Source organism: Enterobacter cloacae complex sp. GYL001 (genome assembly GCF_049237125.1).
Lineage (GTDB): Bacteria > Pseudomonadota > Gammaproteobacteria > Enterobacterales > Enterobacteriaceae > Enterobacter > Enterobacter hormaechei_C.
The window spans coordinates 629,899-741,394 of the sequence record NZ_JBMKGW010000001.1 but is presented as its reverse complement, the minus strand read 5'-3'; the positions used below and the strand labels follow the sequence as shown (position 1 = coordinate 741,394).

The window sequence follows — 111,496 nt, the reverse complement described above, 5'->3', positions numbered from 1 at the left end:
GGCACATCTTCAATGGTGACCTGCTTGCCATGCTCTTGCGTCGGAGCATAGATCATGCGAATTTTTTTCGAGCCCATGGTGCGACGTACCACTGCCGGACGGTTAGCCGCCAGCGTAGGCTTGTGCACGTAGAATTCGTCAGGGTTTACCGCCCCCTGCACCACCATTTCGCCCAGACCCCACGCGGAGGTGATAAACACCACCTGGTCGAAGCCGGATTCAGTGTCGATAGAGAACATCACGCCGGAAGAGCCTACGTCGGAACGCACCATGCGCTGTACGCCTGCGGAGAGCGCGACGCCGCGGTGGTCATAGCCCTGATGGACGCGATAGGAGATGGCGCGGTCGTTGAAGAGGGAGGCGAAGACGTGCTTCACCGCCACCAGCACCGCGTCATAGCCCTGAACGTTCAGGAACGTTTCCTGCTGACCGGCGAAAGAGGCGTCCGGCATATCTTCCGCGGTGGCGGAAGAGCGCACGGCAAAGGAGGCCTGCGCGTCGTCAGCGGAGAGCTGGTTGTACGCGTCGTGAATGGCTTTTTCCAGTTCCGGCTGGAAAGGTGTGTCGATAATCCACTGGCGGATTTGCGCGCCGGCTTTGGCAAGCTCGGTGACATCATCAATATCCGTTTTATCCAGCAGGTCGTAAATGCGCTGGTTTACACCGCTCTGGTCTAAAAACAGGTTAAACGCATCGGCGGTTGTGGCAAACCCGTTAGGTACGGAGACACCCATACCGGACAGATTTGTAATCATTTCACCCAGGGAGGCATTTTTGCCCCCAACTCTGTCTACATCATTCATGCCGAGTTGGTTATACCAAAGCACCAGCGGTGACGAGCCATTGTTGGACATCGAAACAATCCTTTTGTGATATTTGATCGGAGTAAGAAACACCTGACTACGTATTTATACTGGCATATTTATTTCCGCTAAAAAAACGGTGAATCGTGTAAGCAATTTAAATTTTCAACTTTTCGGACAGTTTCCCGGCACTCGCTAACCCGATGATTCCTATAGATTCCGGCAAAAACCATAGAAATAAAGCCGCTATTCGAAAAATGAAATCCACTTTTCAGGAAAATCAAAAACACCATTTCATTTTAAATTCAGATAAGTTCTTTGCTGTGAAATTAACTTTTTTAATTTATGCTTTCAGGCAATTACGTACGCTATTCAGGGTGGATAAAATGGATAATGCTGTCGATCGCCACGTTTTTTATATTTCTGATGGGACGGCGATTACCGCCGAGGTGCTGGGACACGCGGTGATGTCGCAGTTTCCGGTATCGATAAATAGCATCACGTTGCCGTTCGTGGAAAATGAGAGCCGGGCCAAAGCGGTCAAGGACCAGATCGACGCCATTTACCAGCAGACCGGCGTTCGTCCGCTGGTGTTCTATTCCATTGTGATCCCTGAGATCCGCAACATCATTTTGCAAAGCGAGGGCTTCTGTCAGGACATCGTGCAGGCGCTGGTTGCTCCCTTGCAAAGCGAGCTGAAGCTCGACCCGACGCCGATCGCCCACCGTACCCACGGGTTGAACCCCGGCAACCTGACCAAATACGATGCACGTATTGCCGCCATTGACTACACCCTGGCGCACGACGACGGGATCTCCCTGCGCAATCTCGACCAGGCGCAGGTGATTTTGCTCGGCGTGTCGCGCTGCGGTAAAACCCCCACCAGCCTTTACCTGGCCATGCAGTTTGGCATTCGCGCCGCCAACTACCCCTTTATTGCCGATGATATGGATAACCTGGTGCTGCCCGCCGCGCTCAAGCCGCTCCAGCATAAGCTGTTTGGGCTGACCATCAACCCGGAACGACTGGCAGCGATCCGCGAAGAACGTCGCGAGAACAGCCGCTACGCCTCGATGCGCCAGTGCCGAATGGAAGTCTCCGAAGTCGAAGCGCTGTACCGGAAAAATCAAATTCCCTGGCTGAACAGTACCAACTATTCAGTAGAAGAAATTGCCACCAAAATCCTCGATATCATGGGGCTGAATCGCCGCATGTACTAATATGCTAGTACATTAATCCAGTTTCAGTTATTATCACGCCATCTTCGGGGCGACGTGCCCCGAACTTGAAATCAGCAGGGATTGGTTTAAGGTGATGCCCATCACTTCCCGGTAGTCTGCCGATGAAGCAAAAAATTTCTGAGACATTCCATGAATAAAACCGACGAACTGCGCACCGCGCGCATTGATAGCCTGGTCACACCGGCTGAACTGGCCCGGCTGCATCCCGTTTCCGCCGAGGTGGCGGACCATGTGACGGCCTCCCGTCGCCGCATCGAAAAAATTCTCAATGGTGAAGACAAACGTCTTCTGGTGGTGATTGGCCCCTGCTCCATCCACGACCTCGACGCGGCAATGGATTATGCACAACGCCTTCAGACGCTGCGCGGCACGTATCAGGATCGCCTGGAGATCGTGATGCGTACCTACTTTGAAAAGCCGCGTACCGTCGTGGGCTGGAAAGGATTGATTTCCGATCCCGATCTGAACGGTAGCTACCGGGTGAATCACGGTATTACGCTGGCGCGCAAGCTGCTGTTACAGGTTAACGAGCTGGGCGTGCCAACTGCCACCGAATTTCTGGATATGGTGACCGGACAGTTTATTGCCGACCTCATTAGCTGGGGCGCGATTGGCGCACGTACCACCGAAAGCCAGATCCACCGTGAAATGGCGTCGGCGCTTTCCTGCCCGGTGGGCTTCAAAAACGGAACGGACGGCAATACCCGAATTGCCGTAGATGCCATCCGCGCGTCACGCGCCAGCCATATGTTCCTCTCCCCGGATAAAAACGGCCAGATGACCATCTACCAGACCAGCGGCAACCCGTTCGGACATATCATTATGCGTGGCGGTAAAAAACCGAATTACCATGCAGAAGATATTGCCGCCGCCTGCGAAACGCTGGCGGAATTTGACCTGCCGGAGCATCTGGTGGTGGATTTCAGCCACGGCAACTGTCAGAAACAGCACCGCCGCCAGCTGGACGTCTGCGAGGAAGTTTGCCAGCAGATCCGCAGCGGCTCGACCGCGGTGACCGGCATTATGGCGGAAAGCTTCATCAAGGAAGGTACACAGAAAATTGTTGCCGGACAGCAGATGGTGTACGGCCAGTCGATCACCGACCCGTGCCTGAGCTGGGAAGACAGCGAGCTGCTGCTGGAGATGCTGGCTTCAGCCGTGGACACACGCTTTTAAAATCCTGCCGGGTGACGCTGCGCTTACCCGGCCTACGGTACGTGCCCTTCTCCCTCTCCCCGTGGGAGAGGGTCGGGGTGAGGGCATCAGACCGCACCTCTCCCCCAAATTTGATCCCGTCACACAATTTTCACAAAAACGCTTGCCGTGAATTTGCAGTTTATTGATAATGATTATCATTGTTACATTGATTGTTATTTATAAACATTATGTCACCTACCGATAACAGCGCGGCAACGCCAACAAAAACACACACAGCACCGTCCCCTGCTCCCACCGATCGCCGAATCGACAGCAAAAGCCTGTTGGGTGAGGAGGGACGGGTCATTATCGAGCATGACGGCCAGCACTACCTGCTGCGCCAGACCAATGCCGGAAAACTGATCCTGACTAAATAAACCAGACAACACATTCGCCAGCCACCCAGGTGATCCCCAGGCAGCCAGCGCTTTTCAATTCTTATGGAGAGTTGCTATGCCACACCTGCAATCCGCGTCTTTACGCCCGTCTCTTCTGGCGCTGGCGATTGTCAGCACCCTGCCGGGCGTTACGTTTGCCGCCGCAGACGAAATCACCGTCACCGCCACCGGCAATGCCCGCAGCGCCTTTGAAGCCCCCATGATGGTGAGCGTGATTGACGCCACCGCGCCGGAAAACCAGACCGCCAGCTCCGCCGCCGACCTGCTGCGCAAGGTGCCCGGTCTGATGCTGGACGGCACCGGGCGCACCAACGGTCAGGACGTTAACCTCCGGGGCTATGACCGCCGTGGCGTGCTGATACTGGTGGATGGCGTGCGCCAGGGCACTGATACCGGACACCTGAACAGCACGTTCCTCGATCCGGCGCTGATCAAACGTATTGAAGTAGTACGTGGTCCTTCCGCCTTGCTGTACGGCAGCGGCGCGCTGGGCGGCGTAATTTCGTATGACACCGTCGACGCCAGCGATCTGCTGGATGCAGGTAAAAACAGCGGCTATCGCGTATTTGCTACCGGTGCAACGGGCGATCATAGCATCGGGATGGGTGCCAGCGCCTATGGCCGCACCGATACCCTGGACGGTCTGGTCTCCTGGTCCAGCCGCGATCGCGGCGACATTCGCCAGAGTGACGGCGCGAGGGCGCCAAACGACGAATCCATCAACAATATGCTGGCGAAAGGCAGCTGGAAAATCGATCCGGCGCAGACGCTGAGTGGCTCCCTGCGCTACTACAACAACGACGCGCAGGAGCCGAAAAATCCGCAGACCACGGATGCCAGCAGCAGTAACCCGATGACCGATCGTTCCACCATTCAGCGCGATGCCCAGCTTGGCTACCGCATTGCGCCAGCCGGAAACGACTGGCTGAACGCCGATGCGAAAATTTACTGGTCCGAAGCGCGGATCAACGCCCAGAACATCGACGCCAGCGGCGAGTTCCGTAAGCAGACTACCAAAGGCGGCAAAGTGGAAAACCGCACCCGCCTGTTCAGCGACTCCTTCGCCTCGCACCTGCTGACCTACGGGGGGGAATACTATCGTCAGGAGCAACACTCTGGCGGCGCGACCACCGGCTTCCCGGACGCGAAAATCGACTTCAGCTCCGGCTGGTTGCAGGATGAGATCACCCTGCGCGACCTGCCGGTAACGCTTCTCGGCGGGACGCGTTACGACAACTACCGCGGCAGCAGCGACGGTTACGACGACGTGGATGCGGATAAGTGGTCATCACGCGCCGGGTTAACCGTGAGTCCAGCCGACTGGCTGATGCTGTTCGGCTCTTACGCCCAGGCCTTCCGTGCGCCAACGATGGGCGAGATGTATAACGACTCGAAGCACTTCTCTATCGGCAGCTTCTACACCAACTACTGGGTGCCGAACCCGAACCTGCGTCCGGAAACTAACGAAACCCAGGAGTTCGGTTTTGGGCTACGTTTTGACGATCTGCTGCTCGCCAACGACGCGCTGGAGTTCAAAGCCAGCTACTTCGACACCAAAGCGAAAGATTACATCTCCACTACCGTCGATTTTGCGGCGGCCACCACCATGTCCTATAACGTACCAAATGCCAAAATCTGGGGCTGGGACATGATGGCGACCTACGCGACCAGTTTGTTCAACCTGGACGTGGCCTACAACCGCACGCGCGGGAAAGATACCGACACGGGCGAATACATCTCCAGCATCAACCCGGACACCGTCACCAGCAAGCTGGATATCCCCGTGGCGCAAAGCGGCTTCTCCGTGGGCTGGATCGGCACCTTCGTCGAACGTTCAACGCACATCAGCAGCAGCTACAGCGAGCAGCCTGGCTACGCAGTGAATGATTTCTACGTCAGCTATAAAGGTCAGCAGCAGTTCAAAGGCATCACCACCACCCTCGTGCTGGGGAACGCCTTCGACAAAGCCTACTGGTCACCACAAGGCATCCCGCAGGATGGCCGCAACGGCAAGATCTTCGTCAGTTATCAATGGTAATTCCCTTCGGGGCAACGATTCAGAAGGATAAGATTATGGGTCACTACACACGCTGGCTTGAGCTTAAAGAAGAACATCCGGGTAAGTACGCCCGTGATATCGCCGGATTAATGCACATCAGCGAAGCAGAGCTGGCATTTGCGCGCGTTGGACACGACGCCTGGCGGCTGCGCGGTGAAATCCGTGAGATTCTGGCAGCGCTGGAGTCGGTGGGGGAAACCAAATGCATCTGCCGTAACGAATACGCCGTTCACGAACAGGTCGGGGCGTTTACTAACCAGCACCTCGGCGGCCACGCCGGGCTGGTGCTGAATCCGCGCGCGCTGGATCTGCGTTTGTTCCTCAACCAGTGGGCGAGCGCGTTTCACATAAGTGAAACGACCTCCCGCGGCGAACGTCAGAGCATTCAGTTCTTCGATCATCAGGGCGACGCTTTACTGAAGGTCTACACCACGGATCACACCGACGTTGCCGCCTGGGGCGACGTGCTGACCCGTTTTATCATTGCCGATAACCCCACTCTGGCACTGAAGGCTGTCGATGCCCCTGCGCATTCCGACGGTGCTGATGCAGGCTCGGTGGAGAAAGAGTGGCGCTCCATGACCGATGTGCATCAGTTCTTTAGCTTACTGAAGCGCCATAACCTGAGCCGCCAGCAGGCGTTTCGTCTGGTGAGTGACGATCTGGCCTGTAAGGTGGATAACAGCGCGCTGGCACAGCTGCTGGAGACGGCGCGACAGGACGGAAACGAAATCATGATCTTCGTCGGCAACCGCGGCTGCGTGCAGATCTTCACCGGTGTGGTGGAAAAACTGACGCCCATGAAGGGCTGGCTGAACATCTTCAACCCAACCTTTACCCTGCATCTGCTGGAGGAGACTATCGCCGAGACGTGGGTAACGCGCAAGCCTACGGCGGACGGACACGTTACCAGCCTGGAGCTGTTTGCTGCGGACGGAACTCAGATCGCCCAGCTCTACGGGCAGCGTACCGAAGGCGAGCCTGAGCAGAACCAGTGGCGCCGCCAGATTGACGCCCTGACGCCAGAAGGGCTGGCCGCATGAAAAACTGGTTCGCCCTGCTCTGCGCCCTGCCGCTGGTCGCCGTCGCCGCGCCGGAGAGAATTGTCGCCCTCGGCGGCGACGTGACGGAGATCGTCTACGCCCTCGGCGCGGAGTCTTCTCTGGTTGCGCGCGACAGTACCAGCCAGTGGCCGCAGGCGACAAACGCGCTGCCTGACGTGGGGTATCTTCGCCAGCTGAATGCGGAGGGGATTTTATCCGTACGCCCGACGCTGGTGCTGTCAAGCGACCAGGCGCAGCCCTCTCTGGCGCTGAAACAGGTTGAACAGAGCCACGTCCGGGTGGTTACCGTTCCCGGCACGCCTGACCTGCGCACGATTGACGAAAAAGTACGGGTGATAGCTCAGGCGACGCATCATGAGGCGCAAGGGGAAACCCTGCGCAACTCGCTGCGTCAGGCGCTGGCGGCACTGCCCTCAACACCGCTCAACAAGCGGGTGCTGTTTATCCTCAGCCACGGCGGAATGACCGCAATGGCGGCCGGGCAACAGACCGGCGCGGATGCGGCAATACGCGCCGCCGGGTTGCAGAACGCCATGCAGGGCTTTACCCGCTATCAGCCGCTTTCCCAGGAGGGGGTGATGGCCAGCCAGCCGGATCTGGTGGTGATTTCGCAGGACGGTCTTAACGCGCTGGGCGGCGAAGAAAATCTGTGGAAACTGCCCGGCCTGGCGCAAACGCCAGCGGGACGAAGCAAGCAGATGCTGGCTATTGATGATATGGCCCTGCTGGGCTTCAGCGTCCGCACGCCGAAAGCCATACAACAGCTGCGTGCCAGAGCGGAGCAACTGCCCTGATGTCCCGGCGCATCACGTTATCGTTATGGCTTCTGGCGGGGTTGCTTACCGTCATGACGTTCATGGCCACCGGTTTTGGGGCGTTACGCCTGCCGGTGAACGTGCTGTGGAGCGGCAGCGATGAGACGCTACGCCAGATCTGGCTTACCATCCGTCTGCCCCGCGTACTGCTGGCGCTGGTGATTGGCGGATCGCTGGCGCTCGCCGGCTGCGTCATGCAGGGGCTGTTCCGCAATCCACTGGCCGACCCGGGCCTGCTCGGGATCAGCAGCGGTGCGGCGCTGGCCGTCGCCCTGTGGGTGGTGCTCCCGCTCTCGCTGCCCGCGCTGGTGATGCTTTACGCCCCTATGCTGGCGGCATTTCTTGGGGCGCTGGCAGCCACTGGCGTGATCTTCCTGCTCAGCAAGCAGCGTGACCCCTCTCTGTCACGTCTGTTGCTGGTGGGTATCGCCATCAATGCCCTGTGCGGTGCGGCAGTGGGTGTGCTTTCGTGGGTCAGCAATGACGCCCAGCTGCGTCAGCTTTCACTCTGGGGAATGGGAAGTCTTGGTCAGGCACAGTGGTCAACGCTGCTCGCCGTGACCTCGCTGATGGTGCCTGCCGTTCTGGCGATCTGGCGTTGTGCCAGCGCATTAAATTTACTGCAACTGGGTGAGGAGGAAGCGCATTACCTTGGCGTGGACGTTGCCCTTGTACAGCGAATATTACTGTTATGCAGCGCCCTGCTGGTCGCGGCGGCTGTCGCCGTCAGCGGCGTGATTGGCTTTGTCGGACTCGTGGTGCCGCACCTGATGCGCATGTGGCTGGGCGCCGATCACCGGGCAACCCTCCCCGGCACGGTACTCGCGGGCGCATTACTGCTGCTGGTGGCGGATACGGTCGCGCGCACCCTGGTCGCTCCGGCAGAAATGCCGGTCGGCCTGCTCACCAGTATCCTTGGTGCTCCCTGGTTCTTATGGCTCATTTTTCGTCGTGGAGAACAGCATGGCTGAACGTTATACGGCTGAAAATCTTACTTTTACCCGATCTGGCCGCACGCTGACAGATAACGTTTCGCTGTCACTGTCGCAGGGAGAGCTGGTTACATTGATCGGCCCCAACGGCGCGGGGAAATCCACGCTGCTGCGGCTGCTGACCGGCTACCTGAAACCCGACAGCGGCGGCTGTTCGCTGGCGGGAAAAGCGCTGGATGAATGGCATCCGCAGACGCTGTCCCGCTATCGGGCGGTGATGCGCCAGCAGTCTCAGCCTGGATTTGACTGGCAGGTGGAGGAGATTGTTGGCATGGGGCGTGCGCCCTGGACGCGTCACCCGGAACCGTCGATTGTGCGTGAGGTGTTGCAGCTGACCGGTTGCCTGCCGCTGGCCGGCAGGCGTTATCATGCCCTCTCCGGCGGCGAGCAGCAGCGCGTCCAGCTCGCCCGCGCGCTGGCGCAGCTGTGGCGTGACGGAACGCCGCGCGGCTGGCTATTTCTCGACGAACCCACTTCCGCGCTGGATCTCTACCACCAGCAGCATCTGCTGCGCCTGTTGAAATCGCTGACCCGTCAGGGCCATCTTCACGCCTGCGTGGTGCTGCACGATCTCAATCTTGCCGCATTATGGTCGGACCGGATCCTGCTGTTACACAACGGCAGGATTGTTTCTCAGGGCATACCGGAGACGGTTTTGCAGGCCGACGCGCTGGCACACTGGTACGGTGCGCAGGTGCACGTCGGCAGACATCCGGCGCACGCCGCACCGCAGGTTTTTCTCGCCCCTTAGCTTGAGCAGCTCACTTCCAGCCGCTTGCCCCAGTCCGGCGGGCGGCTGACATAGTCATCCTCCCGGTCGGCAAACGGCGTGCGCAGGGCGATATGCAGCCGATGCAGCTCGGTATAATCCCCCTGCTCTGCCTGCTCAATGGCCCGCTGCGCCAGCCAGTTGCGCAACACCATCGCCGGGTTAACCGCCTTCATCCGCGCCTGGCGGGTATCGTCATCAATCTGTTCCTGCTGTAAACGCGTCCGGTAAACGGCAAACCAGTCATCAAACGCCTGACGATCGATGAACTCGTCGCGCAGCGGTGACGCGGCGCTCTGCTGCGCGGTCTGGCTCAGCATACGGAAGGTTCGGGTATAGTCGCTGTCTTCACGCACCATGATGGCAAACAGCCCATTCAACAGCGCGTTATCGCCTTTTTCCTGCGTCATCAGCCCCAGCTTGTTGCGCATTAACACACCATATTCTCGCAGCAGGATCTCCTGATAGCTGTCCAGCGCATCGTTCAGGGCATCGACGTCGATAAACGGCGACAGGCTTTGCGCAAGCCGCTGAAGGTTCCACAGCCCCACCGCAGGCTGGTTGTCGAAACGGTAACGCCCCTGATAGTCCGAATGGTTACAGATGTAACCCGGCTGATAGTCATCAAGGAAGCCGTACGGACCGTAGTCAAACGTCAGCCCTAACAGGGACATGTTGTCGGTATTCATCACCCCGTGGGCAAAGCCGACGGCCTGCCAGCGGGCAATCATTGCGGCAGTGCGCGCGACAATATCCCGGAACCAGAGAACATAGCGGTCCGGCTCGTTTTGCAGGTGCGGCCAGTGACGGCGAAGGGCGTAATCGGCAAGCTGGCGGACCTTATCCGGCTCGCGGCGATAGTAGAAGTGTTCAAAATGACCGAAACGCAGATGGCTTTCCGCAACGCGGACCAGCATCGCTCCCTGCTCCATCGTTTCACGGGCCACCGGCGTGTCGCTGGTGACAATGGACAGCGCGCGTGAGGTAGGGATCCCCAGGGCATGCATCGCCTCGGAAGCCAGAGCTTCACGGATGGTTGAACGCAGCACCGCGCGGCCATCCCCCATGCGTGAGTACGGGGTTAGCCCTGCCCCTTTCAGGTGCCAGTCGAGCGTTTCGCCATTCGGCAGAAGCTGTTCACCCAGCAGGATGCCGCGGCCATCGCCGAGCTGTCCCGCCCAGACGCCAAACTGATGTCCGCTATAGACCTGAGCCAGCGGCTTCATGCCCGGAAGCAGCGTTTCGCCGCCCCAGACGCCGGCGCCTTTTTCTGGCTGAAAAAGCGTCGAAGGGATGCCAAGCGAATCCGCTAATGCATCGTTATGCCAGATAAGACGCGCGTTCTGTAGAGGCGTTGGCTTAAGCGCGGTGTAAAAGCCGGGTAATTCATCGTGCCAGTGAGCAGTAAAAGACAGGGTCATAAGTCCTCCTGCTTTAAGTGTAGAGGGTTTCCCTGGACGTAAACACGGGCGAAGAAAGGGGTTATTGCTGAACGAGAGTCGTTACCCGCTCTGCCGGGACGGCAGGCCACAGGCTTCCCTGCATTGCACCAAAATTGAAGGGCAGCACGCGTTGTAAGATGCCGTGATCGTCAATTCCCGAGACCATGACCGACTGACAATGCGGCGCGATCTGCCAAAGAATAGCGCGCATAAAAGGCTCAAACGAGAGTGCCGACACGCGCTGCTGGATAAAGTTTTTATCCAGAATCACCCGTTTGAACAGACCATCATAAACCGGTTTAAGGGACGCAGCCCCTGCACCGAAGTTAGCCAGCACTAAGGGGAAATGGATCGCCATTCTTGCCAGACAGGGATCGTCTTTCCCGTTATTTAAACCTGGATAGTTCTCATTAACGGTAAACTCAAGAAACGGATATCGCTCAAGGATTGAAACAGCGTTCTCATTAGTTAATAAAAACTCAACAATTGCAGGTGTAATATTGATCCATGCAATTAACTGATGCTGAATAAAAAATAGCTTACAGGTATCGAGTAATTGCAGTTTCTCCTGAAACAGCGCTAATTCATCTTCCTGAGAAAGATGTGGGATAACCAGTTCAGTCGGGATCCGTACGTCCGCACCCACGCCAGTAAAGTTAACCAAAATCTCTAAACCTTTAAGCAAACCTGCACTATCACGCGCCGGAAGGAGTAAAAGTTCAGACTGGTAAGCATTATCTAGCGTAATAATCATCGCGCTTGTCCTGCATTAAAGATGAGAGAGAACATCCTGGAGCAATTGCAGGCACAATTCCACTGTCTTGATTTTAATAAGATTAATTTCATTCTTTCCGTATTAATTTTCAGATTTTTCCCTGAATCTAAATTAATTTTATCCTGGTTATTGAATAATAGCCAGTTTTAGATAAAACAGGCACATGCGGACATAAATAATTGGGCAAAAATTTAACTTTAATCAACCCGCAAGAAAAGCCTGACGTCTATTTTCACCGCCAGGCCCTCCGCACTGCATTTTTATGCAGCGGTTAAATACGTCTGGCCTGCCAGAAGTTTTTACGCCAGTAAACATTATCCAGAGAGGAGCGCATCACGCCACGGCTGGTCGAGGCATGAATGAACTGATTATCGGTATCATAGATGCCGACATGAAGGCCGCTTTCACCGGAGCCCGTTTTAAAAAAGACCAGATCGCCGGGCAGGAGCTCGTCTTTATCAATTTCAGTGCCGATTTTCGCCTGCATACGCGTTTCACGCGGAAGCTGGAGGTCAAATTTATCGCGGAAGGTCATCAGCACAAATCCCGAGCAATCCACCCCGCCCCGGCTCATGCCGCCGTAGCGATAAGGTGTGCCGCGCCAGTTGCTGAGCTGATCGTTCAGGCTGGCAATGACCGTAATGGAATCGGAAAGCCGTGGGTTGGGCGGAGGTGCACGATGGCTGCTGCATCCTGCAAGAAAGAGCGCCGCAACAAGGAGAAACCAGAATCGCATTTCAGACGAATCCTCTGCTTTTTTTGTTCTTTCGGTAATTTAGCGTGCATCTATGCAGCTGTGCAAGAAAGGTTATTCCTGCGCCGTGGAAATGAGCATCTTGTGGCCTTCAATATCCAGCCTCCGGAACGACATGTGGTAAGCGCTCGCAAGATTGGCGGCCGTCAGCACGCTGTCGCGCGTTCCGCTGGCAATCAGCTTGCCACGCGCCAGCAACCACACCCGATGCGCGTGGCGCAACGTATGGTTTAAATCATGGCTGCTCATCACAATGGCAATCCCCTTGCGACACAGCGCGCTGAGCAGGGTATCCAGCGCTGCCTGTTGGGCAACGTCCAGCCCACTCATCGGCTCGTCCAGCAGCAGCAACCGCCCGTGAGGATTTCCCGCCGGATGGATCTGAAGGATGACGGCGGCCAGACGCACGCGCTGCCACTCGCCGCCGGAAAGCTGATTTGCCTGCCGGGTAAGCTTGTCGTCTAACCCGAGTGCCGCAGCAACCTCGTTGAGCAATCCCACCTGATTTTTATCAGGCAGATGCAGCGTCAGGTAGTGCCAGACGGGCATCGCAAAGGGCGGAACCTGCTGCTGAACCAGATAGCTTCGACGGGAGGCAAGTGTAGCGGGTAGCCAGTCGACGAGCGATTGCCCGAGGAAGGTAATCTCCCCTTTCCCGCTGGTCAGCCCCGCCATACGCGCCAGCAGCGTGCTTTTTCCGGCGCCGTTTGGCCCAACCAGGTGAAGGATTTCACCTGCGTTGACTGCGGCAGTCACAGGCTCAAGACGTCCCTTCCCGGCAACGTCCGTGAGCTGCATCAGCAGCGTCATTATTTCGCCAGCGCCAGCTTGATTGATTCCATCACGATAGGATCTTCAGGCGTCATGTCAGGCGAAAAACGCTGCACGACCTCACCGTCACGGCCAATCAGGAATTTTTCGAAGTTCCACAGAATATCGTCCGGATAGAGCGGCGCGCGGCCTTTACTTGCCATACGCTCATAGAAACCACTCTCTTCAGGCGCAACGGCGGTCGGCGCCGCGGCCACCAGTTTGGCATACAGCGGATGACGATTTTCACCGTTCACGTCAACTTTGCTGAACATCGGGAACGTCACGCCATAGGTTGTGCTGCAAAAGGTCTTAATCTCCTCTTCGCTACCCGGCTCCTGGCCCAGGAACTGGTTGCACGGGAAGCCGAGTACGGTAAAGCCGTCTTTTTCCCAGGCTTTATGAATGTTTTCCAGCTGTTCATACTGCGGCGTAAGGCCACATTTCGACGCCACGTTCACGATGAGCAGCACCTTGCCCTTGTAGCCTTCCAGCGTGGTTTTCTCGCCGTCAATGGTCGTCACTTCGGTATTCAGAATATCAGACTGCATAGCATTCCCTCAGGTTGACTTACAGGTTGTGTTTTAACGTCCAGCTTTTAATAGTAGCCAGATAAAGACCGGCGCGCCCAGCGTTGCGGTCACCACGCCTATGGGCAACTCAGCGGCCGTCAGGGCGAGCCGGGCGATGATATCGGCAATCAGCAGCGTTGCCGCCCCGGCAACCGCCGAGGCCGGGAGCAGGGTTCGGTGGTCCGTAATGCCGCACAGGCGCAGCATATGCGGGATCACCAGCCCAATAAAGCCAATCGCCCCCGCCAGCGCCACGCTTACGCCTACCATCCAGCCAATGGCGATAACCAGCACGTTGCGCCAGAATCCAATCGGCATCCCGAGCTGGCGAGCAGACGTTTCGCCCAGCGCGAGAATATTAAGAGGCTGCGCCTGGAACGCCGTCCACAGGATGACCGGGATCAGGAGCACCATCAGCCACCCCTGACGCCAGTCAACCCCCCCAAATCCCCCCATCATCCAGTACATTAACTGGCGCAGATCGAAGGAGGTGGAGAAGTAGACGGCCCAGGTCATCAGCGCACTACAGATGATCCCCAACGCTACCCCGGCAAGCAGCAGCCGACTGGTGGATAAGTGGCGGCGGGCAAAGCGCAGAAGGATAAGGGTTATCAACAGCGCGCCAAGGATGGCGCTGAGGCTAATCCCCCAGCCGGAGAGCTCGCCTCCCCCCAGCATCACGGCGGCGATAAGCCCGACGCCTGCGCCATTCGAGACCCCGAGAAGCCCGGGTTCCGCCAGAGGGTTTTCAAATAATGCCTGCATGATCGTGCCGCACAGCGCCAGCGCAGCGCCAACTAAAAGGACAGCCAACGTCCGCGGCAGGCGGATCTGCCAGACAAAGAGCTGTCCTTCAGGCGTAAACCAGCTTTCCGGCCCCAGCCACCGATCGCCCGCACACAGGCTGACGGTGGTGGCGACAATCAACAGCACCCCGAGCAGACACAGGCGGCGAAGATCGGAGCGGTGCTGGCGGCGGGCAAGATCAAGCATAGACGATAGGTTATCCGGTTGAGATATCATTGATTTTACGGCGGGTTTAGCAAATAGCGCAAAGAAAAAAGGCCGCGTGAGCGGCCTTTTTAGTTAGTTCATATTACTCTGCTTTGGGCGTTGCGTTTTCGACACGGCTTTTTAACTTCTGTCCGGGTCTGAAGGTCACCACGCGGCGGGCTGTAATGGGAATATCTTCCCCCGTCTTCGGGTTACGGCCCGGACGTTGGTTTTTGTCTCGCAAATCAAAATTGCCAAAACCGGAGAGTTTAACCTGCTCACCATTTTCCAGAGCACGACGGATCTCTTCGAAAAACAGCTCTACCAGCTCTTTGGCATCCCGTTTGCTAAGCCCAAGCTTATCAAACAGATATTCTGACATTTCAGCTTTTGTAAGCGCCATAGGTTCAATCCCTCAATGATGCCTGGAATCGCTCTTTTAATGCCTCTACACATTTGGCGACGGTAGCGGCAATCTCCTCTTCTTCGAGTGTACGGCTGGTATCCTGAAGGATAAGGCTAATAGCGAGGCTCTTGAAACCTTCTGCTACGCCCTTGCCGCGGTACACGTCAAATAAGTTTACGCCAACTACCTGATTTACGCCAACTTTCTTACATTCGGCCAAAATATCTGCTGCGGGCACATTTTCAGCGACCACAACCGCGATATCACGGCGGTTTGCCGGGAAGCGGGAGACGTCCTGCGCCTGAGGAATGACGCGGTCTGCAACCGGGTTCCACTCCAGTTCGAATACGATGGTACGGCCATTCAGATCCAGCTTACGTTCCAGTTCCGGGTGAACAACCCCAATGAAACCAACACGTTTGCCGTCTAAATAGATCGCCGCACTCTGACCCGGATGCAGGGCTGGAATCGCTTCTGCGCGGAATTCAATTTCGGATAATTTACCGGTCAGATCGAGAATCGCTTCCAGATCGCCCTTCATATCGTAGAAATCAACCGTCCCTTTTGCCAGGTCCCAGTGCTCTTCAAAGCGGTTACCGCTGATGGCGCCGGCCAGCATGAGATCCTGACGGATGCCTAAATTCGCCTGAGTATCCGGTACAAAGCGCAAACCGCTTTCGAAAATACGCACGCGGTTTTGCTGACGGTTCTGGTTATAAACGATAGTACCCAGCAGTCCCGTCCACAGGGACAGACGCATCGCTGACATCTCGCTGGAAATCGGGCTTGGCAGGATCAGCGCTTCCTGACCCGGGTGGATCAGCTGTTGCAGCTTAGGATCAACGAAGCTGTAGGTGATCACTTCCTGGTAGCCTTTGTCGTTCAGCATGGTTTTCACACGCTTCAGAGACAGATCGGCCTCGCGATGGCTGCCCATCACCAGACCCGCCTGCACCGGCTCGTCAGGGATGTTGTTGTAGCCGTAAACGCGGGCCACTTCTTCCACCAGATCTTCCTCGATCTCCATGTCAAAACGCCAGGACGGCGCAACGGCTTTCCACTCGTCCTGACCCTCAGTAACTTCGCAGCCCAGACGCGTCAGAATGTCGGTCACCTGCGCATCGGCAACGTGGTGACCAATCAGACGATCCAGTTTGCTGCGGCGCAGGGTAATGGTCGCACGCTTCGGCAGCGTCGCTTCGTTGGTCACATCGATAACCGGACCCGCTTCGCCGCCGCAGATGTCGATCAGCAGGCGAGTCGCACGCTCCATCGCTTTGTATTGCAGCGCAGGATCCACGCCACGCTCGTAGCGGTGAGAAGCATCAGTGTGCAGACCGTGACGGCGTGCGCGGCCGGTGATGGAGAGCGGGCTGAAGAACGCGCATTCCAGCAGGACGTTTTGCGTCTCGTCGTTGACGCCAGAGTGCTCGCCGCCGAAGATCCCGCCCATCGCCAGCGCTTTGTTGTGATCGGCAATCACCAGGGTGTCAGCGTTCAGTTTCGCTTCGCTGCCGTCCAGCAGAACCAGGGTTTCTCCCTCTTTCGCCATGCGCACGACGATCCCACCTTCGATACGATCTTTATCAAAGGCGTGCATTGGCTGGCCCAGCTCCAGCAGAACATAGTTGGTGACGTCGACGACTGCATCGATAGAACGGATACCGCAGCGACGCAGTTTCTCTTTCATCCACAGCGGGGTTGGCGCTTTAACGTTAATACCTTTCACCACACGACCGAGGTAGCGTGGGCAGGCCTCAGGCGCGTCTACCTGTATCGGCAGCACGTCACTGATGGTTGCCTCAACCGGAGCGATCTCCGGCACGTTCAGTTCAGTCTGGTTCAGCACGGCCACGTCGCGGGCCACACCGATGATGCCTAAACAGTCAGCACGGTTTGGCGTTACGCTGATTTCGATGGTGTTGTCATCAAGCTTCAGGTATTCGCGGATATCAGTACCAACTGGCGCATCCTGCGGCAATTCAATAATGCCAGAGTGATCGTCGGAAATACCCAGTTCGGAGAAGGAGCACAGCATGCCTTCAGACGGCTCACCGCGCAGCTTAGCCGCTTTGATTTTGAAATCGCCCGGCAGCACCGCACCGACGGTCGCCACGGCCACTTTCAGGCCCTGACGGCAGTTTGGCGCACCGCAGACGATATCCAGCAGACGGTCACCGCCCACATTGACTTTTGTTACGCGCAGTTTGTCAGCGTTAGGGTGCTGACCGCACTCAACCACTTCACCCACGACCACGCCGGTGAAGGCGCCAGAAACCGGCTCTACACCGTCAACTTCCAGACCCGCCATGGTGATCTGGTTGGAAAGCGCGTCGCTGTCCAGCGTGGTGTTCACCCATTCGCGTAACCACAGTTCACTGAATTTCATTGTTCTGTCCTGCCCTTATTTAAACTGTTTGAGGAAACGCAGATCGTTTTCGAAGAACGCACGTAAGTCGGTTACGCCGTAGCGCAGCATGGTCAGACGCTCCATACCCATACCGAACGCAAAGCCGGAATACACTTCCGGATCGATACCCACGTTGCGCAGCACGTTTGGATGCACCATGCCGCAGCCCAGCACTTCCAGCCATTTGCCGTTTTTACCCATCACGTCAACTTCCGCAGACGGTTCGGTGAACGGGAAGTAGGACGGGCGGAAGCGAACCTGCAAATCTTCCTCAAAGAAGTTGTTCAGGAAATCGTGCAGCGTGCCTTTCAGGTTGGTAAAGCTGATGTTTTTATCAACAATCAGACCTTCCATCTGGTGGAACATTGGGGTGTGGGTCTGATCGTAGTCGTTACGGTATACGCGACCCGGCGCGATGATGCGGATTGGCGGCTCCTGCTCCTTCATGGTACGGATCTGAACGCCGGAAGTCTGAGTACGCAGCAGACGGGTAGCGTCAAACCAGAAAGTGTCGTGGTCAGCACGTGCCGGATGATGGCCAGGAATGTTCAGGGCATCGAAGTTGTGGTAGTCATCTTCAATTTCCGGGCCAGTCGCCACGGTAAAGCCGAGCTCACCGAAGAAACTTTCAATACGATCGATAGTACGAGTCACCGGATGCAGACCGCCGTTTTCAATACGACGACCCGGCAGAGAAACGTCAATCGTTTCTGCCGCCAGACGCGCATTCAGTACTGCGCTTTCCAGCTCGGCTTTACGCGCGTTCAGCGCCTGCTGTACCTGCTCTTTGGCTTCGTTAATCACTGCACCGGCTGCCGGGCGCTCCTCTGCTGGCAGTTCACGCAGGGTAGTCATCTGAAGGGTCAAATGCCCTTTCTTGCCCAGATATTCGACGCGGACATTGTCTAACGCGGCAACATCTGAGGCCTGGTTAATGGCAGCCGTTGCACTGGCAACCAGCTCTGCGAGATGTGACATGGTTTTCCTCATTATGTCGGTGCAGACACCGAATTGTTGGACGTATTCTCTTAACTTCAGGCACAAAAAAAGCCTCCATCGGGAGGCTTATCTGGCGCTGTTTTTCGTTTCATCTTTCACGCGCTAGCCTCCTGAAGTCAGGTGCTAAAGTAAAAGAAGAAGCGGAAAATAGCAGCATTCATGCTTGCGTTACCTTGTAGGGTAAAAACCGTTAGACCTTATTGAAAAGCCTGCACGGATAAATGTCAATCTTCTGATGGTGTTAAATGAAAAGAGGAGGCAAAGCCCCCTCTCTCAACTGGCTTATGCCAGTGCTGCTTTCGCTTTTTCGACCAGAGCGGTGAACGCTACTTTGTCGAATACTGCGATGTCAGCCAGGATCTTACGGTCGATTTCAACAGAGGCTTTTTTCAGGCCGTTGATGAATTTGCTGTAAGAAATACCGTTCTGACGTGCTGCTGCGTTGATACGCGCAATCCACAGTTGACGGAACTGACGCTTACGCTGACGACGGTCACGGTAAGCGTACTGACCTGCTTTGATAACAGCCTGGAAGGCAACGCGGTATACGCGTGAACGCGCACCGTAGTAGCCTTTAGCTTGTTTCAAAATTTTCTTGTGACGTGCACGTGCAATTACACCACGTTTTACGCGAGCCATGTGTGCTCTCCTGTATCTATTCTAAGTTAAAAAAGTTAAACGTTAACGACTTATGCGTACGGCAGGCACGCGATGACCAGGCCCAGATCGCCTTTAGAAACCATGGCTTTTGGACGCAGGTGACGTTTACGCTTGGTAGCTTTCTTAGTCAGAATGTGACGCAGGTTAGCGTGCTTGTGCTTAAAACCACCTTTACCGGTTTTTTTGAAGCGCTTAGCAGCACCGCGTACGGTCTTAATTTTTGGCATTTTAATAACTTCCACTTCGCATTGTTAAATAAACGAAACATAGGCGAACAAAACCTATGGGGCCCGAAGGCTCCACAGATTTTGCTGCTTGAAGGCCTTACTGTTTCTTCTTAGGAGCGAGCACCATGATCATCTGGCGGCCTTCGATCTTCGTAGGGAAGGATTCGACTACTGCCAGTTCACTCAGATCGTCACGGACGCGGTTAAGCACTTCCATACCAATCTGTTGGTGGGCCATCTCACGACCGCGGAAACGCAGCGTGATCTTGGCCTTATCGCCATCTTCCAGAAAGCGAATCAGGCTGCGGAGTTTTACCTGATAATCGCCATCGTCGGTACCAGGACGGAATTTAATTTCCTTAACCTGGATAACTTTTTGCTTCTTCTTCTGTTCCTTAGAAGACTTACTCTTTTCATAAAGGAACTTGCCGTAGTCCATGATACGACAAACTGGCGGTTCGGCGTTAGGGCTGATTTCAACTAAATCTACTCCAGCTTCTTCAGCCTTTTCGATCGCTTCTCTCAGACTCACAATCCCCAGCTGCTCGCCTTCCAGACCTGTTAAGCGAACTTCCTGGGCGCGAATCTCGCCATTGATACGATTCGGACGTGCCGTTTGAACTCGTTTTCCGCCTTTAATACCTTATTCCTCCAGTTGTTGAAGACTGCGGCTGCGAATCTCTTGTTGCAGCTTCTCAATCACTTCACTTACGTCCAGGCTCCCCAGGTCTTTACCACGGCGGGTGCGAACGGCAACTTTGCCTGCTTCCACCTCTTTATCACCACAGACCAACATATACGGGACACGACGTAAAGTGTGCTCGCGGATTTTAAAGCCAATCTTCTCATTTCTCAAGTCTGCTTTTACGCGAATGCCCGCATTTTGTAGTTTCTGCGTCAATTCTTTAACGTAATCCGCCTGAGAATCGGTAATGTTCATCACCACTACCTGCACTGGCGCAAGCCAGGTTGGGAAGAAGCCCGCGAACTCTTCGGTCAGGATGCCGATGAAGCGCTCCAGTGAACCGAGAATCGCACGGTGAATCATAACCGGCACCTGACGCTCGTTGTCTTCGCCAACATAAGAGGCGCTTAAACGCTGCGGCAGGGAGAAGTCCAGCTGTACCGTTCCGCACTGCCATGCGCGATCGAGGCAGTCATACAGGGTAAATTCAATTTTCGGACCGTAGAATGCGCCCTCGCCCAGCTGGTATTCGAACGGAATACCGTTCTCTTCCAGCGCTACGGCAAGATCCGCCTCTGCGCGATCCCATGTCTCATCGCTGCCGATACGTTTTTCCGGACGCGTTGAGAGTTTGACCACGATCTTCTCGAAGCCAAAGGTGCTGTACATATCGTAGACCATACGAATACAGGCGTTAACTTCTTCACGAACCTGATCTTCAGTACAGAAGATATGCGCATCATCCTGAGTAAAGCCACGAACACGCATCAGACCGTGCAGCGCACCTGATGGCTCGTTACGGTGGCAGCTACCGAACTCCGCCATACGCAGCGGCAGATCGCGGTAGGATTTCAGACCCTGGTTGAAGATCTGAACGTGGCCCGGGCAGTTCATTGGCTTGATGCAGTATTCACGGTTCTCAGACGAAGTGGTGAACATCGCATCTTTGTAGTTGTCCCAGTGGCCGGTTTTTTCCCACAGCACACGGTCCATCATGAACGGGCCTTTCACTTCCTGGTACTGGTACTCTTTCAGCTTGGAGCGCACGAACGTTTCCAGTTCACGGAAGATAGTCCAGCCGTCGTTATGCCAGAACACCATCCCCGGCGCTTCTTCCTGCATATGATACAGGTCAAGCTGCTTACCGATTTTACGGTGGTCACGCTTAGCCGCCTCTTCCAGGCGTTGCAGGTACGCGTTCAGGGCCTTCTTATCGGCCCACGCGGTACCATAAATACGCTGCAACATTTTGTTGTTGCTGTCGCCACGCCAGTAAGCGCCTGCGATTTTCATCAGTTTGAAGTGATGACAGAAGCGCATATTCGGCACGTGCGGTCCACGGCACATGTCGACGTATTCCTGGTGATGGTACAAGCCAGGCTTGTCATCATGAGCGATGTTTTCATCAAGAATCGAGACTTTGTAGCTCTCGCCGCGCTTCACGAAGGTTTCACGCGCTTCGTGCCAGCTGACTTTCTTCTTAATGACGTCATAGTTGGTTTCGGCGAGCTCGTGCATTCGTTTCTCGAGCGCGTCGATATCTTCCTGAGTCAGGGTGTGGTCAAGGTCAACGTCGTAGTAGAAACCGTTGTCGATAACCGGGCCGATTGCCATTTTGGTGTTTGGCCACAGCTGCTTGATAGCATGGCCTAACAGGTGCGCACAGGAGTGACGAATGATCTCCAGACCTTCTTCGTCTTTCGCGGTGATGATCGCAAGCGTTGCATCGCTTTCAATCAGATCGGACGCGTCTACCAGCTCGCCGTTTACGCGACCTGCGATGGTTGCTTTTGCGAGTCCAGGACCGATATCCAGGGCAACATCCATTGGGCTAACAGCATGGTCGAAATGGCGTTGGCTGCCATCAGGAAGAGTAATTACAGGCATTTTATATCCTTATTTGCAGTGATGCCCCACACATAAGAGCATATACAAAGAAAATAATCGTGATTAAACAGTAGATTACGAAACCATCTGACCAACAATCGTCAAATTGGTTCGTCATCATGCACCTGCCGATTCAGATAAATGCGAATTTACGGCAAGCAGGGTAATGGTAACACTATTGAAAGGGCGAATGCACCTTCTGCGACCGTTTGAACCGTTCATCCTTTTGTCTGCGTTCATGAACTTTTGCTGACGGAGGCTCGCAATCCGAAAGTGCTAAGCTATTCTTGACTTGGTCCTTAAACATCGAAGGGGTATCACATGAATGTATCCAGCAGAACCGTTGTGATATTGAATCTACTTTCCGCTGCTTGCCTGGTATTGATTCTGGCTGACAGATTCCATTGGTTTTAAGCCGAACCGGTGTTCCGGCATAACCTGTTGTCCAGGGTTGAGCGCTTTCTGGCGCAGATTTTGGTAGACTAAGGGTATCAACTGACAAGGATTAGGTTATGCCAACAAAAAGATTTGCCGTGAAGCACTGGAAAATGGTCGTGGTGTTAATTGCTATTTGCGGCGCGATGTTGCTGCTGCGCTGGGCCGCAATGATCTGGGGCTAATATTTTGTCAGCGAAAACGTGCCGTGAATTTACTGAATAAATCTTAACTATCTTTACGATAATTTATGGTCCATAACCGGTACGTCATAATCCGGTTTTCGACAGGCTGTGACAGCGTATATATTCCGTCACACGTGGCAGTTGAAATATCAGGACCACTCACCCGCCACCAGCTTGTGTACATCAAATGCATCATTCATTGACTGGCCGGTAGACTGAGAGCCAGGGGCAATGTTGGAGCCTGCTTCTACATCCGAGGCTTTAGCGATCCCGATTGGGCTGTTAACGTCACTGGCAGGTTGCGTCATATTATCAGCAGCAAATACGCCAAATGAAAGTGCGGAAAGCACCATCGCTGCTGTAGCGGTTTTGATTTTTTTCATAATTTTATTCTCATACTTATTTAATGCGATACGCCTGAGGCGAGTTTTTCGCCTGTGCCGTAAGTGTAGATCTGGATCACATTTTTGCCTAGTCAAATTATTTATCAATTCGTGTCAAATAAACTGAATAAACCCTGGTCGGCTAATTATGGAGAAATTATGAAGATGAAACCAGACCCATTATTTTAAAACGCCGTTTAATATAAATAAGCACAGTTTCAGAAAATAAAAAACGGGCCGAGAATAATCCCGGCCCGACGATATTACATTTTATAACCTAAAGAAATCGTGGTTCGGCGATCGGTATGTTCCGGCGCAGAATCAGGTGGGGATGAGTTCCAGGTTACGTTGTACGCCACCTTGAGTCCAAAGTGTTCGTTGATGGCCACATTCAACGCACTTTCTGAGTTCAGCGTTGTATCTTCAGCACCAAACACCGACACACCCTGGGTGAATTTTGCGTTGTCCGTCATCTGCCATGCATAGGTGCCCGATGCATAACCCAGCGGCTGGGTTTCATCTTCGCCGTTGGTGTACTCGTCGTAACGGACACCCGGACCGAATTCAAAACGCAGGCTGTGCACCGGCCCATTGAGGAACTGACGACCATAACCCGCAGTTACGACATCACGCTGGCGATAGCCGTTGTAGCGGTCAGTCAGCCAACTCGCCTGCCCGAACAGGTAGTCATAATCGGTCATGTTGTATCGGCTACGTCCGCCTACCGCGTATTTCTCCGATGAGCGTTGATCGTTAGCAGAGGTGTTGCTGGCATTTCCCCACAGCGACCAGGCCGTGGTGTTGCCGTACCAGGTCAGGGTGCTGTCTGCGGTCAGGGAGGAGCTTTTCGTATTACCGGATTGCGCCAGATACCCGGCATTCACGTTACCTTCAAAGGGTTTTTTGGCAGTGGAGGGATCGTCCATGACAGTAAAAACGGTATCATCGGCGATTGCATTCAGTGACGCAAATACGCCACCCGCCAGCATCAGTGCTGCGGGTACTGTCTTCAAAAGCTTCATTTTATTTAAGGAGTCCGTACAACATAAAAAGAGACCGTCACGGTCTCGGAAACTTTCTTGCGGATCAATGACAAGGCGACCATAGAAAGGTAACAAATTATAAAAAGCCGCAAATAACATAGCAATATTTTCTTCTTTCATTTTTTGAATAAGAACGATCCCAAAACGTGTTTTATTTTATATGCCCGGCGCAGGTTATTTGTCAGCATTCATATTTAAAATCATACTGTTATTTACGTTGCCTTCCTGCCAAACGGTGCCAGGCTTAAAAGAACCCATGATAAAAGGAGGTCATGATGGCTTCGATTTATACGCTGACACTCTCCCCTTCCCTCGACTCCGCGACCATGACGCCGCAAATCTACCCGGAAGGTAAGCTGCGCTGTAGCGCGCCGGTGTTTGAGCCGGGCGGCGGCGGCATCAACGTGGCGCGCGCTATTACCCATCTCGGCGGAAAAGCCACCGCCATCTTCCCCGCTGGCGGCGCCACGGGAGAACATCTGGTTGCGTTGCTGGCAGATGAACAGGTGGCCGTAGACACCGTCGATGCTAAAGACTGGACCCGGCAGAACCTGCATGTCCATGTTGAATCCAGCGGCGAGCAATATCGTTTTGTGATGCCGGGGGCGAAATTAAGCGATGATGAGTTTCGTCAACTGGAAGAGAAAGTGCTGACCATTGAAAGCGGCTCATTACTGGTGATCAGCGGTAGCCTGCCGCCGGGCGTCAAAACAGAAAAACTGACGGCGCTGGTTCAGGCGGCGCTCCAGCGCGGCATCCGCTGCATTGTCGATAGCTCGGGCGAAGCCCTGAAGGCGGCGTTAGAACCCGGACAACTTGAACTCGTTAAACCTAACCAGAAAGAGCTCAGTGCCCTGGTTAATCGAGAACTCAGCCAGCCTGATGACGTTCGTACTGCCGCAGAAGAGCTGGTACGTACGGGCAAAGCGCATCGCGTTGTGGTCTCTCTCGGTCCTCAGGATGCGCTGGCCGTCGACAAGACGGGCTTTGTACAGGTTGTGCCACCGCCGATGAAAAGCCAGAGCACCGTGGGTGCCGGTGACAGTATGGTTGGCGCGATGGTGCTGAAGCTAGCGCAGGGCGCTTCGCTTCTGGAGATGGCACGCTATGGCGTCGCGGCAGGGAGTGCAGCCACCATAAACCAGGGAACGCGTCTGTGTTCGCTTGCGGATACCCAGAAAATTGTCGATTACCTGGCGAGAAGCTGAACCTGCTTCCCCTTCCCATGGAGGGGGAAGTCGCTAAACAGGGCATATCGACTATGCTAAGAAAACTTTCAGGATAACAACGAGGTGAATTATGAGCAGTGGTGATATCACCCGCTACGTCGTAACCGTGAATATTCATGAGGCGTCGCTGACCGAACTGAATGAACTCAACAACGCGTTCACGCGCGCCAATTTTCTGCTCACGCTGACGGACGATGAGGGCAATATTCACGATCTCGGCTCACTGGCATTTGGCCTGATAAGCCCGCTGAGTCAGGAAGAGGTGAAGGCGCTGGCCAGTAGCCTGGTGGAAAGCGTAACTGACAAAGCCACGGAAATTGATGTGGATAGCTGGGAAAACTGGCATAAAAAAGAACAATAAGTGCCCTGTACAAAATTAAACCGCTCAGTTGTGCGTTAGTTCCTGTTTTTTTATAGCCGTTTTGCGCTAACTTTATGATCTGGCAGACAACATGGGAGAGACATCATGTGGCAGGCTATCAGTCATCTTTTAAGTGAGCAGCTGGGTGAAGGTGAAATTGAACTGCGTAACGAGCTGCCAGGCGGAGAGATCCATGCCGCATGGCATTTACGTTACGCCGGGCGCGATCTTTTCGTTAAATGTGATGAGCGTGAATTGCTCCCCATTTTTACTGCCGAAGCCGATCAGCTTGAGCTGTTATCGCGCAGTAAAACAGTCGCCGTTCCGCAGGTATTAGCCGTCGGCAGCGATCGTGACTATAGCTTTCTGGTGATGAACTATCTTCCCGCGCGCCCTCTGGATGCGCACAACGCCTTTATTCTCGGGCAACAGATCGCCCGTTTGCACCAGTGGAGCGATCAACCTCAGTTCGGGCTCGATTTTGATAACGACCTCTCCACTACCCCACAGCCAAACGCATGGCAGCGCCGCTGGTCGACCTTTTTCGCCGAGCAGCGCATCGGCTGGCAGCTGGAGCTGGCCGCTGAAAAGGGATTAGCGTTCGGCAACATCGACGCGATTGTTGAACACATTCAGCAGCGTCTGGCTTCGCATCAGCCTCCGGCTTCCCTTCTGCACGGAGATTTATGGTCAAACAACTGTGCACTTGGGCCTGATGGTCCCTATATATTTGACCCGGCCTGCTATTGGGGCGACAGAGAATGTGACCTCGCAATGCTGCCGTTGCACCCTGAACAGCCGCCGCAAATTTATGATGGCTATCAGTCTGTCTCGCCGTTACCTGCGGGTTTCCTTGATCGTCAGCCGGTTTATCAGCTGTACACCTTGATAAACCGGGCTATTTTGTTTGGCGGGAGTCATCTGGTGAATGCCCAGCGGGCGCTGGACCGCATTCTGGCGGCATAGCGGGAGGGGGCGGCTTCACGCCCCTTCCCTTAGGATTTACAGGAAGCCAAGCAGCGTAAAGAAGAAATACCCGGCCACAATGATAATGACCGGCAGGATGTAGAGCGGGAAAAACTGCACAAAAATGGTATGCCGCGGAACGACAATGCGCGATTCGATCTGCTCGCGGCTCATCCCGTCAGGGCCTTTCGCCTTCTCGAGGATCAGCTGGTCTTCCACCCCTTCGCGCAAAAAGCGGGTCTGGCGACTCATGCGCGCGCCGGAGGCCTGCAACGCCATCGCGATAAATATCAACGCATAGATTATCCAGAAACCGACATTCAGCTGGTGGTGAAAATCCGGCGTGGGCGAGTTGAACCAGAAGACGTTCAGGAACGGGGTGTTAAACCGCATCATCTCAATCATGACGTGCGCAAAATCAAGCATGACGGCATTGATGCCCGGCTGTTTTTCGCTGTGATCGTACATAAATTTGAGTACGGAGATCAGCGTTGAAATCAGGGCGGGAATGAAAATAACCCAACCAGCAATACGTTTTAAGACCGCGATGCGTCCAGCTTGTTGATACGTCATTAGTTCCTCTTCATAAAGACGCGTTATTTGTGCCTAAGTCTACCTGCTGTCGGTCATTTTCGCCCGCTCTTTGAATGCAATATGCTAAATTGCTTGTGCTTAGCACCGTTTGTCTTACCCCCAAGATAAGGAGATGTTGTAATGTCGACCCCGCGCCAGATACTTGCCGCTATTTTTGACATGGATGGATTGCTGATTGATTCCGAACCCCTGTGGGATCGGGCTGAACTGGACGTGATGGCCAGCCTCGGCGTCGATATCAGTCGTCGTAACGAGCTTCCCGATACCCTGGGGCTGCGCATCGATATGGTGGTTGACCTCTGGTATGCCCACCAGCCATGGGTTGGCCCGGATCGCGACGAAGTAACGGCGCGCATTATCAACCGCGCCATCTCCCTCGTAGAAGAGTATAAGCCGCTGTTGCCGGGCGTACGCGACGCTATCGCCCTGTGCAAGGCGCAAGGGCTGAAAGTGGGGCTGGCCTCCGCCTCACCGCTGCATATGCTGGAAAAAGTGCTGACGATGTTCGGGTTGCGCGACAGTTTCGACGCGCTGGCCTCGGCCGAAAAGCTTCCTTACAGCAAGCCACATCCGCAGGTATATATGGACTGCGCCGCGAAACTGGGGCTGGATCCACTTACCTGTGTGGCGCTGGAAGATTCGGTTAACGGCATGGTGGCGTCCAAAGCCGCTCGTATGCGCTCCATTGTTGTGCCGGCTGAAGAAGGCCGACACGATACCCGTTTTGCCCTCGCGGACGTCAGGCTGACGTCTCTTGAAGAATTGACTGCCCGCCATCTGCGCGGGGAGTAACACTCTTTCAGGCAGCTTCGGCTGCCTGTCTCGCCAAATCAAAACAACGTTTTACTTTATTTGCTTTTCTCATTCCAGACTCCTATTCTTACGTGCAGAATGACAATAACCTGACTTCTGAGGCGCGTATGATACTGGATGCTTTTACTCTGGCAGGAAAAGTGGCGATGGTGACCGGGTGCGATACCGGTCTGGGGCAAGGTATGGCCATTGCCCTCGCCCAGGCAGGATGCGATATCGTGGGGGTTAACCGCAAGGTTCCTGACGAAACGGCAGCGCGCGTTACGGCGCTGGGACGACGCTTTATCGCGATTCGCGCCGATCTTGGCAAGCAGGAGAGTATTCAGAGCGTGGTGGATGCCGCGGTCGCTGAGATGGGCCGCATCGATATTCTGGTTAACAATGCCGGCACCATCCGCCGTGCCGATGCGCTGGAATTTAGCGAGAAGGACTGGGACGAGGTCATCGATCTCAATCTGAAATCGGTCTTTTTCCTCTCTCAGGCAGTGGCGAAACAGTTTATCGCGCAGGGTCAGGGCGGCAAGATTATTAACATTGCTTCCATGCTCTCCTTCCAGGGCGGCATCCGGGTGCCCTCCTATACGGCGTCCAAAAGCGGCGTGCTGGGCCTCACCCGCCTGCTGGCGAACGAATGGGCAACGCTGGGCATTAATGTGAATGCTATAGCGCCGGGTTACATGGCGACCAATAACACCCGGCAGCTTCGCGATGATGAGCAGCGCAGCCAGGCGATCCTCGACCGTATTCCGGCGGGTCGCTGGGGTCTGCCGGAGGATTTACAGGGTCCGGTGGTGTTCCTGGCCTCATCGGCCTCTGATTACGTTAACGGCCATACCCTCGCCGTAGACGGTGGCTGGCTGGCGCGCTAACCGCGCGTTTGTGACAAAGAGTTACACCGTCACCTCTTTCACACACTGTATAAAAACCCTATACTGTATGAATCGACAGTTTACCGGGTTTTATCATGACGGCGGAAGGCCACCTGCTTTTTTCACTTGCCTGTGCAGTGTTTGCCAAAAACGCTGAACTGACCCCTGTGCTGGCACAGGGGGACTGGTGGCATATTGTCCCTTCCGCCGTGCTGACCTGCCTGCTGCCGGACATAGATCATCCAAATTCATTCCTTGGCCAGCGGCTGAAGTGGATTTCAAAACCCATCGCCAGAGCCTTTGGTCATCGCGGGTTTACCCACAGCCTGCTGGCCGTATTCGGCCTGCTTACACTCTTCTATTTGAAGGTTCCGGAGAGCTGGATCGTCCCGGCGGATGCCATTCAGGGCATGGTGCTCGGCTACTTAAGCCATATCCTCGCCGATATGCTGACGCCAGCGGGCGTACCGCTGCTCTGGCCCTGCCGCTGGCGTTTCCGTCTGCCAATCCTCGTGCCGCAAAAAGGCAACCAGCTGGAGCGCGTTCTGTGTATGGCGCTGTTTGCGTATGCCGTGTGGATGCCGCAGACATTGCCCGAAAATGGTGCAGTGCGCTGGTCATCGCAAATGATCAACTCGCTACAATTTCAGTTCAATCGTTTTATTAATCACCAGATTGAACATTAAACCGACAATATAATCACTTTTGTCATAAACCATTCCATATGGATATAAGCGCGACATCACACTTCTGATAACCTTGCGCCAACAGGTTCGGTAAAAACCGACCGTATAATAAATCAGGAGAACGGGGATGAATTTTCCACTCATCACGAACATTGTTGTGTTCGTCGTATTGCTATTGCTTCTCGCCCAGGCTCGCCACAAACAGTGGAGCCTGGCGAAAAAGGTACTGGTCGGTCTGGTCATGGGCGTGGTGTTTGGCCTGGCCTTACACGCCATTTACGGCTCCGATAGCCCGGTACTGAAAGATTCCATTCAGTGGTTCAACATTGTCGGTAACGGCTATGTACAGCTGCTGCAAATGATCGTTATGCCGCTGGTATTCGCCTCTATTCTGAGCGCCGTAGCCCGCCTGCATAATGCCTCTCAACTGGGTAAAATCAGTTTCCTGACCATTGGTACCCTGCTCTTCACCACGCTGATTGCGGCGCTGGTGGGTGTGCTGGTAACCAATCTGTTTGGCCTGACTGCTGAAGGTCTGGTGCAGGGTAGCGCTGAAACCGCGCGTCTGACGGCGATTGAGACCAACTACGTGGGTAAAGTGGCCGATCTGACCGTTCCGCAGATGGTGCTCTCCTTCATTCCGAAGAACCCGTTCGCTGACCTGACCGGTGCAAGCCCAACCTCCATTATCAGCGTGGTGATCTTCGCGGCATTCCTGGGCGTGGCTGCGCTCAAGCTGCTGAAGGACGATTCGCCGAAAGGCGAGCGCGTTCTGACAGCCATCGATACCCTGCAAAGCTGGGTGATGAAGCTGGTGCGTCTGGTCATGCAGCTGACGCCGTACGGTGTCCTGGCGCTGATGACCAAAGTCGTGGCAGGCTCTAACCTGCAAGACATCATCAAGCTTGGCAGCTTTGTGATCGCCTCTTATCTGGGGCTGGGCATTATGTTTGTGGTGCACGGTATCCTGCTGGGCGTGAACGGCGTTAGCCCGCTGAAATATTTCCGCAAAGTCTGGCCGGTGCTGACCTTCGCCTTCACCAGCCGTTCCAGCGCGGCATCTATCCCGCTGAACGTGGAAGCACAGACCCGTCGTCTGGGCGTACCGGAGTCTATCGCCAGCTTCTCGGCCTCCTTTGGCGCCACCATCGGGCAGAACGGCTGTGCGGGTCTCTACCCGGCGATGCTGGCCGTGATGGTTGCCCCAACCGTGGGGATTAACCCGCTGGAACCGGTCTGGATTGCGACGCTGGTGGGTATCGTGACCATTAGCTCCGCCGGTGTTGCGGGCGTGGGCGGCGGCGCGACCTTCGCTGCGCTGATCGTTCTGCCTGCGCTGGGACTGCCGGTGACGCTGGTTGCCCTGCTGATCTCTGTTGAACCGCTGATCGATATGGGGCGTACCGCCCTGAACGTGAGTGGCTCAATGACCGCCGGTACCCTGACCAGCCAGTGGCTGAAGCAGACCGACAAAACGATTCTCGACAGTGAAGAAGATGCGGAACTGGCCCATCGTTAATCACGGCTGAAATAAAAAAACCGCCTGCGGGCGGTTTTTTTATGGCTGTTATTCTTCAACCTCTTCATCCTGGCGGGTCTGCACAGCCCATCGCTGCGCCGATTCCGGCACCGTAAACGCAGGGGAGCGACGGAAGTGCTCGCCAATCAGCACGAAGGCAACGTATTTACCCCGTAACATCCAGACATCGCGAAAACCATCCACTTTCAGGGCATGGTCAGGCGGCGCGGGTTCAACGCGGGGCACATAGCTAATAACCTGGCGGTTTTGTTGACGAAGAGGTTTCATAAGCGACGGGTTCACTAAAGCAAATTCTTAAAGCAGGAAATTTCTATCATAGCCGATTCTCCCCCCACCCGTCGCGCCTGACGTGAGGCAGATGGCTCCTTTCGCTAATCACTTATCTGAAAACGCTTAGTTCGCCTGCTAATTCATCACATTGTTCTATCCTTAATAGGGTTTTCAGGAACGAACAAAGGAGAATCGTGCAATGTCGAACAATGATAAACCTCATCAAGCCCCTATTCATGGCACCGAAGAATCTCAACCGGGAATGGACTCACTCGCCCCTGCGGATGGCTCTCATAAACCGTCGCCGGGCCTGTCCGCGCCGGGCGAGCAACCTACTGCACCGGGAAGCATGAAGTCACCCGATGCGGACAACGAAAAGTTAAAATCTCTCGACCCGCACCGCAAAGGGGGTGAAGGCTATGCGCTGACCACCAATCAGGGCGTGCGCATCGCCGATGACCAGAACTCCCTGCGCGCCGGAACGCGCGGCCCGACGCTGCTGGAAGATTTCATCCTGCGGGAAAAAATCACCCATTTCGACCATGAGCGTATTCCTGAACGTATCGTTCACGCTCGCGGCTCCGCGGCGCACGGCTATTTCCAGCCGTACAAGAGCCTGAAGGCGATCACGAAGGCGGATTTCCTTTCCGACCCGAACAAAATCACACCGGTATTTGTGCGCTTCTCTACCGTACAGGGCGGCGCGGGTTCGGCCGATACGGTGCGTGATATCCGCGGCTTCGCCACCAAATTCTATACCGAAGAGGGCATTTTCGACCTCGTCGGGAATAACACCCCGGTTTTCTTCATTCAGGATGCGCATAAGTTCCCTGACTTTGTCCATGCGGTAAAACCAGAGCCACACTGGGCCATACCGCAGGGACAAAGTGCGCATGACACCTTCTGGGACTACGTCTCCCTGCAACCGGAAACCCTTCACAACGTGATGTGGGCGATGTCTGACCGGGGGATCCCACGCAGCTATCGCACCATGGAAGGGTTTGGTATTCATACCTTCCGTCTGATTAACGCTGAAGGTAAAGCGACGTTTGTGCGTTTCCACTGGAAACCGGTCGCGGGGAAAGCGTCCCTGGTGTGGGATGAAGCACAGAAGCTGACCGGGCGCGATCCGGACTTCCACCGTCGCGAACTGTGGGAATCCATTGAAGCCGGTGATTTCCCGGAATACGAGCTGGGGTTACAGCTGATCCCGGAAGAGGACGAGTTCAAATTCGACTTCGACCTGCTCGACCCGACCAAGCTTATTCCTGAAGAGCTGGTGCCGGTTCAGCTGGTGGGCAAAATGGTGCTTAACCGCAACCCGGATAACTTCTTCGCGGAGAATGAGCAGGCTGCGTTCCACCCGGGCCATATTGTGCCGGGGCTGGATTTCACCAACGATCCGCTGCTACAGGGCCGTCTGTTCTCTTACACCGATACGCAGATCAGCCGTCTCGGTGGACCGAACTTCCACGAAATTCCTATCAACCGTCCGACCTGCCCGTACCATAACTTCCAGCGTGACGGGATGCATCGCCAGGATATCGATACCAACCCGGCGAACTACGAGCCAAACTCCATTAACGATAACTGGCCGCGTGAAACCCCGCCGGGGCCAAAACGTGGCGGATTTGAGTCGTATCAGGAGCGCGTGGACGGAACAAAAATTCGCGAGCGCAGCCCGTCATTCGGCGAATATTACGCTCAGCCTCGCCTGTTCTGGAACAGCCAGACCCCGATTGAACAGCAGCACATTATCGGCGGTTTCAGCTTTGAGCTGAGCAAAGTGGTGCGTACCTACATTCGCGAGCGCGTGGTCGACCATCTGGCGCATATTGATATCCAGCTTGCTCAGGGCGTGGCGAATAATCTCGGCATCACGCTGACTGACGAGCAATGCCATGCCGCACCGCCAAAAGACGTGAACGGGCTGAAGAAGGATCCGTCCCTGAGCCTGTACGCGGTACCTGGCGGGTCAATTAAAGGCCGCGTAGTGGCTATCCTGCTGAATGATAAACCGCGCGCCAGTGACGTGCTGGGGATCATGAAGGCGCTCAAAACCCAGGGCGTACATGCCAAACTGCTTTACTCCCGCATGGGTGAAGTGACAGCCGACGATGGCTCTGTCCTGCCAATTGCCGCGACCTTCGCCGGGGCACCGTCGCTGACGGTTGACGCGGTGATTATGCCGTGCGGCGACGTTGAGAGCCTGCTCGGTAACGGTGATGCCGCCTATTATCTGCTGGAAGCCTATAAGCACCTGAAGCCAATCGCCCTGGCAGGCGATGCGCGGAAGTTTAAATCTCTGCTGAAGGTACCGGATCAAGGGGAAGAAGGCATTGTCGAAGGTGATAACATTGACGATGCGTTTATGACCCGGTTGTTTGACCTGCTTGCCGCCCACCGCGTGTGGTCGCGCAGCAGTAAGATTGACCAGATACCGGCGTAAAAAAAAGCCGGGTGGCGCTGCGCTTACCCGGCCTACATTTCGATTGCTTTTGTAGGCCCGGTAAGGCGAAGCCGCCACCGGGCTTTATCTTAAAGATCCGCGAAAGTTCCCAACCGATATCCACGCTCGGCAATCGCGTACTTCAACGACGCCGACGTCAGCACATCCAGTTCCGCCAGACGCGGCCAGCAGTAGGCGCTCTTACGTACGATGTTATCGACAAACGCCGGGTGCGCCATTACCTCAAGCGAGCGCTCCCCTTTCGCGGCGGACTCATCCAGCACCTTCAGGAACAGCGCTTCGTCGATCTCGTCGCCATAAAATGCGCTGCTGAACCCCTCCGTTGACGTCATCGCGACGTCCGGCAATCCGCGCACCTCACGATCCATGCGCATCGCCACGCCTCTACGTTGCGCAAACTCTGCCACAAGCGGGAAAATCGCCGGGATCATATGCACATGATGATGGCTGTCAATATGGGTAGGCTCGCGGCCAAACACATCCACAAAGCGGTTAAACTGGCAATCCAGCTCGCGGGCAATCTCATCGAGCGGCAGAGCGTCCTGCTCCGCCATTTCCCAAATCCATTTCCCCAGCTGGCCGTCGCGCGTCAGGCCCGGCATTGGCGAAAGGGGCAACCCAAGCGTCAGCACAAAGTGCATGCCCACGCCCAGCTCGGGCAGCTCACGGCTTAACTGCGCCGCATGTTCCACCGCCTCACCGTTGATGAGCGCTGTTGTAGAGGTCACGACGCCCCGGCGACAGGCTTCAATAATGCCGTAGTTCTGCCCTTTTGACAGGCCAAAATCATCGGCATTGACGATCAGCAGGTTTTCCATCGCGCCTCCTCTTAACGGTGTGTGAGTTTCAGTTTCTCAACCGTTGCAGCAAAGTTTGGCAGCCATTTTTCATGCGCCAGGATCATCTCACTCGCGAGTTTTTCAGCGTCACGGTCAGAATGCACCAGCGGGCTGAGGTTCAGCGCCAGCAGCACGTCATTCAGTTCGCCGCTCAGGGCCGCATTGCTCGCCGCCACTTCAAAGCCTTTGATGGTGTGAATCAGGCCCATCACCTTATCGTCGAAGTGGGTAATGCGGGGATGCGGTTTTGCACCCTCGCGCCCAAGGATGCAGGTCATCTCAACGGCCCAGTCTGCCGGGATATTGTCGATGTGCCCGTGATGGGGAACGTTCACATAGTGCTCGGCCTGCTTGTCATTGTAAATGGCGTTAATCACTTCACACGCGGCATCCGAATAGTATGCCCCGCCGCGCTGCTCCAGCTCTTTCGGTTTGACGTTCAGGTTCGGATCTTTATACAAATCAAACAGCTGCTTCTCTACTTTCTGCACAACCTGAGCGCGTGCGCCACCTTTGTAGTATTCGCCCATTTCAATGGCCAGCATCTCTTTCTGCTTGAAGTAGTAGAGCAGATACGAGCACGGCAGCAGATTCAGGGAGCGGATCAGCCCTTCGCTGAACGGCAGATCGAAAATGTTTTTCACCGAGGCCGCGGTCAGGCGACCAGAGGCGACGCCGTCGAGCAGTTCCGCAAAGCGCGATTGCCCGTTCACTATCACATCTTTGATAAAGACCATGTGATTCAGGCCGAACAGATCAATGGAGAGATCATCGTTATCGGTCAGTTCCAGTACATCGCGGATGAACATCTTCATGCCAATCGGAATATTGCAGACGCCGATAAAGCGTTTGAAACCGGTGTGGCGATAGACTGCCTCGGTGACCATCCCGGCCGGGTTGGTAAAGTTGATCACCCAGGCGTTCGGGCAGATCTCCTCCACGTCTTTAATGATGTCAAAAATGACCGGAATAGTACGCAGGCCTTTAAACAGGCCACCTGCCCCGTTGGTTTCCTGGCCCAGATAACCGTGGCTCAGCGGAATGCGCTCGTCCAGCTCACGCGCCTTCAGCTGGCCGACGCGCAGCTGCGTGGTCACGAAGTCAGCATCTTTCAGTGCCAGGCGGCGATCCAGCGTTTTATGCACGATTAAGGGCACGCCCGCTTTTTCAACCATGCGTTTGCACAGTTCAAAAATAATATTCAGCTTCTCCTGACCTTCTTCAACATCCACCAGCCATAATTCGCTGACCGGTAATTCATGATACCGTTTCAGGAAACCTTCAAGTAATTCCGGGGTATAGCTGCTGCCGCCACCAATGGTTACGACTTTTAATTTCTGTTGCATAATATCTCCCTTAGCGTATCAGGTTAATCGCCTGCAAGGTATAGCGTACTCTTCCCGCTATTTGGGCAAGCCATTACGTCACTGTTCCTGGCGGATAAACCGCCGAAAGTTAATTAATTACCGTTAAATTTTTGCGGTAACTGTTCGGTGTGAATGAAGTCAATTTTTTAAAGGTTTTAATAAACAGGCTGGGGCTGCTGTAACCCGATTCGTAAGCGATATCGGTGACAGAGTAGTTAGTAATTTCCAGCTGTTTTTTGGCAAAGTTAATGCGGATTTCATTAATGATTTGCACAGGCGTTTTACGGTAATAACGCTGCGTGGCGCGCGTCAAATATTCCTGCGATTTACCCGACAGCGCCACCATATTCTCCAGGGCGTTATCGCTGAACTGTCCTTTATCGTGCATCAGCTCCACGGTACTGCGCAGCCACTGAGGAATATCATCCACCACCTGCTGTTCTTCACGGTGATGGCGGAGGCGATTCATGACGTAGAACGTCACGGTTTCAATAAATTCATCAAATTCATTGTCGCGGAAATTCAGCGAGGCGATAACCGTTTCAATCCAGGTCATAAACTCATTTTTAACGCGATACACCTGTGACGCCACAAAGCAGAACGGCACCAGCGGCAGATAGTGCTTCTCGAAGAAACGCCTGCTCACCCCTACGTTCAGAATGCGTGTCGCACCAAACTCATAAAAGCTCTGGTGATAAGATCCCATTGGCAGGAAGACGAAATCGCCACGCTCAAGCAGGACGCGCTTACCGTTGATCTCCTGATAGTAGCGGCCGGTCAGAACAATCGTGAACTCGTAGTAGTCATGCTGGTGCAGACCGCTGGCGCTCTCCGTTTTGTTGTAAATCACCACGTGAAAATTTTTGCCATTAAACAGCTGTTGCTCATGTGCGGTTTTGATTTCCATCGTGCTGACCTCCTGCTACTTCAACTGATTTATTGCATCTTCTCGTGAAGCTCGATGAGCTCCGCTACCAACTCGCGTGCCAGCATGGAGGTCATCAGATGATCCTGCGCATGTACCAGCACCAGACTCACTTTCATCTTCCCTTCGCCCTGGTCGCTTTCGATGAGCTTCGTCTGCACCAGATGCGCTTCGTTTAACGCCGTACGGGACTGCTCCATCATGGTTTTCGCGGCAACGAAGTCGCCCTGCTTAGCCTGCTTAAGCGCCGCATACGCCAGGCTACGTGCCTGCCCGGAGTTGATGATGAGGCCCATCACCACCTCTTCCAGATCGTTCTCTGCGGTTTCTTCGGCAACGATACTCTCTAAATCTAACATCTTTAAGCTCCTTTACGCTGGCGCGGGTTACCCCGCGCCGTGCAATTTTAGAATTTCAGTGCGAGGGCGATATCCTCTTCGCTCTCTTCTTCATCGATAACCGTTGCGGCCTTATTCGCAATCGCCACGAACGGCATGTAGAGCAGGGTTGCAATCCCGAGGTTGAATATCGCCAGCAGGAAGGCCGCCACGCTACCGTTGGTGTTGAAGAACGCGCCCAGACCAGCCGGCATCGTCCACGGCGCAATGTTGGTCACCGGCGGGATAATGCCCAGGTAGTACGCCGTCAGCGTAATCGCGGCCAGCAGCGGTTGAACCAGAATGAAGGGAATGAACATCACCGGGTTCATGATAATTGGCAGACCAAACAGGATCGGCTCGTTAATCTGGAAGATGCCTGACGGCAGGGCCAGCTTCGCAACCTGACGATGGTCGGCGCGGCGAGAGACAATAAAGACCGCGATGATCAGACCCAACGTCGCCCCGGTACCGCCCAGGAAGATATAGGAGTCAAGCATCGGCTTCGCCCACACATGGAAGGTTTTACCGGCCGCCAGCGCCGCATCGACAGAGCCGTACTGCTGGTAAAGCGCGACGTTTTCCAGTGCCCACGGGGTCATAATACCGCTGTCCAGCGCCGCCAGTGCCAGTGAACCATGCACGCCGAAGAACCACAGCAGGGAGGTAAAGATGACATACGCCCAACCGACCACGCTACCCATCGACGCCAGCGGCGTTGAGATAGAGTCCATAATGATCTGGTGGAAGTTAGTTCCCCAGTGAGAGAGCGCCCAGGCAATAATCCCCATGATGGAGAGAATAATGAAGCCCGGAATCAACGCGGAAAATGAACGAGAAACGGAGGCCGGAACGCTATCCGGCAAGCGGATAACCCAGTTACGGCGAATAATGAAGGTGAACATTTCGGCCACCACCAGCCCGATAATAATACCGGAAATGATGTTTGCCCCACCCAGCCAGTTTGCGCCAACGGCGTAAGCGTCACCCACGCTGTACGGTGTGACGGTCATGAACGCGGCAATGGACAGTAAGCCTGCCGCCAGCGGATCAACTTTACGCTCTTCCGCCAGCGCCATTCCGATAAAGAAAGGCGCCATTAGCGACATAATACCCAACGTACCGTTGTATACGTTGCCGCCAATGGCTTTTAAACCATTAAGGGTTTCAATAGTTGAAGCATCTAACCTAATTCCTAATGAATAAAAAAAGGAACCTTCTCCAAAGCTCAGAAAAACGTTGTTAATTAAAACGAACATTGCCCCGGCTAATGTCAACGGCATTAATTTAATAAAGCCGTTCTTAATGGCATTAACGTGAGGCTGCTTTCCTATTTTAACAGCAAAAGGAAGGAGTACCTTTTCAAGTGAAGCGATGACTTTACTCATAGGAAAATACCCTTAAATGCCGCAACGACCGTTACGGCGTATTGTGTGTGAAATAACTCTTTGACGGGAAAAATAAAAAATTAATTAGCAGCTTTTTTAATCGCCGCAACGGCAGCTTTTAATACACCTAAACCATCAATCTTGCCGTATAAAACGGAATCGATCACTTCGACCGGCTTATTGGGTAGCAGACGTTGAATTTCTGGCAGCATATAAGCGATTTGCGGCCCGAGTAAAATAACGTCTGCTGTCTGGCCCTTCTCGCCCGCCAGCGTTTCCGGAAACGCCTCAATCACCACAGGGACTTCATACTTTTCGGCCTGCGCGCGCATTTTGGAAACCAGCAGCGAAGTGGACATGCCCGCAGAGCAGAACAGATAGATATGTTTCTTTTCCATGATAACTTCCCTCTTGTTTGGCTACCCGCCGTCGCGCTATCACTCGACTCGCTATCCTGGCTGACGGGCAGTGTGCTGAACATTGTTTGTCGTTGAAGTGAGTATACGCAATGGTACAGGGAGGGGATAATTCTGGATAGACTGAAATTGTCTCTCATTGACCTGGCTTGTTGACTACCTTCACATTTCAGGCAAATAATTCGCGCCAAGAAATAAGATTTACGTATGCATAAAAAAACCGGCCTTCAGGCCGGTTTGTTAGCACTCTCAGGCAAGCATGCTTACTGTGCCTTAGGTGCCTGTGGGTCGGTGTCGTATTCGGCACAGGTCTGGTAACCAGAATTGATCACGTGACCCGTATCATCCAGGGCGACAAAGTAGGTCTCTGCCTTACCATCACGTTGACCCAGAATATAGGTCTGGCAGGTACCACGCGCGTGGATCATAGTGACTTCTGAAGAAGGTTTACCGGCAATGGCTGCAACCTGGGAACGCGTCATGCCTTTTTTGACGTCTTTTACCACTGGCTGTGTGAACTGATCTTTAGTGCGATCGTAAGCTGTACACCCTGCCAGCATAGTCAGTACCGCCGCTGCGCTTAAAATTCCTGCTACGTTCTTGTTCATATTCCGTCCTCTTGTTTATCAGCGTGTTAACTAAGCATGGGATAAAAATTACTATTGTTCAACTTTGCGAGTTACGCCAGACGAATTTCGGAAAATTCTAATAAAACAACGGTAAGCTGCTAAATCGCTGTAAAACAGTACACTCAAAACTGTGATCCTTGTCGTTTCCCCGACAAAGGGTTAGTTTTAACAGATCACACTTTCTGTTTGGTTCTGCATAGGGAGGGCGTAATGGCTCTGCAACAAGAAATTATTAAGGCGCTGGGCGCGAAACCTGCGATTGATGCCAATGAAGAGATCCGTCGTAGCGTTGATTTTTTGAAAGCTTACCTGTCTGCACACCCTTTCCTGAAGACGCTGGTGCTGGGCATCAGCGGCGGTCAGGATTCCACTCTGGCCGGTAAGCTGAGCCAGATGGCCATCTCCGAGCTGCGTGACGAGACCGGTGACATCGCGCTGCAATTTATTGCCGTACGTCTGCCGTATGGCGTGCAGGCCGACGAGCAGGACTGTCAGGATGCGATTGCGTTTATTCAGCCGGACCGTGTTCTTACCGTAAACATCAAAGGTTCGGTACTGGCCAGCGAGCAGGCCCTGCGTGAAGCCGGTATTGAACTGAGCGATTTTGTCCGCGGCAACGAGAAAGCCCGTGAGCGCATGAAAGCGCAGTACAGTATCGCAGGGATGACCAAAGGGGTCGTCGTCGGCACTGACCACGCCGCGGAAGCCATCACCGGCTTCTTTACCAAATACGGCGATGGCGGCACGGATATCAACCCCCTCTTCCGCCTGAACAAGCGTCAGGGTAAGCAACTGCTGGCGGCATTGGGCTGCCCGGAGCACCTGTATAAGAAGGCGCCAACGGCGGACCTGGAGGACGATCGCCCTTCCCTGCCGGATGAAGCCGCGCTGGGCGTTACGTATGACAACATCGATGATTATCTGGAAGGCAAAACGCTCGACGAAGGTACCGCTAAAATTATCGAAGGCTGGTATCTGAAAACCGAGCATAAGCGCCGTCCGCCCATTACGGTGTTTGATGATTTCTGGAAAAAGTAAAAGCAAAACGGTAACTCCGCTTTGCAGGCCGGGTAAGGCGTAGCCGCCACCCGGCTCTTTTTTAACCACCAAACACCTGCTACACTGTATGCCTGAACAGTATATGGAGCAGTATGTGAGCAGGCGTCAATCCGCCCCGCGTCTTGAGTTCGAAGCGGCGGCTATCTACGAATATCCCGAGCATCTTCGCCCCTGGCTTGAGGCACTGCCTAAACAGCCTGGCGTCTATTTCTTCCACGGCGACAGCGACACCATGCCGCTCTATATCGGCAAAAGCGTGAATATCCGCAGCCGGGTGATGTCGCACCTGCGTACGCCGGATGAAGCATCGATGCTCAGGCAGTCCCGGCGGATCACCTGGATCGAGACGGCAGGCGAACTGGGCGCGCTTCTGCTCGAAGCCCGGCTCATCAAGGAACAGCAGCCGCTGTTTAACAAACGCCTGCGCCGCAACCGCCAGCTGTGTTCCTTACAGATTAACGCAGGAAAACCGCAGGTCGTTTATGCCCGGGAAGTGGATTTTTCGCATGAACCCAATCTTTACGGTCTGTTTGCCAATAAACGTGCCGCACTGCAAACCCTGCAATCCCTGGCTGATGAATTACAGCTTTGTTACGGCCTGTTAGGACTGGAAGCCACCACCCGCGGTCGCGCCTGTTTCCGCTCCGCGCTGAAACGCTGCGCCGGGGCGTGCTGTGGAAAAGAGAGCGTTGAAGAACATCATGCCCGGTTTATGGCTGGCCTGGCCTCTATCAGCGTTAACTGCTGGCCGTGGGAAGGCGCGGTGGCGCTGAAAGAAACCCGCGATGGGATGACGCACTATCACATCATCCGCAACTGGCTCTGGCTTGGCGCCGTTGAAAATCTGGATGACGCTACCGCCCTGCTGCGCACCCCTGCCGGGTTCGATCAGGATGGTTACAAAATTCTCTGCAAGCCACTGTTAACCGGAAAATATGAGATCATCGTCCTCAATGACCCGGCAGCCAGGTAATTTCACTGAACAGCAGCGACCCCTTCGTTTCCAGTAAACGGAGGGTATGACTGCCCGCTTCCCAGCTGGCGCCCTGATCGGCGGTCAGTAATTTGTCGCCCAGTTGCCAGGCGCCACTTAATACGAAGGCCACCCCACCGCGTGAAGCGAAGGTAGTGAACGTCCGGGTAGCAACGCGCACCTTTGCCTGACAGCAGTCCCGTCGGGTCATGATGTTGAAGTCCATCGACATCTGCCCCTCAGTGAGCACGGCTTTCACCGCCAGATCGCCCGCAAATCGGTAAGGCTGATGATGCTTCAGGGTATGACAAAACGCCCTGCCTGCATCCAGGGTCACCTCGCCGCCCTCCAGCAGCGTAATCACCCGGTCAACGCCCGGGAATGCGGAAAATTCGCCGTTACTGGCGATGGAGGCAATACTGGCCCGCCAGAAAAAATCCCGCGTCGCGGGAGGAAAACAGCAAATCTCACGCGTCTCACCCGCACCATTACGCCAGAGACTGACCGGCATTTTACGGATATCAAAGAATTCCATGACCACTCCTGAAGGACGCACCGTGCGCCAGGGCATTTTCACAGACGTATTATCGGCAGCAGTCAGGCCAGACCTTAGGGATGGGATAAAAGAAAAACCGCCGGTCCTGTCCACAGCGTTTTCGCTTTTGTAGACAGGAGCCCGGCGGTCTTAAGAGAGTGAACCGATTATTCGGTTGGTGCAGGCATTTTACCTTCCGGCGCTGCACGTTCTGTCAGACGCTTCTCAAAATTGGCATTAAATTGCTTTTTCTGTTCCGGCGTCAGAATGTTGTAAATCTTGTTCTGAGTTTCCATGTGGGCCAGCATGCGCGCTTTATGCTGCTCGGCCATTTTGTCGATCTGCGCTTCCGCTTTTGCTTTATCGAAGCTGTCGCTGGCAATGATGTCATGCATTGCGCGGCGCTCTTCCAGCGGAGGACGTTTCATCTGGTCACGCTGGCTTTTCATGATGTCGCGGATCTGCTGCTTCTGCGCATCGGTGAGGTTCAGATCTTTAAACATCATCATCTCATGGTGCATACCCGGCTTGCCTTTATGATGCATCATCATTTTGCCTTCCGTCGGCGCGGCGGTAGTGGTCGCGGTATCGGCGGCGAACGCCATGCTGGTAGCGCCCAGAGCCAGGGTAGAGGCAACAAACAGTGCAGTTAATTTACGCATAATGTCTTTCCTTACTTTCAGTTATTCTTCGGCGCTATGCCGTGTTGACGAGATTAACTTTACGGGGTTTATCGTCAATTAGTCAGAGCAACGGTAAAACAATGAAAGTGTAAAAAACAACTTTTCGCCAATTGTGGAGAAATTAAGGAAAAAGCGTGGAGAGATGAAACAAAAATATTCAACAGGATGATTTTAAAGAGATTATGGAGAAGTATAGCGAAGTGTCGTTTAATAATAAAGCAATTCTCCAGGAATATTCCGCAAACAATACCAGAGCGCTTTTAACGCTAAGAAATTTATTCTTCATTTCCCCTCCGGTCTGCGCGAGGGGAGACGATCAGGGCATTTTTTCCAGCATCAGGCCAGCTCGCAAACCAAACGCGACCGACGGATTAGGAAATAAAACATATTCCGTGGATTTCTGTACCGCATAGCGCGTCTCACCATCTTCCGCCAGCAGGACGCCCTGGCGAAACGGCGTAAAGTTCAGCGTATGGGGCGCCATATGTAGCTGGAAAGCCTCGCTTTGACGCGTGATCTGCTGCACGACCCGATAGCGCACAACGGGTTCCCGGGAGGGTTCCGGCGCAACCCCGGCAAGCAACGCCCGAAGCGCCTGATGCGTAGGGGCAAAACGCGTCAGGTCGTTTTGCCCGAACGGCAGCGCTTTTCCCAGCTCCAGGGTGCAGGATAACGCGCCAACATTCTCGCAGGTGAAGTGGGTAAACGTGCCGCCTGGCGTCTGGTGGAAAACCAGCGCCTCCAGCCCCGCGTCGCCAAGCCAGGTCAGAAACGCCTCATCCCACGGCTGATGACGCTGCGGTAACACGCCAAAACGCACGTGGTACGAGGCGCGAATGGCCGTATGCAGATCGAGGTGCCAGCGCGTTTCCCCCGCCCCGGCAAAAAACGCCGTAACCACCTTCTCCAGCCATTGCGCGCGTGTCGTCTCATCACTCTGTGGAAACTGCGCCCAGCGACCACCAAACATGCGGTTGATGTCGCTCACGAGATACCGTTTATTTTGCGCCAGCGCAGGCGGATTTCCCAGCACCACCAGCAGACGGCAGTGCAGCGTGATCTCAGCGCGAAACAGCGCGCGCAGCAAAAGATCGACAATCTCCACGGGTGCGGTTTCGTTTCCGTGAATGCCGGTCGAAAGCAGCAGCGACAGGTCATATTCCCCCGTCGGCGTCAGTTCAAGCACGCCCCGCCCCAGCCATCGCCAGTGGAACGAGGGGCCTTCCCCCTCGTGCCGCTCCGGTGTCTCTTCGGCCAGCGTCAGCGCCAGTAAGTTTTCCATATCGTCTCCTTAGCGCTGGAACGGATAAACCGATCCCAGTTGCAGGATGGTCGATAATGCATCCAGCGCCTCGCGGCCTTCGCGCAGCAGATGCGGATCAACCAGATCGGCCTGAACTAGACGGTCGCGATAATAGCGGTCCACCCAGTCATTGAGGGTATTGAACAGCGTGTCGTTCATCATTACCGCCGGATTCACGGCCTGCATCTCCTCCGGCGTTAACACCACGCGCAGTCGCAGGCACGCCGGTCCCCCGCCGTTGGCCATACTTTCCCGCAGATCAAACACGCGCAGTTCATCAATCGGGTTATCCGCCTGCACCAGTTCGCTCAGATAGCGCCAGACGCCCTGATGGTTGCGGGACTCCTGCGGCAGCACCAGCATCATGCTGCCATCATCCCGGCTCAGCAGCTGGCTGTTGAACAGATACGTTTCGACCGCATCCTGCACGCTTACCGCCTGCGTGGGCACCTGAATCGGCATAAATCCCGGCACGCGTTCGCGCAGCGTGGCCAGCAACTTTTCCTGATGGGCAAACGCCTGCTCGTGGCAGAACAGCACCTGACGGTTGGAAACGGCAATGACGTCGTTATGAAACACGCCCTGGTCGATCACCTGCGGATTTTGCTGGGCAAAAATCACCTGAGAAGGATTAACCTGGTTCAGCCGCGCAACCGCCTGGCTTGCGGCTAAAGTTTGTCTCGCCGGATAACGAACCGGCGCGGCGTGGCCGCCCTCTTCCCGTCCATAGATAAACAGCTGCAAACCCGGCTCGCCATAGTCGCCGCCCAGACGGTTGTGGTTTGCCGCCCCTTCATCGCCAAACATCGCGACCTGCGGCAGCGCCGAATGCACCTCGAAATGCGCTTCATGATTAAAAATGGCGCGCAGCACGCGCCCGGTGGTCTCCGCTTCGCTGGCGCGGTGGAATTTGTTGTTCAGGTTAGCAACGGTCAGATGCACTTTGCCGTCCAGCGTATCCGCCGACGGCGCAACAGTGGCGGCATTCGCCACCCACATCGAGGAGGCTGAACTGGCCGCCGAAAGCAGGTGTGGCGTCTGCGTGCCTGCTTTTTCCACCACCTGTTCATCCGTACCGCTGAACCCCAGCTGGCGCAGCACGTCCACGTTTGGTCGCTCCTGAGGCGGGATCACCGCCTGCGGGAAACCGGCATCGGACAGCGCCTTCATTTTCAACAGACCCTGCTTCGCCGCCAGCTTCGGGTTCGAGACCTGGAAACGGTGCTTCGTCGAGGCTTCATTACCGAACGACAGCCCGGCATAGTGGTGCGTCAGCCCCACGAGGCCGTCAAAGTTAACCTCACGCGCTTTCATGGGCGTCACCCTCTGTAAAATCCAGCCCCGGATTCAGCGTCTCCGGCAGCGTCAGCGCCGGGGTTTCCAGGCTTGCCATCGGCCACGCGCAGTAATCGGCGGCATACCAGGCGCTGGCGCGATGGTTGCCCGACGCCCCTACGCCACCAAACGGCGCGGTGCTCGCCGCACCGGTCAGCGGTTTGTTCCAGTTCACGATCCCGGCGCGCGCTTCCAGCAGCAGTTGTTCGAATTTCTCGCGATGCGGCGATATCAGGCCGCTCGACAGGCCGTAGCGGGTGTTGTTGGCCATCTCGATCGCCGACTCAAAATCGTCATAGCGCCAGACGCACAGCAGCGGGCCAAAGACCTCTTCATCCGGCACGTGGCTCGTCGCACTCATCTCAATAATCCCCGGCGTCAGCAGCGACGTGCCCGGCATTACCTGTTTCGGCTCCAGCAGGGTTTTCGCCCCACGCGCCACGTGCTCCTGCCACGCTTTCAGCACGTTCAGCGCCGCCTGCGCGGAGATCAGCCCGCCGATAAACGGCTGCGGCTCGGCATCCCATTTCGCGGGAACCAGACGCGCGCTCACCTCCACCAGACGCTTCACGAACGCATCCCCCTGCGCGCCGCGTTTAACCAGCAGGCGGCGGGCGCAGGTACAGCGCTGTCCGGCGGTAATAAACGCCGACTGAATGGTCAGATGGACCGCGGCATCGATATCATCCGGATCTTCCACAATCAGCGGGTTGTTGCCGCCCATCTCCAGCGCCAGAATTTTTTCCGGCTGCCCCGCCAGCTGACGATGCAGCTGATAGCCCGTTCCGGCACTGCCGGTGAACAGCAGACCGTCAATGTCGCTCAGCGCACTCAGCGCCTGACCTGTTTCACGCCCGCCCTGCACCAGATTCACCACCCCCGGCGGCAGCCCCGCCTGCTCCCAGAGTTTTATGACTGCTTCTCCGGTTAAGGGGGTTAACTCACTCGGCTTGAAGATGACGGTATTCCCCGCCAGCAGCGCAGGCACAATGTGCCCGTTCGGCAGATGTCCGGGGAAGTTATACGGGCCAAACACCGCCAGCACCCCGTGCGGACGGTGGCGCAGCGTGGCGGCGCCGTCTGGCATCTCGGTATGCTGCTCGCCGGTGCGGGTATGGTACGCCTTCACCGATATCGCGATTTTGTTGATCATCGCCGTGACTTCGGTTGTTGCCTCCCAGCGCGGCTTGCTGGTTTCGCAGGCAATGATGCGGGTCAGCTCGGCTTTATTGGCCTCCAGCAGCGCAGCAAATTTCTCAACCAGCGCCTGGCGCTCGGAGAATGGCCGTTTCGCCCATGCCGGAAACGCGCGGCGTGCAGCCTGGCAGGCCTGCTCAACCTGCCCGGCGCTGGCGTCGTTCCCCGACCAGAGCACCTCCTGACCGACCGGGTTAGTTTTTGTCCGCGCGTCACCTTCGCCCGTTACCCAGTCACCGTTAATCCATAGAGTCATGCTGTTTTCTCCTCAGGGCAGAGCCGCACCAGGCGAACCGTGTCGCCAGCGTTACATTTCAGGGCATCCAGTTGCGCAGCCGTCAGTACCAGACGCTCGCATGTTGGGTTGGTTCGCACCAGCATGGCGCGGAAGTTGGTGTAATTCTCGTTCGAGACCAGGCAGGCTGGCCACTCGCCCGGCGCGGGCTGGCCTTCTGAAACCTCAACCAGGCGGCTTTTACGGATGGCGCGAACGCGGTCAATGTCGCATTCCAGCGTCGGGCCGCCGTCGAAGATGTCGACGTAGTTACGGTAGCGAAATCCCTCTTTCTCCAGCACTGCGCGGGCCGGGGCGGTTTGCGGGTGAACTTCGCCGATCACCGCCTGCGCTTCAGGCGTTAAGAAATGGGTATAAATAGGATGCTTCGGCATCAGCTCGGCGATAAACGCCTTCTGACCGGTACCGCACAGGTAATCCGCCCGGCTAAATTCCATGGAGAAGAAGCGTTCGCCCAGACTCTCCCAGAACGGCGAATAGCCCGTCTCATCAATCACGCCGCGCATCTCCGCGACCACTTTTTCGTTGAAGCGGTCGCGAAAGGCGGCCATAAACATAAAGCGCGATTTGGAGAGCAGATAACCGTTGCCCTCTTTGCGCCAGTCCGGATCGAGAAACAGGGTGCAGAGTTCGCTGGCGCCGGTATGGTCATTACAGAGGAAGAGCGTCGGCAGCGCGTTGTAAACGTTCAGCTCTTTCGAGGCGTGGACCATCGTGCCGACGCGGTAGTTGTACCACGGATCGTTAAGCCCGACGGCCACCTCGATGGCGCAAATCCCCGCCACGGTTCCCGTGTCGGTATCTTCCAGCACGAACACATAGCCCTGTTCGCTTTTTGGCAACGTCCCCTGCCAGGTTTGCAGGGCGCGCTCGATGCGCGCCGACAGCGTTTTTTCATCGGCAGGCAGCGAGGTTAGCCCGCCCCCTGTCTTACCGGCAAGCTGCATAAGCCCGGCGAGATCGCCGTGCGCAACGGGACGGATGACCATCATGATGACACCCCGGACTTCACCTGTTCGCAGGCCAGCGCAAAACGATCTAACCCGGTTCTGACCTCTTCCTCGCTGACGATCAGCGCAGGGGCAAACCGCACCACGTTAGCACCGGCAATCAGCACCATTACGCCCTGCTTTGCCGCTTCCTGTGAAATCAGCTTCGCTTTGCCGGCAAACTCAGGGGCAAGTTCACAGCCTATTAACAGCCCCAGACCGCGGATCTCTTTGAACAAGCCGGTCTGGTTATTGATGGCAGTAAGGCGCTCAACAAACCACTGGTGACGCTGCTTCACGCCGTTCAGCACCTCAGGGGTGTTGATGATATCCAGCACCTGTCCGGCGACAGCGGTTGCCAGCGGGTTGCCGCCGTATGTGGTGCCATGGGTGCCCACGGTCATCACGCTGGCGAATTTATCGGTGGTCAGCATCGCCCCCACCGGGAAACCGCCGCCGAGCGCTTTGGCTGTTGAGAGCACATCCGGGGTCACGCCATAGTGCATGTAGGCGTACAGCTCACCCGTGCGGCCCACGCCGGTCTGGACTTCGTCAAAAATCAGGACCGCGTTATGCCGATCGCACAGCTCGCGCAGCCCTTGCAGGAACGCTTTCTGGGCGGGCATGACGCCGCCTTCCCCCTGCATGGGCTCGACAATCACCGCACAGGTGGTGTCGTCAATCAGCTCGCTGGCAGAGTGTAAATCGTTATACGCCGCATGCCGGATATCCGGCGGCAGCGGCGCAAAATCCTGAGAATATGAGGGCTGACCACCCGCGCTGACGGTAAACAGCGTGCGGCCATGGAAGGCATTTTTAAATGCTACGATGCCGCTCTTGTGCGCGCCGAATTTATCGTGCGCATATTTTCGCGCCAGCTTCAGCGCCGCTTCGTTCGCTTCCGCGCCGGAATTACAGAAAAAGACTTTTTCTGCGAAAGTGGCGTCGATCAGCTTCTTCGCCAGACGCAATGCCGGTTCGTTGGTATAACCGTTGCCGGTATGCCAGAATTTCGCCGCCTGGTCATTCAGCGCCTGCCGCAGCGCCGGGTTTGCATGCCCCAGCGCATTCACCGCAATCCCACCCGCAAAGTCGATATACTCTTTGCCCTGCTGATCCCACAGGCGAGAGCCTTCCCCACGTACCGGAATAAAAGCCGCCGGAGCGTATACCGGCATCATCCATTCATCGAAATTTTCACGCGTAACTGACAGAGACATAGCGACCTCATCCGGTAAATAAAAGGTTGTTTAAATGTTAAATAATTGAGTGTTGTACTGTGAATGTAGATTGCAGCCTTCGTGCCAGCCAGCGATAAAAATGCATAAACGGGTTGGGGTAACACAATATCAATGAGTTACAATATGGAGTTATTCACTGTTAATGCATAAATAGTGAATATTTTTACGGCAAGCGGCGCTTTGCCGCATGAAAACAAGAAAGAGTATGCAGAGGCCAAATATAATTCTGGAATTGTGATCGCTCGCGAAATTTATCGGTCCTTTATGCCCTGTTCGAGGGCAAAACGCGCCGAAATGGTGCAAATATTGCACCGTCGGCATTATCTGTCGCAGTAATTGGGCGAAGCGGATAACAGACGACGTAAATTCTGCTACCATCCTTGCACTATTCACCTTGCATTGGCAGCGACTATGAAATTTGTCTCTTTTAATATCAACGGCCTGCGTGCCCGCCCTCACCAGCTTGAAGCGATTGTTGAGCAACATCAGCCAGATGTGATCGGCTTGCAGGAGACAAAAGTTCACGACGATATGTTCCCGCTCGAAGAGGTAGCGAAGCTGGGCTATAACGTTTTTTACCACGGTCAGAAAGGCCACTACGGCGTTGCGCTGCTGACCAAAGATACGCCGGTGTCGGTGCGTCGTGGCTTCCCGGGTGACGATGAAGAGGCGCAACGCCGCATCATCATGGCGGAAATTCCTTCCGCGCTCGGCAATGTGACCGTCATCAACGGCTATTTCCCGCAGGGTGAAAGCCGCGATCATGAAACCAAATTCCCGGCCAAAGCGAAGTTTTATCAGGATCTGCAAAACTACCTGACAACCGAACTCAAAAAAGAAAACCCGGTGCTGATCATGGGCGACATGAATATCAGCCCGACGGATCTGGATATCGGTATTGGCGAAGAGAACCGTAAGCGCTGGCTGCGCACCGGCAAATGCTCTTTCCTGCCGGAGGAGCGCGAGTGGATGGAGCGCCTGCTGGGTTGGGGGCTGGTGGATACTTTCCGCACGGCTAACCCGGCGACGCAGGATCGCTTCTCGTGGTTTGACTATCGCTCTAAAGGCTTCGATGACAACCGGGGCCTGCGTATTGATCTGCTGCTGGCGAGCGCCCCCCTGGCCGAACGCTGCATCGAAACCGGTATCGACTATGACATCCGCAGCATGGAAAAACCGTCCGACCATGCGCCGGTATGGGCAACGTTCAAGCTGTAAACTTCAGTGAATATTAAAAAAATCAGTCTCCTGTGCGCCCTTTTGGGCGCATTTGTTTTGACCGTTGTTTTGCTTCCTCCAGGCATGCTCTCCCTCGACACGCTAAAAATGCACCAGCAAACGTTGCTCGATCGTGTGGAGCAGGCGCCTCTTCAGAGCGCGCTGATCTATTTTGCGGTTTACGTTCTGCTCTCCGCGCTGTCGATCCCCGGAGCCGCGCTTCTGACGCTGCTCGGCGGGGCGCTTTTCAGCCTGTGGGAGGCGACGCTGTTGGTGTCATTTGCCTCGACGCTCGGCGCCACGCTTGCCATGCTCGTCAGCCGTTATCTGCTGCGCGACTGGGTGCAACGGCGCTTTGCCGCACAGATGAGCACGATAGATGCGGGGATGGATCGCGACGGCGCACGCTACCTTTTTGCCCTGCGCCTGATGCCGTTGTTCCCGTTCTTTCTGGTCAATTTGCTGATGGGGCTAACCCGTCTCAGGGTGCGTCACTACTGGTGGGTCAGCCAGCTTGCAATGCTACCTGCCACCGTCATTTATCTGAACGCCGGACGCGAGCTGGGGAAACTCACCTCGCTGCGCGATATTCTGTCGCCGGGACTGCTGTTCGCCTTTACACTATTAGGGTTATTACCGCTGGTCACTCGCTGGCTGTTTTCCCGTTACATCCCTTCGATTAAAAAGTGAGGCATTATGCGCCGGGTGCGTTTTTGCGCGTTTCTGACGAGTCTGCTGCTGGCAACCTCTGCCTTCGCCGCAGAGAGCTGGCAATCCATTCAGCAACAGGCCACCGGGCAGACCGTCTGGTTTAACGCCTGGGGCGGTGACGAGGCCGTTAACCGCTACCTCGACTGGGTAAGCGGCGAGATGAAAACGCACTACGCCATCAACCTGAAGATCGTTCATCTGGCCGATGCCGCCGACGCGGTGAAGCGGATCCAGACGGAACATGCCGCAGGACGCAGCAGTAACGGGTCGGTGGATCTGCTCTGGGTAAACGGGGAAAACTTCCGCAACCTGAAAGCGGCAAACCTGCTGCTCACCGGCTGGGCGAAAACCCTGCCCAACTGGCGCTACGTCGATACCCGTAAACCGGTAACGGAAGATTTTGCCATCCCGACCGATGGGGCAGAATCCCCGTGGGGCGGCGCGCAATTAACCTTTATCGCCCGTAAAGCGAGTACGCCGACACCACCGTCAGATCCCCACGCGCTGCTGGTATACGCCCGACAGCACCCTGGCAAGGTGAGCTATCCGCGACCGCCGGATTTTACCGGCACGGCGTTTCTTGAGCAGCTACTGCTGGCGCTGACCGCCCATCCGGAGGCGTTAAAAAACGCGCCGGACAGTACCTTTGCGCAGGTCACCGCGCCGCTGTGGGATTACCTTGATACGCTGCACCCCCTGCTGTGGCGCGAAGGGAACGATTTTCCTCCGTCGCCTGCGCGCATGGATACGCTGCTGGCCAGCGGCAGTCTGAACCTGTCGCTCACCTTTAACCCCGCCCATGCGATGCAAAAGGTGACGAGCGGTGAACTGCCTGCCGACAGCTACAGTTTCGGCTTTCTCAAAGGCATGATCGGCAACGTCCATTTTGTCGCTATCCCGGCAAACGCCAGCGCGAGCGCAGGCGCGAAAGTGGTGGCGAATTTCCTGCTGTCACCGCAGGCGCAGATCCGCAAAGCTAATCCTGCCGTCTGGGGTGACCCGAGCGTGCTGGATGGCGAAAAACTGCCTGCGAAAGCGGCAAAACAGCTTCGCGCCTTTACCCCCTCAGGCACGCCTGATGTACTTCCCGAACCTCACGCCGCCTGGGTTAACGCCCTGGAGCAGGAATGGCTTCGCCGCTACGGGACCCGCTAAGCGGGCTGGTCTGGGCGGCAATGGCGGTCATCTATCTGCCCCTGCTTCCCGCCAGCGGCATGCTGCTGGCCCCGGCGTTTTCACTCAGTAACTGGGCGACGCTGTTTGCCGACCCGCAGCTGCCGCGGGCGCTGGCCGCCACGCTGGTTTCCACGCTTATCGCGACGCTGGGCTCTCTGTTTATCGCTCTGATCCTGCTTGCGCTTCTCTGGCCGGGTGAAGGCTGGCAGCGCCTGAGCACCCGTCTGCCGTGGCTGTTAGCCGTGCCGCACGTCGCCTTCGCCACCAGCGCGCTGCTGCTGTTTGCGGAAGGGGGGCAGTTTTACCGGATCTGTACGGTCTGTTCGCCGCAGCTTGACCGCTACGGTATCGGGCTTGGCCTGACGCTTGCGGTCAAAGAGAGCGCGTTCGTTCTGTGGGCAATCTACGCCGCGCTGCCTGAAAAGCGTCTCGCACAGCAGAAAATCGTCCTGCATACCTTCGGCTACGGACGAATTCAGGCGCTCAACTGGCTCGTCCTCCCGGCAATCGCCCCCGCATTGGGCGCCGTGATGCTGGCGGTGCTGGCCTGGTCGCTTTCCGTGGTGGATGTGGCGATTGTGCTCGGGCCAGGCAACCCGCCTACGCTGGCGGTACTGGCCTGGCAGTGGCTCGCCCAGGGCGATGCACAACAGCAAACAAAGGGAACGCTGCTGTGTCTGGTGTTGCTCCTGCTGCTGGCGGCGCTTGCCGCGGTGGGATACGGCTTCTGGACGGCATGGCGGCGCGCCCAGCGTGACCCCTCCGGAGTTCGTCGCGCTTCGCATACTGCGCTGCCCGCACGGACGTTGGGCGGGTTACTGCCGCTGTGCGGCGTGCTCTGTGCGCTGGTTCTGCTGATGCTGGCACGCCGGGACGACATCGGCCCCGTCAGCGACAGCCTTTCACTGGGACTGCTGTCCAGCCTGACAGCGCTGGCCATCCTCATGCTCTGGCTTGAGTGGGGACCCCAGCGCGGCGCGGTGTGGGTCTGGCTGCCGCTCGCCCTCCCGGCGCTGCCCCTCGTGTCCGGGCAATATGCCGTGGCGCTGTGGCTGGGCATCGACGGCCAGTACGCTGCGGTGCTCTGGAGCCATATGCTCTGGGTTCTCCCGTGGATGCTCCTGGTGCTGCAACCGGCCTGGCGCAGGCTCGATCCCCGGCTTATCCTCACCGCCAGAACGCTGGGCTGGCGACAGGCGAAAATTTTCTGGTTGGTGAAATGCCCCCTGATGATTCGTCCGGCCCTGCTGGCCTTTGCCACCGGCTTTTCCGTGAGCATGGCCCAGTACATGCCGACCCTCTGGCTGGGAGCGGGACGTTTCACCACCCTGACGACGGAGGCGGTCGCCCTCAGCAGCGGCGGCAGCATTCCGATCCTCGCCAGCCGGGCGCTGGGTCTGTTGCTGTTGACCAGCAGCGTATTTGCCCTTGCCGCGCTGCTCTCCCGGCTCGTGGGCCGTCACAGACAAGGATTACGTTAATGCTGAACGTGAAAAATCTCACCATTGCGCCACTCTTCCGTGAGGTCAACTTCCGCGTCCCGGCGGGGGAGATTGTCACGCTGATGGGGCCCTCCGGGAGCGGGAAATCGACCCTTTTCGCCTGGATGGTGGGGGCGTTATCCGCTGATTTTAAGGCGCACGGCGAGCTGTGGCTGAACGATCGTCGCTGCGATCTGCTCCCCGTGGAAACGCGCGGGATCGGCATTCTGTTTCAGGATGCCCTGCTGTTTGACGCCTTCAGCGTGGGGCAAAACCTGATGCTGGCGCTGCCGGCGCACATCGTCGGGCGCGCCCGCCGCAACGCGGTAGAACAGGCCCTGGACACTGCCGGGCTGGCAAACCAGTACGCCAGCGATCCGGCGACCCTGTCCGGCGGCGAGCGCGCCCGGGTCAGCCTGTTGCGCGCTCTTCTCGCCCAGCCGCAGGCATTGCTGCTCGACGAGCCGTTCAGTCGACTGGATAAAACGCTGCGCGCCTCATTCCGGGCGTGGGTATTCGAGGTTACTCGCCAGCGCAGGATCCCGGTGGTGCTGGTCACGCATGATGAGGACGATATTCCGCCCGGCGGCGAGGTGATTGAGATTTCTCGCTGGCAATAATGTGCTAACGCAATGTTTTTGGCTTCAGGAGAGACGACAATGCCCCCCTCTTTTAATGACGTCAGGTTTTTCGATGAAACGTGTTTCTCAACTGACCGCGCTGGCCCTGCTCTGCGGCCTCGCCTCACTCTCCTCCACGGCGGCTGATATGCCCCACTCCCTCACGCTGGACCAGCTCCAGGCGCAAAACGGCGCGGTAATTGATACGCGCGTCAGTGCGTTCTATAACGGCTGGCCGCAGACCCTGAGCGGAACGTCCGGGCATGAACCCGCCGCGCTTAATCTCTCTGCCAGCTGGCTTGGGGCAATGAGCGATGAACAGCTCAGCGGCTGGGCAAAACAACATCGGCTTACGCCAGACATGCCGGTTGCGCTCTATGGCAACGATGATGACAACCAGACCGTCAAAGCGCGGCTGGAGAAAGCGGGCTTTACCCACGTCTCCACCCTGAGCGATGCCCTGCAACAATCCGACCGTCTGCAACGTCTGGCGCATTTCGAACAGCTGGTTTATCCGCAGTGGATCCGCCAGTTGCAGCAGGGCAAACCCGTTACCGCCGCACCAGCCGGAGAATGGAAGGTGATCGAGGCTGGCTGGGGTGCGCCGAAGCTTTATCTCCTGAGCCACATTCCCGGTGCGGGCTATATCGACACCAATGAAGTGGAAAGCGAACCGCTGTGGAATAAGGTCTCTGACGAAAAGCTGAAAGCGATGCTGGCGAAGCACGGGATCCGTCACGATACCACCGTCATTCTGTACGGTCGCGACGTGTATGCCGCCGCGCGCGTGGCGCAGATCATGCTCTACGCGGGCGTGAAGGATGTGCGAATTCTGGATGGCGGCTGGAAGGCGTGGTCCGACGCCAGCCTGCCCGTTGAGCGCGGAACGCCTGCAAAGGTCAAGCCAGCCCCTGATTTTGGCGCGCCGATCCCGGGCCAGCCCCGGCTGATGGTGGATATGGAGCAGGCCCGAGGAATGCTGCACCGTCAGGACGCCTCGCTGGTGAGCATTCGTTCCTGGCCAGAGTTTATCGGTTTAACCAGCGGCTACAGCTATATCAAGCCAAAAGGTGAAATTGCCGGTGCGCGCTGGGGCCATGCGGGCAGCGACGCGACCCACATGGAAGATTTCCACAATCCGGATGGCACCATGCGCAGCGCTGATGATATTGCCGCCATGTGGAAAACGTGGAATATCCTGCCGGAGCAGCACGTTGCGTTTTACTGTGGTACCGGCTGGCGCGCGTCTGAAGCCTTTATGTACGCCCGCGCGATGGGCTGGCAGAACGTTGCCGTCTACGACGGCGGCTGGTACGAATGGAGCAGCCATCCGCAGAACCCGGTCTCCACCGGGGAGCGCGGACCGGAAAGCGCACGCTAGCGGGGAAGTGATTTCAGCGTGATGTAACCGCTCCAGATGCGCGTTGTGGTGGTCAGCCAGCACAACGCGCCAAACGTCCAGGCAAACAGCGCGAAATGCGCCGGAAACAGGCAGCACAGCGCAAACAGCGCGATGGTCTCCGTTCCTTCCGTTAATCCCCCAATGTAATAAAGCGACTTGTGCGCATAGCCGGGGTTGTCGATATCATGCTTCCCCGCCAGCGCGGCAAAGGCCAGAAAACTGCTGCCCGTCCCCATAAACGCGAACAGCAGCCAGGCGGCGGCGATCGCGTTATCAGCCGGAGCGGCCAGCGCAAAGCCAAACGGCACCAGGGCGTAGAACAGGAAGTCGAGGGCGATATCAAGAAATCCTCCCGCGTCCGTCAGGCCACGGCGACGCGCCAGCGCGCCGTCCAGACCATCCAGCAGCCGGTTCAGCACAATGGCGATCAGCGCCGCCGGATACCAGCCCAGCGCCAGAAACGGTAACGCCAGCACGCCAATCGCAAACCCGGCGAGCGTTAAGCCATCAGGCGTGATAAACGGTCTATCCAGCGCGGCGGCCAGCTGATTTAACCCGGGTTTCAGTCGGGGGTGCAGATGTTTATCCAGCATGCGGTTTACCTTTAAACGTGGCGCACAGCCCCTGAGCCGGGATATCCAGCGCGGCGTTAAAGCGGGCGGAAAGATTCTGAAAGGCAATCAGAGCCGTCATTTCGGTGATGGTCTCTTCCGTAAAGTGGCGCTTCAGCAGACTTTTGATATTTTCATCCACCTGAGGTGGCGTGGCGGTGACCGCTTCCGCATAGGCCAGCGCCGCGCGCTCCTCTTCGCTGAACAGGGTGGAATTTTGCCAGTCGCTGACGGCCTGCACTTTATCCAGCGCCCCGCTCCGCTCGGCCAGACGCAGGCTGTTGGCATCAATACAAAATGCGCAGTGGCAGATCTGCGAGACCCGCGTCATTAGCAGCGATCGCAGAACCGGCGTCAAACGCGCCTTGCGACGCTCCAGATAGCCGACAAACAGCGCCACCAGCCAGAAAAGACGCGGCATGCGCCCCCACCAGCGCGTGGGGTTCAGCACCGCGCCGAAGTGTTTTTTCTGCATGGCGGCGATGGGGCTGAGGCTGACGGGAAGGGTTTCCATGGGCGCAACCCAGGCGGATGTCTCTTTCACCTGATTCTCCTGATGACTGGACTCTTTGGAAGGGCACGATAATATGTCGTTTTTCGCTATTAATTATTGACGAACATGCTGAAAACACTCGATGTGGTTGCGGCCATCCTCGAAAAAGAGGGCAAGATTTTGCTGGCGCAGCGTCCCGAACATGCCGATCAGCCAGGAATGTGGGAATTTGCAGGCGGGAAGGTTGAAGCCGGTGAGACCCAGCCGGAAGCGCTGATCCGCGAACTGCGCGAAGAACTCGGCATTGAAGCCGTGCCCGCGCGGTATGTGGCAAGCCACCAGCGGGAGGTGTCGCAGCGGCTGATTCACCTCCACGCCTGGCATGTGCCTGAATTTAGCGGTGAGCTGAAGGCGCATTATCACTCGGCGCTGGTATGGTGCACGCCAGAAGACGCGTTCACGTATGCTTTAGCCCCGGCGGATATACCGCTGCTGGAAGCGTTTATTCTTTTACGCGACGCCAGACCAGCGGGTTTGTACTGAGGGTGCGTTCATCACGCTGGCACTGCAACAGCACGCCATCTGCCCTGACTACTGCGCCTTCGGAATAGTTTTGATCCTGATAGATACAGCACTGATTACACGGCTGCGCACGCTGGCCGCCAGCGCTAAAGACCTCTGGCGGCACGTTGACCTCGACATCCGGGCGAATGCGGTCAGCCTGTGCCCCGGCGGACACCATCAAACATAACGCGGCCATTGCGTAACGGTTCATAGACTTTATTTCCTTTGCATCGTTTATATCTATAACGGTCGATCCGGACGGGATCTTTAATTTATCTCGTCATCGCTTTTGGTTATGACGCGCGCCCTGTCATTAATTTCCCTTGCGGCATAAATTTCTGCTTGCCTCTCAAAGCGGTGCGGGTGGTATAGTCAAAAAAACGACACAAAACATCTACGCCACACGCATAAATTATTATAAGAGGTTCTTATATCTATGGATCAGACACGCTCTCTGGAAAGCTTTCTTGCCCATGTTCAGCAGCGCGACCCGCACCAAAGCGAGTTTGCCCAGGCCGTTCGTGAAGTCATGACCACCCTGTGGCCCTTCCTTGAGGAAAATCCGCGTTACCGTCAGATGGCGCTGCTTGAACGTCTGGTAGAGCCGGAGCGCGTCATCCAGTTCCGCGTGGCGTGGGTGGACGACCGCAATCAGGTGCAGGTCAACCGCGCGTGGCGCGTGCAGTTTAACTCCGCCATTGGGCCGTTTAAGGGCGGGATGCGCTTCCACCCCTCGGTGAACCTGTCGATTCTGAAATTCCTCGGCTTCGAGCAGACCTTTAAAAATGCGCTCACTACCCTGCCGATGGGCGGCGGTAAAGGCGGGAGTGATTTCGATCCGAAAGGCAAGAGCGAAGGCGAAGTGATGCGCTTCTGCCAGGCGCTGGTCACTGAACTCTATCGCCACCTTGGGCCGGACACCGACGTTCCTGCCGGGGATATCGGCGTGGGGGGGCGTGAAGTGGGTTTTATGGCCGGGATGATGAAAAAGCTCTCCAACAACAGCGCCTGCGTCTTTACCGGCAAAGGTCTGTCGTTTGGCGGTAGCCTGATTCGCCCCGAAGCGACGGGTTATGGTCTGGTCTATTTCACCGAAGCGATGCTTAAGCGTCACGGGCTGAGCTTCGAGGGGATGCGCGTGGCGGTCTCCGGCTCCGGTAACGTGGCGCAGTACGCTATCGAGAAAGCGATGGCGTTTGGCGCGCGCGTGGTGACCGCCTCCGACTCCAGCGGCACCGTGGTGGATGAAGCTGGCTTTACAGCAGAAAAACTGGCGCGTCTGTGCGAAATCAAGGCCAGCCGTGACGGTCGGGTAGCGGATTATGCCCGTGAATTTGGCCTGACCTATCTGGAAGGTAAACAGCCGTGGGGCGTGCCGGTGGATATCGCCCTGCCGTGCGCGACGCAAAACGAACTGGACGTGGATGCCGCCCGGACGCTGATTAGCAATGGCGTGAAAGCGGTAGCGGAAGGGGCAAATATGCCCACCACTATTGAAGCGACCGACCTGTTCCTGGACGCGGGCGTGCTGTTTGCGCCAGGCAAGGCGGCGAACGCTGGCGGCGTGGCAACATCCGGTCTGGAAATGGCGCAAAACGCCGCGAGAATGGGCTGGAAGGCAGAGAAAGTGGATGCCCGTCTGCACCACATCATGCTCGATATTCATCACGCCTGCGTGGAGTACGGCGGCGAGGCCTCGCAAACTAACTACGTGCGCGGGGCGAATATCGCCGGGTTCGTGAAGGTGGCCGATGCGATGATCGGACAGGGTGTGATTTAGTTTCGCTGCATTCTCGCCCTTGTAGGCCCGGTAAGCATTAGCGCCACCAGGCTTTTTTCAGGCCGCAGAGGGGCTTTCGCCGGGTGGCGGCTTCGCCTTACCCGGCCTACGGTTTAAGCGGTTGTATTTTTGGCTGCGCTTTTCTTCTTTTTGAACGGTTTCTTCGCCCCGCCGCCCGGGGCGACCATTCCCCGGAATCGCTTCACTGGCGTACTGCGCGCCTGGTCAATCAGCTGATAAAGCGTCCCTACCAGCGGCTGCATAAAGTCCTGATAACGGCACTGCTTTTCGCTGATCTGCGTCAGCACCGACTCCCAGTGCGCGGTCATGTCCGGCCTGGCGGCCAGCTCCGGCAGCGAATGAATTAGCGCCCGGCCCGGTTCTGTTGAATGGATGTAACGTCCCTTTTTCTCCAGGAAGCCGCGCTTAAAGAGCAGTTCGATGATCCCCGCGCGGGTCGCTTCCGTGCCCAGACCGTCGGTGGCGCGCAGGATCTTCTTCAGATCTTTATCCTGCACAAAACGGGCGATCCCGGTCATGGCCGAAAGCAGCGTCGCATCGGTGAAGTGGCGCGGCGGCTGGGTTTGTCGTTCAACCACTTCGCCCTTCTCGCACAGCAGTTCGTCGCCTTTGGCCACGACCGGCAGCGGCGTGCCGTCGTTCTCTTCGTCACGTTCTTTGTTGCCGAGCAGCGTGCGCCAGCCCGCTTCCGCGAGGAAACGCGCTTTGGCGATAAATTTGCCTTTGGCAATTTCCAGTTCAATAACGCACTTGCGGAACACCGCGTCCGGGCAGAACTGCATCAGATACTGACGAGCGATCAGGTTATAGACCTTTGCTTCGTTGTCGGTCAGGTTGACGTTGCTGGTGCGCGCCGTCGGGATTATCGCGTGGTGAGCATCGACTTTTTTATCGTCCCAGCAGCGGTTATGGGTATCCGGGTTTACCGCCGGTTGCGGCAACAGATCCGGCGCATGGACGCCAATGGCATTCATCACCGAGTGGCGTCCGGCGAAGTGTTCTTCCGGCAGATAGCGGCTGTCCGAACGCGGATAGGTGATCAGCTTGTGGGTTTCGTAGAGCTTCTGGCAGATATCGAGCACGTTCTGCGCGCTAAGACCAAAGCGCTTAGCCGCCTCAATCTGCAACGCCGAAAGGGAGAACGGCAGCGGTGCGGGCTCCGTTTCCCGTTTGTCGTTATAGCTGGTGACGATTGCGGGCTGGCCGGTAATGCGGTTGACTACGTGCTCCGCCAGCGGGCGATGCAGCAGCCGTCCCTCTTCGTCCTGATATGACTCACAGGCATCGCTTGGCTGCCAGACGGCGGTAAAGCGTTCGTCTTTCGGCGTGACGATATGCGCTTTGACTTCGAAGAAGTCTTTGGCGACGAAATTTTCGATCTCTTCGTCGCGACGCACCACCAGCCCCAGCACCGGTGTCTGGACACGACCGACGGAGAGTACGCCCTGATAACCCGCGTTGCGCCCGAGAATGGTGTAGGCGCGGGTCATGTTGATCCCGTACAGCCAGTCCGCACGGGCACGCGCCAGCGCGGAGACACACAGGGGAATAAATTCGCTGTTGGCGCGCAGGCGTGAAATGGCCCGCTCTACCGCCTGAGGGTTGAGGTCGTTGATCAGGCAGCGCTGCACCTGCTGGCGCTTTTCCGGCGCCAGCTCCAGGTAGTCCAGCACTTCATCGACCAGCAGTTGCCCTTCCCTGTCCGGGTCACCCGCGTGGACCACTTCCGTCGCCTCATGCAGGAAGCGCTTAATGACGTTGAGCTGTTTGGTGACGGAAGGACGCGGTTGGAGACGCCACTTTTCCGGCACAATCGGTAGATCGTTGAGATTCCAGCGGGCGTAGCGGCTGTCGTAGACATCCGGCTGCGCCTGTTCAAGCAGGTGACCGATACACCAGGTGACCACCTGCCCGTTACCGCATTCGATAAAGCCGTCGCCTTTGCGATGCGGCCTGGGCAGCACATCGGCGATGGCACGCGCCAGACTCGGCTTTTCGGCAATAAACAACCGCATCGAATTAACGGATCTCAATCATCGGGCGACCACCGCGGGCGGTCACCAGCTCACCAATGGCCGTCAGGGTGATGCCAAACTCGGCAGCCGTCGCCTGAACGTCAGCTTCAGCTTCCGGCGTCACCGCCAGCAGCAGGCCGCCGGAGGTTTGCGGATCGCACAGCAGGTTACGCCACGCTTCCGGCATTTCGCCCATTAAATGGCCGTAGCTGGCGAAGTTGCGCTGCGTCCCGCCCGGCACTGCGCCCTGAGCAATGTACTCTTCCACGCCCGGCAGCTTCGGCACATCCTGATACCAGACCTGCGCCTGCACGCCCGCGCCCTGACAGACTTCAGAGAGGTGCCCCAGCAGACCAAAACCGGTCACGTCGGTCATGGCGTTCACGCCGTCGATATTGGCGAATGCCGCACCGGCGAGGTTCATCTGGCACATCACTTCCGTTGCCAGACCGATATGCTCGGGCTTCAGCAGGGATTTCTTCTCGGCAGTGGTCAGTACGCCAATGCCCAGCGGCTTAGTGAGGAACAGCTTGCAGCCCGCCTGCGCGGTGCTGTTGCGCTTCACGCGCTCGGTCGGCACCACGCCGGTGACGGCCAGGCCGAAGATCGGCTCCGGCGCATCGATAGAGTGACCACCGGCCAGGGCAATACCCGCCTGCTGGCAGGCAAAGCGTCCGCCTTCGATCACGTCGCGGGCAATCTCCGGCGGGAGGGTGTTAATCGGCCAGCCCAGAATGGCGATCGCCATAATCGGTTTACCGCCCATCGCAAAGATATCGCTGATGGCGTTGGTGGCCGCAATGCGCCCGAAGTCGAACGGGTTGTCGACAATCGGCATAAAGAAGTCAGTGGTGCTGATAATGCTGGTGCCGTTACCCAGGTCATAAACCGCTGCATCGTCACGCGTTTCGTTACCGACAAGCAGGTTCGGGTCGACAAACTTCGCCTGCTCACTGTGCAGGATGGTCTCCAGCACTTTCGGGGAAATTTTACAACCGCAACCGGCTCCGTGGCTGTATTGCGTTAAACGAATGGTTTGCTCGCTCATGGACGTCTCCTGTCATCTCAATCGCGCTATGGTAGCGCTCATTCCATAAAGAGGTAAGTATGACTGTCTGAATTCTGCGGCGGATGCTCAGAATCCAGACAGTTTAGCGCGGGTGATTAAAAACGGCTGACGAAAGGCGTGGTGTCCGGCACGCTAATGGTGCTGGAAGCTTTAAGCTGTGGGGTGCCGAGATAGAGGAAGCCGACAATTTTATCCTGTTCGCCGCAGGAGAAACCTTCCCGCACGGCGGCGCTCCCGGTCAGCGGCCCGGTACGCCAGATGCCGTTAAAGCCCTGCGCGACGGCGGCCATCTGCATTGCCATTACCGCGCAACCGGCAGACATCTCCTGCTCCCAGACCGGCACTTTATGATCGGCCTGACATTTTGCGACTACCGCGATGATCATCGGCGCACGGAACGGCGCGTTGCGGGCTTTATCAATCCCCTTCTCATCCTGGCCTGCGGCAACAGCCCCCTGCTCCAGCAGCTGGCTGAAGCGGTCGCGCCCTTCGCCTTCAATGATAAAGAAGTGCCACGGCTGCAATGTGCCATGGTCCGGCGCACGCATTCCGGCACGCAGAATGTTTTCCAGCTGCTCGCCGACGGGTGCCGGTTCGGCCAGGCGGGAAGCGCTACGACGGTTAACAAGCAGTTCAAGTGCGTCCATTGGTTAACTCCTTTCATGAAATTTACTCACAAAATTAACACGACAGCAGAATTTGTTACAGCGTGGCAGGCGATTCCTGCTGACAAGTGGCGGTTGGGTCATTACGATAACCGCACATTACCGTCCCGTGGCGACGGAAACAGTCCTTTTCTGGTTAGGGAGAATACATGCGAACCCTTTGGCGAATCTTTGCCGGTTTCTTTAAATGGACGTGGCGACTGCTCAACTTCGTCCGCAACCTGGTGATGAACATCTTCTTCATCTTCCTGGTCCTGGTATGCGCAGGTATCTGGATGCATATCAGCAACGCAACCCAGTCGCAGCATTCGACGCGCGGCGCGTTGTTACTCGATATCACCGGCGTGATTGTTGATAAGCCATCGACCAGCAACCGTCTGGGCGTGATTGGTCGCCAGCTGTTCGGCGCAACGTCAGACCGTCTTCAGGAAAACTCCCTGTTTGATATCGTCGACACCATCCGTCAGGCCAAAGACGATCGTAACATTACCGGTATCGTGCTGGACCTGAAAGATTTTGCCGGCGCCGATCAGCCGTCAATGCAGTACATCGGTAAAGCGCTGCGCGAATTCCGCGACAGCGGTAAACCGGTTATTGCCATTGGCGACAGCTACACCCAGGGACAATATTATCTGGCGAGCTTTGCCAATAAGATCTGGCTTTCGCCACAGGGCACGGTCGATCTGCATGGCTTTGCCACTAATGGTTTGTACTACAAATCGCTGCTCGACAAGCTGAAGGTCACCACCCACGTCTTCCGCGTCGGGACCTATAAATCCGCCGTGGAGCCGTTTATCCGCGATGATATGTCCCCTGCCGCCCGTGAAGCGGACAGCCGCTGGATTGGCGAGCTGTGGCAGAACTACCTCGGCACCATTGCCGCTAACCGTCAGATTACCGCTGAGCAGGTCTTCCCGGGCGCGCGCGGCGTGCTGGACGGCCTGCGCAAGGTGGACGGCGATACAGCGAAATACGCGCTTGATAACAAACTGGTCGATCAGCTGGGTTCCAGCGCTGAAATTGAAAAAGCGCTGACCAAACAGTTCGGCTGGAGTAAAGAGGATAAAAACTACAGCGCCATCAGCATGTATGACTACGCCGCGAAAAAGCCGGACGACAGCGGTGACAGCATCGCCGTGGTGTTTGCTAACGGGGCCATTATGGATGGCGAAGAGACGCCGGGGAACGTCGGCGGGGACACCACCGCGTCGCAGATCCGCGATGCGCGCCTGGATCCGAAAGTGAAGGCGATTGTCCTGCGGGTGAACAGCCCTGGCGGCAGCGTCAGCGCCTCTGAAGTGATCCGTGCTGAACTGGCCGCCGCGCGCGCCGCGGGCAAGCCGGTAGTGGTCTCGATGGGCGGCATGGCGGCTTCCGGGGGGTACTGGATCTCGACGCCAGCCAACTACATTGTGGCTAACCCAAGCACGCTGACCGGCTCGATTGGCATCTTCGGCGTGATCAACACCGTAGAGAACAGCCTGGATTATCTCGGCGTCCACACCGACGGCGTTTCCACCTCGCCGCTGGCGGACGTGTCCGTCACCAAATCCCTGCCGCCTGAGGTGTCTGAGATGATGCAGCTCAGCATTGAGAGTGGCTATAAACGTTTCATCACGCTGGTTGCGGACTCCCGTAAAAAGACGCCCGATCAGATTGACCAGATCGCTCAGGGCCACGTCTGGACCGGCCAGGACGCGAAGAGCAACGGCCTGGTAGACAGTCTGGGTGACTTCGACGACGCCGTGAAGAAAGCAGCGGAGCTGGCGAAGCTCAAGCAGTGGCACGTGGACTATTATCAGGACGAACCAACGTTCTTCGATATGGTCATGGACAGCATGTCCGGCTCCGTTCGTGCCATGCTGCCGGACGCGCTTCAGGCTTATCTGCCGGCGCCGGTGGCGACCGCGGCGAAAGCCATGAAAGCGGAGAGCGACAAGCTCGCAGCCTTTAATGATCCACAAAGCCGCTACGCGTTTTGCCTGACCTGTGCGAACGTGCGTTAAAAACCGTCCCCTCTTCCCGTGAAGAGGGGATTTTTTCTTTTGAAGAACAAGAACTCATTACCATGCAGAAGAAATCAATTTATGTCGCCTATACCGGCGGTACCATCGGTATGCAGCGCTCAGAAAATGGCTATATCCCGGTTTCCGGCCACTTGCAGCGCCAGCTGGCGCTGATGCCTGAATTCCACCGTCCGGAAATGCCGGACTTTACCATCCACGAATATGAGCCGCTGATGGACTCCTCCGACATGACGCCGGAAGACTGGCAGCATATTGCGGACGATATTAAAGCCCATTACGACCAGTACGACGGCTTCGTGATCCTGCACGGCACCGACACCATGGCGTTCACTGCCTCGGCGCTCTCCTTCATGCTGGAGAACCTGAGCAAGCCCGTCATCGTGACCGGCTCGCAGATCCCGCTGGCGGAACTGCGTTCCGACGGGCAGATCAATCTGCTGAATTCCCTTTACGTGGCGGCCAATTATCCGATTAACGAAGTGTCGTTGTTCTTCAATAACCGTTTGTATCGCGGGAACCGCACTACCAAAGCGCACGCCGACGGCTTTGACGCTTTTGCCTCACCTAACCTACAACCGCTGCTGGAAGCGGGGATCCATATCCGTCGTCTGGGCACGCCGCCCGCGCCAAATACCGCAGGCGAACTGATCGTTCACCCGATCACCCCGCAGCCGATCGGCGTGGTGACGATTTATCCGGGTATTTCCGCCGACGTGGTGCGCAACTTCCTGCGCCAGCCGGTGAAGGCGCTGATCCTGCGCTCCTATGGTGTGGGTAACGCCCCGCAGAACGGTGAATTCCTGAAAGAGCTTCAGGAGGCGAGCGATCGCGGGATTGTGGTGGTCAACCTCACCCAGTGTATGTCCGGCAAAGTCAATATGGGCGGCTACGCCACCGGTAATGCCCTGGCGCACGCTGGCGTGATCAGTGGTTTCGATATGACCGTTGAGGCAACGCTGACTAAACTTCACTATTTACTGAGTCAGGATCTGGATATTGATTCCATTCGCCGCGCCATGATGCAAAACCTGCGCGGTGAACTGACGCCGGACGAATAAGGAGGTCCCATGAAGCAACGCGCCCTGTTACTGGTCGATTTGCAAAATGATTTCTGTGCGGGCGGTGCGCTGGCCGTCGCGGAAGGCGACAGCACCGTAGACGTCGCGAATTCGCTGATTGAGTGGTGTAAAGCTCGTGGTGAAGCGGTGGTGGCGAGTCAGGACTGGCATCCGGCAAACCACGGCAGCTTTGCCAGCCAGCACAACGTTGAGCCTTACAGCCAGGGCGAACTGGACGGGCTGGCGCAAACCTTCTGGCCCGATCACTGCGTGCAGCAGACGGAGGGCGCTGAGTTGCATCCGCTGCTGAACCAGAAGGCCATCGACGCGGTGTTCCACAAAGGTGAAAACCCAACCATCGACAGCTACAGCGCGTTCTTTGATAACGGTCATCGTCAGAAGACGGCGCTGGACGCGTGGTTGCGCCACCATGAGATCACCGAGCTGATTGTGCTGGGCCTGGCGACGGATTACTGCGTGAAGTTCACCGTGCTGGATGCGCTCCAGTTGGGCTATACCGTGAATGTCATCACCGACGGCTGTCGCGGGGTGAATATTCAGCCGCATGACAGCGCTCAGGCGTTTATGGATATGGCCGCAGAAGGCGCAACGCTGTATACGCTGGCTGACTGGCTGGAGACGCAGGCGTAAGCTTTTTTAGCCGGGTGGCGGCTTCGCCTTACCCGGCCTACTTTCTCTGGTTTTGTAGACCGGGTAAGCGTCAGCGCCACCCGGCATTTCTTCCCCAATCCCCATAAAGTGAACTCCCTCGCATCACAAGCGAAACGGCGATGCTATTCTCTTCAGGCTGTTTTTTCGCCACGCCTTTTCTGTGGCGTGGTTATTTTTGTTCAGTCAAAGAGGAAATTATATGAAACGTTTGCCCTTGCTGGCAGCATTACCCTTGCTTTGCGCGTCACTGGCTTCCGCCGCGCCCCTGATGTCCGTGGGTTACTTCAATGGGGGTGGCGATGTTACCGCCGGACCGGGTGGCGATATTAATAAACTGGACGTCCGCCAGATCACCCACCTCAACTACTCGTTTGGTCTGGTCTATAACAACGAGAAAGACGAAACCAACGCCGCGCTGAAAGATCCGGCAAAACTGCATCAAATCTGGTTATCACCTAAGGTGGCATCCGATCTGGCGTTACTTCCTCAGCTTCGTAAACAAAACCCGAACCTGAAAGTCCTGCTTTCCGTTGGCGGCTGGGGGGCGCGTGGTTTTTCTGGCGCAGCGGCAACCAAAGAGAGTCGCGCGGTATTTATTCGCTCCGCGCAGGAGATCGTCAGTAAATACGGCCTGGACGGGATCGACCTGGACTGGGAATATCCGGTCAACGGCGCGTGGGGACTGGTCGAGAGCACCCCTGACGACCGGGATAATTTCACCGCGCTGTTAAAAGAGATGCGTGACGCGTTTGGTAAGAAAAAGCTGGTCACGATTGCGGTGGGCGCGAATGCGGAAAGTCCGAAAAGCTGGGTGGATGTGAAAGCCATTGCCCCCCTGCTCGATTACATCAACCTGATGACCTACGACATGGCGTACGGTACTCAGTATTTTAACGCGAATCTGTATGACTCCAGCGCCTGGCCAACGGTGGCTGCCGCAGACAAGTACAGCGTCGATTTTGTGGTGAATAACTATCTGGCCGCCGGGCTGAAGCCGCAGCAGATGAACCTCGGAATTGGTTTCTATGGGCGCGTGCCGAAGCGCGCCGTTGAACCGGGTATCGACTGGAGCAAATCGGACGCGCAGAACAATCCGGTGACGCAGCCCTACTTCGGGCCGCAGGAACTGGGCCTGTTCAAATCGCTTGGCTATGATCTGACCAAAGATACCTATGTGAAATACAACGATATCGTCCGCAAGCTGCTGAACGATCCGCAGAAACGCTTTACCGAGCACTGGGACGAACAGGCGAAGGTGCCGTGGCTGTCGGTGAAATCCGCCGACGGGAAGGCGCTGTTTGCGATTTCCTATGAGAACCCACGCTCCGTGGCGATCAAAGCGGATTACATCAAGGAGAAAGGTCTGGCTGGCGCCATGTTCTGGGAGTATGGGGCTGACGACGAAAACCAGCTCGCGAAACAGCTGGCGGAGTCGCTTGGGATCCCGCACTAAGATGTAGTGTGCCGGGTGGCGCTAGCGCTTACCCGGCCTACATGGGAGCTTTATTTGAAGGTCGCAATCGGCTTCGGCGCGATGCCGAACTCTTCTTTCAGCTCGCGCTTGCTTTTCATCACCATCTGACCGTTTGTGTCGATGGTCATGTGCTGGGCGTCGGTATTGTGACGCGCCTGCCACAGCATCACCAGTTGCAAACTGTTCTCTTTTTGCTCAGGTGTGAGCGCCACACCGTCCGGCCATTTTCCCAGCTCAACGGCCGTTACCAGACGCTGATAAACCTCCGGGGTCATACCTGCAATCATGTCATCAATATTCATGATCTCTCCCTTTCAAAGGAATAATTTGCTGAATCGTTTTTTCAACCCTTGGTCTGGTCGCCGTTTTCATCATCGGTAAAGCTCATGGAAGCCGAATTTACGCAGAAACGCTCCCCCGTCGGCTGCGGGCCATCCGGGAAGACATGCCCGAGATGGGCGTCACAGTTCCCGCAGCGAATTTCGGTGCGCACCATGCCGTGCGAGGTGTCCGTCAGGTAGCGGATCGCATCATCGCTGACAGGCTCGTAAAAGCTCGGCCAGCCGCAGCCAGAATCGTACTTCGTCTGGGAGTTAAACAGCGGTGCATCACACACCAGGCAATGGTAGACGCCTTCCCGTTTATTGTGCAGCAAACGCCCGGAAAACGGCGGTTCTGTGCCGTGATTTTGCGTCACGTAAAACTGCATCTCTGTAAGGTTTTTTTTCAAATCGTCGGGGTTACGTTGGTTCGACATATGCTTACATCTCGCTGTTGAAACAGACATCTTTTAACCCAGATTCTAACAAAACATTAACACCCGCGCGTGCACTTTTGTTCTAAACTTATGTGTCGCGAAAAGGCGGTCAGGCAATTGTGATCAATTTCACATTTTAATCCTGCGAGGCCTTTAAAATTCCGGGCGCAGCCCCCATGTGGTTGCTAGCTCAAAGGGAAAGTGAGGCGAGTCAGTCGCACAAACGTTAGTCACAGGATTGATTTGTCGCAATGATTGACACGATTCCGCTTGACGCTGCGTAAGGTTTTTGTAATTTTACAGGCAACCTTTTATTCACTAACAAATAGCTGGTGGAATATATGACTATCAAAGTAGGTATCAACGGTTTTGGCCGTATCGGCCGTATTGTTTTCCGTGCTGCTCAGAAACGTTCTGACATCGAAATCGTTGGTATCAACGATCTCCTGGACGCTGAATACATGGCGTACATGCTGAAGTACGACTCAACTCACGGTCGTTTCGACGGCACCGTTGAAGTGAAAGACGGCCACCTGGTTGTTAATGGCAAAACCATCCGCGTTACTGCTGAGAAAGACCCAGCTAACCTGAAATGGAACGAAATCGGTGTTGACGTTGTAGCTGAAGCTACCGGTATCTTCCTGACCGACGAAACTGCACGTAAACACATCACTGCGGGTGCGAAGAAAGTTGTTCTGACTGGTCCTTCCAAAGACAACACCCCAATGTTCGTTCGCGGTGCAAACTTCGAAACTTACGCTGGCCAGGACATCGTTTCCAACGCATCCTGCACCACCAACTGCCTGGCACCGCTGGCTAAAGTTATCAACGACAACTTCGGCATCATCGAAGGTCTGATGACTACCGTTCACGCAACCACCGCTACTCAGAAAACCGTTGATGGCCCGTCTCACAAAGACTGGCGCGGCGGCCGTGGCGCGGCTCAGAACATCATCCCATCTTCTACCGGTGCTGCTAAAGCAGTAGGTAAAGTACTGCCAGAACTGAATGGCAAACTGACTGGTATGGCGTTCCGCGTTCCAACTCCTAACGTATCCGTTGTTGACCTGACCGTTCGTCTGGAAAAAGCTGCTTCTTATGAAGAAATTAAGAAAGCAATCAAAGCTGCTTCCGAAGGCCCAATGAAAGGCGTTCTGGGTTACACCGAAGACGACGTTGTATCTACCGATTTCAACGGCGAAGTGTGCACTTCCGTGTTCGATGCTAAAGCAGGTATCGCACTGAACGACAACTTCGTGAAACTGGTTTCCTGGTACGACAACGAAACTGGCTACTCTAACAAAGTACTGGACCTGATCGCTCACATCTCCAAATAAGTTGAGATGAGTGCTTGATCCTAAAAGGCGACTTCGGTCGCCTTTTTTATTGTTTTTAGACAGAGGATTGCTTAATGATTAATAAAATTTTTGCACTTCCGGTAGTCGAACAACTTACCCCTGTGCTCTCCCGCCGTCAGATCGACGGTGCTGATATCATCGTTGTTGATCATCCGCGCGTTAAAGCCTCCGTAGCACTCAATGGCGCCCATCTGCTCTCCTGGAAACCAGAAGGTGAAGAAGAAGGCCTGTGGCTGAGCGAGGCCACCTCGTTCAAAAAAGGGGCGGCGATCCGCGGCGGCGTACCGATCTGCTGGCCATGGTTTGGCCCGTCAGCGCAGCAGGGTTTACCCTCACACGGTTTCGCCCGTAACCAGCAGTGGACGCTGAAAGCCCACAACGAAGATGAAAACGGTGCGGTGTTGACCTTTGAACTCCAGGCGAATGATGAAACGCGCGCCCTGTGGCCACATGAGTTCACCCTGTATGCCCGCTTCAAGCTGGGTAAAACCTGCGAAATTGAACTGGAAGCGCACGGCGAATTCGAAACAACGTCCGCCCTGCACACCTATTTCAACGTAGGCGACATTCAGGCCGTTAAGGTGAGCGGACTTGGCGATACCTTTATCGACAAAGTGGATAACGCGAAAGAAGGCAAGCTGGACGACGGCGTGCAGACTTTCCCGGATCGTACCGACCGCGTGTATCTGCACCCGGAAGCCTGTAGCGTCATCCACGACAGCGCGCTGAACCGCGGTATTGATGTGGTTCATCACCACCACAGCAACGTGGTGGGCTGGAACCCGGGCCCTGCCCTTTCCGTCAGCATGGCGGATATCCCGGATGACGGTTACAAGACCTTCGTGTGCGTGGAAACCGCGTGCGTGACCGCGCCGCAGAAAACCAGCGAAGAAAAACCGTCCCGCTTAGGCCAGACGATCAAGATTGTGAAGCGCTAATATTGTTCAGGCATCATAAAAAACAAACGGGGCGCTAGCGCCCCGTTTTAATGCATCACGTTCTGGTCAGAACTTGTAGGTCACACCCACGGAGAAGATGCCAGACCAGGACTTGTCGACCATCGGGCTGTCTTTCACCTCATCGCTCAGACGAATGTAACGGCCAGTACCGTACACATTCCAGTCACCGAGGAAGTTATACGAGGCGGTGAGTTCCAGGTACGGGTCCCAGCCATCATCCGCGCTGTAGCTCTTCAGACCGCTGCGGCGAGACTCCGCTTTAGACACGCCATAGTAGTAGTCGTTGTAATTCTCGCTGCTGTACTGCACACCAATACCCGGCGTCAGCGTCACTGCGCCGTTGGTATAGCGATAAAGCCACGCCAGATCCCAGATGAAGCCGTTGCTGTTGTCCAGGGTATCGCCCGCCAGCGCAGTGCGCAGGAAGCCATACTCGGTATTATGGACGTAAGAAAGCCCCGCCATCAGTGAGCTTCTGCGTTTGTCCAGCTGACGAAGCGCATTGCTGTCGCTGTCGCCTGGTTTAAAGTGCGTTGGATCGTAATAGGCCATGATGGAGAGCTTATCGGCCGTATCGTTCCACAGATAGTAGCCACCGCCCAACCCACGGAACCAGAAGTTATCGCCTTCATAGGTGACAACGGGGACAGGATAAACGTCGCGGTCATACTGCTTGTACGGGCTGTTAATCACGCCAGCACCCGCGCCAACAGTCCACTGGCTCTCAGCCTGTACGGTGCTCGCTGCGGTAGCGGCAAGGATGCCCAATGCCAGAAGTTTGAGTTTGGTCACAATCCATTCTTTCCTGTAGTCAAATAATCAGCGGGTGAAGTGTAACCGCCATTCCCGTACATCCCAAAATTTTTTGCGCGCTAATCCGTTTGATTAACCCGTTATTTTTCATTTTTCAGATGACATCCCGCTTTCATTTATGTGACCGATAAATGAAAAACCCACTTTTCGCTTATAACCGCAGTGGAAATTTTTGGATGAGTTATTGATATGTCATTGAAAGTAGATTTTATCCGTATGCAAGTTTTGCAATTGCCATCTACGCTTTAATTTAAGAAGAGGTTTTGCTGAACACCCTGCGGTTCATAGCCTTCGACCTGGCACACAGGTTGCTGCTCTGGCAGTGAGGTGCGAAAAATTCTCTTCCGGGAGCCTCCACTACTCATACGAACGGCTCTTATCCTGTGCTAAAAAACGAAAGGACGGCATGCCATGAATATATTCGATCACTATCGCCAGCGCTACGAAGCTGCCAAGGACGAAGAGTTCACACTGCAGGAGTTTCTTACCATTTGTCGGCAAGATCGCAGTGCCTATGCCAATGCGGCAGAACGGCTATTGATGGCTATTGGTGAGCCAAACATGGTTGATACTGCCCTGGAGCCACGGCTTTCCCGTCTATTTTCGAATCGGGTGGTCGCCCGATACCCGGCGTTTGAAGAGTTCTATGGCATGGAAGACGCCATTGAGCAGATCGTCTCCTACCTGAAGCATGCCGCTCAGGGGCTGGAAGAGAAGAAACAGATCCTTTATCTGCTGGGTCCGGTCGGTGGGGGTAAATCCTCTCTGGCTGAACGGCTGAAAGCGCTGATGCAGCGCGTGCCGATCTATGTGCTGAGCGCCAACGGCGAGCGCAGCCCGGTCAATGACCATCCGCTGTGCCTGTTTAATCCGCAAGAGGATGCGCAGATTCTGGAAAAAGAGTTTGGCATTCCGCATCGCTATCTCGGTACGATCATGTCGCCGTGGGCGGCAAAACGTCTGCACGAGTTTGGCGGGGACATCACCAAATTCCGCGTCGTGAAAGTGTGGCCGTCTATCCTCGAGCAGATCGCCATTGCCAAAACTGAACCCGGTGACGAGAACAACCAGGATATCTCGGCGCTGGTGGGTAAAGTCGATATCCGTAAGCTGGAGCATCACGCGCAAAACGACCCGGATGCCTACGGCTATTCCGGTGCGCTGTGCCGCGCCAACCAGGGGATTATGGAATTTGTCGAGATGTTTAAAGCACCGATCAAAGTGCTGCATCCGCTGCTGACCGCCACCCAGGAGGGGAACTACAACGGGACGGAAGGTATTTCCGCCCTGCCGTTTAACGGGATTATCCTCGCCCACTCTAACGAATCTGAATGGGTGACCTTCCGTAACAACAAAAACAATGAGGCGTTCCTTGACCGTGTGTACATCGTCAAAGTGCCTTATTGCCTGCGGATCTCCGAGGAGATCAAGATTTACGAAAAACTGCTCAACCACAGTGAGCTGGTTCATGCCCCTTGCGCACCGGGAACGCTGGAAACACTGTCGCGCTTCTCGATCCTGTCGCGCCTGAAAGAGCCGGAAAACTCCAGCATCTACTCAAAAATGCGCGTGTATGACGGCGAAAGCCTGAAGGATACCGACCCGAAAGCGAAATCGTACCAGGAATACCGCGATTACGCCGGGGTCGACGAAGGGATGAACGGTCTGTCGACGCGTTTCGCGTTTAAGATCCTCTCCCGCGTCTTTAACTTCGACCACGCGGAAGTGGCCGCCAACCCGGTTCATCTGTTCTACGTGCTGGAACAGCAAATTGAACGTGAACAATTCCCACAGGAGCAGGCTGAACGCTACCTGGAGTTCCTGAAAGGCTACCTGATCCCAAAATACGCCGAGTTTATCGGCAAAGAGATCCAGACCGCCTACCTGGAATCCTATTCTGAATACGGCCAGAACATCTTCGACCGGTACGTCACCTACGCTGACTTCTGGATCCAGGATCAGGAGTACCGCGACCCGGATACCGGCCAGTTGTTTGACCGTGAATCCCTGAACGCAGAGCTGGAAAAAATTGAGAAGCCAGCCGGGATCAGCAACCCGAAAGACTTCCGAAACGAGATTGTGAACTTCGTGCTGCGCGCCAGAGCACATAACAATGGCCGCAATCCGAACTGGACCAGCTACGAAAAACTGCGCACGGTTATAGAGAAGAAAATGTTCTCTAACACGGAAGAGCTGTTGCCGGTCATCTCGTTCAACGCCAAAACCTCAACCGACGAGCAGAAAAAGCACGACGATTTTGTCGACCGTATGATGGAGAAAGGCTATACCCGCAAACAGGTGCGCCTGCTCTGTGAATGGTATCTGCGCGTGCGTAAATCGTCTTAAAACAAGTGCCCGGTAACGCGCTTACCGGGCCAACAAAATGTCCGGCACTTACGGACGCTGCAAGTTGGCAAATGCAGTACGGGGGATATATGACCTGGTTTATTGACCGGCGTCTTAACGGCAAAAACAAGAGCACGGTGAATCGCCAGCGCTTCTTGCGCCGTTATAAAGCGCAAATTAAACAGTCGATCTCCGAGGCCATCAACAAACGCTCGGTGACCGACGTCGACAGCGGCGAATCCGTCTCCATCCCTAACGATGACATCAGCGAACCGATGTTTCATCAGGGGCGTGGCGGCCTTCGCCATCGCGTGCACCCAGGTAATGACCACTTCGTCCAGAATGACAGAATCGAGCGGCCACATGGCGGAGGCGGCGGTTCTGGCAGCGGTCAGGGACAGGCCAGCCAGGACGGTGAAGGCCAGGACGAGTTCGTCTTCCAGATTTCAAAAGACGAATATCTCGACCTGCTGTTTGAGGATCTGGCCCTGCCGAATCTGAGAAAGAATCAGCACCGTCAGCTCAACGAATACAAAACCCATCGCGCGGGTTATACCGCAAACGGGGTGCCCGCCAACATCAGCGTGGTGCGTTCACTGCAAAACTCGCTGGCGCGACGCACGGCGATGACGGCAGGCAAACGGCGCGAACTGCGCGAGCTGGAAACCAGCCTGAAAGTGGTGGAAAACACCGAACCGGCGCAACTGCTGGAAGAGGAGCGCCTGCGAAAAGAGATCGCCGAACTGCGGGCGAAGATCGACCGGGTGCCGTTTATCGACACGTTCGACCTGCGCTACAAGAACTACGAAAAACGGCCGGAGCCTTCCAGCCAGGCGGTGATGTTCTGCCTGATGGACGTGTCAGGTTCAATGGATCAGGCCACCAAGGATATGGCTAAGCGTTTTTATATTCTGCTCTATCTGTTCCTGAGCAGAACGTATAAGAACGTGGAGGTGGTCTACATCCGCCATCACACTCAGGCGAAAGAGGTGGATGAACATGAGTTCTTCTACTCGCAGGAGACCGGCGGCACCATCGTGTCGAGCGCCCTGAAGCTGATGGATGAGGTGGTGAAGGAGCGCTACGATCCGGCGCAGTGGAACATCTACGCCGCGCAAGCATCGGATGGCGATAACTGGGCGGATGACTCGCCGCTGTGTCATGAAATTCTGGCGAAGAAGATCCTGCCGGTGGTGCGTTACTACAGCTACATTGAAATTACCCGTCGCGCCCACCAGACGCTGTGGCGTGAGTATGAGCATCTGCAAGCGATGTTCGATAACTTTGCGATGCAGCACATTCGTGACCAGGATGACATCTATCCGGTCTTCCGGGAACTGTTCCAGAAGCAGTCGTCCACCAGCAACGCATGACCCAACAGCCAGCGCGCCCGCTGGCTGTTTTCTTTCAGCCCTCTCCGTCCCGTGCTAATGTAGCAAGCTACGTATTGGCAAATCACAGGTGAAATCGTTATGTCTGATGACGTGACCGGGACGACGACCCATCAGCAGCTAATCAGCTTATTAACCGAGCAGGAGGCGCGCTTTCGCGTGGTGGCGCATGAGGCCGTTGGGAAATGCGAAGCGGTCAGTGAAATTCGCGGGACCGATCTCCGACAGGGTGCAAAAGCACTGGTCTGCAAGGTAAAAGGCAACGGCGTTAAGAAACATATTCTGGCAATCCTCGCCGCCGATCGGCAGGCCGATCTGAGCCTGCTGGCCAGTCATTTCGGTGGGCTAAAGGCCTCGCTCGCCAGTCCGGCTGAAGTGGATGCGCTTACCGGCTGCGTTTTCGGCGCCATTCCCCCCTTCAGCTTTCACCCGGATCTGACGCTGGTCGCCGATCCGCTGCTGTTTGAGCGCTTCGACGAGATCGCGTTTAACGCCGGCCTGCTGGAAAAATCGGTGATTATGGATACCCAGGACTATCTGCGTATCGCTCGTCCTGAACTGGTGACGTTCCGTAAACAGTAAATACAGCGGCTGGCTAACGGTCAGCCGTTTTCCAGCAGCAGCACGGAAGCAATCAAAATAATCGCGATGATAAAAAACGATGAGGAGATAATCAGCGTTTCGACAAACATAGGATCGTTCATGATGCCCTCTGCTTTGCCCATTTGCCTCTTTTTTACCCCCGCACAATGACAGTTAAATGACAATGACGCGTCCGCGAAATAACTATTTTTCCGCTGAAACGATTCGCTGTTAACTATCCTTCCCCCGTATAAAGTCACTGTTTAAATACTTTATTTGTTACCGGTATCACGAAAAGAAATTTACGTAACCCCAATGCCAGATCTCGCAATTGTTAACCTTTTCATCCTGGTTAAACCTGTTTACGGAGCACCTCATAAATAAACCTTACACTGGCAAGGTGAATACAATGACCGAAATAATTACCCGTAAAGAAAAAATCAGTTATGGGTTAGGCGATATGGCGAGCCATATTGGGCTGGATAACGTCATTATTTTTCTGACGTTTTACTATACGGACGTGGTGGGGCTACCTGCCGCATTCGTGGGCACCATGTTTCTTCTGGCGAGAACCGCCGATGCCATAATAGACCCGGCGATGGGCTATATCGCAGACAGGACGCGCACGCGCTGGGGCAAATTCCGCCCCTGGATGCTGTGGCTGGCGCTGCCCTTTGGCGCAAGTTGTCTGCTGACCTACGCTGTGCCGGCATCGCTCGATCTGCACGGTAAAATGATTTTCGCCACCGTCAGCTATACCCTGATGATGCTGATGTATACCGCAATCAATATTCCCTATTGCTCCATGGGCGCGGTGATTACGCCCGACAACGATGCGCGAATTTCCCTCCAGTCTTATCGCTTTTTCCTGGCCACGCTAGGCGGCGCGCTGTCGACATTCTTTATGATGCCGCTGGCAGAGTTTTTAGGCGGCGATGATAAATTACTGGGCTACCGCTGGGCGATGGCCATTATGGCGACCGTCGCGGTCATCATGTTCTGGATCTGCTTCGCCAATACGCGTGAACGTATTAAGGCTCCCGCTACCCACAATAATTATCTTGCGGAACTGCGGGATTTATTACGAAACGACCAATGGCGGGTTGTCGCCGTCCTGGTATTAACCAACATTGGTTTTGGCGTTATTCGCCTTGGCGCAATGATGTATTTCGTGACTTATTATCTCGGTAGCGCGAGCTATTTTATGTGGATGCTCGGGGCGCATATTCTCGGGAAAGCCGCAGGCAGCGCGCTGGCCAAACGTCTGACGCAGAACGTCAGCAAAGTGCAGATGTTTGGATACTGTTCCGTACTGGCGGGGGTACTCAGCATCGCCCTGTTCTTTGCGCCGAAGTCAGTGCTTATTCTGGTGCCCATGACGTTTATCGTCTCCACCCTTTACCAGGCCACCACCACGCTGATGTGGGTAATGATGGCGGACGTCGCCGATTACGGCGAATGGAAACAGGGCAAACGCATGGACGGCGTGATCTTCTCCACCTTCCTCGCCGTACTCAAGCTGGGGATGGCGATCAGCGGCGCGATTGTTGGCTGGACGCTGGGCTTAAGCGGCTATGTCGCCAATGCCCCGGAACAGACCACCACGGCCATGTACTGCATCATCGCCCTCTTCACCGTCGTGCCTGGCGTCTTGTCACTCTGCGCGTTTGCCACGCTGCGCTGGTACAAGCTCGACGACAGCACAATGCAATCCATCCATCTTGCCAAACACCCTGTTTAGAAGGACGCGTTATCCATGAGTGAGCTGATCCAACATTCCAACAGCATCGAATGGCGTTTTGAACGCCAGATCCTGCGTATTGAACCGTGGGGGGAAAACAGCCTGCGCGTCAGGGCCACCTGCTCTCCGGCTTTTGATGACGCTTTACAGGCACTGTTGCCCGCCGCCCCTTGCCAGGCTGAGATTGTCGCCGAAGCGGAAAGCCTGACGCTGCGCAACGGCAATATTACCGCGACGCTGAACCTTAAAGGTCAGCTGGCCTTCTACAATCAGCGCGGCGAACTGCTGCTGGAGGAGATGTGGCGCCAGCGCTCAACGGTGGGTATCGGTGCCAGCGAGAAAAGTCAGGATAAATATGTCAGCGCCCTGAAGCTGGATGGCCGCGAATTTAAGCCGCTAATGGGGGGGAAATATCAGCTCACCGTCCGGTTTGAATCGCGTCCGGATGAACGCATCTATGGCATGGGTCAGTATCAACAGCCGTGGCTGGATCTGAAAGGCTGTACGCTGGAACTGGCGCAGCGCAACTCCCAGGCCAGCGTGCCCTTTATGCAGTCCAGCCTTGGCTATGGCCTGCTTTGGAACAACCCGGCGATTGGTGAAGCCAGCTTTGCAAAAAATCAGACGGAATGGCGCGCCCGCGTGACGGGAGAAATGGACTACTGGATCACCGCCGCTGATACGGTGGCGGATATCACCCGCCAGTATGTGAAAGCCACCGGTACTCCGCCCTCCGCCCCGGCGTTTATCAGCGGGCTGTGGCAGTGCAAATTACGCTACCGCACCCAGCAGGAGGTGCTGGAGGTTGCGCGGGAGTATCGCCGCCGTAATCTGCCGCTGTCGGTGATGGTCATCGACTTTTTCCACTGGCCGAATCAGGGCACCTGGTGCTTCGACCCCGTAGACTGGCCCGATCCTGAAGGGATGGTCGACGAGCTGCGCGAAATGGGTATTGCGCTGATGGTGTCGGTGTGGCCAACGGTAGAGGCGCGCAGCCCTCTCTACCCGCTGATGAAAGCCAAAGGCTGGCTGGTCAGCAGTGAACGTGGCGTGCAGGTCAACCTCGATTTTATGGGCAATACCACCTTCTTTGATGCGACCCATCCTGAGGCGCGGAAATTCGTCTGGGATACGGTGAAGAAAAATTACTACGACATGGGCATTAAGCTGTTCTGGCTGGACGAAGCGGAGCCGGAATACCGCGCCTATGATTTTGACAACTATCGCTACCACGCCGGTCCGGTGCTGGAAGTGGGCAATCGCTACCCGCGTGACTTTGCGCAGGGCTTTTTCGATGGGCTCCAGGCAAATGGTGAAACCGACATTGTTAACCTGGTACGCTGTGCCTGGGCAGGCAGCCAGCGCTTCGGCGTGCTGGCGTGGTCGGGTGATGTCCACTCCTCGTTCCATGCTTTTCGCAATCAACTCGCCGCGGGACTGAATATGGGGCTGGCGGGGATCCCATGGTGGACAACCGATATCGGTGGCTTCCAGGGAGGGAACGTTAACGACCCGGCGTTCCACGAATTGCTGATCCGTTGGTTCCAGTGGGCGGTGTTTACACCGGTTCTGCGCATGCACGGCTATCGCGAACCGCAGATCCAGCCCCCGGAGCGCTACCGTGACGGCATTCCTCAGTGTAACAGCGGTTCGCCTAATGAGCTGTGGAGTTACGGAGAAGAGAATTACGCCATCATGCAGCACTGGCTTACCGTGCGCGAAACCCTGCGCCCGTATATTGACGCGTTGTACCAGCAGGCTCATCTGCACGGAGACCCGCTCATGCGTCCGCTGTTCTGGCAATATCCGCAGGATAAGCAGAGCTGGGCGTGTGAAGATCAGTATCTGTTTGGCGAAGATCTGCTGGTGGCGCCGGTTATGCAGGCCGGTCAGCGTGAGCGCGATGTCTGGCTGCCGACGGGCAATAGCTGGGTCGCTCTCAACGGTGAGCGCTACGCCGGTGGGGAGCATATCCGGGTGCCTGCGGCGCTGGAAACCATCCCGGTGTTTATCCGCGAGGGAAGTCCACTTATCCAGCAGCTGGTGGACTGACGTCAGGCAAGTGCCCAAAAATAGACAATTTTTTCAGTAAAGCCTGCCTGCCGTCGCGTTTGCGCGTAAAGTAAGCAGGCTTACTATTTTTGGCAAGGATCCCGTCATGTTCGACCCTACACTGCTCATACTTTTGGCCCTGGCTGCTCTGGGTTTTGTCAGCCACAACACCACCGTCGCGATTTCCATTCTGGTCCTGATCATCGTTCGCGTCACACCATTGAATACCTTCTTCCCGTGGATAGAAAAACAGGGGCTTACCATCGGGATCATTATTTTGACCATCGGCGTGATGGCCCCGATTGCCAGCGGAACGCTACCGGCCTCAACGCTGCTGCACTCCTTTGTAAACTGGAAATCGCTGGTGGCGATTGCGGTGGGCGTTTTTGTCTCATGGCTTGGCGGGCGCGGCGTGACGCTGATGAGCAGCCAGCCTTCACTGGTGGCCGGGCTGCTGGTGGGCACCGTGTTAGGCGTGGCGCTGTTTCGTGGCGTGCCGGTTGGCCCGCTGATTGCTGCCGGACTGGTTTCGCTGTTTATCGGGAAGTCGTAGTCAGGCTGGCGATATAGCGGGCGGGCGTCTGTCCCAGTCCTTTCTTAAACATGGTGATGAAGGCGGTGGTGGAGTCATACCCCAGCGCCTGCGCCGCCTGCTGAACCGACTTTCCGCCGATCAAAAACTGCAATGCGACAATCAGCTGGAGCTGGTGCCGCCAGCGGCGAAAGCTCAAGCCAGTCTCTTTCACCACCAGCCGCGCCAGATTGCGTTCGCTCATGGCAAAGTGGCTGGCCCACTGCGCCAGCGTCTGCCAGGCGGCAGGTTCGTTTGCCATGGTCTCACTCATCAGGCGAATTTTTGGATGCGGAGATACCGGCAGCTGTAGATGCTCCTGCGGTTGCAGGGGCAGTTCATCAAACAGGACGTCAACCAGCCTTCCGGTAGGGGGAAGAGGCAGTTCCTCCCGTGACCTGTCCGCAAGCGCCAGCACCAGCTCCCGCACCAGGGGCGATATTTTCAGCGTACAGGTACGCGTCGGCAATTCGAGCGCACCGGGTTCAATAAACAGCAGACAGAGCTGCGCGCCGGGCGTCGCCTTGTTGCTGTGCGGCGTTTGTCCCGGGATCCACACCGCATACTGGGGCGGCACCATCAGCATCGCGTTCTCCACTTCACAGGTGATCGCGCCACCCAGCGCCATAATCAGCTGCCCTTTGCGGTGCTGATGCAGCGGAATATATTGTTCCTGTGCCACCACGCGGATGCGAAAGGCCACCGCCGCGTCGTGCTGGCTATCGGGATCGTAGCCATCGAGCCCCAGTCCGTACATAAAGTTGTCCGATATTAGCGATAAACTGTCATTTTAGCCTGATTTCAACCACGACTTAAATCGGTATGGTATGCGCTCGCCTGAACGTAAGAGACAATAATGACTACTGCTATTCAACCTTCCGGGAAACAGGGTGCGCTGCTGATTGCAGGCATCCTGATGATTGCCACGACGCTGCGCGTCACCTTTACCGGTGTCGCCCCCCTGCTCGATACCATCCGACAGGACTATGGTTTAAGCACGGCGCAAACCGGCCTGCTCACGACGCTGCCTCTGCTGGCCTTCGCCTTTATCTCTCCCCTTGCCGCAGGCGTCGCCCGGCGCCTGGGCATGGAGCGCAGCCTTTTTATCGCTCTGCTGCTGATTTGCATCGGGATTGGCGTACGTTCGCTGCCGTCGGCCTCGCTGCTGTTTATCGGTACGGCGATCGTGGGCTGTGGGATTGCGCTGGGCAATGTCCTGTTACCTGGCTTAATCAAACGTGATTTTCCGGGCCAGGTCGCAAAACTGACGGGGGCTTATTCGCTGACGATGGGAGCCGCTGCTGCCGCAGGGTCGGCGCTGATCGTCCCGCTGTCGCTGGGGAGTGGTGGCTGGCACGGGGCGCTGTTGATGCTGATGTTCTTCCCGCTGGTGGCGCTGCTGCTGTGGTTACCGCAATGGCGCCAGAAGCCGGCCGCCACCCTGACCGGAGCGGGCGCGTTGCACAATCGGGCTATCTGGCGCTCGGCGCTCGCCTGGCAGGTGACGCTTTTTCTGGGCATTAACTCGCTGATTTACTACGTCATTATCGGCTGGTTACCCGCGATTTTGCTTAGCCATGGCTACAGCGAAACGCAGGCTGGCTCCATGCACGGGCTTCTCCAGCTGGCAACCGCGGTTCCCGGTCTCGCCATTCCGCTGATCCTGCACCGTCTTAACGATCAGCGTGGCATTGCCGGGCTAGTCGCCCTGATGTGCGCCGTCAGCGCGGCCGGGTTCTGGTTCGCGCCGGGGCTGGCCGTCGTCTGGACGCTGGTGTTTGGGTTTGGATCCGGCGCCACCATGATCCTCGGCCTGACGTTTATCGGGCTGCGCGCCAGCTCGGCCCATCAGGCCGCGGCGCTCTCCGGCATGGCACAGTCGATTGGCTATCTTCTGGCGGCCTGTGGCCCACCGCTGATGGGGAAAATTCACGATACCGCCGGAGACTGGCGCATTCCGCTGCTCGCCTGCGCGCTGGCCGCGGTGGTGATGGCGTTATGCGGTATGCTTGCCGGGCGTGACCGGGAGATCACACCCCGCTGACATTCAAGGCAGACCCGGAGGTCTGCTTTTTTTAACCCTGCGCCGCCCGCATCATGGCCTGTACCAGCACGACCGGGCGCCCTTGTAGCGCGGCCCGCTCATGCTGGAACAGGGTGAGGACAAAGAAAGGATGGGTTACCAGCTCTGCCGCGCGGATCTCGCCCTGCTCGTCCCAGCCCGTTACGCGCATGTCGCCCCGCTCAAGCTGGTCGGCAAACTCAGGTGAGACGCCGTAATTGCAGTGATACCCCTCCTGAATTTCCGGCTTGCCATACGCTTTAGCAATCAGCGTGTTATTTCGCAGCTCGATCGCGTCGGTTTTTTCCACCAGCGAGCAGGTCAGCGGCGCAATTACCATCCTTCCCTCGGTGTCGGTTTCGGCATGGCCTGCATCGTGCCAGCCCAGTACATTACGCGCATACTCAATCAGCGCATGCTGGAACCCGCCGCAGGTGCCGAGAAAGGGGATGCTGTTCTCACGCGCGTAACGGGCCGCAATAAACGCCGCCTCGGTGTTTTTATACGGGCTTGCCGGTACCAGCCAGATGGCATCGTACCCGACCAGGTCTTCGGGGCTGGTCAGCTCAGGCGTGGCGAGCCAGTCATAATCAGCGGTGAGCTCCAGAACCGCAGCGGCGTCGTCAATCGCCAGCGGGATCGCCTGGTGCGCAATAACATCGGGATTGTAATCACCAACCAGCGCAATGCGCAGCGTCGTTTTAACCGGGGAGAGTTCCATCAGAGATTCCTTATGCCGGAGGATTTTCAGATAACATAAGGAACCTCAGACTACCGATCTTTTGCAATTATCACAATACCTTAAATTGGGTGGATAAAAGCCGGGTGCTATAGTGTTCTTGCAGAACGTCGTAAGGAAATGAGGAGGACCCATGATTCAATGTAAACGCGTGTATGAGCAGGCGACCTCAAAAGACGGTTACCGGATCCTGGTCGACAGACTCTGGCCGCGAGGGATAAAAAAGACCGACCTCGCCTGTGACGAGTGGTGTAAAGCGCTAACGCCGTCCAGCGAACTGCGAAAAGCTTTTCACAGTGAAACGATAGATTTCACCGCGTTCAGTGAAGCCTATCGTAAAGAGCTGGCGCAGCATCCGGATGAAGGCAAACGCCTGGCGGCTCTCGCCAAACAGCAGACCGTGACGCTACTCTATGGGGCGAAAAATACGGAGCAGAATCACGCGCAGGTACTGGCAGACTGGCTGCGTAAACTGTGATTAACCGATCGCCAGCTCATCCACGTTGTGTGGCATCTCGTCGGGAGTAAGCGGCATCAGATGTTCCGGGCGAACAAACGCAAAGCCGTGCTGATTATCAAAGGCGTAAACATCACCGGTGACCAGCCACAGCGCACGCGCTGACGTGGCGGGTAATTGCGTCATGACGCCGTTAACCGGGTTCACAAAACGCTGGCCCGGCTGACAGAGGCCAAACAGCTCGACGGATTTACCGATATTTCGACGGCCTGCCGCCGTACGCGCACCCACGATCATCGCCATGCTGCCCGGTTTTAACTGAAACATACTTCTTCTCGCATACGTACTGCCAGAAACTGGCTAAGAATAATCCTAAAGAGAAGTGTATCGCAGTTTTATTGCCGTTGTCATCTGGTCGGTTGCGGGTGATCGCGGCGGTAAAGATCCCATTCATCGATCACTTCCCCGCCGGGCAGTTTGCACTCGGTACGTACGCCCTGCGGGCTTTGAACAGGGATTTGCTCTCCCCCTTTCTCCAGACAGTACACTGACGCCGGGTTTGCCATACCAATAGCGTGCGGCGGTTGAGGCGCATCAGGAGGGGTTGTCTTTGTTGAGCAGGCGGCCAGCGGTAAAACCAGCGCCAGGAGAAGATATTTCATTATCATGATCCTTCAGGGTGTAAAAATGTCAGAGTAACGGGTCATCGCCGTTTTCTCCATGATTTCTCCATTAAACCTGCACGATTCCCCCTTATAGTGATGCCTGTTCTCACACTGACCAGAGAACATCATTCCGTAATCAAGATGTTTTGCCCCGATCTCAACATCGGGGCTTTTTTTAGTCTTCCCCTCATCTGCCTTCAGAAGAATCTATAAAATTAATCCTGTTCATGTTTTACTATGACCGGAGTCTATATTTTCAGCATAACATGCAGATACAGAGGTCTTCTGCATGGGAGTCATCCTGCCTCATGTCAGATATCATTCTTGCCCGTGTTTCAGAAACCCTCTCCACTGAGCAATCTCTCGACAGTCTGGTGCGTCAGCTACTGGAAATGCTGGAAATTGTGACGGATATGGAATCAACCTACCTGACGAAAGTCGATATCAATGCGCGTTTGCAGCACATTTTATATGCCCGTAACAGCAAGCAAATGCAGATCCCGGAAGGGTTCAGCGTGCCCTGGGACGAAACACTGTGTAAGCGCGCCATCGACAGCGACACGTTGTTCAGTAACGAGGTGCCCGACCGCTGGCCGGAGTGTGAAGCGGCCAAAGCACTGGGCATTACAACCTATATGAGCGTGCCGGTTCACCTGGCTGACGGTTCTCTGTATGGCACGCTTTGCGCTGCCAGCACCGCACAGAAACAGTTCAGCGAGCGTGGCGAGCAGGTGATCAGACTCTTTGCCGGTTTAATTGGTCAGTACATTCAGAAAGAGTCGCTTGTGCTTCAGCTTCGCGAAGCAAATGCGGCGCTCATTGCTCACTCTTACACCGACGCCCTCACCGGCCTGCCGAATCGTCGCGCCATTTTTGAAAACCTTACCACCCTGTTCTCACTGGCGCGCCATCTTAACCGCAACGTCATGATGGCTTTTATTGACCTCGATGATTTCAAGCGAATCAATGACCAGTACGGGCATGAGGCGGGCGATCGCTTCCTCGTACAGGTTGGCAAGCGGCTGACTCACGAGCAAACGCAGGATGAGATTATTGGCCGGCTCGGCGGCGATGAATTTCTGGTTGCCAGCCTGAGTCACAGCGATGATGGCGACGCCAGTACAGAGGTCAACGCAATCAAAACCCGCCTCAATGGTCTTATTGCGGGCGAATACGGGTTAGGCAATGCCACTATTCTTTATCCCGGCGCAAGCCTTGGCGTCGTTATTGTTGATCCTCACAGCACGGATGAAGATAGCGCCCTGCGCACCGCAGACCTCGTGATGTATCAGGATAAAAAAGGAAAAAGCAAAACAGGCTTTGTCGCGTTAGATTAAAACCGTACACTCTACGGCCTTATACAAACTCAAACAGGTGATGGCATGAGAATAGGGATCCTCTTTCCGGTGGTTATTTTTATCACAGCGGTGGTGTTTTTAGGCTGGTTTTTCCTTGGCGGTTACGCCGCGCCGGGGGCTTAAATGAGAAAAACGACCATCATCATGTTGATTGTCGCCATCGTGGCCGTCGCCGGTACGCAGTTAGGCTGGTGGTAACGCCCAAAGTAAAAAGGCCGCCGTCAGGCAGCCTTTTTTAACACAGGTCAGATTTAGCTTTTGATTTTTCTGTAGATAAACAGAACAACCAGCGCGCCAATCACCGCGACGACAAAGCTGCCGAAGTTGAAGCCATCAACTCTGCCAAAGCCGAACAGGGTACTGATCCAGCCACCGACGACTGCACCCACAATCCCCAGAATGATCGTGACGATGAAACCGCCGCCATCTTTGCCCGGCATAATCCACTTCGCCAGGATCCCCGCAATCAGCCCAAAGATAATCCAGGATAAAATTCCCATAGCTTTCCTCTCTGTATGGTTTTTGTCATTAAATCAACGACACAGAAAAGGATAGCACAGGATCTGAGAAAGGAAATTTGTGATAAGAATCACACGGTTCGTTTGATTAAAATATGAGCAGTAAAAAAATGCCGTTCCACACTCATCGTGGGGTTGCATTTTTTACTGAGAAAGATTATCTTTCTCATTACTGAATAGTTGAGCAAATCACTCAGGTATTCAGTACGACATTGCTCACATTGCTTCCAGTATTTCTTGCCCACTCTTGAGTGGGCTTTTTTTTGCCCGAACCCACCAAAATCTGGCGTTTCTTCAGTGGAGGTGAAACGCTATTCTCTGTGGCTACTGAACAACAAAAACGTTGATAACATGAACGTATCAAGCAAGTTTGTCATCTGCCTTAATCTTGTTTCTGCCAGTACGTTACTGCTACTGCTCTCAACACGGTTTGAGTGGTTCTGAGATGAAAGGAGCCTGGCATGGTGGCTTTCCTTTCGATTCCGTGCAGCCTCAACTCTCGTACTTGTAGCTTTTATGACCTGTGTTAAGATCCCTGCACCTCAGGACGTGGTGGGACAACAGGAAAATGAAGAAGGCCATTGCCGTTGCTATCATCTCAACCTTTATGGTCGTCCTGTCGCTGTATGCGGTTAACGCCATTATCGCTGAGCAGCAAAAGAACCGGCAGAGGGAGATCTCCCACACGCTCTTAAGCTATTCTGAAGAGTTAACGCAAAATATCGCCAGTACGCTTAAAAATACCTCCGCGCAGGGATGCGATAGCGCCAGTCTGAACGTCTACCGAAAATTAAAGATGCGAAGTCTCTATTTCGCCGATGTGGGGTTTATTGAAAAGGGGAAAATCACCTGCACCGCGTTTTGGGGCAAGCTGGCAAATCCCATCGCCCTTCCCTCTGAGCTGCATAATACCCAGAACGGATTCAGCCTGGCGCAGTTTTCGCAGAAAGATTTCTTTGTCGGCAATGCGACAATCTATAACCACCTTATTATCTTCACCTCCCGTTCAGCCTACGATAAATTTGCCCCCGTTACCGCCAACTATTCGCTTCGTTCTTCCACTAAAGATTTCGGCCGCACCTTTTTCACCGTTACGCCGCCATCAGAAAACTTCAGCCGCTTACAGTCTCTGTTATTTACGCTGGCTGTGACAGAGTGCAGTACACGCTGGGATTTGTGCGTTACCGTCACACACCATGATGCCGGACTGGCTTCGCTCTCCCACGTAGTGATGGTGCTTCTGTGCTTGTTTTTATACTTTATCTGGGTATCCCTGACGCTGTTTTCTCTTCGACTTTATGAAGACCGACGTTCTCTGGAACGAACGCTGGTCAAAGCGGTAAAAGCGAATACCATCAGCGTTCATTTTCAGCCTGTTATTCGGGTTGCTGATAAGAAAATCGTCGGGGTTGAAGTGTTATCAAGATGGCAGGATAACAATCACAAAGAGGTTTCTCCTGAGCTGTTTATCCCGTTAATTAAAAAAATTGGCCTGTATAACGTTTATTATCAGAACATGATAAAGAAATCCCTGGCGGAAATTGCCGCGCTGGCCGCTGAACATCAGTTAATGATTTCACTGAACGTTGGCCGGACGGAAATTGAAGACGGCAAATTCCTGGCGGTATTACGTCATGAATGCTCAGAGAACGCGATTCCCTTATCGTTAATCAAAGTTGAGTTATCCGAGAATGGCGTTTCCACCGCGGCCATCCTTGAAGAGTTTTGTGAGGAGCTTAAATCGGCAGGCGTCAAAATTTCAATAGACGATTTTGGTGTGCAAAACTCTAATCTGGCCAGGCTATCAAATCTCAAATATGACGAAATCAAGGTGGATAAGTCGTTAGTGGACGGCATCAGCGAGCACTATAAACAGGATATCCTGGTGATCTTCAGCGACGCGCTAGCTAAACTGCACAAAACCCTTGTTTTTGAAGGGGTTGAAAGCGAAACGCAATATCAGTTCATCGCGCAGAGATACCCCGATGCCCTCGTACAAGGCTGGTACTTTTCGAAGTCGCTAACCCGGCACGACCTCGCCAGGCTGCTGGCAGACTCAGCGCGATGACGCGTTATTCATTGCCCCACTGATTCAGGAAGTTCGCAATATCGTCAATGCGCGCTTCGTCTATCTCGGCCTGGACAGCCATCTCCCGCTGCGCCTCTTCACTGATTTCCTCATTGTTGTATAAGCGAGTGAGCAGCAGCTGGAAATAGTGTGCCAGCGGCGTACGCTCTGCCTCTTCTACCAGTTTCGCCGTTTCAGTCGCATACTCGTCGACGATGTCATAATACTTGAGCGGGATATCATGGGTCATAGCGTTGTTTCCGTCTTGTGTGCATAAAAAACGGGAACCCTCAGGCTCCCGTTGTCATTTAACCCAGCGAGTGGATTACATGTTCGCGATAATCGCGTCGCCAAACTCTGAGCATTTCAGCAGTTTAGCGCCTTCCATCAGACGTTCAAAGTCATAGGTGACGGTTTTCGCGTTAATCGCGCCTTCCATACCCTTAACGATCAGGTCTGCGGCTTCGAACCATTCCATATGACGCAGCATCATCTCTGCGGATAGAATGATAGAGCCTGGGTTGACTTTGTCCTGGCCTGCGTATTTAGGTGCAGTACCGTGAGTTGCTTCGAACAGGGCGCACTCGTCACCGATGTTCGCGCCCGGGGCGATACCGATACCACCCACCTGTGCGGCCAGCGCATCGGAGATGTAGTCACCATTCAGGTTCATACAGGCGATCACGTCATACTCAGCAGGTCGCAGCAGGATCTGTTGCAGGAACGCATCGGCAATCACATCTTTAATGATGATCTCTTTACCGGTGTTCGGGTTCTTAATTTTCTGCCATGGGCCGCCGTCGATCAGTTCACCGCCGAACTCTTCGGTCGCCAGCTGGTAGCCCCAGTCTTTGAACGCGCCTTCGGTGAACTTCATGATGTTGCCTTTGTGAACCAGGGTCACAGAGTCACGATCGTTGGTGATAGCGTATTCGATGGCGGCACGCACCAGACGCTTGGTCCCTTCTTCGGAGCATGGCTTGATGCCGATGCCGCAATGCTCAGGGAAGCGAATTTTCTTCACGCCCATCTCTTCGCGCAGGAATTTAATCACTTTTTCTGCATCAGCAGAGTCCGCTTTCCATTCGATACCGGCGTAGATGTCTTCTGAGTTTTCACGGAAGATAACCATGTCGGTCAGTTCCGGGTGCTTAACCGGGCTTGGGGTGCCCTGGTAGTAACGCACCGGACGCAGACACACATATAGATCCAGTTCCTGACGCAGCGCCACGTTCAGGGAGCGAATGCCGCCGCCAACTGGCGTGGTCAGAGGGCCTTTGATAGCAACGCGATAGTCGCGGATCAGGTCCAGCGTTTCGGCTGGCAGCCAGACGTCCTGGCCATAAACTTGAGTCGATTTTTCACCGGTGTAAATTTCCATCCAGGAAATTTTACGCTCGCCTTTGTAGGCTTTCTCAACAGCGGCATCAACCACTTTCAGCATTGCCGGGGTAACGTCTACGCCGATACCGTCGCCTTCAATGAACGGGATAATCGGGTTGTGAGGAACGTTAATCTTGCCGTTTTGCAGGGTGATCTTTTTACCTTCCGCCGGAACAACTACTTTGCTTTCCATTAACCTCTCCTTCGAGCGCTTCTGGTTGTTACTGATCTTATGTTAATAAATTGTAATGAGCCTTCCGATAGTACCTGATTGTCCGACGCCATGAAAGGTCTTCGTTATTAGGCTATAATGCGGCAATTGATAACGCCTGAAAATACCATGACGAAAACTTCTTTTAGAAAACACCGGGTTGAGCGATTCAGCTCACGACAAGCCACCAGAAGAACGCCAGAACCCCAGCCAACGCGGGTCATACTGTTCAATAAACCCTACGATGTATTGCCACAGTTTACCGACGAGGCCGGGCGCAGCACGCTGAAGGACTTTATTCCCGTTCAGGGAGTGTACGCGGCGGGACGTCTGGATCGTGACAGCGAAGGGTTGCTGGTGCTCACCAATGACGGCGTGCTCCAGGCCAGGCTCACTCAGCCGGGCAAGCGTACCGGGAAAATTTACTTTGTGCAGGTTGAAGGCGAGCCGGACGACGCGTCGCTGGCAAAACTGCGTAACGGCGTAACGCTGAACGACGGTCCCACCCTGCCGGCTGGTATTGAGCGCGTGAATGAACCCGAGTGGCTATGGCCGCGCAACCCGCCGATTCGTGAGCGGAAATCCATTCCCACCAGCTGGCTTAAAATCACCCTTTATGAAGGCCGCAACCGACAGGTCAGGCGCATGACTGCGCATGTGGGCTTCCCTACCCTGCGACTCATTCGCTATGCCATGGGCAGCTACACGCTGGACTCGCTGGCAAACGGGGAATGGCGGGATGTTACCCCTAAGGAGAACTGATGTTTAAACCTCATGTTACGGTCGCCTGCGTGGTCCATGCGCAGGGGAAATTCCTGGTGGTGGAAGAGACCATCAACGGCAAAGCGCTGTGGAACCAGCCTGCCGGGCATCTTGAAGCCAATGAAACCTTACGCCAGGCGGCAGCCCGTGAGCTGTGGGAGGAGACGGGTATCCGCGCCGAACCGCAGCATTTTATCCGTATGCATCAGTGGATAGCGCCTGACCAGACGCCTTTCCTGCGCTTCTTATTCGCCGTTGAACTTAACGAAACGTGCGCCACTGAACCGCACGACGACGATATCGATCGCTGCCTGTGGGTGACTGCCGAGGAGATCCTGAACGCGCCAAACCTGCGTTCGCCGCTGGTGGCGGAAAGCATCCGCTGCTGGCAGTCTGCGGCGCGCCTGCCGCTGGATGTCATTGCAGAATTTAACTGGCCGTTTACAGAGGGTGTCAATGGTGGGGGGGCGTGATAGAATACGCCGCCTTGAAGTTCAATGTCGTGAGTATTCCATGTCAGATAACAGCCAGAAAAAAGTAATCGTCGGCATGTCCGGCGGTGTCGATTCCTCCGTTTCCGCCTACCTGTTGCAGCAACAGGGCTATAAGGTGGAGGGCCTGTTCATGAAGAACTGGGAGGAAGACGATGGCGAGGAATACTGCACTGCCGCTGCGGATCTCGCCGATGCGCAGGCCGTGTGCGATAAGCTCGGCATCGAACTGCACACCGTTAACTTTGCCGCAGAATACTGGGACAACGTTTTTGAACTCTTCCTCGAAGAGTACAAAGCGGGCCGCACGCCAAACCCGGATATCCTGTGCAACAAAGAGATCAAATTCAAAGCCTTCCTGGAATTCGCCGCGGAAGACCTGGGCGCAGACTACATTGCGACCGGCCACTACGTGCGTCGCGCGGATGTGAATGGCAAAAGCCAGCTGCTGCGCGGCCTGGACGGCAACAAAGATCAGAGCTACTTCCTCTATACGCTGAGCCACGAACAGATTGCCCAGAGCCTGTTCCCGGTCGGCGAGCTGGAAAAGCCGGAAGTGCGTAAGATTGCTGAAGATCTGGATCTGATCACCGCGAAGAAAAAAGACTCCACCGGTATTTGTTTTATCGGCGAACGTAAATTCCGCGAGTTCCTGGGGCGCTACCTGCCTGCACAGCCGGGCAAAATCGTCACCGTTGACGGCGATGAGATTGGTCAGCACCAGGGGCTGATGTACCACACTCTCGGCCAGCGTAAAGGTCTGGGTATCGGCGGCACCAAAGAGGGCAGCGAAGATCCGTGGTACGTGGTCGACAAAGACGTCGAAAACAATATTCTGGTTGTGGCTCAGGGTCACGACCACCCGCGCCTGATGTCCGTTGGACTGATCGCGCAACAGCTGCACTGGGTCGATCGCGAGCCGCTGAAAGGCACGCTACGCTGCACAGTGAAAACGCGCTACCGCCAGACGGACATCCCTTGCACCGTAACCGCACTGGATGACGATCGCATTGACGTGCGTTTCGACGAGCCGGTTTCCGCCGTTACCCCTGGCCAGTCTGCTGTTTTCTACAGCGGCGAAATTTGCCTCGGCGGTGGGATCATTGAACAGCGCCTGCCGCTGCCTGCTGTTTAAACCGTTTGCACACATAAAGGAGACCGTGTGGCGAAGAACTATTATGACATCACCCTGGCGCTGGCGGGAATTTGCCAGTCAGCCCGTCTGGTGCAACAGCTGGCGCATCAGGGTCATTGCGACGCTGATGCCCTGCACGTTTCACTCAACAGCGTTATCGATCTTAACCCAGGCTCCACGCTGGGCGTCTTTGGCGGCAGTGAAACCAATCTTCGTCTCGGTCTTGAAACTCTGCTCGGCGTGCTCAACGCCAGCAACCGTCAGGGGTTGAACGCGGAACTGACCCGCTACACCTTAAGCCTGATGGTGCTGGAACGTAAGCTTAATGCGGCAAAAGGCGCAATGAATACCCTGGGCGACCGCATCGCCGGGCTACAGCGCCAGCTCGACCACTTTGACCTCCAGTCTGAGACCCTGCTCAGCGCGATGGCCGGTATCTACGTTGACGTGATTAGCCCGCTCGGCCCGCGTATTCAGGTCACCGGTTCGCCTGCCGTATTGCAAAGCCCACAGGTACAGGCGAAGGTACGCGCTTCGCTGCTGGCAGGCATCCGTGCCGCCGTGCTGTGGCAACAGGTCGGCGGTGGCCGCCTTCAGTTAATGTTTTCTCGTCATCGCCTGACGACTCAGGCAAAACAAATTCTTGCTCATTGTTAACCTCCCGGAGTTGCGAATTATGGAATTATCCTCACTGACCGCCGTATCCCCTGTCGATGGACGCTACGGCGATAAAGTCAGCGCGCTGCGCGGGATCTTCAGCGAATATGGCCTGCTGAAGTTCCGTGTTCAGGTTGAAGTACGCTGGCTGCAAAAGCTGGCCGCCCAGACAGCAATCAAGGAAGTTCCTGCTTTTGACGCAAAGGCAAACGATTACCTTGATAAAATCGTTGCTGAGTTCAGCGAAGAAGATGCCGCGCGCATTAAAACCATCGAACGCACCACCAACCACGACGTGAAAGCGGTTGAATACTTCCTGAAAGAGAAAGTGGCAAGCGTCCCTGCCCTGCACGCGGTATCTGAATTTATTCACTTCGCCTGTACGTCTGAAGATATTAACAACCTGTCTCACGCGCTGATGCTCTCTACCGCGCGGAAAGAGGTGGTACTCCCTTACTGGCGTAAAATCATTGATGCGGTGAAAGCGCTGTCCGTGGAATACCGCGACATTCCGCTGCTGTCCCGTACTCACGGCCAGCCAGCAACCCCATCCACCATGGGTAAAGAGATGGCGAACGTGGCGTACCGCATGGAACGCCAGTATCGTCAGCTGGAGCAGGTTGAGATCCTCGGCAAAATCAACGGCGCGGTGGGTAACTACAACGCCCACATCGCCGCGTACCCGGAAGTGGACTGGCACCAGTTCAGCGAAGAGTTTGTGACCTCTCTCGGGATCCAGTGGAACCCGTACACCACCCAGATTGAGCCGCACGACTACATCGCCGAGCTGTTTGACTGCATTGCGCGCTTCAACACCATCCTGATCGACTTCGATCGTGACGTATGGGGTTACATCGCCCTGAACCACTTCAAGCAGAAGACCATCGCCGGGGAAATCGGTTCGTCCACCATGCCGCACAAAGTGAACCCAATCGACTTCGAAAACTCCGAAGGTAACCTGGGTCTGGCGAATGCCGTGTTGCAGCATATGGCGAGCAAGCTGCCGGTATCTCGCTGGCAGCGCGACCTGACTGACTCCACGGTGCTGCGTAACCTGGGCGTAGGTATTGGCTACGCGCTGATCGCCTACCAGTCCACCCTGAAAGGTGTGAGCAAACTGGAAGTTAACCGCGACCGTCTGCTGGACGAGCTGGATCACAACTGGGAAGTGCTGGCGGAGCCGATTCAGACCGTGATGCGTCGTTACGGCATCGAAAAACCGTACGAGAAACTCAAAGAGCTGACCCGCGGTAAACGCGTTGATGCTGAAGGTATGAAACAGTTTATCGACGGTCTGGCGCTGCCAGAAGAAGAAAAAGCGCGCCTGAAAGAGATGACCCCGGCAAACTATATTGGCCGTGCCATCGCTATGGTTGACGAGCTGAAGTAATCGCCCTTCCCCCTTTCCACCTGGAAAGGGGGCTGCTTTACATCATCGAGCCGACATTTCACGTCACATTATCTGTTTTGCCGGGATTAGAGCCTGCCGTCAGGCTGATTGTTATTTTTTGCCGTGGGATAACTTTCCGGAATATACCGTTTTAAGCCGAACGGGCACAGTTTGAACTGGCACGGGGTTTCAGCCGTGCACGGGCGATCCATCTCCTGTCGGTTGCCTGGACACGCGTTTTTCTGTTTGAACCCCATCCAGCCTATTGATGTAAAGGGCATTGCCTGCGCTATCCATACTCTACGCCGCCGATCGTTAATCAGGATCCCCTGGTTTGAAGTGGTGATGATTTCACCTGTACGAACGTAATAATCTCCCTTTAACCACAGGATATAATTCAGGCCATACTGTGTTTCAACTTTGCAAAAGATGGTTCCGCTTTCCGGGCTCGCAATAGTCTCAACAACCTTCCATTCCATAAAATCCTCTTTACTCGCTATATTGCTGTTTTGTTGTGTAAAAATGCTGCTTTTCTGGCACATCTTATGCAAATCTAATTTCGCACCATAAAATAAGCGTAGACAAAGCCAGGCATAGTGAGAACATCCTTACAAAAAAAAGGGCAATATTTACAAAACTGGCGTGCCCGTGCTGTCCAAAAAGCGACTCGCCTTCAACAGTTCATAAACGGATGGCTGTTTTATCGGGATTGCGAAAGCTTGCGAAAACAAGTCAGTTTATATTACCCGCGCCTGCTGGGGGCGCATGAGGCTTACGTGAGTTGGGTGGGTGATATGAACCAGGCTCAGGTCAACATACTTAATAATCAGGTGCCTGGCGTCATCCCCCCTGTGTTCGGGAGCATGAAAAAATCATTTAATTTCATTGCGCTGGTGTCAACCTGAATAATCAGCGTTAAACTATTCATACCATTTATAAAGGGAGAAGTGATGATGCGCGTACTGGTTGTTGAGGATAACGCATTGCTACGTCATCACCTGAAAGTTCAACTTCAGGAGATGGGTCATCAGGTGGATGATGCTGAAGACGCAAAAGAGGCCGATTATTATCTCAATGAACACCTGCCGGACATCGCCATTGTCGATTTAGGGCTGCCGGATGAAGACGGATTGTCCCTTATCCGCCGCTGGCGTAGCCATGACGTTTCCCTGCCGGTACTGGTGCTGACTGCCCGCGAAGGCTGGCAGGACAAGGTTGAAGTCCTGAGCGCTGGCGCGGATGACTACGTGACCAAACCCTTCCATATTGAAGAAGTCGCTGCGCGTATGCAGGCGCTGCTGCGCCGCAACAGCGGGCTGGCGTCACAGGTTATCTCTCTGCCGCCGTTCCAGGTGGACCTCTCTCGCCGCGAATTTTCTATTAATGATGAAGTGATCAAGCTGACCGCATTCGAATACACCATCATGGAAACGCTGATCCGTAACAACGGTAAAGTGGTGAGCAAAGATTCCCTGATGCTTCAGCTCTATCCGGATGCCGAGCTGCGCGAAAGCCACACCATTGACGTGCTGATGGGTCGCCTGCGTAAAAAAATTCAGGCGCAGTACCCGCATGACGTGATCACCACCGTGCGTGGTCAGGGCTACCTGTTCGAATTACGCTAAATGAAAGGGATATTGCGCCACATTTTACCCCTTTCGCTGCGGGTTCGCTTTTTGCTGGCAACCGCCGCCGTCGTGCTGGTGCTGTCGCTCTCTTATGGGATGGTGGCGTTGGTCGGTTATAGCGTGAGCTTCGATAAAACCACCTTCCGCCTGCTTCGCGGCGAAAGTAACCTGTTTTATACCCTGGCGAAGTGGGAGAACAACCGAATCACCGTCGAGATGCCGGAAAACCTGAATCAGCAGAGCCCGACGCTGGCGCTGATCTATGATGAAAAAGGGAAATTGCTTTGGGCCCAGCGCGATGTCCCGTGGTTGAAAAAGCGCATCCGTCCGGAATGGCTGAAAACCAACGGTTTTCATGAAATAGAAGCCGACCTCAACTCCACCAGCAGCCTGCTGCGTGACGATCGCGCCTTACAGATTAAGCTTAATGAGATCCGGGCCGAAGATGACGACACGGAGATGACCCACTCTGTGGCCATCAACCTTTACCCCGCCACCCTGAACATGCCGCAGTTAACCATTGTGGTGATCGATACCATACCGGTTGAGCTGAAACGCTCGTATATGGTCTGGAACTGGTTTGTGTATGTTCTGGCTGCCAACCTGCTGCTGGTGATCCCTCTCCTGTGGGTTGCTGCGTGGTGGAGCCTCCGCCCGATTGAATCCCTTGCCAAAGAGGTGCGCGAGCTGGAGGAACATCACCGCGAGAAGCTAAACCCGGAGACCACGCGTGAGCTGACCAGCCTGGTGCGCAACCTCAACCGCCTCCTGAAAAGCGAACGTGAACGCTACGACAAGTATCGCACGACGCTCACCGACCTTACGCACAGCCTGAAAACCCCGCTGGCCGTGATGCAGAGTACCCTGCGTTCCATGCGCAGTTCGAAAATGAGCGTGGATGACGCCGAGCCGGTGATGCTGGAACAAATCAGCCGTATTTCACAGCAGATCGGCTATTACCTGCACCGCGCGAGCATGCGTTCCGGAAGCGCCCTGTTGAGCCGTGAACTGCACCCGGTAGCCCCGCTGCTGGATAACCTCACCTCTGCGCTAAACAAGGTGTACCAGCGTAAAGGGGTCAACATCAGTCTGGATATCTCACCGGAAATTAGCTTTGTCGGTGAGAAAAATGACTTTATGGAAGTGATGGGAAACCTGCTCGATAACGCCTGCAAATATTGTCTGGAGTTTGTCGAGGTGTCCGCGCGGGTAACGGATAACGAACTGCATATTATCGTTGAGGATGATGGTCCTGGCATTCCCCGTAATAAACGCGAAGTGGTGTTCGATCGCGGCCAGCGCGCCGATACGCTGCGGCCAGGCCAGGGCGTCGGATTATCCGTCGCCAGGGAAATCGTCGATCAGTACGAGGGCAAGATTGAAACCGGTGAAAGTTTGCTGGGCGGTGCCCGTATGGAAGTCATTTTTGGCCGCCAGCATCCCGTATCGAACGATAGTTGACCCGAAATGTGAAAAATACGCGGATCTCGCAGTCAGGGGGCGGTGCTTCCGTTATAATCCGTCTCAGTAAGAGCCTGCGGAATACAAAAATATGGATTATCAATTAACGCTTAACTGGCCCGAATTTATTGAACGTTACTGGCAAAAACGCCCGGTCGTTCTTAAACGCGGGATCAGCAATTTTATCGACCCTATTTCTCCTGACGAACTCGCTGGTCTGGCGATGGAAAACGAGGTAGACAGCCGTCTGGTGAGCCACCAGGACGGGAAATGGCAGGTCAGCCACGGTCCCTTTGAAAGCTACGATCACCTGGGCGAAAACAACTGGTCTTTACTGGTGCAGGCGGTCAACAACTGGCACGAACCCACCGCAGCCTTAATGCGTCCCTTCCGCGCCCTGCCAGACTGGCGAATGGACGATCTGATGATCTCCTTCTCCGTTCCCGGTGGCGGCGTGGGTCCGCATCTGGATCAGTACGACGTGTTTATCATTCAGGGTACCGGGCGCCGTCGCTGGCGCGTGGGCGAAAAAGTGCCAATGAAGCAGCACTGCCCGCACCCGGATCTGCTTCAGGTTGATCCGTTTGAAGGGATCATTGATGAAGAGCTGGAGCCAGGTGACATTCTCTATATCCCACCGGGCTTCCCGCATGAAGGTTATTCCCTGGAAAACTCGCTGAACTATTCGGTTGGTTTCCGCGCGCCAAGCGGGCGCGAGATGATCAGCGGATTTGCTGACTATGTTTTACAGCGTGAGCTGGGCAGCTACCGTTACAGCGATCCGGACGTTCCGGCGCGTGAGCACCCGGCGGATATTCTGCCAGAGGAGCTGGATAAGCTGCGCGGGATGATGCTGGATCTGATCAACGAACCGGAGCACTTCAGACAGTGGTTTGGCGAGTTTATCAGCCAGTCGCGTCACGAACTGGACGTCGCACCGCCAGAGCCGCCGTATCAGGCAGATGAAATTTATGATGCGCTCCAGCAGGGCGATAAGCTGGTTCGTCTGGGCGGATTACGCGTACTGCGCATTGGCGAAGAGGTATTCGTCAACGGCGAGCGCCTGGACTCTCCGCATCGCCCGGCGCTGGAAGCGATTGCCAGCCATATGGTGCTGACTGCGGATACCTTTGGCGACGCACTGGACGATCCCTCCTTCCTCGCCATGCTGGCCGCGCTGGTGAACAGCGGGTACTGGTTTTTTGAGGACTGAGCCATGATGTTTGCCGGGTGGCGGCTACGCCTTACCCGGCCTACATATTGCACCCGTAGGCCCGGTAAGCGAAGCGCCACCGGGCTTTGTTTTACTTCCGCTCCCCCGCCGCAAAATCCTCAATCTCACCCGCCCAGTCTGCCGGATATAACCCTTCCCGCACGTCCCGATGAAACGTTGAATATGGCCAGTCGACGACTTTCCCGACATAGCCATGCTTCAGCGGATTGATGTAGATGTAATCCATATGCCGCCGATAATCCTGCTCATTGCGAATAGTGTGCTCCCAGAAACGCGGTTGCCAGACGTGGCGCATTTCAATGTTGCGGCTAAACGTTTTTTGATGTCGCGCCAGCGCGCTGAAAAGTCACTGTCTCCTTCCGGCAGGGTCCAGATACAGTGCATATGTTCAGGCAGGATAACCCAGGCGTTAATGGTAAAGGGCTTCGCACGCTTAACCGTGGCGGTAGCGGAACGCAGGCTGTCGATGTGGCGAGTAAGTAAATCGCTCTGGCGGTTTTGCAGATTGACGGTGAAAAACCAGGTCCCACCGGGGATGTAGTGGCGGCGGTAGTTTGACATTTGAACTCCCTGTTCATGTGCCGGGTGGCGGCTACGCCTTACCCGGCCTACATATTGCACCCGTAGGCCGGGTAAGGCGTAGCCGCCACCCGGCATAAAACATTACCGCTTCGCGGTTAACTCCGCTATCCGCACGATCACCTGCACCGCTTTCTCCATCCCTTCCAGCGTCACGAACTCATGCTTGCCGTGGTAGTTATATCCACCGGTAAACAGGTTCGGGCACGGCAGGCCCATAAACGACAGCTGTGAACCATCGGTACCGCCACGGATCGGTTTCATCACCGGCTCGATGTCACAATCGCGCATCGCCTGCTGGGCGATATCAAGAATATGCGGATGCTCCATCACCTTATCGCGCATATTGTAATAGCTGTCTTCGATGATGAGTTCAATATAGCAATCCGGATGCAGCCCCTTGCCGACCTTTTTCGCGATCTCCATCATCTTACGTTTGCGTGCTTCAAAGGCTTTGCGGTCGAAATCGCGGACAATATAGTGCATCTGCGCGCTGTCCACGGTCCCCTTGATGCTGGTCAGATGATAAAAACCCTCATACCCTTCCGTCATCTCCGGGCTCTCTTCGGCGGGCACTTCCGCATGAATACGCGCAGCCAGCGACAGCGCATTCACCATCACCCCTTTCGCAGACCCCGGGTGCACGTTATTCCCGACGATTTTGATCGTTACCGATGCCGCGTTAAAGTTTTCATACTCCAGTTCACCCACGCCGCCACCGTCGACGGTGTAGGCCCACTGCGCGTTAAACGCCTCAACGTCAAAGTGTTTTGCGCCTTTTCCAACCTCTTCATCCGGCGTGAAGGCCACGCGGATATCGCCATGTGGGATATTTTTGCCCTTCAGCACCGCCAGCGCCGTCATGATCTCGGCGATGCCCGCTTTGTCATCGGCCCCCAGCAAGGTTTTGCCGTCAGTGGTGATTAACGTCTGCCCCAGCAGCTGATGCAGTACCGGGAACATCACCGGCGACAGCACTTCGTCGCCAATGCCCAGCGCAATATCACCGCCGCGGTAGTTTTCAACAATCTGCGGGTTTACGTGTTTACCGCTAAAATCAGGTGAGGTATCGACATGAGAAATAAAGCCAATTGCCGGGATATCGCCGTCAATATTCGCCGGCAGCGTTCCCATCACGGTCCCTTTTTCGCTGAGCGTGACATCAACCAGCCCCATGGCCTCCAGCTGCTCTTTCAGCAGATTTAGCAGCTTCCACTGGCCTTCGGTGCTTGGCACCTGTCGGACCCCCGGCTTAGATTGGGTATCCAGCGAAACGTAATGTAAGAAACGCTCAAGTAGTTTATCCATGCAGTCACCCTCACTTTTTGTGACAACATTATCATTAAGCAGCAAAACGCAAATATTGCGTCAGGTCACTTTTATCCCGCAAACGAGAACTTTTTACGTTTATATCGTTGTGCGTTAATAAATGTAGCTTATGAATAAGTGAGAAGGATTGGCGATTCAATGGGTTTGCCGTAGAATGTCCGCCCTCATTACGAGTCACCAAGGTGGTTACACACAAACCCCGCTTCAGTCTGCTGCCTGAGGCGTCTATATGGGACAGCGCGAAAATTGAATACACAACCCCGTTCCCTTTCACCGCTGGTGCAACTGGAACGAATTCGTAAAAGTTTCGATGGCAAAGATGTCATTTCCGACCTTAATCTGACCATCAATGACGGTGAGTTTCTCACGCTGCTCGGCCCCTCCGGCTGCGGCAAAACCACCGTCCTGCGCCTTATCGCCGGGCTGGAAAGCGTCGATAACGGCCATATCCATCTTGAGAACCAGGACATAACCCAGGTTCCAGCCGAAGATCGCCACGTCAATACCGTCTTTCAGAGCTATGCCCTGTTCCCGCACATGACCGTGTTTGAGAACGTGGCGTTTGGCCTGCGGATGCAAAAAACACCGGCCAGCGAGATCCCACCTCGGGTTACCGAAGCCCTGCGCATGGTACAGCTGGAGGCGTTCGCCCAGCGCAAGCCGCATCAACTTTCCGGTGGTCAGCAGCAGCGTGTGGCCATTGCCCGCGCCGTGGTCAACAAACCTCGCCTGCTCCTGCTGGATGAATCCCTCTCCGCGCTGGACTACAAGCTGCGCAAGCAGATGCAGAACGAGCTGAAAGCGCTTCAGCGTAAGCTCGGCATCACGTTCGTGTTTGTTACGCACGATCAGGAAGAAGCCCTGACCATGTCAGACCGTATCGTGGTGATGCGCGACGGCAAGATTGAGCAGGATGGCACCCCGCGTGAAATTTACGAAGAGCCGAAAAACCTGTTCGTCGCCAGCTTTATAGGCGAAATCAATATTTTCAACGCCACGGTGATTGAGCGTCTGGACGAGCAGCGCGTTCGCGCGAACGTGGAAGGCCGCGAATGCAATATTACCGTCAACTTTGCCGTCGAGAAGGGGCAAAAGCTCAACGTCCTGCTGCGCCCGGAAGATCTCCGCGTTGATGAGATCCACGACACGGCTGACGTCGAAGGTCTGATCGGTTACGTTCGCGAACGCAACTACAAAGGGATGACCCTCGAATCCGTTGTGGAACTGGAAAACGGCAAAATGGTGATGGTCAGCGAGTTCTTTAACGAGGACGATCCGGACTTCGACCACTCGCTGGATCAGAAAATGGTCATCAACTGGGTAGAAAGCTGGGAGGTTGTACTGGCTGATGAAGAACACAAGTAAGTTCCAGAATGTGGTGATTGCCACGATCGTCGGTTGGCTTGTGTTGTTTGTCTTTCTTCCCAACCTGATGATCATCGTGACCAGCTTCCTGACCCGCGACGACGCGAACTTCGTGACGATGGTCTTTACGCTGGACAACTACGCGCGCCTGCTCGATCCGCTCTATTTTGACGTGCTGCTGCACTCGCTCAATATGGCGCTGATTGCCACCCTCGCCTGTCTGGTGCTGGGGTATCCATTCGCCTGGTTCCTGGCCCGCCTGCCGCAAAAAGTACGGCCGCTGCTGCTGTTTTTACTGATTGTACCCTTCTGGACCAACTCGTTAATCCGCATCTACGGGCTGAAAATCTTCCTCAGCACCAAAGGTTATCTGAACGAGTTTCTGCTGTGGCTGGGGGTGATCGAGACGCCGATCCGCATCATGTTCACCCCGGGCGCGGTGATTATCGGCCTGGTCTATATCCTGCTGCCGTTTATGGTGATGCCGCTCTACTCCAGCATTGAAAAGCTCGATAAGCCGCTGCTGGAAGCGGCGAAAGACCTGGGCGCCAGTAAGTTACAAACTTTTGTCCGCATCATTATTCCGCTGACCATGCCGGGTATTATCGCCGGCTGTCTGCTGGTCATGCTGCCTGCGATGGGCCTGTTCTACGTATCGGACCTGATGGGCGGGGCGAAAAACCTGCTGATCGGTAACGTGATTAAGAGTCAGTTCCTGAATATCCGCGACTGGCCGTTCGGCTCGGCCACCAGCATAACGCTGACGGTGGTGATGGGGCTGATGCTGCTGGTTTACTGGCGTGCATCACGCCTGCTGAATAAGAAGGTGGAGCTGGAATGATCGGTCGACTGCTTCGCGGCGGTTTTATGACCGCCATTTATGCGTATCTCTATATTCCGATAATCATTTTGATCGTGAACTCCTTTAACAGCTCACGCTTCGGGATCAACTGGCAAGGGTTTACCACCAAATGGTATGGCCTGCTGATGAACAATGACAGCCTGCTACAGGCCGCCCAGCACTCGCTGACGATGGCGGTATTCTCTGCCACCTTCGCGACGCTGATTGGCTCGCTGACCGCCGTGGCGCTGTACCGCTACCGTTTTCGCGGTAAGCCGTTCGTCAGTGGCATGCTGTTTGTGGTGATGATGTCCCCGGATATCGTGATGGCCATTTCACTGCTGGTGCTGTTTATGCTGCTGGGCGTCCAGCTCGGTTTCTGGTCCCTGCTGTTCTCGCATATCACCTTCTGTCTGCCGTTTGTGGTGGTAACCGTCTACGCGCGTCTGAAAGGGTTCGACGTACGCATGCTGGAAGCGGCGAAAGATCTGGGTGCCAGCGAGATGACCATTCTGCGCAAAATCATTCTGCCGTTGGCGATGCCCGCCGTGGCAGCAGGATGGCTGCTCAGCTTTACCCTGTCGATGGACGACGTGGTCGTGTCCTCCTTCGTCACCGGGCCGAGCTATGAAATTCTGCCGTTGAAGATCTACTCAATGGTTAAAGTCGGTGTTTCACCCGAAGTGAACGCGCTGGCGACTATTCTGTTGGTGTTATCGCTGGTTCTGGTAATTGCCAGCCAGGTTATTGCTCGTGATAAAACAAAATCTCAGGGGACACAGAAATGAAAAAAATGCTTGCCGCTGCGGCACTGGTGCTCGGAATGGGCGCCGCGCATGCTGATGACAGCAAAACGCTCTATTTCTACAACTGGACCGAGTATGTGCCGCCGGGCCTGCTGGAGCAGTTCACCAAAGAGACGGGCATCAAGGTGATCTATTCGACCTACGAGTCGAATGAAACCATGTACGCCAAGCTCAAAACCTATAAAGATGGCGCGTATGACCTGGTGGTGCCGTCGACCTATTTCGTCGACAAGATGCGCAAAGAAGGCATGATCCAGAAGATCGACAAAACGAAGCTAACCAATTTTTCAAACCTCGATCCTGAGATGCTAAACAAGCCGTTCGACCCGAACAACGACTACTCCATTCCGTACATCTGGGGCGCGACGGCAATTGGCGTCAACAGCGATGCCATTGATCCAAAAACGGTTTCATCCTGGGCTGACCTGTGGAAGCCGGAATACAAAAGCAGCCTGCTGTTAACCGACGATGCGCGCGAAGTGTTCCAGGTTGCGCTGCGTAAACTCGGCTATTCCGGTAACACCACCGATCCGAAAGAGATCGAAGCGGCGTATAACGAACTGAAAAAGCTGATGCCAAACGTGGCGGCGTTCAACTCGGATAACCCGGCTAACCCGTATATGGAAGGTGAAGTGAATCTGGGGATGGTCTGGAACGGCTCTGCGTTTGTGGCGCGTCAGGCCGGGACGCCGCTGGAGGTGGTCTGGCCGAAGGAGGGCGGCATCTTCTGGATGGACAGCCTCGCGATCCCGGCGAATGCGAAAAACGTCGAGGGCGCCCTGAAGCTGATCAATTTCCTGCTGCGCCCGGATGTGGCAAAAGAGGTGGCGGAAACCATCGGCTACCCGACGCCAAACCTGGCCGCGCGGAAGCTGTTAAGCCCTGAAGTGGCAAATGATAAATCGCTTTATCCGGACGCTGAAACCATCAGCAAAGGGGAATGGCAGAACGACGTCGGTGACGCGAGCCGCCTGTATGAAGAGTATTATCAGAAGCTAAAAGCAGGCCGTTAATGCATAACGGGCGACGCAATGTCGCCCGTTACTCTTACAGCCCCTTCAGGAGTTTATCCACAAAGGCTGGCACCACTTCGCTCGCCAGACCGTAGTGTTTCTCTTCAAACTCGCTCCCGACCTGGCTTGGCTCCAGATTGAGCTCCACCGTATGGGCACCTTGCAGTCGCGCTTCGTGAACAAATCCCGCCGCCGGATAGACATGTCCCGAAGTACCAATGGCGATAAAGACGTCCGCCATGGCCAGGGCGCTGTAGATCTCATCCATTCCCAGCGGCATTTCGCCAAACCAGACCACATGCGGACGCAGACGCGAAGGGAACTGACAGCAGTGGCAGCGGTCTTCGTCCAGCACGTCCTCTTTCCACTCCAGCACCTGACCACTCCATGCGCACCGCACCTTGAGCAGTTCGCCGTGCATGTGAATGATGTTGTGGTTTCCGGCCCTTTCGTGAAGATTGTCGATGTTCTGCGTGACCAGCAGAAAACGATCCCCCAGCGCTTCCTCCAGCTTTGCCAGCGCCAGGTGCGCCGCATTCGGCGCAATCTCCGGCTGCTGAAGCTGGCGACGGCGGGCGTTGTAGAACGCCTGTACCAGCGCCGGGTCGCGGGCGAAACCTTCCGGCGTCGCCACATCTTCAACTCGGTGTTCTTCCCACAGTCCGTCCGCCGCGCGGAAGGTCTGAATACCGGATTCGGCGGAGATCCCCGCCCCGGTCAACACCACCACTCTGGGTTTATCCATCGCTTCTGGCATCATCCTGTCTCTGAAAAAGATCCGCTGACGCAGGCGTTCACGTAAGCGGCGTTTATTTTTGCGAAAACGGCTGAGTCGACCCTGGCGACGCGACAGCATAATAACCTCGTAAACTAATCGGTGAGATGAAGGAATGCGGCTCCGCGCATGCCTCCTGCGTCCCCGTGTCGCGCGCGTTCAATGCGCGGCACGCGGGCGACCGGCAATAAATGTCGGGGCAGACGCCCGGACAACTGTTCTGTAATCGCAGTGAAATTTGACAGCCCTCCCCCGATCACCAGCAGATCCGGGTCGACGATGGTCAGGATATTCCCCAGGCACACGGCCAGCAGGTCGAGATAGCGTTCAACGTGCTCTCGCGCCTGCGCATCCCCTTGTTCCCACAGGGTAATGATTTGGGGGGCGTCATGTTTCTGATGATAGAAGTGTTCATAAAGCCATGCAAACCCACGGCCTGAAAGGTAACTCTCAATACAGCCGTGCTGACCACAACCGCAGCGGATCAACGGGAAATCACGTCCGACAACATCCAGCGCATCCACCGGCAGACGGATATGACCAAATTCGCCGGTAATGTAGCTGCGCCCGGTAATGGGCTTACCGTTAATGATTATCCCGCCCCCCACGCCGGTTCCTAGAATCAACCCCATCACCAGCGGATAGTGACGAAACTCGTCGTCCCAGGCCTCTGAGAGAGCAAAACAGTTGGCATCGTTGTCTAAGCGCACGTCGCGCTCAAGGAGAGCAGAAAGATCGGCACGCAGCGGTTTGCCGCTGGCAGCAGGAACGTTGGCGGCATACAGCGTGCCATCGTCGGTTTCGGGCATACCCGGAATACCAATGCCGACGCTGCCTTTGACGCCAAAGCGTTCATCCGCTTGCGCCACCAGCGCGGTAATGGCGGTTAAAAATTCATCGTAGCTTTCGCGCGGCGTGGGTACGCGGGTTTCCCATTGTAGCTTAAGGTCTTTATCGAACACGCCGAGCGCAATCTTGGTGCCGCCAATATCAAATCCGTAATACATGGTGCATTCCTCTGTTTGATTCAGCGGCCAAAAGACCGCTAAACCATGACGAAATTACTGGCCACTTAATACCCTCGCCGGATCAATTCGGCTTGCGCGACGCGCCGGATACCAGCTTGCCAGCAGACTCAGTAAAAGTGCTGTAACCAGCACATAAATAACGTCCAGCCAGTGCAGTTCAGACGGCAGGAAGTCAATAAAATAGATATCGCCTGACAGGAACTGATGGCCAATAAGCGCTTCAATCCCGTTGATAATCGGCGTCAGCTGAAGGGAAACCACCACGCCGATCGCCACGCCGCAGAGGCTGCCAAACAGCCCCGCCAGCAAACCGTACCAGACGAAGATGGCGCGAATAAGACCGTCTTTCGCCCCTAAGGTACGCAGCACGGCGATGTCGCCGCTCTTATCCTTAACGGCCATGACCAGCGTCGAGACGATATTAAAACACGCCACCCCAATCACCAGCACCATCGCCAGATACATAATCGCGCGGATCATCTGGATATCACGGTACATATAACCGTAAGTGCCGATCCAGCTTTTGATGTAGACATAGTTATTGGTCACGCTGCCAGCGTCACGCACCAGTTTATTGGCGTTGAAGACGTCGTTAACCTTAATGGCAATGCCCGTCACGCTGTCGCTCATATCCAGATACTGGCGCGCATCTTCCAGCGGCACCATCGCGAAGCTGTGATCGAGCTGGCCGCTCAGTTGCAAAATACCGGTGACGTGCAGACGTACGCGCTTAGGCTGCTGCAATTTGTGATCAGCGCTGGCGTTCGGGATCATGATCGAGACCCAGTCGCCCTGCTTCACCTTCAGCGCATCGGCAACGCCTTTGCCCATGATGATCTGCTGCTCGCCAGCCTTAAAGTTTGCCCATGCGCCATTTTGCACATAGCGCGGCAGCGCGCTCAGACGCTCTTCCTGACGAGGATTTACCCCTTTCACCTGAATGGCGCGCAGGTTTACCCCGCTCTCTACCAGCCCGGTAAAGTTGATGTAAGGTGCAGCCGCCGCAATGCCGGGCACCTTTTCCACTTTGTTAAGGGCATCACGCCAGCTGGACCACGGCTGGTTAACCGGCTCGATTTCACCGTGGGGGACAACGGCCAGAATGCGGTTATTCAGTTCACGCTCAAAGCCGTTCATGGCGCTTAAGCCCACGATCAACACCGCCACGCCCAGGGCGATACCGATGGTGGAGATCACGGAGATAAGGGATACCATCCCGCTCCGGCGACGACCGCGGCTAAAGCGTAACCCGATGAGTAACGATAACGGTGAAGCCATTACTCCGCTCCCATCAGCGTCAGTTCAGCATTCAGACGACCGTCGCGCATTTCCAGCTGACGCCCCATCCGCTTAGCCAGTTGTAAATCGTGGGTGACCACCAGAAACGCGGTTCCCTGCGCGGCGTTCAGTTCGCCGAGAAGCTGGAAAATGCTGTCTGCGTTACGCGCATCGAGGTTACCTGTCGGTTCATCCGCCAGCACCAGGCGCGGGTGGTTGACCAGCGCACGGGCGATGGCCACACGCTGACGCTCGCCGCCGGAAAGCTCAGACGGACGGTGATTCCCGCGATGACCCAGCCCTACCGCTTTTAGCATGTCGCTGGCGCGGGCATTAATTTCCGCGGGTTTCTTTTTACCAATCAGCAGCGGCATTGCGACGTTTTCCAGCGCCGTAAAGTCCGGCAGCAGATGGTGGAACTGATAGATAAAGCCCAGCTCGCGGTTACGCAGCTCGGCTTTCGCCGTAGACGACATTTTACTCAGCGGCTGCCCGGAGAAGATCACATCGCCTTCGGTTGGCGTGTCCAGCCCGCCAAGCAGGTGCAGCAACGTACTTTTACCGGAGCCAGAGCTACCGACAATCGCCATCATCTCGCCTTCGCCCACGCTAAAACTCACATTGTGCAACACGTCGGTCTGCACAGTGCCTTCCTGATAGCGTTTGGACAGGTTGTCGCACTGCAACAGGATCTTATTCATAACGTAAAGCCTCAGCGGGTTGAGTGGCGGCAGCCCGCCAGGAAGGATAAAGCGTAGAAAGCAGCGCAATGGCCATCGCGGCCAGCGCAATACCGACCACCTGGAGCGGCTCGATTGCCACCGGCAGCGCCGCGCCATCAAGCAGCGCGCCGATAATCGGCATGAGATTGTTGAGCTGGCTGGCGAGCAGCGCCCCCAGCGCCGCGCCGAGCAGCGCGCCGATGATGCCGGCGCTGGCGCCCTGGACCATAAATACCGCCATGATCTGGCGCGGAGTCAGCCCCTGGGTTTGCAGAATGGCGACTTCGCCTTGCTTCTCCATCACCATCAGCCCGAGCGAGGTGATGATATTAAACGCGGCAACGGCCACGATCAGGCTCAGCAGCAGCCCCATCATGTTTTTCTCCATGCGCACGGCCTGGAACAGTTCGCCCTTCCGGTCGCGCCAGTCCTGCCATTTCGTCCCTTCCGGTAGCGTCTGCTGGCTAAGGGTATCCACCTTCAGCGGCGCATCAAGCCACAGACGCCAGCCGGTGATATTTCCCGCCGGGTAGCGCATCAGACGCGAGGCGTCCTGAATGTTCACCAGCATCTGGTAACCATCAACTTCGCTGTTCGCCGCAAACGTGCCAATCACGTTGAACAGACGCTGGCTTGGCAGACGCCCCATCGGCGTAAACTGACTGGCTGACGGCACCATCACACGCAGCTGATCGCCACGGTTGACCCCGAGCTGCCCGGCAAGCTGCTCGCCGAGGATGACGTTGTATTTACCCGCTTCCAGGTCGGTTTGTTTCACATTGACCAGGAACGGCGTCAGCGGATCTTTTTGCGCCGGATCGATACCCAGCATCACCCCGACCGCCACGCTACGGGCGCTTTGCAGCACCACATCGCCCGTCGTGAGCGGCGCAACGCGCGTGACACCCTGTAACTTCACCGCGCTTTCCGGCAGCTGTTGCGGATTAACGGAACCCTGAGTGGAAGAGAGAACGGCCTGCGGCATCAGCCCCAGGATATTGTTTTGCAGCTCGCGCTCGAAGCCGTTCATGACGGAAAGCACCGTCACCAGTGCCATCACGCCAAGCGTAATGCCAATAGTCGAAAGCCAGGAGACAAAGCGACCGAAGCGGTCCGCGGCGCGCCCACGCATGTAACGTAAGCCTATAAAGAGTGCGACAGGTTGATACATGAAATCCGTCTGTTTGCTGATAGCAGACCCACGAGTATATAAGCGAATCCGCTAAGCGTAAATGACTGAAACCGTAAGATTCGGTAATCATTTTTCCGAAAAATTCAGATAAATCATCATGCTACTGACTGAACTTCCGCCAGACAGCCTCCACCTTTTCCGAAAATCGTCCTGATACAGACTGTTACCCGTTACATCAGGGTTTCATTTTACAACAATCGTCCTTTCGTTTATGGCAACAAGGTCGTCACGCACAATGAAACAAAAAGCATTATGGATTAACCAGATAAAAGGTCTGTGCATCTGCCTGGTGGTGATTTACCACTCGGTGATCACCTTTTATCCTCACCTGGACGGGCTACAGCATCCGTTATCGGGCCTGCTCGCCAAATGCTGGGTCTACTTTAATCTTTACCTTGCCCCGTTCCGTATGCCGGTGTTTTTCTTTATCTCCGGCTATTTGATCCGTCGATATATTGACGAGGTGAACTGGCGCACCAGTCTCGACAAGCGGATCTGGAGCATTGTCTGGGTTTTGGCCCTGTGGGGCGTCCTGCAATGGCAGGCGCTGACTCATCTGAATGCCTGGCTCGCCCCCGAGCGAGAGCTGGCGACAGCATCCAATGCGGCCTACGCCGATTCCGTTTCAGGGTTTGTACGGGGAATGCTCACGGCCAGCACCAGCCTATGGTATTTGTACGCCTTAGTGGTCTACTTTACGCTCTGTAAGCTGCTGAGCCGCTGGAAACTGCCGATGCTGGGGCTTCTGGCGCTGGCAAGCATCGCCATCAACTTCCTGCCGTTACCGTGGTGGGGAATGAACAGCGTGGTGCGCAACATGGTCTACTACAGCCTCGGCGCATGGTATGGCGCGCAGTTGATGGCGTGGATGAAAGGGATGAATTTGCGCCGCAGCTGGCTGATCCTCATCGCCTCTGGTGCGGTGTCGGTGGTGCTGTGGTTCGCTAATGTCCCTCTGCCGCTCTCTCTGCTGTCAATCGTGGTTATCATGAAGCTCTTTTACAGCTTCGAGCAGCGTTATGCCGTTCATCCCAATAATCTGCTGAACGTCATCGGTTCAAACACCATCGCGATTTATACCACCCACCGCATTTTAATTGAGGCGTTTAGCCTGCTCATGATCCGCGAAATGAATGCGGCGTACTGGCCGATCTGGGCGGAGTTAACGCTGATTCTGGTCTATCCGTTTATCAGCCTGCTCGTCTGCACGCTGGTTGGGCTGGGGGCACGTAAGCTCTCGACCGCCCTCTTTGGCGATCTTTTCTTCTCCCCTCCCGCGCGGCTTTCGCCCGTGCCCACGACCCGCTAACTAACCCTGTCCCATACGGGCTACAAAATAAGGCCTGCACAGACGGCTCTCTCTCCCTAT

General features: G+C 55.6%; 118 protein-coding genes, 1 pseudogene and 1 other annotated feature (1 of these 120 cut by a window edge). Of the genes and pseudogenes, 61 read left to right on the top strand and 58 right to left on the bottom strand.

Going from position 1 to position 111,496, the window contains the following annotated elements:
• Positions 1–854, bottom strand: the beginning of a protein-coding gene (gene ppsA, locus ACOTWU_RS03570; protein WP_017693581.1) for a phosphoenolpyruvate synthase. The gene continues 1,525 nt to the left of window position 1, outside the view; only the first 854 of its 2,379 coding nucleotides appear in the window; it begins with the start codon at positions 852–854; its stop codon lies beyond the left edge, outside the window.
• Between the two features lie 335 nt (positions 855–1,189).
• Here ppsA and ppsR point away from each other — a divergent pair, with 335 nt between their 5' ends.
• The 8 genes from ppsR to ACOTWU_RS03530 all read left to right on the top strand — a co-directional run bounded on the left by ppsR (position 1,190) and on the right by ACOTWU_RS03530 (position 9,320).
• Positions 1,190–2,023, top strand: coding sequence for a posphoenolpyruvate synthetase regulatory kinase/phosphorylase PpsR (ppsR, locus tag ACOTWU_RS03565; protein WP_017384644.1), 834 nt, complete (start codon positions 1,190–1,192; stop codon positions 2,021–2,023).
• Positions 2,024–2,173: 150 nt separating this feature from the next.
• Positions 2,174–3,220, top strand: coding sequence for a 3-deoxy-7-phosphoheptulonate synthase AroH (gene aroH / locus ACOTWU_RS03560; RefSeq protein ID WP_059295467.1), 1,047 nt, complete (start codon positions 2,174–2,176; stop codon positions 3,218–3,220).
• 209 nt (positions 3,221–3,429) lie between these two features.
• On the top strand, positions 3,430–3,618 hold the full coding sequence (gene hemP, locus ACOTWU_RS03555; RefSeq protein WP_015570723.1) for a hemin uptake protein HemP: 189 nt from the start codon (positions 3,430–3,432) through the stop codon (positions 3,616–3,618).
• Positions 3,619–3,694: 76 nt separating this feature from the next.
• The gene (locus tag ACOTWU_RS03550) at positions 3,695–5,677 is read left to right on the top strand and encodes a TonB-dependent hemoglobin/transferrin/lactoferrin family receptor (RefSeq protein ID WP_126498916.1); all 1,983 of its coding nucleotides are present in this window, start codon (positions 3,695–3,697) and stop codon (positions 5,675–5,677) included.
• 35 nt (positions 5,678–5,712) lie between these two features.
• The gene (gene chuS, locus ACOTWU_RS03545) at positions 5,713–6,741 is read left to right on the top strand and encodes a hematinate-forming heme oxygenase ChuS (RefSeq protein WP_126498917.1); all 1,029 of its coding nucleotides are present in this window, start codon (positions 5,713–5,715) and stop codon (positions 6,739–6,741) included.
• Positions 6,738–7,556 (top strand): heme/hemin ABC transporter substrate-binding protein, encoded by an 819-nt coding sequence (locus tag ACOTWU_RS03540; RefSeq protein WP_015570726.1) that lies wholly within the window; start codon positions 6,738–6,740, stop codon positions 7,554–7,556. The genes chuS and ACOTWU_RS03540 overlap by 4 nt, the downstream gene beginning before the upstream one ends.
• A complete protein-coding gene (locus tag ACOTWU_RS03535) occupies positions 7,556–8,548 on the top strand; it encodes a FecCD family ABC transporter permease (RefSeq protein WP_017384648.1) in 993 nt (330 codons plus the stop codon). Before ACOTWU_RS03540 ends, ACOTWU_RS03535 begins: the two co-directional genes overlap by 1 nt.
• Positions 8,541–9,320, top strand: coding sequence for a heme ABC transporter ATP-binding protein (locus ACOTWU_RS03530; RefSeq protein WP_015570728.1), 780 nt, complete (start codon positions 8,541–8,543; stop codon positions 9,318–9,320). Before ACOTWU_RS03535 ends, ACOTWU_RS03530 begins: the two co-directional genes overlap by 8 nt.
• On the opposite strand, the gene selO is transcribed toward ACOTWU_RS03530, so the two are convergent.
• From selO to thrS, 14 genes are all read right to left on the bottom strand, one after another.
• Entirely contained in the window at positions 9,317–10,759 is a 1,443-nt protein-coding gene (selO, locus tag ACOTWU_RS03525; RefSeq protein ID WP_126498918.1) for a protein adenylyltransferase SelO, read from the bottom strand. The genes ACOTWU_RS03530 and selO overlap by 4 nt on opposite strands.
• A gap of 61 nt (positions 10,760–10,820) precedes the next feature.
• On the bottom strand, positions 10,821–11,534 hold the full coding sequence (locus ACOTWU_RS03520) for an EAL domain-containing protein (protein WP_017384651.1): 714 nt from the start codon (positions 11,532–11,534) through the stop codon (positions 10,821–10,823).
• 292 nt (positions 11,535–11,826) lie between these two features.
• Positions 11,827–12,291, bottom strand: a complete 465-nt coding sequence (locus ACOTWU_RS03515; RefSeq protein WP_015570730.1) for an NlpC/P60 family protein — start codon at positions 12,289–12,291, stop codon at positions 11,827–11,829.
• A gap of 72 nt (positions 12,292–12,363) precedes the next feature.
• Positions 12,364–13,119 (bottom strand): vitamin B12 ABC transporter ATP-binding protein BtuD, encoded by a 756-nt coding sequence (gene btuD, locus ACOTWU_RS03510; protein WP_045338444.1) that lies wholly within the window; start codon positions 13,117–13,119, stop codon positions 12,364–12,366.
• Positions 13,119–13,670, bottom strand: a complete 552-nt coding sequence (locus ACOTWU_RS03505) for a glutathione peroxidase (RefSeq protein WP_045338445.1) — start codon at positions 13,668–13,670, stop codon at positions 13,119–13,121. The genes btuD and ACOTWU_RS03505 overlap by 1 nt, the downstream gene beginning before the upstream one ends.
• Positions 13,671–13,703: 33 nt before the next feature.
• A complete protein-coding gene (gene btuC, locus ACOTWU_RS03500) occupies positions 13,704–14,684 on the bottom strand; it encodes a vitamin B12 ABC transporter permease BtuC (protein ID WP_023303523.1) in 981 nt (326 codons plus the stop codon).
• Positions 14,685–14,787: 103 nt separating this feature from the next.
• Positions 14,788–15,087 carry an integration host factor subunit alpha gene (ihfA, locus tag ACOTWU_RS03495; protein ID WP_003857805.1) on the bottom strand — a complete coding sequence of 100 codons (300 nt, stop codon included), beginning with the start codon at positions 15,085–15,087 and terminating at the stop codon, positions 14,788–14,790.
• A gap of 4 nt (positions 15,088–15,091) precedes the next feature.
• Complete coding sequence (pheT, locus tag ACOTWU_RS03490; protein WP_015570734.1) at positions 15,092–17,479, bottom strand: phenylalanine--tRNA ligase subunit beta; 2,388 nt, start codon at positions 17,477–17,479, stop codon at positions 15,092–15,094.
• Between the two features lie 15 nt (positions 17,480–17,494).
• Positions 17,495–18,478 carry a phenylalanine--tRNA ligase subunit alpha gene (pheS, locus tag ACOTWU_RS03485; protein ID WP_003857809.1) on the bottom strand — a complete coding sequence of 328 codons (984 nt, stop codon included), beginning with the start codon at positions 18,476–18,478 and terminating at the stop codon, positions 17,495–17,497.
• A gap of 62 nt (positions 18,479–18,540) precedes the next feature.
• Positions 18,541–18,665: a sequence feature (Phe leader region), on the bottom strand.
• Complete coding sequence (pheM, locus tag ACOTWU_RS03480) at positions 18,616–18,660, bottom strand: pheST operon leader peptide PheM (RefSeq protein WP_001386830.1); 45 nt, start codon at positions 18,658–18,660, stop codon at positions 18,616–18,618. Its footprint overlaps the feature before it by 45 nt.
• A 116-nt stretch (positions 18,666–18,781) precedes the next feature.
• On the bottom strand, positions 18,782–19,138 hold the full coding sequence (rplT, locus tag ACOTWU_RS03475; RefSeq protein WP_000124850.1) for a 50S ribosomal protein L20: 357 nt from the start codon (positions 19,136–19,138) through the stop codon (positions 18,782–18,784).
• Between the two features lie 50 nt (positions 19,139–19,188).
• Complete coding sequence (gene rpmI, locus ACOTWU_RS03470) at positions 19,189–19,386, bottom strand: 50S ribosomal protein L35 (RefSeq protein WP_001124225.1); 198 nt, start codon at positions 19,384–19,386, stop codon at positions 19,189–19,191.
• Positions 19,387–19,483: 97 nt separating this feature from the next.
• Positions 19,484–20,026 carry a translation initiation factor IF-3 gene (gene infC, locus ACOTWU_RS03465; protein ID WP_023616141.1) on the bottom strand — a complete coding sequence of 181 codons (543 nt, stop codon included), beginning with the start codon at positions 20,024–20,026 and terminating at the stop codon, positions 19,484–19,486.
• Between the two features lie 3 nt (positions 20,027–20,029).
• On the bottom strand, positions 20,030–21,958 hold the full coding sequence (thrS, locus tag ACOTWU_RS03460) for a threonine--tRNA ligase (RefSeq protein ID WP_003857814.1): 1,929 nt from the start codon (positions 21,956–21,958) through the stop codon (positions 20,030–20,032).
• 321 nt (positions 21,959–22,279) lie between these two features.
• On the opposite strand from thrS, the gene yncL (ACOTWU_RS03455) reads away from it, so the two are divergent.
• The gene (gene yncL / locus ACOTWU_RS03455) at positions 22,280–22,372 is read left to right on the top strand and encodes a stress response membrane protein YncL (RefSeq protein ID WP_071842885.1); all 93 of its coding nucleotides are present in this window, start codon (positions 22,280–22,282) and stop codon (positions 22,370–22,372) included.
• 98 nt (positions 22,373–22,470) lie between these two features.
• Positions 22,471–22,578 carry a small membrane protein YniD gene (gene yniD, locus ACOTWU_RS03450; protein ID WP_003857815.1) on the top strand — a complete coding sequence of 36 codons (108 nt, stop codon included), beginning with the start codon at positions 22,471–22,473 and terminating at the stop codon, positions 22,576–22,578.
• Between the two features lie 149 nt (positions 22,579–22,727).
• Here yniD and ACOTWU_RS03445 read toward each other — a convergent pair whose 3' ends face one another.
• Positions 22,728–22,961: a hypothetical protein gene (locus tag ACOTWU_RS03445; protein WP_015570736.1), complete on the bottom strand. Its 234-nt coding sequence runs from the start codon at positions 22,959–22,961 to the stop codon at positions 22,728–22,730.
• A 263-nt stretch (positions 22,962–23,224) separates the two neighbouring features.
• Complete coding sequence (locus ACOTWU_RS03440) at positions 23,225–23,983, bottom strand: DUF481 domain-containing protein (protein ID WP_039272138.1); 759 nt, start codon at positions 23,981–23,983, stop codon at positions 23,225–23,227.
• Positions 23,984–24,279: 296 nt separating this feature from the next.
• Between ACOTWU_RS03440 and pfkB the strand changes: the two genes are divergently transcribed.
• The 3 genes from pfkB (at position 24,280) to ACOTWU_RS03425 (ending at position 26,560) form a co-directional block, all read left to right on the top strand.
• Entirely contained in the window at positions 24,280–25,212 is a 933-nt protein-coding gene (pfkB, locus tag ACOTWU_RS03435) for a 6-phosphofructokinase II (RefSeq protein ID WP_421625758.1), read from the top strand.
• 91 nt (positions 25,213–25,303) lie between these two features.
• Entirely contained in the window at positions 25,304–25,594 is a 291-nt protein-coding gene (gene ghoS / locus ACOTWU_RS03430; protein ID WP_003857822.1) for a type V toxin-antitoxin system endoribonuclease antitoxin GhoS, read from the top strand.
• 105 nt (positions 25,595–25,699) lie between these two features.
• Positions 25,700–26,560 (top strand): fructosamine kinase family protein, encoded by an 861-nt coding sequence (locus ACOTWU_RS03425; RefSeq protein WP_126498919.1) that lies wholly within the window; start codon positions 25,700–25,702, stop codon positions 26,558–26,560.
• Positions 26,561–26,596: 36 nt separating this feature from the next.
• On the opposite strand, the gene ACOTWU_RS03420 is transcribed toward ACOTWU_RS03425, so the two are convergent.
• Complete coding sequence (locus ACOTWU_RS03420) at positions 26,597–27,133, bottom strand: YniB family protein (protein ID WP_015570741.1); 537 nt, start codon at positions 27,131–27,133, stop codon at positions 26,597–26,599.
• A gap of 141 nt (positions 27,134–27,274) precedes the next feature.
• Between ACOTWU_RS03420 and hxpB the strand changes: the two genes are divergently transcribed.
• From hxpB to tcyP, 4 genes are all read left to right on the top strand, one after another.
• A complete protein-coding gene (gene hxpB / locus ACOTWU_RS03415; protein ID WP_126498920.1) occupies positions 27,275–27,946 on the top strand; it encodes a hexitol phosphatase HxpB in 672 nt (223 codons plus the stop codon).
• A gap of 128 nt (positions 27,947–28,074) precedes the next feature.
• Positions 28,075–28,836 carry a 2-dehydro-3-deoxy-D-gluconate 5-dehydrogenase KduD gene (kduD, locus tag ACOTWU_RS03410; RefSeq protein WP_017693592.1) on the top strand — a complete coding sequence of 254 codons (762 nt, stop codon included), beginning with the start codon at positions 28,075–28,077 and terminating at the stop codon, positions 28,834–28,836.
• 95 nt (positions 28,837–28,931) lie between these two features.
• The gene (locus ACOTWU_RS03405; RefSeq protein WP_126498921.1) at positions 28,932–29,522 is read left to right on the top strand and encodes a metal-dependent hydrolase; all 591 of its coding nucleotides are present in this window, start codon (positions 28,932–28,934) and stop codon (positions 29,520–29,522) included.
• A gap of 127 nt (positions 29,523–29,649) precedes the next feature.
• Positions 29,650–31,041 carry a cystine/sulfocysteine:cation symporter gene (gene tcyP, locus ACOTWU_RS03400; protein WP_126498922.1) on the top strand — a complete coding sequence of 464 codons (1,392 nt, stop codon included), beginning with the start codon at positions 29,650–29,652 and terminating at the stop codon, positions 31,039–31,041.
• 48 nt (positions 31,042–31,089) lie between these two features.
• Here the strand turns inward: tcyP and cedA are convergent, their stop codons facing one another.
• Positions 31,090–31,344, bottom strand: a complete 255-nt coding sequence (gene cedA, locus ACOTWU_RS03395; RefSeq protein ID WP_071524159.1) for a cell division activator CedA — start codon at positions 31,342–31,344, stop codon at positions 31,090–31,092.
• Between the two features lie 187 nt (positions 31,345–31,531).
• Here cedA and katE point away from each other — a divergent pair, with 187 nt between their 5' ends.
• On the top strand, positions 31,532–33,781 hold the full coding sequence (gene katE, locus ACOTWU_RS03390; RefSeq protein WP_017693594.1) for a catalase HPII: 2,250 nt from the start codon (positions 31,532–31,534) through the stop codon (positions 33,779–33,781).
• A gap of 89 nt (positions 33,782–33,870) precedes the next feature.
• Here the strand turns inward: katE and chbG are convergent, their stop codons facing one another.
• The 7 genes from chbG to osmE form a co-directional block, all read right to left on the bottom strand.
• The gene (gene chbG / locus ACOTWU_RS03385; protein WP_126498923.1) at positions 33,871–34,620 is read right to left on the bottom strand and encodes a chitin disaccharide deacetylase; all 750 of its coding nucleotides are present in this window, start codon (positions 34,618–34,620) and stop codon (positions 33,871–33,873) included.
• Positions 34,621–34,631: 11 nt separating this feature from the next.
• Entirely contained in the window at positions 34,632–35,987 is a 1,356-nt protein-coding gene (locus tag ACOTWU_RS03380; protein WP_126498924.1) for a 6-phospho-beta-glucosidase, read from the bottom strand.
• Between the two features lie 109 nt (positions 35,988–36,096).
• The gene (gene chbR / locus ACOTWU_RS03375; RefSeq protein ID WP_017384663.1) at positions 36,097–36,915 is read right to left on the bottom strand and encodes a transcriptional regulator ChbR; all 819 of its coding nucleotides are present in this window, start codon (positions 36,913–36,915) and stop codon (positions 36,097–36,099) included.
• A gap of 29 nt (positions 36,916–36,944) precedes the next feature.
• The gene (chbA, locus tag ACOTWU_RS03370; RefSeq protein ID WP_003857835.1) at positions 36,945–37,292 is read right to left on the bottom strand and encodes a PTS N,N'-diacetylchitobiose transporter subunit IIA; all 348 of its coding nucleotides are present in this window, start codon (positions 37,290–37,292) and stop codon (positions 36,945–36,947) included.
• Between the two features lie 47 nt (positions 37,293–37,339).
• A complete protein-coding gene (chbC, locus tag ACOTWU_RS03365; protein WP_017384664.1) occupies positions 37,340–38,698 on the bottom strand; it encodes a PTS N,N'-diacetylchitobiose transporter subunit IIC in 1,359 nt (452 codons plus the stop codon).
• An 80-nt stretch (positions 38,699–38,778) separates the two neighbouring features.
• On the bottom strand, positions 38,779–39,096 hold the full coding sequence (gene chbB / locus ACOTWU_RS03360) for a PTS N,N'-diacetylchitobiose transporter subunit IIB (RefSeq protein WP_015570750.1): 318 nt from the start codon (positions 39,094–39,096) through the stop codon (positions 38,779–38,781).
• Positions 39,097–39,377: 281 nt separating this feature from the next.
• Positions 39,378–39,722: an osmotically-inducible lipoprotein OsmE gene (gene osmE / locus ACOTWU_RS03355; protein WP_003857836.1), complete on the bottom strand. Its 345-nt coding sequence runs from the start codon at positions 39,720–39,722 to the stop codon at positions 39,378–39,380.
• A 231-nt stretch (positions 39,723–39,953) separates the two neighbouring features.
• Here osmE and nadE point away from each other — a divergent pair, with 231 nt between their 5' ends.
• On the top strand, positions 39,954–40,781 hold the full coding sequence (gene nadE / locus ACOTWU_RS03350) for an ammonia-dependent NAD(+) synthetase (RefSeq protein WP_126498925.1): 828 nt from the start codon (positions 39,954–39,956) through the stop codon (positions 40,779–40,781).
• Between the two features lie 115 nt (positions 40,782–40,896).
• Positions 40,897–41,775, top strand: coding sequence for an excinuclease Cho (gene cho, locus ACOTWU_RS03345; protein WP_063136382.1), 879 nt, complete (start codon positions 40,897–40,899; stop codon positions 41,773–41,775).
• Here cho and ves read toward each other — a convergent pair.
• The 7 genes from ves to astC form a co-directional block, all read right to left on the bottom strand.
• The gene (ves, locus tag ACOTWU_RS03340) at positions 41,753–42,310 is read right to left on the bottom strand and encodes an environmental stress-induced protein Ves (RefSeq protein WP_017384666.1); all 558 of its coding nucleotides are present in this window, start codon (positions 42,308–42,310) and stop codon (positions 41,753–41,755) included. The genes cho and ves overlap by 23 nt on opposite strands.
• A gap of 167 nt (positions 42,311–42,477) precedes the next feature.
• Positions 42,478–42,972 (bottom strand): ATP-independent periplasmic protein-refolding chaperone Spy, encoded by a 495-nt coding sequence (spy, locus tag ACOTWU_RS03335; protein ID WP_015570753.1) that lies wholly within the window; start codon positions 42,970–42,972, stop codon positions 42,478–42,480.
• A gap of 337 nt (positions 42,973–43,309) precedes the next feature.
• A complete protein-coding gene (astE, locus tag ACOTWU_RS03330; protein ID WP_048220163.1) occupies positions 43,310–44,275 on the bottom strand; it encodes a succinylglutamate desuccinylase in 966 nt (321 codons plus the stop codon).
• Between the two features lie 9 nt (positions 44,276–44,284).
• A complete protein-coding gene (gene astB, locus ACOTWU_RS03325) occupies positions 44,285–45,610 on the bottom strand; it encodes an N-succinylarginine dihydrolase (protein ID WP_048220164.1) in 1,326 nt (441 codons plus the stop codon).
• Positions 45,597–47,084 (bottom strand): succinylglutamate-semialdehyde dehydrogenase, encoded by a 1,488-nt coding sequence (astD, locus tag ACOTWU_RS03320; protein ID WP_048220165.1) that lies wholly within the window; start codon positions 47,082–47,084, stop codon positions 45,597–45,599. The genes astB and astD overlap by 14 nt, the downstream gene beginning before the upstream one ends.
• A complete protein-coding gene (astA, locus tag ACOTWU_RS03315) occupies positions 47,081–48,115 on the bottom strand; it encodes an arginine N-succinyltransferase (RefSeq protein ID WP_015570755.1) in 1,035 nt (344 codons plus the stop codon). The genes astD and astA overlap by 4 nt, the downstream gene beginning before the upstream one ends.
• A complete protein-coding gene (gene astC / locus ACOTWU_RS03310; protein WP_032104258.1) occupies positions 48,112–49,332 on the bottom strand; it encodes a succinylornithine/acetylornithine transaminase in 1,221 nt (406 codons plus the stop codon). The genes astA and astC overlap by 4 nt, the downstream gene beginning before the upstream one ends.
• 432 nt (positions 49,333–49,764) lie before the next feature.
• On the opposite strand from astC, the gene xthA reads away from it, so the two are divergent.
• The 6 genes from xthA to ACOTWU_RS03280 all read left to right on the top strand — a co-directional run bounded on the left by xthA (position 49,765) and on the right by ACOTWU_RS03280 (position 55,940).
• Complete coding sequence (gene xthA / locus ACOTWU_RS03305; RefSeq protein WP_015570756.1) at positions 49,765–50,571, top strand: exodeoxyribonuclease III; 807 nt, start codon at positions 49,765–49,767, stop codon at positions 50,569–50,571.
• Between the two features lie 6 nt (positions 50,572–50,577).
• A complete protein-coding gene (locus ACOTWU_RS03300; protein WP_032670970.1) occupies positions 50,578–51,261 on the top strand; it encodes a TVP38/TMEM64 family protein in 684 nt (227 codons plus the stop codon).
• Positions 51,262–51,267: 6 nt separating this feature from the next.
• A complete protein-coding gene (locus ACOTWU_RS03295; protein ID WP_421625755.1) occupies positions 51,268–52,437 on the top strand; it encodes an ABC transporter substrate-binding protein in 1,170 nt (389 codons plus the stop codon).
• On the top strand, positions 52,410–53,939 hold the full coding sequence (locus ACOTWU_RS03290) for an ABC transporter permease subunit (RefSeq protein WP_126498927.1): 1,530 nt from the start codon (positions 52,410–52,412) through the stop codon (positions 53,937–53,939). Before ACOTWU_RS03295 ends, ACOTWU_RS03290 begins: the two co-directional genes overlap by 28 nt.
• Positions 53,939–54,559 carry an ATP-binding cassette domain-containing protein gene (locus ACOTWU_RS03285; RefSeq protein WP_126498928.1) on the top strand — a complete coding sequence of 207 codons (621 nt, stop codon included), beginning with the start codon at positions 53,939–53,941 and terminating at the stop codon, positions 54,557–54,559. Before ACOTWU_RS03290 ends, ACOTWU_RS03285 begins: the two co-directional genes overlap by 1 nt.
• Positions 54,560–54,632: 73 nt before the next feature.
• Entirely contained in the window at positions 54,633–55,940 is a 1,308-nt protein-coding gene (locus tag ACOTWU_RS03280) for a sulfurtransferase (RefSeq protein ID WP_045338470.1), read from the top strand.
• Here the strand turns inward: ACOTWU_RS03280 and ACOTWU_RS03275 are convergent.
• Together ACOTWU_RS03275 and ACOTWU_RS03270 are read right to left on the bottom strand one after the other, a co-directional pair.
• Entirely contained in the window at positions 55,937–56,554 is a 618-nt protein-coding gene (locus ACOTWU_RS03275) for a CDP-alcohol phosphatidyltransferase family protein (RefSeq protein WP_045141483.1), read from the bottom strand. The genes ACOTWU_RS03280 and ACOTWU_RS03275 overlap by 4 nt on opposite strands.
• Positions 56,544–57,116 carry a carboxymuconolactone decarboxylase family protein gene (locus tag ACOTWU_RS03270; RefSeq protein WP_017384678.1) on the bottom strand — a complete coding sequence of 191 codons (573 nt, stop codon included), beginning with the start codon at positions 57,114–57,116 and terminating at the stop codon, positions 56,544–56,546. The genes ACOTWU_RS03275 and ACOTWU_RS03270 overlap by 11 nt, the downstream gene beginning before the upstream one ends.
• Before the next feature lie 75 nt (positions 57,117–57,191).
• Between ACOTWU_RS03270 and ACOTWU_RS03265 the strand changes: the two genes are divergently transcribed.
• On the top strand, positions 57,192–57,608 hold the full coding sequence (locus tag ACOTWU_RS03265) for a pyrimidine (deoxy)nucleoside triphosphate diphosphatase (protein WP_047062624.1): 417 nt from the start codon (positions 57,192–57,194) through the stop codon (positions 57,606–57,608).
• On the opposite strand, the gene ACOTWU_RS03260 is transcribed toward ACOTWU_RS03265, so the two are convergent.
• Complete coding sequence (locus ACOTWU_RS03260) at positions 57,568–57,840, bottom strand: YnjH family protein (RefSeq protein WP_003857857.1); 273 nt, start codon at positions 57,838–57,840, stop codon at positions 57,568–57,570. The genes ACOTWU_RS03265 and ACOTWU_RS03260 overlap by 41 nt on opposite strands.
• 225 nt (positions 57,841–58,065) lie before the next feature.
• Here ACOTWU_RS03260 and gdhA point away from each other — a divergent pair, with 225 nt between their 5' ends.
• On the top strand, positions 58,066–59,409 hold the full coding sequence (gene gdhA / locus ACOTWU_RS03255; RefSeq protein WP_015570765.1) for an NADP-specific glutamate dehydrogenase: 1,344 nt from the start codon (positions 58,066–58,068) through the stop codon (positions 59,407–59,409).
• Between the two features lie 113 nt (positions 59,410–59,522).
• Here gdhA and ACOTWU_RS03250 read toward each other — a convergent pair whose 3' ends face one another.
• From ACOTWU_RS03250 to ACOTWU_RS03240, 3 genes are all read right to left on the bottom strand, one after another.
• On the bottom strand, positions 59,523–61,445 hold the full coding sequence (locus ACOTWU_RS03250; protein WP_017384681.1) for a DNA topoisomerase III: 1,923 nt from the start codon (positions 61,443–61,445) through the stop codon (positions 59,523–59,525).
• A 4-nt stretch (positions 61,446–61,449) separates the two neighbouring features.
• The gene (gene selD / locus ACOTWU_RS03245; protein ID WP_058700345.1) at positions 61,450–62,493 is read right to left on the bottom strand and encodes a selenide, water dikinase SelD; all 1,044 of its coding nucleotides are present in this window, start codon (positions 62,491–62,493) and stop codon (positions 61,450–61,452) included.
• Positions 62,494–62,609: 116 nt separating this feature from the next.
• On the bottom strand, positions 62,610–63,161 hold the full coding sequence (locus tag ACOTWU_RS03240; RefSeq protein ID WP_032670093.1) for an NAD(P)H nitroreductase: 552 nt from the start codon (positions 63,159–63,161) through the stop codon (positions 62,610–62,612).
• 167 nt (positions 63,162–63,328) lie between these two features.
• Between ACOTWU_RS03240 and sppA the strand changes: the two genes are divergently transcribed.
• The 4 genes from sppA (at position 63,329) to ACOTWU_RS03220 (ending at position 68,389) form a co-directional block, all read left to right on the top strand.
• Positions 63,329–65,185 (top strand): signal peptide peptidase SppA, encoded by a 1,857-nt coding sequence (gene sppA / locus ACOTWU_RS03235; RefSeq protein WP_126498929.1) that lies wholly within the window; start codon positions 63,329–63,331, stop codon positions 65,183–65,185.
• 62 nt (positions 65,186–65,247) lie between these two features.
• On the top strand, positions 65,248–66,264 hold the full coding sequence (gene ansA / locus ACOTWU_RS03230; RefSeq protein WP_032673734.1) for an asparaginase: 1,017 nt from the start codon (positions 65,248–65,250) through the stop codon (positions 66,262–66,264).
• Between the two features lie 9 nt (positions 66,265–66,273).
• Positions 66,274–66,915, top strand: a complete 642-nt coding sequence (gene pncA, locus ACOTWU_RS03225; RefSeq protein WP_045338914.1) for a bifunctional nicotinamidase/pyrazinamidase — start codon at positions 66,274–66,276, stop codon at positions 66,913–66,915.
• A 220-nt stretch (positions 66,916–67,135) separates the two neighbouring features.
• Positions 67,136–68,389: a glycoside hydrolase family 18 protein gene (locus tag ACOTWU_RS03220; protein ID WP_047057648.1), complete on the top strand. Its 1,254-nt coding sequence runs from the start codon at positions 67,136–67,138 to the stop codon at positions 68,387–68,389.
• A gap of 50 nt (positions 68,390–68,439) precedes the next feature.
• Here ACOTWU_RS03220 and ACOTWU_RS03215 read toward each other — a convergent pair whose 3' ends face one another.
• On the bottom strand, positions 68,440–68,712 hold the full coding sequence (locus ACOTWU_RS03215) for a YeaC family protein (RefSeq protein WP_017384688.1): 273 nt from the start codon (positions 68,710–68,712) through the stop codon (positions 68,440–68,442).
• A gap of 41 nt (positions 68,713–68,753) precedes the next feature.
• Positions 68,754–69,167, bottom strand: a complete 414-nt coding sequence (gene msrB, locus ACOTWU_RS03210; protein WP_003857865.1) for a peptide-methionine (R)-S-oxide reductase MsrB — start codon at positions 69,165–69,167, stop codon at positions 68,754–68,756.
• Positions 69,168–69,508: 341 nt separating this feature from the next.
• Between msrB and gapA the strand changes: the two genes are divergently transcribed.
• Both gapA and ACOTWU_RS03200 read left to right on the top strand, forming a co-directional pair.
• The gene (gene gapA / locus ACOTWU_RS03205) at positions 69,509–70,504 is read left to right on the top strand and encodes a glyceraldehyde-3-phosphate dehydrogenase (protein ID WP_006809136.1); all 996 of its coding nucleotides are present in this window, start codon (positions 69,509–69,511) and stop codon (positions 70,502–70,504) included.
• 74 nt (positions 70,505–70,578) lie between these two features.
• On the top strand, positions 70,579–71,463 hold the full coding sequence (locus ACOTWU_RS03200) for a D-hexose-6-phosphate mutarotase (RefSeq protein WP_032104146.1): 885 nt from the start codon (positions 70,579–70,581) through the stop codon (positions 71,461–71,463).
• 66 nt (positions 71,464–71,529) lie between these two features.
• On the opposite strand, the gene ACOTWU_RS03195 is transcribed toward ACOTWU_RS03200, so the two are convergent.
• On the bottom strand, positions 71,530–72,276 hold the full coding sequence (locus tag ACOTWU_RS03195) for a MipA/OmpV family protein (protein ID WP_017384691.1): 747 nt from the start codon (positions 72,274–72,276) through the stop codon (positions 71,530–71,532).
• 432 nt (positions 72,277–72,708) lie between these two features.
• Between ACOTWU_RS03195 and yeaG the strand changes: the two genes are divergently transcribed.
• From yeaG to ACOTWU_RS03180, 3 genes are all read left to right on the top strand, one after another.
• Positions 72,709–74,643, top strand: a complete 1,935-nt coding sequence (gene yeaG, locus ACOTWU_RS03190; RefSeq protein WP_006809140.1) for a protein kinase YeaG — start codon at positions 72,709–72,711, stop codon at positions 74,641–74,643.
• An 89-nt stretch (positions 74,644–74,732) separates the two neighbouring features.
• Positions 74,733–76,016, top strand: a complete 1,284-nt coding sequence (locus tag ACOTWU_RS03185; RefSeq protein WP_252049305.1) for a DUF444 family protein — start codon at positions 74,733–74,735, stop codon at positions 76,014–76,016.
• 99 nt (positions 76,017–76,115) lie between these two features.
• Positions 76,116–76,616: a YbaK/prolyl-tRNA synthetase associated domain-containing protein gene (locus tag ACOTWU_RS03180; protein ID WP_032653242.1), complete on the top strand. Its 501-nt coding sequence runs from the start codon at positions 76,116–76,118 to the stop codon at positions 76,614–76,616.
• Positions 76,617–76,636: 20 nt separating this feature from the next.
• Here the strand turns inward: ACOTWU_RS03180 and yoaI are convergent, their stop codons facing one another.
• Positions 76,637–76,738 (bottom strand): small membrane protein YoaI, encoded by a 102-nt coding sequence (yoaI, locus tag ACOTWU_RS03175; protein WP_017384693.1) that lies wholly within the window; start codon positions 76,736–76,738, stop codon positions 76,637–76,639.
• 287 nt (positions 76,739–77,025) lie between these two features.
• On the opposite strand from yoaI, the gene ACOTWU_RS03170 reads away from it, so the two are divergent.
• The 3 genes from ACOTWU_RS03170 (at position 77,026) to ACOTWU_RS03160 (ending at position 80,962) form a co-directional block, all read left to right on the top strand.
• Positions 77,026–78,357, top strand: a complete 1,332-nt coding sequence (locus tag ACOTWU_RS03170; protein ID WP_047726891.1) for a glycoside-pentoside-hexuronide (GPH):cation symporter — start codon at positions 77,026–77,028, stop codon at positions 78,355–78,357.
• Positions 78,358–78,372: 15 nt separating this feature from the next.
• The gene (locus tag ACOTWU_RS03165; protein WP_126498930.1) at positions 78,373–80,409 is read left to right on the top strand and encodes a TIM-barrel domain-containing protein; all 2,037 of its coding nucleotides are present in this window, start codon (positions 78,373–78,375) and stop codon (positions 80,407–80,409) included.
• 106 nt (positions 80,410–80,515) lie between these two features.
• A complete protein-coding gene (locus ACOTWU_RS03160) occupies positions 80,516–80,962 on the top strand; it encodes a DUF441 domain-containing protein (protein WP_003857881.1) in 447 nt (148 codons plus the stop codon).
• Here the strand turns inward: ACOTWU_RS03160 and ACOTWU_RS03155 are convergent.
• Complete coding sequence (locus ACOTWU_RS03155; protein WP_058686308.1) at positions 80,946–81,737, bottom strand: AraC family transcriptional regulator; 792 nt, start codon at positions 81,735–81,737, stop codon at positions 80,946–80,948. The genes ACOTWU_RS03160 and ACOTWU_RS03155 overlap by 17 nt on opposite strands.
• 99 nt (positions 81,738–81,836) lie before the next feature.
• Here ACOTWU_RS03155 and ACOTWU_RS03150 point away from each other — a divergent pair, with 99 nt between their 5' ends.
• Positions 81,837–83,024, top strand: coding sequence for a CynX/NimT family MFS transporter (locus ACOTWU_RS03150; protein ID WP_017384696.1), 1,188 nt, complete (start codon positions 81,837–81,839; stop codon positions 83,022–83,024).
• 31 nt (positions 83,025–83,055) lie between these two features.
• Here the strand turns inward: ACOTWU_RS03150 and ACOTWU_RS03145 are convergent, their stop codons facing one another.
• Entirely contained in the window at positions 83,056–83,763 is a 708-nt protein-coding gene (locus tag ACOTWU_RS03145) for a CTP synthase C-terminal region-related (seleno)protein (RefSeq protein ID WP_023296323.1), read from the bottom strand.
• A gap of 151 nt (positions 83,764–83,914) precedes the next feature.
• On the opposite strand from ACOTWU_RS03145, the gene ACOTWU_RS03140 reads away from it, so the two are divergent.
• Positions 83,915–84,259: a DUF488 domain-containing protein gene (locus ACOTWU_RS03140; RefSeq protein WP_015570789.1), complete on the top strand. Its 345-nt coding sequence runs from the start codon at positions 83,915–83,917 to the stop codon at positions 84,257–84,259.
• Here ACOTWU_RS03140 and ACOTWU_RS03135 read toward each other — a convergent pair whose 3' ends face one another.
• Both ACOTWU_RS03135 and ACOTWU_RS03130 read right to left on the bottom strand, forming a co-directional pair.
• Positions 84,260–84,565 (bottom strand): hypothetical protein, encoded by a 306-nt coding sequence (locus ACOTWU_RS03135; RefSeq protein WP_015570790.1) that lies wholly within the window; start codon positions 84,563–84,565, stop codon positions 84,260–84,262.
• 80 nt (positions 84,566–84,645) lie between these two features.
• Positions 84,646–84,900 carry a DUF333 domain-containing protein gene (locus ACOTWU_RS03130; protein WP_015570791.1) on the bottom strand — a complete coding sequence of 85 codons (255 nt, stop codon included), beginning with the start codon at positions 84,898–84,900 and terminating at the stop codon, positions 84,646–84,648.
• Between the two features lie 311 nt (positions 84,901–85,211).
• On the opposite strand from ACOTWU_RS03130, the gene ACOTWU_RS03125 reads away from it, so the two are divergent.
• From ACOTWU_RS03125 to yoaJ, 3 genes are read left to right on the top strand one after another with little or no spacing between them, the layout of a single operon-like run.
• A complete protein-coding gene (locus ACOTWU_RS03125; protein WP_032653235.1) occupies positions 85,212–86,240 on the top strand; it encodes a sensor domain-containing diguanylate cyclase in 1,029 nt (342 codons plus the stop codon).
• Between the two features lie 45 nt (positions 86,241–86,285).
• Positions 86,286–86,384, top strand: coding sequence for a YoaK family small membrane protein (locus ACOTWU_RS03120; RefSeq protein WP_015570793.1), 99 nt, complete (start codon positions 86,286–86,288; stop codon positions 86,382–86,384).
• A complete protein-coding gene (yoaJ, locus tag ACOTWU_RS03115; RefSeq protein ID WP_015570794.1) occupies positions 86,385–86,459 on the top strand; it encodes a protein YoaJ in 75 nt (24 codons plus the stop codon).
• 53 nt (positions 86,460–86,512) lie between these two features.
• On the opposite strand, the gene ACOTWU_RS03110 is transcribed toward yoaJ, so the two are convergent.
• Positions 86,513–86,761, bottom strand: a complete 249-nt coding sequence (locus tag ACOTWU_RS03110) for a GlsB/YeaQ/YmgE family stress response membrane protein (RefSeq protein ID WP_003857896.1) — start codon at positions 86,759–86,761, stop codon at positions 86,513–86,515.
• A 369-nt stretch (positions 86,762–87,130) separates the two neighbouring features.
• Between ACOTWU_RS03110 and yncL (ACOTWU_RS03105) the strand changes: the two genes are divergently transcribed.
• Positions 87,131–87,223: a stress response membrane protein YncL gene (gene yncL, locus ACOTWU_RS03105; protein WP_071524166.1), complete on the top strand. Its 93-nt coding sequence runs from the start codon at positions 87,131–87,133 to the stop codon at positions 87,221–87,223.
• 124 nt (positions 87,224–87,347) lie between these two features.
• Positions 87,348–88,847: an EAL domain-containing protein gene (locus ACOTWU_RS03100; protein ID WP_023296321.1), complete on the top strand. Its 1,500-nt coding sequence runs from the start codon at positions 87,348–87,350 to the stop codon at positions 88,845–88,847.
• A 4-nt stretch (positions 88,848–88,851) separates the two neighbouring features.
• Here the strand turns inward: ACOTWU_RS03100 and ACOTWU_RS03095 are convergent, their stop codons facing one another.
• Together ACOTWU_RS03095 and icd are read right to left on the bottom strand one after the other, a co-directional pair.
• Positions 88,852–89,097 carry a DUF2543 family protein gene (locus ACOTWU_RS03095; RefSeq protein WP_040117504.1) on the bottom strand — a complete coding sequence of 82 codons (246 nt, stop codon included), beginning with the start codon at positions 89,095–89,097 and terminating at the stop codon, positions 88,852–88,854.
• A 75-nt stretch (positions 89,098–89,172) separates the two neighbouring features.
• Positions 89,173–90,423 carry an NADP-dependent isocitrate dehydrogenase gene (icd, locus tag ACOTWU_RS03090; RefSeq protein ID WP_003857898.1) on the bottom strand — a complete coding sequence of 417 codons (1,251 nt, stop codon included), beginning with the start codon at positions 90,421–90,423 and terminating at the stop codon, positions 89,173–89,175.
• A gap of 117 nt (positions 90,424–90,540) precedes the next feature.
• On the opposite strand from icd, the gene rluE reads away from it, so the two are divergent.
• Genes rluE through purB form a run of 5 tightly spaced genes read left to right on the top strand, consistent with a single transcriptional unit; the run spans position 90,541 to position 94,876 of the window.
• On the top strand, positions 90,541–91,203 hold the full coding sequence (gene rluE / locus ACOTWU_RS03085) for a 23S rRNA pseudouridine(2457) synthase RluE (protein ID WP_017693618.1): 663 nt from the start codon (positions 90,541–90,543) through the stop codon (positions 91,201–91,203).
• The gene (locus tag ACOTWU_RS03080) at positions 91,203–91,676 is read left to right on the top strand and encodes an NUDIX hydrolase (protein ID WP_032619915.1); all 474 of its coding nucleotides are present in this window, start codon (positions 91,203–91,205) and stop codon (positions 91,674–91,676) included. Before rluE ends, ACOTWU_RS03080 begins: the two co-directional genes overlap by 1 nt.
• 40 nt (positions 91,677–91,716) lie before the next feature.
• Positions 91,717–92,829, top strand: a complete 1,113-nt coding sequence (mnmA, locus tag ACOTWU_RS03075) for a tRNA 2-thiouridine(34) synthase MnmA (protein ID WP_032103856.1) — start codon at positions 91,717–91,719, stop codon at positions 92,827–92,829.
• Between the two features lie 27 nt (positions 92,830–92,856).
• Positions 92,857–93,486: a high frequency lysogenization protein HflD gene (gene hflD, locus ACOTWU_RS03070; RefSeq protein WP_006809213.1), complete on the top strand. Its 630-nt coding sequence runs from the start codon at positions 92,857–92,859 to the stop codon at positions 93,484–93,486.
• A 19-nt stretch (positions 93,487–93,505) separates the two neighbouring features.
• A complete protein-coding gene (gene purB / locus ACOTWU_RS03065) occupies positions 93,506–94,876 on the top strand; it encodes an adenylosuccinate lyase (RefSeq protein ID WP_017693620.1) in 1,371 nt (456 codons plus the stop codon).
• An 86-nt stretch (positions 94,877–94,962) separates the two neighbouring features.
• Here the strand turns inward: purB and ACOTWU_RS03060 are convergent, their stop codons facing one another.
• Entirely contained in the window at positions 94,963–95,427 is a 465-nt protein-coding gene (locus tag ACOTWU_RS03060; protein WP_206513925.1) for a hypothetical protein, read from the bottom strand.
• A gap of 45 nt (positions 95,428–95,472) precedes the next feature.
• Between ACOTWU_RS03060 and ACOTWU_RS03055 the strand changes: the two genes are divergently transcribed.
• The 4 genes from ACOTWU_RS03055 (at position 95,473) to ACOTWU_RS03040 (ending at position 99,178) form a co-directional block, all read left to right on the top strand.
• Positions 95,473–95,781 (top strand): hypothetical protein, encoded by a 309-nt coding sequence (locus ACOTWU_RS03055; protein WP_045338859.1) that lies wholly within the window; start codon positions 95,473–95,475, stop codon positions 95,779–95,781.
• A gap of 48 nt (positions 95,782–95,829) precedes the next feature.
• Positions 95,830–96,501: a two-component system response regulator PhoP gene (gene phoP / locus ACOTWU_RS03050; RefSeq protein ID WP_026094318.1), complete on the top strand. Its 672-nt coding sequence runs from the start codon at positions 95,830–95,832 to the stop codon at positions 96,499–96,501.
• Positions 96,502–97,965 carry a two-component system sensor histidine kinase PhoQ gene (phoQ, locus tag ACOTWU_RS03045; protein WP_015570801.1) on the top strand — a complete coding sequence of 488 codons (1,464 nt, stop codon included), beginning with the start codon at positions 96,502–96,504 and terminating at the stop codon, positions 97,963–97,965. It abuts the gene before it with no gap.
• A 91-nt stretch (positions 97,966–98,056) separates the two neighbouring features.
• Positions 98,057–99,178 (top strand): cupin domain-containing protein, encoded by a 1,122-nt coding sequence (locus tag ACOTWU_RS03040; RefSeq protein WP_017384706.1) that lies wholly within the window; start codon positions 98,057–98,059, stop codon positions 99,176–99,178.
• A 91-nt stretch (positions 99,179–99,269) separates the two neighbouring features.
• Here ACOTWU_RS03040 and ACOTWU_RS03035 read toward each other — a convergent pair.
• Positions 99,270–99,760, bottom strand: a pseudogene (locus tag ACOTWU_RS03035) (REP-associated tyrosine transposase).
• A 102-nt stretch (positions 99,761–99,862) separates the two neighbouring features.
• Positions 99,863–101,086 carry a peptidase T gene (pepT, locus tag ACOTWU_RS03030; protein WP_006809220.1) on the bottom strand — a complete coding sequence of 408 codons (1,224 nt, stop codon included), beginning with the start codon at positions 101,084–101,086 and terminating at the stop codon, positions 99,863–99,865.
• A 237-nt stretch (positions 101,087–101,323) separates the two neighbouring features.
• Between pepT and potA the strand changes: the two genes are divergently transcribed.
• From potA to potD, 4 genes are read left to right on the top strand one after another with little or no spacing between them, the layout of a single operon-like run.
• Positions 101,324–102,472 carry a spermidine/putrescine ABC transporter ATP-binding protein PotA gene (potA, locus tag ACOTWU_RS03025; RefSeq protein ID WP_162837914.1) on the top strand — a complete coding sequence of 383 codons (1,149 nt, stop codon included), beginning with the start codon at positions 101,324–101,326 and terminating at the stop codon, positions 102,470–102,472.
• On the top strand, positions 102,456–103,313 hold the full coding sequence (potB, locus tag ACOTWU_RS03020) for a spermidine/putrescine ABC transporter permease PotB (protein ID WP_040117499.1): 858 nt from the start codon (positions 102,456–102,458) through the stop codon (positions 103,311–103,313). The genes potA and potB overlap by 17 nt, the downstream gene beginning before the upstream one ends.
• Positions 103,310–104,101 (top strand): spermidine/putrescine ABC transporter permease PotC, encoded by a 792-nt coding sequence (gene potC / locus ACOTWU_RS03015; RefSeq protein WP_015570805.1) that lies wholly within the window; start codon positions 103,310–103,312, stop codon positions 104,099–104,101. Before potB ends, potC begins: the two co-directional genes overlap by 4 nt.
• Positions 104,098–105,132: a spermidine/putrescine ABC transporter substrate-binding protein PotD gene (potD, locus tag ACOTWU_RS03010; RefSeq protein ID WP_015570806.1), complete on the top strand. Its 1,035-nt coding sequence runs from the start codon at positions 104,098–104,100 to the stop codon at positions 105,130–105,132. The genes potC and potD overlap by 4 nt, the downstream gene beginning before the upstream one ends.
• Positions 105,133–105,166: 34 nt before the next feature.
• On the opposite strand, the gene cobB is transcribed toward potD, so the two are convergent.
• From cobB to lolC, 5 genes are read right to left on the bottom strand one after another with little or no spacing between them, the layout of a single operon-like run.
• Positions 105,167–105,988 (bottom strand): Sir2 family NAD+-dependent deacetylase, encoded by an 822-nt coding sequence (gene cobB / locus ACOTWU_RS03005; protein ID WP_022647760.1) that lies wholly within the window; start codon positions 105,986–105,988, stop codon positions 105,167–105,169.
• A gap of 14 nt (positions 105,989–106,002) precedes the next feature.
• Positions 106,003–106,914 carry an N-acetylglucosamine kinase gene (nagK, locus tag ACOTWU_RS03000; RefSeq protein ID WP_040117498.1) on the bottom strand — a complete coding sequence of 304 codons (912 nt, stop codon included), beginning with the start codon at positions 106,912–106,914 and terminating at the stop codon, positions 106,003–106,005.
• A 54-nt stretch (positions 106,915–106,968) separates the two neighbouring features.
• Positions 106,969–108,213 (bottom strand): lipoprotein-releasing ABC transporter permease subunit LolE, encoded by a 1,245-nt coding sequence (lolE, locus tag ACOTWU_RS02995; RefSeq protein ID WP_017384711.1) that lies wholly within the window; start codon positions 108,211–108,213, stop codon positions 106,969–106,971.
• Complete coding sequence (lolD, locus tag ACOTWU_RS02990) at positions 108,213–108,914, bottom strand: lipoprotein-releasing ABC transporter ATP-binding protein LolD (RefSeq protein ID WP_126498932.1); 702 nt, start codon at positions 108,912–108,914, stop codon at positions 108,213–108,215. Before lolD ends, lolE begins: the two co-directional genes overlap by 1 nt.
• Positions 108,907–110,106 (bottom strand): lipoprotein-releasing ABC transporter permease subunit LolC, encoded by a 1,200-nt coding sequence (lolC, locus tag ACOTWU_RS02985; protein ID WP_017384712.1) that lies wholly within the window; start codon positions 110,104–110,106, stop codon positions 108,907–108,909. Before lolC ends, lolD begins: the two co-directional genes overlap by 8 nt.
• A 256-nt stretch (positions 110,107–110,362) precedes the next feature.
• Between lolC and ACOTWU_RS02980 the strand changes: the two genes are divergently transcribed.
• Positions 110,363–111,436: an acyltransferase family protein gene (locus tag ACOTWU_RS02980; RefSeq protein WP_017693630.1), complete on the top strand. Its 1,074-nt coding sequence runs from the start codon at positions 110,363–110,365 to the stop codon at positions 111,434–111,436.
• The last annotated feature ends 60 nt before the right edge of the window (positions 111,437–111,496 follow it).

Coding starts and splice junctions, on each gene's coding strand:
- ACOTWU_RS03260 (WP_003857857.1), bottom strand. CDS start 57,840: ATGAACCGTTACGCAATGGCCGCGTTATGTTTGATGGTGTCCGCCGGG.
- ACOTWU_RS03425 (WP_126498919.1), top strand. CDS start 25,700: ATGTGGCAGGCTATCAGTCATCTTTTAAGTGAGCAGCTGGGTGAAGGT.
- tcyP (WP_126498922.1), top strand. CDS start 29,650: ATGAATTTTCCACTCATCACGAACATTGTTGTGTTCGTCGTATTGCTA.
- chbA (WP_003857835.1), bottom strand. CDS start 37,292: ATGTTAGATTTAGAGAGTATCGTTGCCGAAGAAACCGCAGAGAACGAT.
- ACOTWU_RS03080 (WP_032619915.1), top strand. CDS start 91,203: ATGTTTAAACCTCATGTTACGGTCGCCTGCGTGGTCCATGCGCAGGGG.
- ACOTWU_RS03155 (WP_058686308.1), bottom strand. CDS start 81,737: ATGTACGGACTGGGGCTCGATGGCTACGATCCCGATAGCCAGCACGAC.
- sppA (WP_126498929.1), top strand. CDS start 63,329: ATGCGAACCCTTTGGCGAATCTTTGCCGGTTTCTTTAAATGGACGTGG.
- chbR (WP_017384663.1), bottom strand. CDS start 36,915: ATGGAAATCAAAACCGCACATGAGCAACAGCTGTTTAATGGCAAAAAT.
- rluE (WP_017693618.1), top strand. CDS start 90,541: ATGCGGCAATTGATAACGCCTGAAAATACCATGACGAAAACTTCTTTT.
- phoQ (WP_015570801.1), top strand. CDS start 96,502: ATGAAAGGGATATTGCGCCACATTTTACCCCTTTCGCTGCGGGTTCGC.
- potC (WP_015570805.1), top strand. CDS start 103,310: ATGATCGGTCGACTGCTTCGCGGCGGTTTTATGACCGCCATTTATGCG.
- ACOTWU_RS03240 (WP_032670093.1), bottom strand. CDS start 63,161: ATGGACGCACTTGAACTGCTTGTTAACCGTCGTAGCGCTTCCCGCCTG.
- ghoS (WP_003857822.1), top strand. CDS start 25,304: ATGAGCAGTGGTGATATCACCCGCTACGTCGTAACCGTGAATATTCAT.
- ACOTWU_RS03445 (WP_015570736.1), bottom strand. CDS start 22,961: ATGAAAAAAATCAAAACCGCTACAGCAGCGATGGTGCTTTCCGCACTT.
- astE (WP_048220163.1), bottom strand. CDS start 44,275: ATGGAAAACTTACTGGCGCTGACGCTGGCCGAAGAGACACCGGAGCGG.
- chbB (WP_015570750.1), bottom strand. CDS start 39,096: ATGGAAAAGAAACATATCTATCTGTTCTGCTCTGCGGGCATGTCCACT.
- ACOTWU_RS03040 (WP_017384706.1), top strand. CDS start 98,057: ATGGATTATCAATTAACGCTTAACTGGCCCGAATTTATTGAACGTTAC.
- ACOTWU_RS03380 (WP_126498924.1), bottom strand. CDS start 35,987: ATGCAACAGAAATTAAAAGTCGTAACCATTGGTGGCGGCAGCAGCTAT.
- ACOTWU_RS03095 (WP_040117504.1), bottom strand. CDS start 89,097: ATGACCCATGATATCCCGCTCAAGTATTATGACATCGTCGACGAGTAT.
- xthA (WP_015570756.1), top strand. CDS start 49,765: ATGAAATTTGTCTCTTTTAATATCAACGGCCTGCGTGCCCGCCCTCAC.
- nagK (WP_040117498.1), bottom strand. CDS start 106,914: ATGTATTACGGATTTGATATTGGCGGCACCAAGATTGCGCTCGGCGTG.
- kduD (WP_017693592.1), top strand. CDS start 28,075: ATGATACTGGATGCTTTTACTCTGGCAGGAAAAGTGGCGATGGTGACC.
- lolC (WP_017384712.1), bottom strand. CDS start 110,106: ATGTATCAACCTGTCGCACTCTTTATAGGCTTACGTTACATGCGTGGG.
- ACOTWU_RS03160 (WP_003857881.1), top strand. CDS start 80,516: ATGTTCGACCCTACACTGCTCATACTTTTGGCCCTGGCTGCTCTGGGT.
- btuC (WP_023303523.1), bottom strand. CDS start 14,684: ATGCTTGATCTTGCCCGCCGCCAGCACCGCTCCGATCTTCGCCGCCTG.
- btuD (WP_045338444.1), bottom strand. CDS start 13,119: ATGACGCTGCTGATGCAGCTCACGGACGTTGCCGGGAAGGGACGTCTT.
- ACOTWU_RS02980 (WP_017693630.1), top strand. CDS start 110,363: ATGAAACAAAAAGCATTATGGATTAACCAGATAAAAGGTCTGTGCATC.
- purB (WP_017693620.1), top strand. CDS start 93,506: ATGGAATTATCCTCACTGACCGCCGTATCCCCTGTCGATGGACGCTAC.
- ACOTWU_RS03280 (WP_045338470.1), top strand. CDS start 54,633: ATGAAACGTGTTTCTCAACTGACCGCGCTGGCCCTGCTCTGCGGCCTC.
- osmE (WP_003857836.1), bottom strand. CDS start 39,722: ATGAACAAGAACGTAGCAGGAATTTTAAGCGCAGCGGCGGTACTGACT.
- cobB (WP_022647760.1), bottom strand. CDS start 105,988: ATGCTGTCGCGTCGCCAGGGTCGACTCAGCCGTTTTCGCAAAAATAAA.
- pfkB (WP_421625758.1), top strand. CDS start 24,280: ATGGCTTCGATTTATACGCTGACACTCTCCCCTTCCCTCGACTCCGCG.
- lolD (WP_126498932.1), bottom strand. CDS start 108,914: ATGAATAAGATCCTGTTGCAGTGCGACAACCTGTCCAAACGCTATCAG.
- yncL (WP_071524166.1), top strand. CDS start 87,131: ATGAACGTATCAAGCAAGTTTGTCATCTGCCTTAATCTTGTTTCTGCC.
- ACOTWU_RS03285 (WP_126498928.1), top strand. CDS start 53,939: ATGCTGAACGTGAAAAATCTCACCATTGCGCCACTCTTCCGTGAGGTC.
- aroH (WP_059295467.1), top strand. CDS start 2,174: ATGAATAAAACCGACGAACTGCGCACCGCGCGCATTGATAGCCTGGTC.
- ACOTWU_RS03290 (WP_126498927.1), top strand. CDS start 52,410: ATGGCTTCGCCGCTACGGGACCCGCTAAGCGGGCTGGTCTGGGCGGCA.
- ves (WP_017384666.1), bottom strand. CDS start 42,310: ATGGAATTCTTTGATATCCGTAAAATGCCGGTCAGTCTCTGGCGTAAT.
- lolE (WP_017384711.1), bottom strand. CDS start 108,213: ATGGCTTCACCGTTATCGTTACTCATCGGGTTACGCTTTAGCCGCGGT.
- ACOTWU_RS03170 (WP_047726891.1), top strand. CDS start 77,026: ATGACCGAAATAATTACCCGTAAAGAAAAAATCAGTTATGGGTTAGGC.
- ACOTWU_RS03165 (WP_126498930.1), top strand. CDS start 78,373: ATGAGTGAGCTGATCCAACATTCCAACAGCATCGAATGGCGTTTTGAA.
- ACOTWU_RS03110 (WP_003857896.1), bottom strand. CDS start 86,761: ATGGGAATTTTATCCTGGATTATCTTTGGGCTGATTGCGGGGATCCTG.
- ppsR (WP_017384644.1), top strand. CDS start 1,190: ATGGATAATGCTGTCGATCGCCACGTTTTTTATATTTCTGATGGGACG.
- ACOTWU_RS03295 (WP_421625755.1), top strand. CDS start 51,268: ATGCGCCGGGTGCGTTTTTGCGCGTTTCTGACGAGTCTGCTGCTGGCA.
- ACOTWU_RS03140 (WP_015570789.1), top strand. CDS start 83,915: ATGATTCAATGTAAACGCGTGTATGAGCAGGCGACCTCAAAAGACGGT.
- mnmA (WP_032103856.1), top strand. CDS start 91,717: ATGTCAGATAACAGCCAGAAAAAAGTAATCGTCGGCATGTCCGGCGGT.
- astC (WP_032104258.1), bottom strand. CDS start 49,332: ATGTCTCTGTCAGTTACGCGTGAAAATTTCGATGAATGGATGATGCCG.
- ACOTWU_RS03215 (WP_017384688.1), bottom strand. CDS start 68,712: ATGAATATTGATGACATGATTGCAGGTATGACCCCGGAGGTTTATCAG.
- gdhA (WP_015570765.1), top strand. CDS start 58,066: ATGGATCAGACACGCTCTCTGGAAAGCTTTCTTGCCCATGTTCAGCAG.
- chbC (WP_017384664.1), bottom strand. CDS start 38,698: ATGAGTAAAGTCATCGCTTCACTTGAAAAGGTACTCCTTCCTTTTGCT.
- ACOTWU_RS03440 (WP_039272138.1), bottom strand. CDS start 23,983: ATGAAGCTTTTGAAGACAGTACCCGCAGCACTGATGCTGGCGGGTGGC.
- ACOTWU_RS03420 (WP_015570741.1), bottom strand. CDS start 27,133: ATGACGTATCAACAAGCTGGACGCATCGCGGTCTTAAAACGTATTGCT.
- icd (WP_003857898.1), bottom strand. CDS start 90,423: ATGGAAAGCAAAGTAGTTGTTCCGGCGGAAGGTAAAAAGATCACCCTG.
- ACOTWU_RS03505 (WP_045338445.1), bottom strand. CDS start 13,670: ATGCAGTCTGATATTCTGAATACCGAAGTGACGACCATTGACGGCGAG.
- selD (WP_058700345.1), bottom strand. CDS start 62,493: ATGAGCGAGCAAACCATTCGTTTAACGCAATACAGCCACGGAGCCGGT.
- yoaI (WP_017384693.1), bottom strand. CDS start 76,738: ATGAACGATCCTATGTTTGTCGAAACGCTGATTATCTCCTCATCGTTT.
- ACOTWU_RS03150 (WP_017384696.1), top strand. CDS start 81,837: ATGACTACTGCTATTCAACCTTCCGGGAAACAGGGTGCGCTGCTGATT.
- ACOTWU_RS03120 (WP_015570793.1), top strand. CDS start 86,286: ATGAGAATAGGGATCCTCTTTCCGGTGGTTATTTTTATCACAGCGGTG.
- yncL (WP_071842885.1), top strand. CDS start 22,280: ATGAATGTATCCAGCAGAACCGTTGTGATATTGAATCTACTTTCCGCT.
- ACOTWU_RS03200 (WP_032104146.1), top strand. CDS start 70,579: ATGATTAATAAAATTTTTGCACTTCCGGTAGTCGAACAACTTACCCCT.
- potD (WP_015570806.1), top strand. CDS start 104,098: ATGAAAAAAATGCTTGCCGCTGCGGCACTGGTGCTCGGAATGGGCGCC.
- ACOTWU_RS03185 (WP_252049305.1), top strand. CDS start 74,733: ATGACCTGGTTTATTGACCGGCGTCTTAACGGCAAAAACAAGAGCACG.
- msrB (WP_003857865.1), bottom strand. CDS start 69,167: ATGTCGAACCAACGTAACCCCGACGATTTGAAAAAAAACCTTACAGAG.
- ACOTWU_RS03530 (WP_015570728.1), top strand. CDS start 8,541: ATGGCTGAACGTTATACGGCTGAAAATCTTACTTTTACCCGATCTGGC.
- hxpB (WP_126498920.1), top strand. CDS start 27,275: ATGTCGACCCCGCGCCAGATACTTGCCGCTATTTTTGACATGGATGGA.
- yeaG (WP_006809140.1), top strand. CDS start 72,709: ATGAATATATTCGATCACTATCGCCAGCGCTACGAAGCTGCCAAGGAC.
- phoP (WP_026094318.1), top strand. CDS start 95,830: ATGCGCGTACTGGTTGTTGAGGATAACGCATTGCTACGTCATCACCTG.
- thrS (WP_003857814.1), bottom strand. CDS start 21,958: ATGCCTGTAATTACTCTTCCTGATGGCAGCCAACGCCATTTCGACCAT.
- ACOTWU_RS03220 (WP_047057648.1), top strand. CDS start 67,136: ATGAAACGTTTGCCCTTGCTGGCAGCATTACCCTTGCTTTGCGCGTCA.
- gapA (WP_006809136.1), top strand. CDS start 69,509: ATGACTATCAAAGTAGGTATCAACGGTTTTGGCCGTATCGGCCGTATT.
- ACOTWU_RS03550 (WP_126498916.1), top strand. CDS start 3,695: ATGCCACACCTGCAATCCGCGTCTTTACGCCCGTCTCTTCTGGCGCTG.
- ACOTWU_RS03145 (WP_023296323.1), bottom strand. CDS start 83,763: ATGGAACTCTCCCCGGTTAAAACGACGCTGCGCATTGCGCTGGTTGGT.
- ACOTWU_RS03130 (WP_015570791.1), bottom strand. CDS start 84,900: ATGAAATATCTTCTCCTGGCGCTGGTTTTACCGCTGGCCGCCTGCTCA.
- nadE (WP_126498925.1), top strand. CDS start 39,954: ATGGCTCTGCAACAAGAAATTATTAAGGCGCTGGGCGCGAAACCTGCG.
- ihfA (WP_003857805.1), bottom strand. CDS start 15,087: ATGGCGCTTACAAAAGCTGAAATGTCAGAATATCTGTTTGATAAGCTT.
- ansA (WP_032673734.1), top strand. CDS start 65,248: ATGCAGAAGAAATCAATTTATGTCGCCTATACCGGCGGTACCATCGGT.
- hemP (WP_015570723.1), top strand. CDS start 3,430: ATGTCACCTACCGATAACAGCGCGGCAACGCCAACAAAAACACACACA.
- chbG (WP_126498923.1), bottom strand. CDS start 34,620: ATGGAAAACCTGCTGATCGTCAATGCCGATGATTTTGGCCTGTCAAAA.
- chuS (WP_126498917.1), top strand. CDS start 5,713: ATGGGTCACTACACACGCTGGCTTGAGCTTAAAGAAGAACATCCGGGT.
- ACOTWU_RS03540 (WP_015570726.1), top strand. CDS start 6,738: ATGAAAAACTGGTTCGCCCTGCTCTGCGCCCTGCCGCTGGTCGCCGTC.
- ACOTWU_RS03265 (WP_047062624.1), top strand. CDS start 57,192: ATGCTGAAAACACTCGATGTGGTTGCGGCCATCCTCGAAAAAGAGGGC.
- pheT (WP_015570734.1), bottom strand. CDS start 17,479: ATGAAATTCAGTGAACTGTGGTTACGCGAATGGGTGAACACCACGCTG.
- ACOTWU_RS03405 (WP_126498921.1), top strand. CDS start 28,932: ATGACGGCGGAAGGCCACCTGCTTTTTTCACTTGCCTGTGCAGTGTTT.
- ACOTWU_RS03100 (WP_023296321.1), top strand. CDS start 87,348: ATGAAGAAGGCCATTGCCGTTGCTATCATCTCAACCTTTATGGTCGTC.
- ACOTWU_RS03520 (WP_017384651.1), bottom strand. CDS start 11,534: ATGATTATTACGCTAGATAATGCTTACCAGTCTGAACTTTTACTCCTT.
- pepT (WP_006809220.1), bottom strand. CDS start 101,086: ATGGATAAACTACTTGAGCGTTTCTTACATTACGTTTCGCTGGATACC.
- ACOTWU_RS03250 (WP_017384681.1), bottom strand. CDS start 61,445: ATGCGGTTGTTTATTGCCGAAAAGCCGAGTCTGGCGCGTGCCATCGCC.
- ACOTWU_RS03535 (WP_017384648.1), top strand. CDS start 7,556: ATGTCCCGGCGCATCACGTTATCGTTATGGCTTCTGGCGGGGTTGCTT.
- rpmI (WP_001124225.1), bottom strand. CDS start 19,386: ATGCCAAAAATTAAGACCGTACGCGGTGCTGCTAAGCGCTTCAAAAAA.
- yniD (WP_003857815.1), top strand. CDS start 22,471: ATGCCAACAAAAAGATTTGCCGTGAAGCACTGGAAAATGGTCGTGGTG.
- pheS (WP_003857809.1), bottom strand. CDS start 18,478: ATGTCACATCTCGCAGAGCTGGTTGCCAGTGCAACGGCTGCCATTAAC.
- pncA (WP_045338914.1), top strand. CDS start 66,274: ATGAAGCAACGCGCCCTGTTACTGGTCGATTTGCAAAATGATTTCTGT.
- potB (WP_040117499.1), top strand. CDS start 102,456: ATGAAGAACACAAGTAAGTTCCAGAATGTGGTGATTGCCACGATCGTC.
- ACOTWU_RS03180 (WP_032653242.1), top strand. CDS start 76,116: ATGTCTGATGACGTGACCGGGACGACGACCCATCAGCAGCTAATCAGC.
- selO (WP_126498918.1), bottom strand. CDS start 10,759: ATGACCCTGTCTTTTACTGCTCACTGGCACGATGAATTACCCGGCTTT.
- astA (WP_015570755.1), bottom strand. CDS start 48,115: ATGATGGTCATCCGTCCCGTTGCGCACGGCGATCTCGCCGGGCTTATG.
- ACOTWU_RS03275 (WP_045141483.1), bottom strand. CDS start 56,554: ATGCTGGATAAACATCTGCACCCCCGACTGAAACCCGGGTTAAATCAG.
- katE (WP_017693594.1), top strand. CDS start 31,532: ATGTCGAACAATGATAAACCTCATCAAGCCCCTATTCATGGCACCGAA.
- ACOTWU_RS03125 (WP_032653235.1), top strand. CDS start 85,212: ATGTCAGATATCATTCTTGCCCGTGTTTCAGAAACCCTCTCCACTGAG.
- ACOTWU_RS03515 (WP_015570730.1), bottom strand. CDS start 12,291: ATGCGATTCTGGTTTCTCCTTGTTGCGGCGCTCTTTCTTGCAGGATGC.
- astB (WP_048220164.1), bottom strand. CDS start 45,610: ATGAAAGCGCGTGAGGTTAACTTTGACGGCCTCGTGGGGCTGACGCAC.
- ACOTWU_RS03135 (WP_015570790.1), bottom strand. CDS start 84,565: ATGTTTCAGTTAAAACCGGGCAGCATGGCGATGATCGTGGGTGCGCGT.
- spy (WP_015570753.1), bottom strand. CDS start 42,972: ATGCGTAAATTAACTGCACTGTTTGTTGCCTCTACCCTGGCTCTGGGC.
- astD (WP_048220165.1), bottom strand. CDS start 47,084: ATGACTCTATGGATTAACGGTGACTGGGTAACGGGCGAAGGTGACGCG.
- rplT (WP_000124850.1), bottom strand. CDS start 19,138: ATGGCTCGCGTAAAACGTGGTGTAATTGCACGTGCACGTCACAAGAAA.